Origin of the sequence: Kosakonia sp. MH5 (assembly GCF_009935945.1) — a bacterium.
GTDB lineage: Bacteria > Pseudomonadota > Gammaproteobacteria > Enterobacterales > Enterobacteriaceae > Kosakonia > Kosakonia radicincitans.
The window spans coordinates 1-115343 of record NZ_QODH01000005.1; the positions used below are offsets into that span (position 1 = coordinate 1).

Here is a 115343-nt window from a genome sequence, read left to right on the forward strand (position 1 = left end):
GGCGCCCTGCTCCGTACCGGGCATGGTCAGCCGGAAGAAACAGCTTCTGCCCTGGCTGGAACACTTCCTCAGTCAAAGCCGGAGACAGCCATGAAAATCTACACACATGCACTTGTTCTTGTTCAGGGGAAAGAGGATGGCGTCCCCCTGCTCGCACTGGCGGCAACTCTGTCCCGCCTGCTGCAAATGAACATCACACTTGCTCATATCTGTAATGACTACCGGGAGATGAACTACGTATCGGACGGCCTGATGGACGATGTCGTATCAAAAGACGTTGTTCAGGCGAAGGCGTTGTTCAGTGAGCTGACGTCCTCTGTGGCGGAGCATGTTGACGCGCGAGAGCTGGTCACCATGCGGCGTTTTGAAGATGTACAGAAATGCATTACCGACACCGGTGTGGACCTGGTGATTGCAGGCCACCGGAACCGTTTTATGGGGGCACTGACGTCCCGTTCGGCTGAATACGTTAACCACCTGAACGTGGACGTTCTGATTAAACACATTCACGACTGAGCTACAGGAGAACTGTATGAATTTTCTACTTGAAAAAGTCACGGCCCGCGAAATTCTCGACTCTCGCGGTAATCCCACGGTTGAGGTGGACGCTTTTACTTCAGATGGTCAGATGGCACGTGCATCGGTACCGTCCGGGGCCAGTACCGGCTCAAGAGAGGCAACTGAACGCCGCGATGGTGATCCCGGGCGTTTCGGCGGGAAAGGAGTCCGTGATGCCGTTAAGGCCGTGGAGACAGAAATTTGCGACGCCGTCAGGGGAACCGATGTGCGGGAGCAGCGGCGACTGGATAATCTGATGCGGGAACTGGACGGTACGGAGAACAAAAGCCGACTTGGTGCCAATGCCATTCTGGGTGTTTCGCTGGCGGTGGCCAGACTGGCCGCTCAGGTCACCCGTCAGCCACTTTACCGCTATCTCGGCGGACTCAATGCCAGCCTTTTGCCCGTTCCGTGCATGAATATTATTAACGGTGGCGTTCATGCCCGTGGTCAGGGAGCCGATTTTCAGGAATTCATGATAGCACCGCACGGTGCGTCAACGCTGGCAGAGGCCGTTCGTCAGGGCAGCGAGGTCTATCAGACTCTGCGGCAGATCCTGCTGTCCCGGAACCTCTCCGCTGCGGTGGGTGATGAAGGGGGATTTGCTCCGGCCGTCTCCTCGAACCGTGAGCCGCTGGAATTCATTGTTCAGGCCATTGAGAAAGCCGGTTACCGACCGGGGGAAGATATCAGTATCTGTATGGACCCGGCATCCAGCGAATTTTACCGTGGCGGGAAATATCACCTTCGCACCGAAAACAGCGCCCTGAGCGCTGAAGAGATGACGGATTATTATGGCGAACTGATGAGCCACTTCCCCATTGTCCTGCTTGAAGACGGGCTCGCCGAGGATGACTGGGCTGGCTGGAAACATCTGCATGAGAAACTTGGCGGACGCGCCGAACTGGTCGGTGACGACCTTTTCGTAACGAATGTGAAGTATATCCGCCGGGGTATTGAAGAAAATCTGGCCAGCGCGGCGCTCATCAAACTCAACCAGATTGGTACGCTGAGCGAGACGTTCGACGCGGTTTCACTGTGTCATGAACACGGATGGGGCGCTTTTATTTCGCACCGCAGCGGTGAAACCATGGACACGTTTATCGCCGACATGACGGTGGCATTGCGGGCAGGGCATCTGAAAACCGGCGCGCCCTGTCGCGGCGAACGTATTGAAAAATACAATCAGCTTATGCGCATTGAGCAGGAACTGGGCAATGAAGCCCGATATGCAGGCATCAAAGCTTTTGTTCGCTGTGCTTGATCGAAATCATCATGGCATCTGCCGTGTGTATGCCGGTGAAAACCGGCATACACCCTTCAGGTTATATTCACCTGAACAAGCATGATAATGAAACTGACTCTGACTTTATTACTGTCCGAATGAATCCTTCTGATTTTGATGTACCTTCCTCACGGTATGTTTCATCTTCGATAAGGAGTGAAATGGAATCAAAATTTGGCTGCAGGTACACATTTTTTAATTGTAAAGAGACTATTCTCAACTAAACAAAATAATACAGGAGGTCTAAAGTGTACAATTCTATTCTGGTTCCCATCGATATCTCTGAAACAGAGCTGACCCACCAGGTCATTCCCTTTGTTCAGGCGCACGCTGTGATGAATACCGCCAGAGTGCATTTTCTCACGGTTATACCTTCGTTACCGTATTATTCAACGTTGGGTCTGGCCTATTCGATTGAAATGCCGAAAATGAAAGAAATACAGCATGCTGCATTATCAAAACTGGATGAGCTTGCTAAGCAATTCAAATTGCCATCCGAAAAGATCCAGACCCATGTGGCAACCGGATCACCAAAGGATCAAATCCTCAAGCTTGCCGATTCGATTAATGCGGATTTAATCATCATTGCCTCCCATCGACCGGATATCTCTACCTATCTGTTGGGTTCAAACGCTGCAGCAGTGGTGAGACACGCCAGATGCCCTGTTCTGGTCGTTCGGTAACATGTTCTGGCGGGCCAGGAGAAGGCCCCCGGAGAAGACAGGAGTTTCATGCTTTCTCCTGAGGCGCGACAAGACCAGAGGAACCGGGCACAGTTAACGGAAAGAACCCGGTGGCGTATGTGATATTTTCGGTTTTCCACACAGCCAGGCTTTGATTACACAGCTGTAATTTCTAACTGTCGTATGGTTGCAATGCTGCGCAAGATCGTTGCCTGGCTGCATACACTCTGACCAGAGACTCCCCTTTTCACCGGGTTGGATGACCCTGTCAAAATTTCCCGAAAAGTCAGGCAATTGCCAGAATATTTAGCCAGACTGAAGCCGGTTATTCCTGATTATGACTCGGGGTAAGGGTCACAGGTATCGCCGAATGAGGGAATGGGTATACATTACTGATAAAGTCCAGAACCGTACGGCCGATAATCACGAAAACTGTTGTTTACCTCTCATGTCACAAGGCGATGGCAGGAGTATGGTCAATATTATGCAAAGCGTTCACGCCGGATAACCATAACGACAGGGGGATGCTGTCAATAATGTCAATGCAAATACTGAAAATTATCCACCACCGGATCAGTATCTACACATTTTCAATAGTCTTAACATTCGGCGTTCTGTACGGCACAGGACAAGGGGTTTATTATTATTATATCCATGAAAAAATGGAAGATTATGCTGATTCTATTCTGGCACGCAGTGACAGCCTGATCGAGCAGGTAAAACTGATTGATGGACTTCGACAGGAGTTCGCAGTCTATGAGCCATGCAGTAGCCAGTACCTGAATGCGCTGCGAAAACAGCTCTGGCCCTACCCTCTGATTAAGGATATTGCCTATGTTGATGATGAGAAAATTATCTGTTCAGCCATCTGGGGAAAACTCAATTCACCTATTTCTTTAAATATATTCAGAAATAAGGTTAATCGGGGTAGTTATACCTGGGTATTTGACGCATTGATAGAAGAGAACATTACCGCAGATGTTCTTTACACCAATAACTTCGCCATAACGGTTTCTCCCTTTGCCTTCAAGCGTTTCTGGGAGGAAGCCAATAAAATGGATTTTGATGCTGTCATAGGTGATTTTAACCACGAAAATCATTTTTTCATGATTGGCAAAAACACGCAATTACTGGAATCGGTAGAGCATAATAAAGCTCATTCTTTGTTGTACTTTACTGAACACTCCTGCAACAGGGTGAATGATATTTGTGTTATTACCGGAACCTCACACTCTCTCCTCTTCAAAAACAATATTTATGTCCTGGCGTTTTTATTTAGCCTGTCCTTTATTATCGGGTCTTTGATTGGCACGCTGTATGTTAATGGCTTATCACATAAGCAATCATTACTTTCCCGGCTGGAAAATGCAATTCTGAATCGGGAATTACATTTCGTCTATCAACCCATATACAAAGTTAAAGACCGGAATATAACCGGAGTAGAGGCACTTTTACGCTGGACAGATCCTCAGATAGGATATATTGGCCCTGATATATTTATTCCGCTTGCGGAAAGAAATGGCTTAATAGCCAAGATTAGCCAGTATGTGGTTGAGCATGCCATCAGGGAGTGTGCGCCAATATTGCTGAACAACGATATCACTTTAAGCATCAACGTGAGTTGTGCTGATATCTGCTCTGCGGAATTTCGTGAAAAACTGCTGAGCACGTTAAAAAAAGAAAACGTTGCAGGCAAGTCTATTATTCTTGAAATTACGGAAAGACAAAGCTCCGGAACCGATGATATCAAGCAAGCGATGGATTTTTTTAAGGGTACCGGTATCATGTTTGCACTTGACGATTTCGGAACCGGTTATTCGAATCTGAACTGGCTTTCATTACTTGACGTTGATGAAATTAAAATTGATAAATCATTAACTGATTCGATAGGGACTGAATCCATCAATAAACATATTCTTCCTGGTTTGATAGAAATGTTTAAAAACATTCCTAAAATAGTGGTCTTCGAAGGAGTGGAAACTGAAATGCAGTATCAGTTCCTCAGGGAAAATGTACCTGAGAGCTGTGCTCAGGGATGGTATTTCGCAAAAGCTGTTCCTTTAAGCGAACTACGTGCCGTCCTCGCGGGTTAATGGTGAACATCCGTTAACCACACCGGCACAGATTTTACTTATGACCAGGATCTGGCTGGCGCAATCACTGACAGATATAAATTACGGAGCTGGCCGATGCGACAATCAGAACGGTGCATTCGGCTCAGCCCTGTCGGTTAATTACGTAAGCCGCTCGCCAAGAGCGTAAATACCTCAATATAGTTAGGAAGCGCTTTTTGCGGATCGTCGCAGGCCGCAATCGACAGCGCGGCATTCATTGCCGCACCATTTAACATGCGCGCAGCGGCATCGGCATCCACCGACTTAAGAATACCACGATCAATCATATTCAACACCGCCTGGCGGGTGGATTCCAGGCAGCTATTCTGGCTTGGCCACTGCGCCGGGTCGCCGAGAAAAGCCGGACCATCCAGTAAAACAATACGCTGCACTTCCGGGTCGAGAGCCATTTTGATGTAGGCAATCCCTTCGGCCAGTAACCTCTCCCACTCATCGTTGGCAGTGGCCGCAACCGCTTTTGCGCGTTGTGCCATTTCACCATCCACCTGCGCAACAACCGCGGCAAGCAACCCCTTTTTATCACCAAAATTGTGATAGAGCGCGCCGCGCGTCAGGCCTACGCTGGCCGTTAACTCATCCATTGATGCGGCGGCATAGCCTTTTTCTGCAAACGCCTTTCGCGCTGCACTAATCAACCTGCCCCGGTTCTCTTCCATCGTTTCGCTACGACGCTTGATCATGCGATCTCCTTTTGACATACGCGGCGTATGTGATATTAATTTAACATACGCCGCGTATATTAAACGATTTGTCAGCACCCTGCTTCTCGTTTTTAACATTCACTGAAAAAAGGAAACCCTATGATCCAGCGTGAACCCATTTTCCCGGCTAACCGTCATGCGCTTTATGAAGAACATGGTTATTCAGCCGCCATCCGTTCCGGAGATTTGTTGTTTGTTTCCGGCCAGGTCGGTAGCCGCGCCGACGGTACGCCGGAGCCAGATTTTGCCGCTCAGGTGCAACGGGCATTCGATAATCTGCAAGCGACGCTTGCTGCCGCAGGTTGTACGTTTGACGATCTGATTGATGTCACGACCTTTCATACCGATCCGCAAAACCAGTTTCCAACAATTATGCAGATAAAACAGGCGATCTTCCCGCAGCCACCCTATCCAAACTGGACTGCCGTAGGCGTTACCTGGCTTGCAGGATTCGATTTTGAAATTAAGGTCATTGCCCGAATTCCTGCCCGATAAAAACAGGAACGCGCATATTGCCGCCGCTTGATGCCGGTATTGGCGTCGTTCATGCTTCGCGCGCATGGCCGGGCAATGCCGACACCAAACCGACGCTGTCACTCTGATCTTAATCGGCTGATGATTTACGCCGATTAAGATCATTCACACCAGGCTATCAGGCCAGCAACAAGCACCGTGAACCTTAAATCGTTACGACATCAATGCGTTCATTTCCCGCTGTTTGATACTCAGCCAACTGATGGAAATTTAAGTAACGATAAGTATCTTCCCGGGTGTCATTGATCCTGTCCATGTGCCAGAGATACTGTTCAACGGTTGGCATTTTGCCAAGCATTGCGGCAATCGCACTGAGCTCAGCTGATGCCAGGAAGACTTTTGCATCGGTACCAAGACGGTGCGGAAAGTTACGGGTTGATGTGGAAACAACGCTGCTCCCTTCTTTAACCCGGGCCTGATTGCCCATGCAAAGTGAGCAGCCAGCCGGCTCAATTCGCGCTCCGGAACGGATGAGCTTATTAAAATACCCTTCGCTGGAAAGCTGCTGTGCATCCATTTTGGTTGGCGGAGCAATCCACAGCCGGGCAGGAATCTCTTTGGACTCTGCCAGCAGTTTCCCGGCGGCCCGGAAGTGACCAATATTTGTCATGCAGGAGCCAATAAAGACCTCCTCTACTGGCGTGCGGGCAACGTCGGACAGTAAACGGGCATCGTCAGGGTCATTTGGCGCACAAACAATCGGCTCCGTAATTTCAGCCAGATCGATTTCAATGATTGCCGCGTACTCAGCATTTTCATCTGCACTCAGTAATGACGGATTCGCCAGCCAGGCTTCGATCTCTGCAATGCGCTTTTCAAGCGTTGGCGCATGCTGATAACCCTGGTCAATCATCCAGCGCAGCAAAGTGGCATTGGAACGCAAATACTCCGTAACGTTCTCTTCTTCGAGACGTAACACACAGGCAGCAGCAGAGCGCTCAGCGGAGGCATCGGCCAGTTCAAAGGCCTGCTCGGCTTTTAGCATTTGCAAACCTTCGATTTCCAGGATACGGCCGGAGAAAATATTGCGCTTGTTTTTCTTCTCCGTCGTTAACAACCCTTGCTTAATGGCGTAGTAAGGAATCGCATGCACTAAATCGCGCAGAGTGATCCCTTTTTGCATTTCACCCTTAAAGCGGACCAGCACAGATTCAGGCATATCGAGAGGCATAATTCCAGTGGCCGCCGCAAAAGCAACCAGTCCGGAACCGCCAGGGAATGAGATCCCTAATGGAAAGCGCGTATGTGAATCAGCCCCCGTCCCCACTGTGTCAGGGATGAGCATGCGGTTAAGCCATGAATGGATAATTCCATCGCCCGGTTTCAGTGCAACGCCTTTTCTGCTGGTAATGAACTGAGGCAGCGTCTTATGCAAATTAACGTCGACAGGTTTTGGATACGCGGATGTGTGGCAAAACGACTGCATGACCAGATCGGCAGAAAACCCTAAGCATGCAAGATCCGTCAGTTCATCGCGCGTCATCCCGCCGGTCGTATCCTGCGAACCCACCGTGGTGATTTTAGGTTCACAATATTGACCAGGGCGAATACCTTCAACCCCGCACGCTCTGCCAACCATTTTTTGCGCCAGTGTAAACCCTGCAGAAGAAGGTTCAGGCGCCTTTGGTTTTCTGAAAATGGACGTTGTTTGCAGCCCCAGAGACTCCCTGGCTCTTGCTGTTAAGCTACGGCCAATGATCAACGGAATGCGGCCACCTGCCTGTACTTCATCCAGCAAAACTTCAGTTTTCAGGTGAAATGAGGCAATCAGCGTTTGATCGCGATGGTTGCGGATCTCGCCCTTGTACGGATAGAGATCGATCAGCATCCCCGTTGATAAACCAGAGACATCCAGCTCAACGGGAAATGCACCGGAATCCTCCAGGGTATTGAAAAAGATAGGCGCAATTTTCCCTCCGAAGACAAAACCCCCGCTGCGTTTGTTCGGCACGAAAGGGATATCCTTGCCGATATGCCACAGGATTGAGTTCGTCGCAGATTTTCGTGAAGAACCGGTCCCCACCACATCCCCGACGTAAGCGAGAGGATACTGCTGGTTTTTTAATGCTTGTATCTGAGATATCGGGCCGCATTGTCCCGGCTGGTCAGGATTCACCCCTTCCCTTACAGAACTCAGCATTGAGAGCGCATGCAGGGGAATATCCGGGCGTGACCACGCCTCAGGCGCCGGAGAAAGATCATCCGTATTCGTTTCACCGGGGACTTTAAATACGGTCAGGGTTATTTTTTCATCAAGCCCGGCGCGTTCGGTAAACCACTCGGCATTGGCCCATGATTCAATAATCGCTTTGGCATGAGCATTTCCATTACCGGCTTTCTGCTCGATATCTTTAAATTTTTCAAAAATAAGAATTGTGTGGCTCAGTTTAATGGCCGCTAAAGGAGCTAACTCGTCGTCATCTAACGCATCAATAAGAGGTTGAATATTGTATCCACCCTGCATAGTGCCAAGAATATTTATAGCGTTGTTGGGAGTAATGCCGTATTGATTTGTTTTTTCCTTAATGATTTTATCAAGAAATTCCGCTTTGACTTTCGCAGCGGCATCAACACCAGGAGAAACCTGATTAATTAACAGATTAATTAAACATTCTCGTTCCTCACACTGTTCATTTTCGAGGAGAGTAATTAATTCGCTGGTCTGCTGAGCGGTGAGCGGTTTTGCTGGTATGCCATTTTTTGCCCGTTCAGCGATATGTATTTTATATGCTTCAAACATAGGATTTCGACCTTATAACAGGAGATTGAAAATGTGTCAGGGTGTCATCTACATTAAAAAATTCATTTGTCTGTTTTTAATAGCATCTCTCCAAATTCTGATACTTTTTCAAGTCCATATTCCCACTCGCCAAATCCGGATTCAGAATTAATATGACCAGCATCGCCGACATCTATCAACTCGCATCCCCAACTGTCAGACCAAAATACAGCGCGATTGAATGACATAAGCGGGTCATTGTGACTGGCAAAGACCATTCCGGGTATTTTTAACTTCGACGCAGTGACAACTTCTTCAAGTTCAAAATGTGAAGGTTCAGCAGGCGCAACCATAACAATCCCGGCAACATTTACCGCTCTGCTCTGGACCTGGTACCAGGATGCAAGCGCGCCAAAACTATGCCCAATCAAAATAACGGGCAAAGTACAGGTGGCTAATTCTCTGCGAATCGCTGCGCCCCAATTTTCAATATCCGGCTGCAACCAGTTTCGTTGGCTTATTCTTTTCCAGCGAGGTAATCGACGCGCCCAGCAGGTTTGCCAGTGGTAATCGTCGCTATCTCTTAATCCCGGAACAAGAATCGTGGTGAAAGAATCATCCAGCTTTAACAGACGCGGTATTGTCATGGTAAATTCCATCAGTCCTTAGTTTTCCAGCCTTTCAGGCCGGAAAATTCGCCAGCAGCCAGGTGACGGCCAGCAGATCCGCACTTCCTCCCGGACTTAAATTTCGGGCAATGAACGCTTTGTCCATATTTAAAAGCGCCTGCCTGAACCTGTTGCCGGTGAAGTGTTTAATGCGCAGGATTCTGGCCGCATATCGCTGTGCATAGCGCAACCCTTTGAGGCCCCCACGCGCGAGGATATTGGTATCCGGATTGTGAGCAATTAATGAAAGCAAAACCCGCAGTAAAGACTCCTCGGGCGAATAACCCGCGTTAATGGCGTTTTCCCATACGGGTAATCCATGAATCCTTACTGTCGCAAAGCCACTTTCAGCCTCCCCACGCGCTCCGGTAAAGCCATAATCGCGAAACAGTTGTTCACCTTTGGTTTTCGCATCGCCATTGTGTTTCAACTCCCGGCTCACCATACCGGCGCAGATCAGGCTAACTTCCCGGCAAAGCGCTCTGCGATTGATAGCTTCACCCTTACCTTTCAGCCGCCCGGCAGCAGAACAAAACAGGCCCAGCGAAAAAATCCCCCCTTTGTGGGTATTGATCCCCCCCGTCGCCCTGAACATTGCCTGCTCACAGGCAAGCCCTACAGGTCGGATGGCAAGGAGCGTCTGCCTGGGCTCTTGCTTAGCTGTATGTCGGCCTTTTGCAACAAACAATGCGAACCAGGGGGCAATTGCTGCAATACTGGACATGAACAGGTTGAAATCCATGTCGGTATGCGACCCATTATTATGACGGTCTACCAGCCCTGGTTTCGGTGTCAGAATGACTTCGCGGTACATCCCCTCCGCAGCCAGCTCCGCAATGTTAAGTTCATGAGTGAACGGTTCATTTCTGATGGCAGAAATAGTCATCAATCATATCCCCCATAACTGCTTGTAAAGCGTGGAGCGAATGTCGCCGCATTCGTGAACAGACATGTGCAGGCTCATCACAGATGAAACAGCGTCTTTTGTTTTCACCGACAGATTTGCGGCTCAATAAACCGATATCCGGGCAAAACACATCGATATCCCACAACCTTCCCAGTGGATGACTCTCTTCCAGACGTATTGTGGCCTTCTTTACCTGTGATGCGGGTGCGCTGACGGACCAGAATGACTCTGGCCCGGTAACAAACTGGCGAGCGTCGTGCCTGATGATTTCCCAGCCATTGGTGGCGATCAGCGCAGTGAGCGCTTCATTTGCTGCCGCCATGACAGCCCTTGATTCAGGCGTATCTTTTACCTCACCTGGCCAGACCAGGGTCGTAGAAATCAGGGTTTGTCCCCAACGGGTCAACCAGAGTTGTTGCTGGTACGAACGAGCTTCTCTGGCTGCCAGTAACTGATCCAAAGAAATGGGTGTGCACGATACGCCTGCCATAGTGTCCATTACTCTTTAACCTGCCGCACAACGTCAATGACGCTTCCATCGCGGTAACGAACAACGCCCACAATTTTGGACGTAAATTCGATGGCTTTTGGATGACCGGAGATTTCCAGCGCACGCTGATATAAATCCTCAATGCTCACGACAGGTAACCCTTTATCCACCAGTCGCTGATAAATTTCAGGGCGTGAAGGGTTTACCGCAATACCGTGATCGGTGACCAATACATCAATGCTTTCACCCGGTGTAACGCATGTTGTAACGTGCTTCACTACGGTCGGAATTCGGCTGCGGATCAGCGGCGCAACAACCACTGTCAGGTTCGCTGCAGCAGCAACATCACAGTGACCGCCGGAAGCACCGCGCATCACACCATCCGATCCCGTCAGCACGTTAACGTTGAAATTTGTATCAATTTCAAGGGCGCTTAAAATCACAATATCGACCCGATCGCAGCATGCCGCTTTCGATGCCGGGTTAGCGTAAACGTTGGTTGAGATTTCAACATGGTTTGGGTTTCTGGCTAAAGAGGCGGCAGCGGCGCTATCAAAACTCTGGGTATCCAGCAGTTTTGCGATCAACCCTTTCTCATGAAGATCGACAATACTGCCGGTGATACCACCCAATGCGAAACTCGCAGTAATGTTTTTATTTTTCATGCGCGATTCTAAAAAACGCGTACACGCCGTTGAAGCCGCGCCTGAACCTGTCTGGATTGAGAATCCCTGTTCGAAGTAACCCGAATGTTCAACCACATCAGCCGCTGAACGCGCGATCATTAACTCACGGGGATTACTGGTTACGCGGGCGGCGCCGACGCTGATTTTTGCAGGGTCACCAACACTGTCAATTTTAACAATGTAATCGACCTGATCCTGAACAATGCTCGCAGGCATATAAGGGAAAGGTTCAATGGATTCGGTCAGCAGTACAACACGTTTCGCGTATGTAGCATCAACCATTGCATAGCCCAGAGAGCCACAGCGTGACTTACCACCACTACCACTGGCATTGCCATATTCATCGGAACAGGAGACAGCCAGGAAGGCGACATCAATATTAATTTCACCGTTCTGAATGAGATTAACACGACCACCATGCGAATGAATTTGTACCGGTTCCTCCATCAGGCCATGAGAAATAGCATCAGCTAACTCTCCACGCATACCGGAGGTATAAATTTTCGTAATCACCCCATTACGAATATGATTAATTAAAGGAGCATTACAGGTCATTAATGAACTGGATGCCAGAGTAATACCTTTCAGACCCAATGAGGCAAGTTTATCTACCACAAGATTGATAACTTTATCACCTTCACGGAAGGCATGATGAAATGAAATAGTCATACCATCATGGAGTTCGCAGCGGTCTAAAATTTCATCCAGACTTTCACAAAGCTTACGTTGATATTTTTGTTTAGCATCTGCAAGATAAGGCGTTGTTGCATTGGCATGAGTAAATGCGACATATTCTTTTGAACGTCCGACCTGCTCTTGCAAAGCTTCGATTAATTTGCTCATCTTTATTATCCTGTCAATTAGTGGCGAATGCCTGATGCTTTTCTTCTCTCAAGAACAACTCTGGCGTGATTGATTATTGGCGCGTCAATCATTTTGCCATTCAGAGAAATCACACCCAGTCCACTACGCTCACCTTCTTCGGCAGCAGTAATTACGCGTTCCGCGTAATCAACCTCTTCCTGGGTTGGTGCATAGGCATTGTGAAGCAGCTCAATTTGCCGGGGATTAATTAAAGATTTACCGTTGAAGCCCATGCGGCGAATTAAATCGACTTCTTTTAAGAAACCTTCTTCATCGTTAACATCGCCATAGACAACGTCAAAAGCATCGATACCAGCCGCACGCGCCGCATGTAAAACCGCACAACGCGCATAGAACAGTTCAGTACCATCCCCGCGCTCTGTTTGCATGTCCATTACGTAGTCAAATGCGGCTAATGCAATGCCCATCAGCCGATCTGAAGAGCGGGCAATTGCAACAGCATTGATGACGCCAACAGCAGACTCAATAGCCGCCATCAGCTGCGTGGAACCGACTTTACGGCCACAGCTTTCCTCAATGCGTACAATTTCACGTTCAAGCTGGTGAATATCTTCCGGCGTATCCGTTTTAGGGAGTCGAATGACATCGACCCCGGCACGCACAGCCGCCTCAAGATCTTTCAATCCAAAGGGGGTATTCAGAGGGTTAATCCGTACAACCGTTTCAATACCTTTATACATGGGGTGCTGGAGCGCATTGAAAACCAAAATACGAGCACTGTCCTTCTCCCTCAAAGAAACTGCATCTTCAAGATCGAACATGATCGAATCGGGTTTATAAATAAAAGCAGTAGATAACATGGCAGCACTTGAGCCTGGTAAGAAAAGCATGCTACGACGTAATTTTTTCATTGTAATTTCTCCCAGTTAATTTCATCGCTGCATGTTCCTCGCATAATGGCAACTTGCATGCGGGAGCGAATAACACAATCAAGCGCACCTTTGTCATCCACAATAATTTGCCCATGAGTGACGTTAAATGCCGTTAACGTCTCTTTGACCACTTGAGTAATTTGCTCGCCAAATTGCTTCATTACTTCGCTGTTAATAACAATATCCAGCCCGGCGTCCGAAGGGCTAACTTTAACCATTAGATCGCTCGATTCCAGCGTACCCGCCAGAGCTGCCTGTACAATTTTCATTTTAATGTCCTACGCTAATACTCATGAGATTCCCTGCCAGATGGGGTTCCGGCAAGTCATGGTGATTTGCTCTCAGCCAGTTATGTAAATAAGGCATGGTGCTTTCTGGTACCATATTTCTTGCAACTGACAGTTTGTTTTTATTCAAGAGGGAACGAACGGCCGATGCGGATATGGGATAATTATTTGCATCAGTTTTTCGATCTATTTCATGAACCGTAATAGCATTAGATGGAATGACAAATTCATCTTCAAGCCAGTGGTGCATTGCCTGGTTATATTGGGCAGTAACTTTACAATATGGCTCAGTGCCGACGAAACGATGTGTAATCCCCAGAGAAGGCGCAATGTAACGCCGAAAAATAATCAAATCGATTGCGGAATACACATCATTAACCACCTGTTTTTCTTTTAAGAAATAGCCGGGAAACGTGCCGCGAGAAATAATGTATCTGGAACCAGGGTGTACCGTTACATTGGCGAGATGTTTCACGCCATCGCGTACCATTGCAATACGGTCATTAAAGGAGAATTGAGACAAATTCTCCTCTACAACAAAAACATGCAGCCAGTGACAGGCCCGGGAAGCTTGCTCAATAAGAAATTGATGGCCTAACGTGAACGGATTCGCATTCATCACGATTCCACCAATGTTGTCTGCCGGGATGAAATAATCGGCACGCAGTTTCTTGCAGTAACGATGGATGCCAACCGGGGTGTTTTCCATCAACGTCGCTTTATTCTCAAGGGTGGCTAAAGGATAGAAGCCGCATCCACGGAAAGATTTGACATTATCAGGACAGGTTAAAAGGAACAGATGATGATCGCCATTTTGGTTTGCCAGATATTCAGCTTCACGGATCAACTGCAGCCCCAGGGATGTTCCGCGCCATTCAATGTGAACGGCAATACACTTTAAGGTATTGCCCGCAAGGCCCGCACAGGCAATTAATTCTTTGCCTGCACGAGCAATAACGAACTGCTCGACATCATCATCTATTCCTAATCCATTACTTTGCAGAAACCGGATAATCTCGTCTTTGAGAACACCGTTGCTCGTTTCAACAGTATCGAATTCTGGCATTTTTTCGGCGTACATCTGAATGGTTCCTGACCTGATATTAATCGACACTGAGTTGTGTATTTATTGTGCGTAAATTAAATGGCTAACAGATTTGATTGCGCCGTTGATTCAACAATTGTATTGGTCAGTCGCCCCAATTTTTCGATTGTCACTTCAACACAATCCCCTTCGTGCATGAACAGAGGTGGGTTACGTTTTTTTCCGACGCCACCCGGTGAGCCAGTAATAATGACATCGCCAGGGCTAAGCGTAGTGAAGGTGCTGATATATGAAATCAGATCGGCAACTTTATGAATCATACTGGCTGTTGAATCATTCTGAACCAGCATGCCGTTTAAATATGTCTGAATGGATAAAGCGTGCGGATCCGGGATTTCATCGACAGTCGTCATATAGGGCCCAAAAGCGCCGGTTTGACGCCAGTTCTTACCCGCTGTAAACCATGCGTGCTGCCAGTCACGAACAGAGCCATCCATGTAGCAGCTATATCCTGCGACATGGCTCAGCGCATCACTGCGAATAATATTTTCGCCCGCTTTTCCGATGATGACGGCAAGTTCACCTTCGTAATCAAATTCTTCAGTAATATTCGGTTTGATTACCGGTCTTGCATGCCCGGTTTGAGAATCCGCGAAACGAATAAATAATGTCGGCGCATTGTTAGTTTCAGCGAACTCCTTTCTTTTTTCTGCATAATTCATTCCCACGCAGAAAATTTTCCCTGGCTCCTCAATAACCGGTAAAAAGGTAATATCTTTATCAGTAATATCCGCTGGATAATCAACATACTGTTTTGCAACAGCGAGAGCATCCCATTGCAGAAGATCTTTCAATGTAGGATATTGCTGACCAATTTTTTGACCAAGATCGATAATACCGGCTTCAGTATAAATACCGTAACTTTTACGACCGTGATGGATATAACTTGCAAGTTTCATAATGACACCTAATAACTATTTAGCTTTACCCCCTCACGCCAATTTTAGCCGTGAGGGATGTAATTATTACGGTTACTTTGCAGTTTCTGCTGGAACAAGATTCGCCTTAGTACCTGAGGCAAGGTGTGTCGCCACAATCATGCCCAGCACCAGCAAAGCAATAATAAATGCTGTCATGCCAGCCCAGCCGGTAGCGTGGAAGACAAAGCCATTGAAGAAGCCAATCACTGAGCCGCCCATGTAGTAGAAGAATAAATAGAGAGCTACTGCCTGCCCGCGTGCATGTGTGGCGTTTTTACTCACCCAGCTCAGGCCAATGGAGTGGCAACCGAAGAAGCATGCGGTGAAGATGACTGCGCCTATGATGAACGTGATTACGTTCGGGGTTAATGTCAGTAACATGCCCAAAGACATGATGGCGAATAACGCGCGAAGAACATTCATGCTGCCATATTTAGCGGATAAACGACCAGCTTGCGGCGCAGTGAAAAAGCTCAATGCAAAGCTGAATGAGAGTAGCCCGGCGTTCGCAGGAGAGATATGGAACGGTTCACCCTTAAGGAAAAATGCCAGGTAGTTGTAAAGAGAAGTGAAGGTACCAAAAATGATGAAGCTAATGACAAAAGCGAGGGCGAGTTTTTTATTTTTAAAATGTGAGGCGGCTCCTTTCACCACCCGGAAAACATTCAGGTTTTCCGTAGGTGTGAATTTTTTAGAGGCTGGCAGAATGAAAAATACCAGTGCTGCAACAATAATCAGGCTTGCTGCAAAACCATAGAAGATGGTGTTGATGGAAATATGGTCGATCAACTGGCTGGCGACGATACGGCCAGACATCCCGCCCATCGAGTTTCCGAAGACAAAGTAGCCCGTTACCACCCCTGCAACGACCGGCGCCACTTCCTCGCTAATATAAGCTGTTGCCGCCGCGGCAATGCCGCTCAATGCCAGCCCAATCACTGCCCGCAACGCCACCAGCATGGCCCAGGACTGTACCAACGGACAAAGAGCCGTCAGAAGCCCGCCTAGCAGTAAGGAGACGATAATCAGACGCTTACGACCATAGTGATCGGAAAGCGTACCCGTGAACAATAAACCAATCGCAAGCAAGGCAGTTTCTGCCGAAAGAATAATACTTACCTGGTGGACAGGAACGTCATATTCAACGGCAAGTACAGGTAACAAAGGCTGAATAAAAAATAAAGAAGCTAATTCAGCCAATCCTGAAAGTGCTAAAGCAAAAATCACACGGATGTATTGACTTGCTTTAACATCTCCAGTTCCACCTGAATTATTTTTAACATTAGTTATAGCCATAATATCCTCAACTTTATATTTCTGGTACAGAGTTTCTTAACCCTTACGGGCTAAAGGTATTAATACGTTCAGATTTTCAAAGGCTGGCTAACGTTTAGATAACTTCCGCTAAGGCGATTTCCGGAACACAAACATTACCCTCGAATAATTTACGAGTCGTTCTGATTACAGCAGCACGGGTATTTTCTATTTTATTTCCGCACTTTAATAAAGAAACTGTGATCTTGCCGCTCGGATGCTCAATGTTAACAATATTGGTAAATGCATCTTTGGGTTGGTCGCTAATGATTTTCTGCGCAACGGAACCTTCGATTATCGTTGCAGTAGAAATACCAATAGAGCCAGTAATAGCAAGTGATTTATGGCAATTATGCGGCATGAAATAGCGAACCTTGATCGTACCGTCTGCCGTGGGTTTGCTAAGAAGGACAGGTTTAGGAATAACTTTGTTGGTTACATCGCCAAAACCCATCGCCTCGCCTGCTTTGAGACGGATTTTTTCGAGACGTTGCATAAACGCCAGATCAGAATCCAGATCAGCCGGTGATTCACTGCCGGTTTTATCCATCTGATGTGCATCGATTAAGATCATCGGCATTGCCATATCAATGCATGTGACTTCAACACCATCAAACACATCCGTTATATTACCGGTCGGAAGCAACTTACCGGTTTTGCAGCCTGCGGAATTCAGGAACGTCAAACCGACAGGAGCAGCAGTACCCGGCACGCCATCAATTTGCGTATCTCCCTCGTAACTCACCCGGTAATCAGGTGTCTGCACTTCGGCATCAACGAATGTTCCCGTGTTGAGATTGCGGATACGTACTGTTGTTACCGGATTTTTAGGCGCAACCAGTCCCTTTTCAATGGCAAAGGGGCCAACGGCACATAACATATTTCCACAGTTTGGCGTTGTATCCACTCGCCGCTCTTTCACCATGACCTGCGCGAAAAGATAGTCAATATCCGCATCGGGGCTATCCGAAGGGCTCACAATCGCCACTTTACTGGTTTGTGGGCTCCCCCCGCCGATACCATCAATTTCCAGTTCATGGCCAGCCCCCATCAGAGACAACAGAACCGCGTCTCGCTCCTGAACGTCGGCGGGTAAGTCACTCGCCAGAATAACCGGTCCCTTAGACGTGCCACCACGCATCAATACGCAAGGTATGTTGAACATAGGTTTTCTCTTCCCACATGTTGAATGATGTAGTAAGCGTCCCATAAGCGGATAAATAACTCTAATGTCAAAAAACGAAGGATTGATGCGTTTTACACATTAATCAGCCTTCGGCTAAGATGGCTAAATGACAGGGCAACCAGAAGGTTTGAAAAATGCAGCATGAATTACAGGGCGTTCAAGCTTTTGTTAAAATTGCAGAAATTGGATGCTTTACAAGAGCGTCACAGTTTTTACACATCTCTCAGCCAGCATTAACAAGACGAATAAAAAAGCTTGAAGAAAGTTTGGGCACAACGCTATTTGAGCGTTCAACCCGGCGAGTAAAACTTACCGCAGTAGGAAGAGACTTCCTGCCTAAGGCAAAGAATCTCTTAGATTTTTATGAAAGCTCGATACTCAGTATCAAAGAAATGGCGACGCATCAGACAGGCGTGATTACGCTATCCTGTTTACCCACTGCTGCCTTCTATTTCTTGCCCGCCGTTATTCGTGATTACAACGAACATTACCCAAATATTCGCATCCGCATACTTGAGCATAGTGCCAACGACTGCCTCGAAGCTGTGCTTAACGGCGATGCAGATTTTGGAATAAATATGATAAATATCACACACCCGTATATTGAGTTTACCCCGCTGGTCAATGAGCCTTTCGTTCTCGCCTGTAAACGAGACCACGAACTGGCAAAAAAATCACTTGTGATGTGGGAAGATCTTGCCGGACTCAGGCTGATTGGCGTCCGTAAATCGAGTGGCAACCGGCTGCTGATTGATCAGGCGCTGGAAGGATTTGACTGGCGACCAAACTGGTTTTACGAGGTAAGGCATCTTTCCACCTCTCTTGGGATGGTTGAGGCCGGTTTAGGTGTGGCCGTTGTTCCCAGCCTGGCAATGCCGACAGATGAGCATCATGTTCTGGTGAGTCGGCCGCTTATTGAGCCGGTTATCCGCAGAACCCTTGGATTAGTCGTCAGAAGGGGAAATTCTTTGAGCCCTGCGGCGGAAAAATTTCGCGAAATGTTGATGAAGCTATGGTCCCAGGATAACACCAGCCCCTGGATTGGAAAATTTAACAATTAGCCATAGCAATTAATCAACATGGACGAAACCGTTTTTTCACGCGACATCTTATTTTCATCAAACGCCGATACACTTAATGAGAATAATTTGGTGAGCTTTGTTGGGGCATATGCCATTGCTAACAGAGTGAGTTAACTATGCTAAAGGCCGGAAATATGTCTCTTCGTTCCCTGAGGGCGCTGTGCCTGACGAGTTTTTTTATTGCTGATGTCCGCGATGGTCTCGGCCCTTTTCTGGGGATATTTCTCACCCAGCGCCACTGGCAACCGGATGATATCGGCTTGCTGATGACGCTGGGCGGCGTGGCAGGATTATTAGCGACGCTCCCGGCAGGATTTATCACCGACACGTCCAAAAACAAACGGACTCTGCTGGCGCTGCTCTGCATAATGATTACCGCAAGTACGCTTTTGCTCTGGTTCAGCCAGCAAAACAGCGTCGTCGCGCTTTCGCAAATGGTCAGCGGAATATGCGCGGCTTTTGTCGGCCCCCTGATCACGGGGATTACGCTGGGTCTGACAGGACAACGCGGCTTTAATGCGCAAATGGGTAAAAATGAGGCATTCAATCACGCCGGAAATTTCTTTACCGCACTGATTGCCGGAGGCATTGCCTGGTACTGGGGCGTCGGTGGTATTTTCCTGTTGATGGCCTGTACGACCGTGTTAACGCTGTGTGCGCTGCTGGCTATTCGCAGTCAAGATATCGATAACGATGCGGCGCGAGGTATCCAGTCCTCTGTTCCCCAACCGCTGCCGGGGCTCTCGGTACTCACCCAAAACCGGGCACTTTTGATTACCGGATTGACCCTGATGCTGTTTCATCTGGCCAATGCCGCGCTGTTACCCATGCTCAGCATGCGCGTCGCCGCCGCACCAGGCGCCATGAATCCCGGTTTATATGCTGCCGCCACGGTGATTATTTCTCAGGCGGTGATGATTCCGGTGGCCATCTGGGTTGCCCGGCGAATCGATAAGTACGGTTACTGGCGATTAATTATGCTGGCGTTGCTGATAATGCCTCTGCGGGCTGCGCTGGCAGCAACCTCAGCTGCCCCGCTGATGATGGTGCCAGTGCAAATACTGGATGGCGCGGCTGCGGGTATCCTCGGCGTGGTGGTGCCAGGTTTTATTGTGGCGTTGCTGTGCAATAGCGGGCACGTCAACGCCGGGCAAAGTGTGGTGATGCTAATGCAAGGCGTAGGTGCGTCAATGAGCCCGGCATTAACAGGGATGATTGCCGGTAATTACTCCTTTGCCACGGCGTTCAGCGTGCTGAGCGCCATCGCGCTTGTGGCACTGCTTATCTGGTGGCGATATGCGAGCGTACTTATTGAGCATGCATCCGCACGGGCATTAAAAGTGGGGGCGGACTGAGCCGCACGCTGGCCCAAATGGCTTTCGGATGAGTTGCAGCGGCCTGCTTATCTTGCTTCCCGCAACCACGCTATCCAGACTGGCAGGCCGTTGGCGTTACCAGGCTTGCCAGATTCGATGTTGAAATTAAGGTTATTGCCCGGTAGACAAGAACGCACAGTGCCGATGGAGAAGTTATCCCGTCACTTTTGCGCTACTGCGTAGGTGATGCAATATGCGTGTATCTACTCTTTTATACTCTTGCTCATGTTGATTCCTGTCACGCCAAAACCGATGGCTTCATATACGTGCCGGGCACGATCGTTGTCGCCGGCAACGCGAAGCCTGATCTGTTCAACGCCTTTACACCGCATCTCATGCTCAAACGTCCGGAGAGCAAGTTTACCCAAACCTTGCCCCTGCAAGGCGTTGAAAATATGAAAATCGTAGATGAAGACGGTACGCATGGCAGTATCGGGTTTATACCAGAGGTAACCGACATGCTTATCCGTGTTGTCTGATTTGGCAATCAGACACAGCAAAACCTGGCCTGGTGTATTTACTCCCTCAGGAAGATCTTCCTCGATTTCCTGCTTTGCTCTTGCCAGTGAGTCTTCCGCAGAAAGCCGGTAGTTTGACGCAATTTCCCGCGCATAATCCGCAATGAAATATTCCAGATAACCAGGATATTCATCCTCGCGCATTGGGCGAAATTCAATCATTCGTGTTCCTTTATTTTGGTGTGTATTCTGCAATAACTAATGGTCTTATTGTTTTTATCTGACTGTATGGCAAAGATAAATTGTCTCTGTGGTTCTGTCAGCATAAAACACATACTCATGTTGATCTTTATGGCACGTGCGCGTGTTGAATATCTTGCTCAGTGAAAATGCGCTGCCCATTTTGGCGGGCGGAGATGGGTGTTACTGGGCTGCGTGGTTTACATCCCCTGACATTTGCACAGAGTTTGCTGCGATATGCAGCAAACTCTTTTTCATCCGTACCAAAGATTTACTTCAACGCGTCCAGCGCAATAATCCCCTGCCCGGTTTTTATCCAGCGCGGTGCTTTCAGGCGCTCAGCAAAAAACATCACCAGATCCAGCAACAAATCCCCCATCACGCGGGACTGATCGGTGGACAGCGAACCATTAATCAGCAACCGCGTTAGCTCCTCGCAATAGCGGCACAATGCATCGCTTTCCGGTGCAAACTCCGGGATATAAGGTAAAAACTCGACGGTCAGAGATTCAGTTAAATGCGCGGGGATCGGTTCGTGTAATGTCGTGCGTAATAAGTTAAGGCAGGAAGAAAGTTTGCCGCAGAGCGCTAGTTTTTCCGCCGGTTCATGCGTTTCAACCAGCACTTCGGCAAATCGTTCGCAGTTATCGGCCAGCTCGGTGAAATCCGTTGAACAGGAAAAAGGAAGTACTAACAGAGAATGAATGTGGTTGGGAGTTGTAGCCATAAGGCAGCCTCACTAAGTGTGTTTTTGACATCGACCATCACTAAGTTTGAACAGGAGGCTAACCCCGACACCTGATTTTGCAGGTGCCGGGAAAAGATACGACGAGGAGGGATACAGGGCAATGGGGATTATTGGGAAGTACCGCTCAGAAAATGAAGAAAATATATGAAACATCATATGGAGTTTCTGAAAAACAACTAATCAGAGGTGACAGATGTAAGTCCGTTGTGAGCGAAGAGTGAATTACAAAGATCTTGCTATGCAGGAGATCATCCCTTAAGAGAAAGACACGGAGGAAAATCGCGAAGGATGATTTTTAGGACAATCAATTGTGATTGAAAATCATATATTTTTATATAAAGTAAGATCGTGTAATTTTTAATTAAATATCATCACCGCCATAAAATATCATTCATGAATTATATACAAGGTAACTATGAGCAAGCTAACATTTAAGCTAATTGATAATAAAGGGTTTATAACACCTGGTAATAAACGATGCGTTTACTTAACCAATGATAATTGGGATGACTGGGATAAATATGAAACAAAATATTATATGAGAGTAGTAGATGATAAGGGAAAAATGAAAGACATAGGTTCACTAAAAATTGGTAAAAAAGGGCTTAAACCAGCGTCTTCGTCTTCCAAAGGCAAAGGCTTCAGAAGAGTAGATCTTGATAATATTTTTTCATCTCTTGATAATGACTTTTTCTCCTTAGGACAAAGTGAAAATTATTACGAAGCATTGAATGAACTTGATGAAGAATTAAAAAATGAGATACTTACAGCGATCAAGGATTGCGCATTCAACCTTACTATTCTCGATGAAAACATCCGAGAAGAAGTCATGGGGGAATCTCTGTTACGTGATTTCAGTATAGAAAATATAAAAAACAAATTTTATCGGTTATCGCATGGTTATGCAGAGTTAACTCGGTTTAATTTTAAGTTTAAATTTCCTCGCAGTAATGATAATGATCCTGTACTTGAGTTTGTTGTCGAACCCACTTCATTACCTTCAAGTAATGTTCATGTATTAATTGGCAGAAATGGAGTAGGAAAAACACGATGCATACAAAATCTTGTTCGTTCCATCATTGAAGATAATGATAACATAGTGGATTATGGGCGTATAATTAGAAGGAATGAGAGTAAATGGAATTTCTCAGGGATAATATCCGTTTCCTTTAGTGCATTTGATGATTTTGATCTTCCAAAAATAAAAGTTAAAGGGATGAAAGCCTATCAAATAGGCTTAAGATATTTTAAAGATAATTCCAGCACAGAAGTCTCAATTAAATCGCCATCGATGCTTAAGGACGACTTAGTCGAAAGTTTTAGTGTTTGCCGCCTCGGTCCAAGACGCACACGATGGTGTGATGCAATCAAAGCTTTGGAGACAGACCCACTTTTTGAAGAGGCTGATTTCTGTCAACTTCTAGGATATAATGATGATGATTGGGAGATGCACGCAAGAACGAAATTTAGTAATTTGAGTTCCGGACATGCTATTGTGCTGCTCACAATTACTAAGCTAGTGGAATTAGTTGATGAAATGACATTAGTTATTTTAGATGAACCAGAAAGTCATCTCCATCCACCACTTCTTTCAGCATTCACACGGGCATTATCAGATCTTTTAACAAAACGAAATGGTGTTGGTCTTGTTGCTACGCATTCCCCTGTGTTGCTTCAAGAGGTACCAAAAGATTGCGTTTGGAAAATTTCTCGCTCAGGGAGTGCATCATCAGCACAAAGGCCTCGCATTGAAACATTTGGAGAAAATGTTGGTATTCTCACAAGTGAAATATTTGGTCTTGAAGTGACAAGATCTGGTTTTCATAAAGTTTTAAAGGATGCTCTTGAAGTAGGCTCTTCCTATGACACTATGTTAAATAAATTTGATGGGGCTTTAGGTTCCGAAGCTAGAATGATTTTAAGAGGGCTTTTAAGTAATAGGGATAAGGAAGACTCAAATGAATAAGGTCATTAAACCATCTTTTAGGCTCGGAACTGTTTTTGATTCATGTGTTGAAGCAAAACAATCAGAAAACTTGAAAATGAGACTTAGAAACATTAGGACTCAAATTACTACAGAAAATAGAGTTTTTAATAGAAAAGGTAATGCGAGTCTGTTTTTTGAAATGGTACAAGGAAATGGTATACCACCAGATGTGACAAAGGAGGAAATGGAAGATCTTTATGAAAGTAGTTTTTCACAAAGTAAGATAGTAAGGAAAAAATATTACGACAAAATTAAATTAAATGCAAAGGATGATATTTGCCCCTATTGTGCTCAACGTAATGTTAGCACACTTGACCATTATTTACCTAAAAGCCTTTATCCCAAATTGGTTGTTAATCCACTTAATTTAATACCATGCTGCATGGAATGCAATCATATAAAGAGGGAGCATTACCCAACAAATAATAAAGAGCAAATTATAAACCCTTATTTCGATGGTTTAATTGAAGATGTTTGGTTGGTTGCAACCATTAAGAAAAATGGCCGAAAACCACCGGTATTATTATTTAAAGCAGAACCAAACAACAGAATCTCCGCCTCTCTTGCCGAAAGGATAATATGGCATTTTAATAAATTCAAACTAGCTGAGTTGTACACATCTCAATCAGGGAGACAACTAACTGGTATTGCTGAATTATTAAAAAGAGAATGGGAGCAAGGGGGAGAGAATAATTTGAAGATAGCTCTTAAGGAACATTACATTACATGGAGTACAATCAATGTAAATTCATGGCAAAGTGCAATGTTCGCTGCATTAGTCGAATCCCAGTGGTTTATAAGTTCTGGATTTAAATTATGTGGGGAACCACGTGCTTTGGTTCCTATGAACCAGTGATATTTCCAAAATTAGCGCCTCTCCTCTATAAAGGCGCTACACTTCAGCATCAGGTTTCATGCACAGCTCTATGTGCTTAAAGGTACGAACCTGTAAAATATCTGTTGCCTTCTTTTATCCTGCCCCTTTTTTCATAAGTTGTGAGCTACTCTCTATAAAATAGTTCAATATTTGTGGTTATGTCCGCTCCTGGCACATAGCCGCCTCTTATTTGACTAACCGCCGAGAAATAGCTCCAGCGTTTTACGGTGGTGATATATACGTTAGGTTCTCACTTGCGCACGGGAATTTTTATTCATTGCCCTACTGCGAAGGTAAAGCTGCTGGCGTGTTACTGGATGGTGATCAGCCCGGTTAGCGGCTGGATACGCCGCCACACGTAACAGACAGTGCAGCGGCAATTGCGCGTTGATAGCCGGATGGCGGCGTGGCCTTATCAGGCCTGCGGATTTAACCGCCATTGAGATGAATGGCGGCGCTGGTTTCAATATATTCGGCAGTGATCGGCCTGACGCAGAGCAGAATTCACCTGCCCCGGCCAACATCTTACCCGTGCATCACCACACTGTTTTCTACCGGTATGCGCGGCATCCGGGTATTGGCAGCAACGGCGCTTTTATCGGCATAACCAAACGAGATGCCAAACAGCAGACGATATTCGTCGGAAACGCCCAGCTCGGCGCGGATCATATCGGCGTGAAAACCTAGCATCGTTTGCGGAATACCGGCAAAACCGCGCGCAGTCAGTGACAGCAGAAAACTTTGCGCGTACATGCCGATGTCCGACGCAACGCGGATGTTATCGCCAAAAGACGGCATAAACAGAAACGCGGCGTGCGGCGCATTAAAGAACTGGTAGTTACGCAGGTAGGCTTCTTTGCGGCGAACCTTATCGTCGCGGTCAATGCCGATAGCCTCGTAGTAAAGCCGCGCCTGTTCGTATGCGCGTTCAATATAGTCGCCGTGGAAATCCTCATAAGAAAAAGTGAAATCCGGTGTCTGCAGCCCTTCCAGGTCGTTAGCCGTCATCATTTTCGCCAGCCGATCTTTGGTCCCGCCGGAAACCATATGCACGTGCCACGGCTGCGTGTTGCAGTTCGATGGTGAGTATTGCGCATCCTGCAATACCGCGCGGATCTGCTCATCTGTGAGCGGTGTGGGTAAAAATGCGCGAACGGACGAACGCAAGCGGACGGTTTCATCGAAAGCTAAAACATTATTCATCATACTCTCCGGTGATTATCGTTCTCACAGGTTAGCGATGAACTCTGTGCGTAAAAACACTACAATGCGCTATGGACCATTGCGGATTACGCAAAGATGAAATCACTTAGCCAGATTAGCGCCCGTTCGATGCACCTGTTTCTTGCCATTGTGCGCGAAGGGAATTTGTCCGAAGTGGCGCGTAACGAAGGGCTTGCCGCCTCGTCGCTTTCCCGCGTTGTTCAGCAACTGGAACAGGCGCTGGAAACACAACTGTTGTACCGCAACACCCGCGCGGTGACGGCTACCGATGCCGGTCATATTTATGCCGAGGCTTTTCGCGTCATGCTCCAGCAGCTTGCCGATGCGCAAACGCAGGTGGGCGAACGGCGCAACGAACCCGGCGGCCGCATTCGCATTAACGCCCCAACCTCCTTCGGCCTGCGGCATATCGGGCCGCGCATCAGCGAACTGAGTGCGCGTTATCCGGCGCTGTACATCGAGCTGAACCTGAATGATGACTATATCGATCCCTTTGCCGATGGCACGGATCTGTTGCTGCGCATCGCCTCGCTGAAAGATTCAGAACTGCATGGCCGCTTGATCGCCAGCCAGCGCTGTCATCTGGTGGCAACGCCCGCCTATATTCGCCGTCACGGGCGACCGGAATCGCCGGAAGCACTGCAACATCACCAGTTACTGGCGTATCGCGGAAAAACGGGGTTGCAGCGCTGGCGCTTTCAGCAGGGCGATCGGCAGTATCAGTTTTTCCCGCAGGCAAAAATTGTTTCTGACAATGCCGAATTGTTACTCCAGGCGGCAAGAAATGACGCCGGAATCCTGCTTTATCCGGACTGGCAGATAGGCGAGATGCTGAATCGCGGTGAACTGGTCGATTTAATGGCGGAATTTTCGCCAACCTATTCCGCCGAAGCGCAATCGCTGTGGTTGCTCTATCCAGGCGGGAAATACCCGTCGCTCAATACCCGCGTGGTGATCGATTTCTTACTGGCGAGTTTCGGTTCACCGCCCTACTGGCGCTATCTGCCGTCATCTTCCAGGAATATTCCAGAAGGTTAATGACTCCATAAAATCTTCACTTTTTTGGCGTGAAATCAGCGCCACGCAATAGCGCGTGTAAGGACGTAATATGAAAAAGATTGCACTGATGTCTGCCATTCTGGCCGTGAGCTTCTCTTCAATGGTATTTGCTGACGATCGTCCGCCGGTACCACAGGATCAATACCCAACCGGCGAACACCATAAAGGTGATAAGAAGCCGTCGCGCGAAGCGCCGCCGCCGAAGCACAAGGGCGATAAAGCGCCGCGTCATGATGAAAAACATAACGACAAGCACAAAGACGAGCACGGTAAAAAACCGCCGCTGCCGGAAGATAACCGCTAAAAAAACGGGTGGCTTAGCCACCCGTTTTGCTATCTGTTTTTCGGTAACGTCTTCAGCAAATCATCCGGGCTGATGGACGCCACCACGCTGCCGGAGAGCGGCATCTTCAGGATGTGGTTTTTAATTTTCCCAATCACATGCATTTCGCACGGACGGCAATCAAATTTCAGCGTCAGCACTTCATCACCGTGCACCAGTTGCATCGGCGTAGCGCGCCAGCTTTTGATATTGCCTTTCGCCTGTTTCGGGCACAGGTTGAAGGCAAAACGCAGACAGTGCTTGGTGATCATCACCGGCACGTCGCCCCTCTCTTCGTGCGCTTCAAACGCGGCATCAATCAGCTGTACGCCGTAGCGATGGTAAAATTCACGCGCTTTATGGTTATAAACGTTGGCAAGGAATGAAAGATGCGTTTCCGGGTAGACCGGCGGCGGCGTGGCTACCGCTTTACGGCTGCCGCGCTGGTAGTTAGCCAGACGCGCCTCTTCCAGCATCTCCACCGCTTCACGGCGTAACTGGTTAAGCTGGCTGTTGGGCACAAACAGCGCGCCAGGCAGATTGACCTGAACCTCTTTGGCGTAGTAGCGAGTTTGCCCCAGCTTCATCAGGCCATCTTTCAGATTATCCAGCGCTTTTTGCGCGTTGTTGGCTTCGTCGAATTGCCCTTCCAGCGTATGCGTTACCGACACGCCATCTTCGCTGGTCAGCGTTAACACCAGTTGCTCCTGCCAGCCGCCCAGCTCAATATCCACCGCGATACGGCGCTCGCTGGAGGTTTTCAGCAACGCCTGCTGCCAGTTGTGATCGAGGTTGCGGTTCAGCGGATGATGCGGACGCAGGGTTTTCAGCACGTCCGGCATTTCGTTCGGGAACACGCGATAACGATTTTCGGCGGTTTTCTCCGCCACGTTGACGCGAAAACCGACCACTTCACGTTTCACCAGCACGTTCAGGCCATCACCGTTCGCCAGCGGCTCGGTGGCTTCGACATCGAGATGATCTTTGCCCACTTTCAACACTTCACCGACCGGCAGGCCGATAAATTTCGGTGAATCGAAGGCGCCAATATCGCCTTTGCGCGCATTAACAAAGTAGTCGGTGCTGCCACGATGGAACGTTTTGTCCGTCGAGGGAATAAAGAAGTGCTCGGTACGCCCGGCGGAAGCGCGCGCGAGGTCGCCACGATCTTCAATAATCGCATCGAGCATCTGGCGGTAATGCGCGGTGATGTTTTTCACGTAGCTCATGTCTTTGTAGCGCCCTTCAATCTTGAAAGAGCGCACGCCTGCGTCGATCAACGCCGCCAGGTTGGCGGTCTGATCATTATCTTTCATCGACAGCAGGTGTTTTTCATAGGCCACTACGCGTCCCTGATCGTCTTTCAGGGTGTACGGCAGACGACAGGCCTGCGAGCAGTCGCCACGGTTGGCACTGCGCCCGGTTTGTGCATGGGAAATATTGCACTGTCCTGAATACGCTACGCACAGCGCGCCGTGAATAAAGAACTCGATGGTGGAGTCCGTCGCGTTGTGAATGGCGCGGATCTGCTCAAGGTTGAGTTCACGCGCCAGAACGATCTGGCTGAAACCCACATCAGAAAGGAATTTGGCTTTTTCCACGCTGCGGATATCGCACTGGGTGCTGGCGTGCAGCTCAATCGGCGGAATATCCAGCTCAAGAATGCCCATATCCTGCACAATCAGCGCATCAACGCCCGCCTGGTAGAGTTCGCCTATCAGGCGCTGCGCCGGTTCCAGTTCGTCATCGTGAAGGATGGTGTTCAGAGTGATAAACACTTTCGCGCCGTAACGATGGGCGAACGGCACCAGTTCGGCGATATCCTGCAGGCTGTTACCGGCATTGTGGCGAGCGCCAAAACCCGGCCCGCCAATGTAGACGGCGTCCGCACCGTGCAGGATAGCCTCACGGGCAATGGCGGCATCGCGGGCCGGGCTTAACAGTTCAAGATGATGGGGTTGCAGGCGCATACAATCGTCGTTATCCATTATGTACAAAATGGCGGCTATTGTAGTCACAACCGGGGCGTTTCACCACCAGCCGCAGGGGGAATTTGCGCCAGGTGGTAATGCAATGTCGAAATTGCTATTTCCGCTGCGTTTCGCTTAACAGTAAGGTGGTGACTCGGACATTCCTCGTCACGTTGTTAACCCGTCATACTTCGGGTTGCAGATGCTGCTCCCCGAATTATTCAGGGTTGTCTGATTCGTTAATCGTCGTCGTTTTTGCCGCAGGCTTGCTTGCGGCTTTTTCTTTTGGGTAATGGATAAGCGAGTGGAAATGCGTTGTTTGCGCCGTACTGTTGCGGTAGGCATGCGCTTCATCCCCGGCAAAACGCAGGCCGCTGCCCGCCGCGATGGTTCGCCACTGCCCGTTAATGCACATATCCAGCACTCCGCTAATCACAATCACATGCTCGATAACTCCGGCTTCATGCGGCGTGGATTCGCTGATAGCGCCAGGCGCGAGATTAATCGAGAAGAGATCAAAATGCAGCTTCTCGTCCCACGGGAAAATCGGCGTGACCACCATCGCCTGCTGCTGCGGATCGTACGCCCGCGGCGTTTCCTCTTCCGGCGGCGCAATAAAAGTGGAGAAAGGAACATTCAGGCCGGTGGCGATTTTCCATAACGTCGACACGGTCGGACTGGATTCGTTGCGTTCTATCTGCCCGAGCATCGCTTTGGAAACGCCCGTCTCCTCTGCCAGGCGGGAAAGGCTCCAGCCGCGACCCTGACGCAGGCTTTTCAGCATAGTTGCCAGATAAACGGTGAGATCCATTATTCCTCCTGCTTACTTGTACGCTATAGCGCACGATGCTAAATTATCCGAATGCTATAACGCACAAGGAGCGCCAATGCGTCTTGCCACGTTTTCCACAACCTCTTCGCTGCCGTTTACCAGCATTCTGGCGGGCTTCATCGCCGTGCTGGTCGGCTACGCAAGCTCTGCCGCTATTATCTGGCAGGCGGCCTCTGCTGCTGGCGCGAGCCCGGCGCAAATCGCCGGATGGATGACTGCGCTTGGCTTCGGCATGGGCATCAGCACGCTGGCGCTGACACTCTGGTATCGCATGCCGGTACTCACTGCCTGGTCTACCCCCGGCGCGGCGCTGCTGGCGACCAGCCTGCAAGGCGCAACGCCCGGTGAAGCGGTCGGTATCTTTATCTTTGCCAACGCGCTCATTGTGCTGTGCGGCGTCACCGGGTTATTCGCCCGGCTGATGAAAATCATTCCACACACGCTGGCGGCCGCGATGCTGGCCGGTATTCTGCTGCGTTTTGGCTTGCAAGCCTTCACCAATATTGAGGGCCATTTTGCGTTGTGCGGCAGTATGCTACTGGCCTGGCTGGTCTGTAAAGCCCTCGCCCCACGCTATGCTATTGTTGCAACATTAATTATTGGTGCGCTGGTCGCCGTAATACATGGTGACGTTGTCACGGATCGACTGACACTTTCCATCGTTGCTCCGGTGTACACCGCGCCGGAGTTTCGCTGGACATCGCTTATCAGCATCGGCATTCCCTTTTTTCTGGTGACGATGGCGTCGCAAAATGCCCCCGGCTTCGCCACGATGCAGGCTTCCGGTTACACCATTGCGGTTTCACCGCTGATTATTTTTACCGGCGCGCTGGCGCTATTGTTCTCACCGTTTGGTGTCTATTCGATCTGTATTGCGGCGATTACGGCGGCCATTTGCCAAAGCCCGGATGCGCACCCGGACGCCAGTAAACGCTGGGTGGCAGCGGCGGCGGCTGGCCTGTTTTATCTGCTGGCGGGAATATTTGGCGGCTCGATCAGCGGGCTGCTGGCCGCCCTGCCGTTGAGCTGGATCCAGACGCTCGCCGGGCTGGCGCTTCTGGGCACGATCAGCGGTAGTCTGCATCAGGCGCTGGTTAAGGAAACGGATCGCGATGCGGCTATTGTCACCTTCCTGGTGACCGCCAGCGGCGTCACGCTACTGGGCATTGGTTCGGCATTCTGGGGGTTAGTGGCAGGCGGTGTCTGCTACGGCGCATTAACGCTGGCGCGCCGTGCGTAGCTGTGATGGTGTCAGCCCTTTTGCTGCTTTAAAGCGGTTGCTGAAGTGGCTGGCGGAACTAAAACCGCAGGCCAGGGCAATATCGGTCAGCGGAAGAGTGCTGTTGAGCAATAGATCGTTGGCCCTAACCATCCGGCGCTGCATCACAAACTGGTGCGGCGCAACGCCCATCGACTGGCGGAACATGCGGGCAAAGTGATATTCACTGAGCGCAACCTGCGCCGCCAGATCCGACAGCAACAACGGATGCGCCAGATGCGCTTCGATATAATCCAGCACATTACGCAGCGCCACCGGCGCCAGACCGCCGTTCACCACGGGCAATTGCCACTGCACATTGCTGTAGTGCTGCACCAGATGCGTCAGCAGCAGTGTTGAAGCGGTGCTCAGCGTAAGCTGGTTGGCGTTTTGCTGCCAGTCGCAATCCAGCAGAAACTGGCGATAAAGCGCGGTGATGCGCGCATCCTGCGAGAAGGTTTTCTCATCAAGGGTGAATGCGGCTGGGCTGCGATCCCAGACCCGCTCCCCAACGTCCCGCAGATGCTCATCAGTGCAGTAAAGGTGGACGAAGGTCAAATCATCGCGAATATCCCACACCGATTCGCTCTCTTTCGGCATCAGGCAAAAACGATCCGGCCCACCGCCGTTTTTCCAGCCATACGCAGTTTTGTGGTAACTCTCGTAGCCATCGGCCACGTACAGGCTCAGCGTATGGTGGTTGCAGTACTGCGTAATATTGTCGCGCTTGTTCGACCAGACGGCCAGTTGAATGCCAGAGTGAAGTGCCACCGAATTGTGCAAAACGGTGTTGTGTTTGCTCAGATTTTCAAAGGCTTCGTAGTGGTCAGGCATTCGCGGAATTTATCATTGATCAACCAGAACCCCAGTCTATGAATAGCTGAAGCCGGATTCCAGCGTTGTGTGAAGAAAAGCGCAAGAATATGCAAGTCCGGCGCAACCCCGTGCAATCGCCCCTGCCCGCGTTTTGCCACACTCAGGGTTCGTTTTTCGCATCGGAAATGACTATGAACGCATTGCTGTACGGTCTGGTGGTGGTTATTTGGGGAACTACGTGGATTGCGATTTTTCTGCAACAAGGCCCGGTGCCCGCGCCGGTGTCGATTTTCTGGCGTTTTGCGCTGGCAACGGCGGCAATCATGCTGGTGCTGCTGGTTCGCCGCAAACTGCGTGGTTTACCGCTGCGCGATCACCTGTTTTGTCTGCTGCAAGGCAGTTGTGTCTTCGGCTTTAACTTCTGGTGTTTTTATACCGCCGCCGCGTGGATTAACACCGGGCTGGAATCGGTGATCTTTTCGATGGCGGTGCTGTTTAACGCCGTTAACAGCTACCTGTTTTTCGGGCAAAAACCGCCAGCACGCTTCTTTATTGCTGCTGCGCTGGGGCTAATCGGTATTGTGACGCTGTTCTGGGAAGATCTGGTCACCAGCGGCTGGAGCAACTCGCTGCTGCTGGGTATTGGTCTGTCGGCGCTGGGGACTCTGGGCTTTTCGTTTGGCAATATGATAAGCCTGCGCCATCAGCGTAAAGGGCTGGAAACCCTGACCACCAATAGCTGGGCGATGCTGTACGGCACGCTGATCATGGGAGTAATTGGCTTGCTGCGCGGCGACGATTTTACGCCGCAGTGGACGACAAGCTACCTCGGCGCACTGGTCTATCTGGCGCTGTTCGGTTCGGTGATCGGCTTTGGTGCCTATTTTACGCTGGTTGGCCGCATTGGTCCGAGCAAAGCCGCGTACAGCACCTTGCTGTTTCCGCTGGTTGCGTTGAGTATTTCGACCTTTTATGAGGGTTACGTCTGGCATCTGAATGCGATTGCCGGTTTACTGCTGATCCTCACCGGCAACCTGGTGATGTTTGCCCGCCCGGAAAACTGGCTGGGCGGACGCGGATGGCGGCGTAAAGCTAACGTTTGCTGATGCCCCAGTTGGGCACAGGAAAATATCGACCGTACATCCGTCTAAAAAATTAACGGCGATACCCCAGGGATCTTAATGCGATCCCTGGGGGTTATCTGTGGTAGCAGACTGCTCGCTACGTACAGCGCGCCCCATCACGATCGCTTTTTCGCGCAGGCTGTTCAATAAAAAACTGGCTGAAAGGAAGTATCCCCCTTTGCAGCCAGTTGAACTCAGTCAGTCGAAAAATCGGTTTAATTTACAATACGTTCTGCTTATCTGACTGAGCTTATATCAAACATCGTGGCGTCGGTCGCCATATCGTCAATCACCTGTTTCAGGGAATCGACGGTGACCTGCGCCTTTTCATTGCTTACATCTTTGCCCTCTCCTTTGCGCACCACTTTCAGTACCGGCGCATTGGTTTGGGCATCAATCAGCTCACCTTCAAAGTAGAGATGCGTATTCATGGTGCGGTGGCCGGTTGCCATCTGCGTGCCCGCAACCACCATCGCCACCGGGATCACTTCGTAGAACTGCAACCCCTGTTTGCTGGCGTCAACGCCGGTGATAGCACCGCGGAAGATCAGGCTATGCTGACCCGGCGAAGTGACCAGTGGTTTACGCGCCGCCGCCGCGGCTTTCAATTTACTGTTGGTGTAATTGAGTACGCCATCCAGCACCTGTTGATTCACCTGGCTGGTGGGTTTGGCTACCGGATAATAGGTTACCGGGTGATAAACAATACTGTCATATTTTGCCGGGTCAAATCCCGGCCCCACCCAGCGCAGCACCGGTTTGCCGGTTGCTGAAGTGGTTTCCTGCAGGCCGGAATAATCTTTCAAAAAGCCGGAGTATTTTTCCGGCGCGGTCACTTTTGAGGCGCAGCCTGATAACGCCAGCAGACCGGTCAATACGGCAACGCTAACCAACGCATGATTACGCATAAGGAATTCCCTGTGAGTGCACGATTGCCATTAAGTTATAGCAAATGCATTTACAGTGCGGCGTGGCAAAAAATCGCGCGAGATCAAAAAATTGCCACCTGTCTTAACCAGGCGGCAAACGCTTATTTTTTCAGATCCACCTGCCAGAAAATATGTTTGCCAAACGGATCGATTTCATAGCCCTGTACCTCTTTGCGTACCGGCTCGAAAATCGTTGAATGGGCAATCATCACCGCAGGCATCTGGTCATGCATCATCTGCTGCGCCTGTTTGTAAAGCGCCACGCGTTTCTCATGATCGGTGGTGGCTTTCGCTTCGGCAATCAGGTTATCAAACGGTTTGTAGCACCATTTCGCTGAGTTGGAACCGCCATTGGCCGAGGTACAAGTAAACAGCGGGCCGAAGAAGTTATCCGGGTCGCCGGTAGCCGTCGTCCAGCCCATCAGCGCCGCCTGATGTTCGCCGCCCTTCACGCGTTTCAAATATTCGCCCCACTCATAAGTGACGATTTTCGCCTGCACGCCCACTTTCGCCCAGTCCGCCTGAATCATCTCCGCCATACGTTTGGCGTTCGGGTTATAGGGACGCTGAACCGGCATCGCCCACAAATCGATGGTGGTGCCCGCCGGTAGTCCGGCCTCTTTCAGCAGCGCTTTCGCTTTCTCCGGGTCATAATCGTAATCTTTCAGTTCGCTGTCGGCGCTCCACACGCCCGGCGGCAGCAGGTTTTTCGCTGCGGTGCCGGTGCCCTGGAATACCGCCTGAATGATGGCCGGTTTATTGATGGCCATCGCCAGCGCCTGGCGCACTTTGACATTATCCAGCGGCGCTTTTTGCGTGTTAAAGGCGAGGAAACCGGTATTCAGCCCGGCTTTGCTCAACAGGGTGATATCTTTGTTCTCTTTCAGGCGCGGCAGATCCGCCGGATTGGGGAACGGCATCACCTGACACTCGTTTTTCTCCAGTTTCGCCACACGTACAGAGGCATCCGGGGTGATACTGAACACCAGGCGGTCGATTTTCGCTTTGCCCTGCCAGTAGTTATCAAACGCGGTGAACAGAATGCGCGAATCTTTCTGGTACTGCGCCAGACGGTACGGACCGGTGCCGATCGGGTCCATATCCACCCGCTCCGGAGTGCCAGCTTTCAACATCGCATCGGCATATTCGGCGGAAAGAATCGAGGCAAAATACCAGCCCAGATCGGCGACAAACGGAGCTTCCGGGCGCGCCAGCGTAAAGCGCACGGTATGGTCGTCGAGTTTATCGATAGCGGTGATCAGCGAACCAAATTCCAGGCTTTCAAAGTTGGAATAGGTGCCGTTAGAGACGTTGTGGTACGGATTATTGACATCTTTTTGCCGCATAAACGAGAAGATCACATCGTCGGCATTAAAATCGCGCGTCGGCGTGAAGTATTTATTGCTCTGGAACTTGACCCCTTTGCGCAGATGGAAGGTATAAACCTTACCGTCTTCGCTCACGTCCCAGCTTTCCGCAAGGCTCGGCTGCAACTCGGTGGTGCCGACTTTAAAATCCACCAGCCGGTTGTAAACCGGTACGGCGCTGGCATCCACGCTGGTGCCGGAGGTGTAAAGTTGCGGGTTGAAGTTCTCTGGCGATCCCTCTGAACAATAGACCAGGGTCTTAGCGGCGACAGAAGAACTGACTACAAGCGAAGCCAATGCCAGAGCAAGTGTTGTCGGTTTGCTAATCATAGTTTTTCCTGTTGTTTTCTTTTAAATGCTTGTTGTTTGCCCTTTCATAAATAACATTAAAGTGAATTTGCAAACACCTGATAATTCAAATAAAGAAGGAATCACTATGCCGTCGTCTCTCGCCAGTCAATTAACTCATCGCTTCTTTCGTTACCTCTCTATCACCAGCCAGAGCGATGCCACTGCGACAACACTGCCAACCACCGTCGGGCAGTTTGATATGGCGCGCGAGCTGGCGAATGAGCTGAAAACACTGGGGCTGGATGAGATCGCGATTGATGATCATGCGACAGTGACCGCCGTGAAAAAAGGCAATGTTCCGGGCGCGCCGCGTATCGGTTTTATTACTCATATTGATACCGTTGATGTCGGTTTGTCGCCACATATTCATCCGCAAATCCTGCGTTTTGAAGGTGAAGATCTCTGCCTGAATGCCCGCAAAGATATCTGGTTGCGCGTGGCGGAGCACCCGGAAATTCTGGCTTATCCCGATGAAGAGATTATTTTCAGCGACGGCACCAGCGTGCTCGGCGCGGATAACAAAGCGGCGGTCACCGTCGTTATGACGCTGCTGGAAAACCTTACCGCCGAACATCGCCACGGCGATATTGTGGTGGCCTTTGTGCCGGATGAAGAAGTCGGGCTGCGCGGGGCGAAAGCGCTGGATTTAAAACGCTTTGACGTTGATTTTGCCTGGACCATTGACTGCTGCGAGCTGGGCGAGATCGTCTATGAGAACTTTAACGCCGCCAGCGCGCAGATCCGCTTTACCGGGGTGACCGCGCACCCAATGTCGGCGAAAGGTGTACTGGTTAACCCGCTGCTGATGGCGATGGATTACATTAGCCATTTTGACCGCCAACAAACGCCGGAACACACCGCTGGCCGCGAAGGTTATATCTGGTTTAACGGCATCAATGCAGTGCAGGGACATGCCGATCTGAGCGCCAGCATTCGTGATTTCGACAGTGAAAGTTTTGCCCGCCGTAAACAGCAGATCGCCGACGTTGCCGCCAAAATCGCCGCGCAATACCCCACCGCCAAAGTGGAATACAGCATCAGCGATACTTACAGCAATATCAGTAATGCTATCGGCGAAGATCGCCGGGCGATCGATTTGATGTTTGAAGCGATGGAATCGCTGGGCATTACGCCGAAACCGACGCCAATGCGCGGCGGCACCGATGGCGCAGCGCTGTCGGCCAAAGGTTTGCTGACGCCGAACTTCTTTACCGGTGCGCACAACTTCCACTCGCGCTTCGAATTTCTGCCGCTAAAAGCGTTTGAAGCCTCGTATAACGTGGCATTGCAGCTTTGCCTGCTGGCAGCGCGTTAATGCTTTTCGCACATTAAAGGCCGGTTCCAGCGCCCTCATATGGCGAACAGCGAGCAGAAAACGCGGGCAGAGATTGCCCGCGAGCAGGACGGGATCAGGCAGGTTTGCGCGCCAGTATGGTGGCGAAACGCAGTTTGATGCGGTTACCGTTGGCATCGGTGCGGTGTAGTTCACCGACATCTTCGTTGTATTTCAGCAGTTCCCAACCGGCGTAGTATTCACGCAGTTCACCCTCTTTAAAGGCAAACGGGAAACCGACCGTGCATGGGAAATCCGCCGTATCCATCGCTGCCACAATCAGGTTATAACCGCCCGCTTTGGTGCAGCGCTGCATATTATTAATAAGCCCAGGAATGGTTTGCGCTTCGAGGAACATCAGCACCACGGTAGAGAGAATAAAATCGTATTCACCGTCGAATTGCAGGGTGTTTAAATCCGCCGCATCAATGTGCAGGTTTTCCAGCCCTTCAGCATCGCGAATCGCTTTCAGGTTATTGAGACTGTTCGGGTTTTTATCCCAGGCGGTAACCTCAAAACCCTGGCTTGCCAGCCACAGGCTGTTGCGGCCATTGCCGCAGCCGAGATCCAGCGCCTTCCCCGGCTGGATGTATTTCAGGGCGTTCAGCACTTCGGAGTGCGTCGCGGTCAGCGCATATTTTTCCGTAAAGTAGTTTTCAGGGCGGTTCGTCATGGTCAAGTCAGTACCTTTAATGTGCATTTGGCATGCATTTTATGAATTTCATCCGCCGATAGCCAGTGGCAGAAAGTTTGCTACGTTTAACTCAGGCTGACGGGAGATACGTAGCATGAATAAATATCGTCTCAGTGATGAGTCGCGCACGTTTAGTTATCGGATTGGCGGCGAGAAAAAAACGGTCGCGCTGCGCCAGATTATCGCGCTGCGTGATTTTAATGACGTCAAAACGGGCAGTCATGGCGGCTGGGTTGATGAGGACAATGTCGTCGATCAGCAAGGAAATTGCTGGATTTATGATGAAAACAGCATGGTTTTTCTCGGTAGCCGCATCAGTGACAACGCGCGGATCACGCAGCCCTGCGTTATCTGCCATAACGTGGTGATCAAAGATAACGCCTGGGTGGATAGCAGTGAAATCAGCCACGGCGCCGAATTAAGTGACAACGTCACCGTTCAGTTTTCGACAGTGCGCGGTGAGTGCCGTTTACGCGGTGATGCGCGTATTCTGCACGGTTGCAATATTTTTGCCGCCAAAGGGTTAACGCCGGAACGCGAGCAGATCCTGCAAATTTACGACCGGGCCACCGTTACCCACTCGCGCGTGGTGCATCAGGCGCAGATCTATGGCGACGCTATCGTGAATTACGCTTTTATTGAACATCGGGCGGAAATTTTCGATTTTGCCCTGCTTGAAGGGAATGAACTGAACGACGTCTGGGTGTGCGACTGCGCCAAAGTTTACGGTCATGCCAGAGTGATCGCGGGTGCCGGAGACGATGACATCCCGACGTTGCGTTACAGTTCGCAGGTGGCAGAAAACGCCGTGGTGGAAGGTAATTGCGTGCTCAAACACCATGTACTGGTGGGCGGCAATGCGCGGCTGAGCGGCGGCCCGCTGCAACTCGACGAAAAAATTGTCGTTCAGGGCAATGCGCGCATTCACGGAAATGTGCTGATCGAGCATCAGGTGACGCTGAGCGACGATGCAGTTGTCGAAGCGCTGGAGGGCGAAAATATTCTGCTGCGTGGCCCCAAAGTTATCAACAACGATCAACGTATTACCCGCACGCCGCTGGCTGGTGCAATATAAATATTCCCCCGCGATTATTCCCGCTGGAAAGATAATTTCCCGGCGGGAAAAGAATTATCCATGAAGTATGATGAAAGTTCCCCCGAGAAATAAACATTGATCTGCATCTAATGAACCCGCCGTTTATTTTGCTGAAATCCGTCGCGGAAAAACGATGACATTTCGCATTGCCTTTATTTATTTTTATTTTTTAAAAACCGTTGGCATTTCAAAATCATGGAGTGATTCGAATGAATCTTTTTAAGGGAAATTTTGCGTTATCGCTTATTGCTACTGGAATTATTATTTCCTGTAATGCATTTGCTTATCCGCAATATGACATCAGTAAAGCCTATCTGGGCGGTGAAAAAGTTACCGATAATAAAATAGATTATGAAGCACAATGGTATGCCAACCCGGGTGAGAAACCGAACCCGTCCGTGCAGAATACCTGGGAAAACGTCTGGAAAAAAATTGGCGAATCCACTGGCACCGATCCAGAGCCAGAACCACAGCCTGAACCTGAGCCGGATCCAGAACCGCAGCCGGATCCGACGCCGTCTGAATACCCTCCTTTCCAGGCCGGCCACGCTTATCACCAGGGCGATATCGTCAATAACGCAGGTAAAGATTATGTCTGTAATGTCGCCAACTGGTGCAGCAGCAGCTCGGAAGTTTACATGCCGGGTACGGGCTGGGCGTGGGAAAGCGCCTGGTCTCTGCTGAACGGTACGCCGGAAGCGGGCTTAGAAGTCACGCAGGCCGATCTGGACGCGAAGGAAGCACAACTGACTGATTTCCCGCAATTGGTAGCGGTAAAAGATGCGCTGCAGACGCTGGACAACGCGCTGGTTGAAAAAATTCAGCCGGGTGCCGCCACAAACCCGGCGAACGTAAAACGCGTGGAGCAGTTGATCACCGCTGAAAAATGGGAGCTTTTCTTCCCGCATCGCGACCCGGCTTATACCTACGACAACTTCCTGAAAGCGGTGGGTAAATTCCCGATTCTTTGCGCCGATCATACCGATGGCAAAGATGCGGATGCCATCTGTAAAAAAACGCTGGCGACCATGTTCGCTCACTTCGTACAGGAAACCGGTGAGCACGCGGCGCAAAGCGATGTGGCGCAGTGGCAGCAGGGTCTGCACTGGGTGCGTGAAATGGGTATGTCCGAAAGCGCTTACGATCAGTACACCGGCGCAACCTGCGATCCGACAACCTGGCAGGGCAAAGCCTGGCCTTGTGCGAAGGACGCCAACGGCAACAAGCTGAGCTACTTTGGCCGTGGCGCCAAACAGTTGAGCTACAACTTCAACTATGGTCAGTTCTCCCAGGCAATGTTCGGCGACGTCAATGTTCTGCTGAAACAGCCGCAGCTGGTGGCCGATACCTGGCTGAACCTGGCGAGCGCCATTTTCTTCTACGTTCAACCACAGCCGCCAAAACCGAGCATGCAGGCGGTTATCGATGGTAGCTGGCAGCCGAACGATGCCGATAAAGCCAACGGTCTGGTACCGGGTTTCGGCGTGACAACGCAGATCATCAACGGCGGCGTTGAATGCGGCGGCAGCACCGAGATTGCACAGTCGTTAAACCGCATCAGCTACTACCAGGAATTCGCCAAACAGCTGGGTGTACCGGTACCGGCAAATGAAGTGCTGGGCTGTAAAGGTATGAAACAGTTCACTGAAACTGGCTCTGCGGCGCTGAACCTGTTCTGGGTGAAAGATGACAGCTATGTCGCCAGCAACCCAGGCGGTAAATCCTACGTCTGTAAACTGGTTAACTGGCAGGAAAATGACTTCAGCGCGTTGGTCAAAGGCGACTACACCCGCTGTGTTAAAGCCAGCTTCCCGGATATCGTGATCAAATAATCCTCTCTGTGCCAGGCGCTGAATCTGCCTGGCACCGCTGCAAGATCCGTACAACGGCGGCGCAACTCCCCCTAATCAGGCAGCCGCAGCAGGCAACATTGATGGCAACCCTCTGGCCTTCGTACCGCGCACCATGCCGCTGGCAGACGATATCAATAAAGTGATGCGGCTTCTTGAGCAGCAGGCGCATCCGGACGGCAAGATCCTGCTTGAGCGCGATAAACCCCAGCGTCGGGCAGAAAGAGAGGGAACTTTTGCGCAGATTTTTCAGGCCATGAACCCGGACACTTAACCCCTTTCCGGCAATTTTTCGCTGACTGAACTTTTTTTTTCACCAGGCGGGAATAAACGACCCGCCTGTTCGTCTTATCTGCTCATTGTTAGCAGGATGAGCGAAAAATGACCCAAACTCCCTTTACTCCACGCCAGTTAATCACGCGCCTTGCCGTCATTGCACTGGTTCCGTTGCTATTGATCGTACTCTTTTTGTGGGGTGGCGGCTGGCTGTCGCCTCAGCGGCTAACCTCCGACAAGCTGGTCGGCGTATTGCAACAAGCCGGTGGCGAACATCCGGGGTTTCGCCGCAATCATGCCAAAGGCATTTGTGTGATCGGGCGTTTTATCTCTAATGGCAACGCCAGCGCACTTTCACGGGCGTCGGTATTTGCGCCGGGAGAAACACCGGTAACCGGGCGTTTTGCTATTGCTGGCGGAAATCCCTCCGCGCCGGATTACGCCGTGCCGGTTCGTAGCCTGGCGCTTGCTTTTCAACTGACAAACGGTGAACAGTGGCGCACCGGAATGAATGCCATGCCTTTTTTCCCGGTTTCGACGGTAGAACAGTTTTATGAGCTACAAGTCGCTTCGCTGCCGGATCCGGCAACCGGTAAACCGAACCCGGAAAAATTCAAAGCATTTGTACAGAAAAACCCCGAGATTATGCCGTTTCTGGCGTGGGCAAAACAGAACGTCCCCTCCTCAAGCTGGGCAAGCGATCGCTTTAACAGCCTGAATGCCTTCCGCTTTATCGACAAATCCGGCGCGTCGCATCTGGTGCGCTGGAGCGTGGTGCCGCACACCGCTTATCAGCCGATCGGCGCCGCGCAGAAAAACGATAACGATTTCCTGCAAAAGGATATCCAGCAGCGGCTGGCGCAAGGGCCATTACAGTGGGATCTGCTGATCACCGTGGCCGGGAAAGGCGATGATGGCAGCCGCGCATCGCAAGTCTGGCCCGCCGATCGCCAGACCATCAATGCCGGGACACTGGAGCTAAGCCAGGCCATTGCCCAGCAACAAGGCCCGTGCAATGACATCAATTATGATCCGCTGATCCTGCCCGATGGCATCGCCGCCTCTGACGATCCGTTACTGAATGCGCGTTCGGCGGCCTACGCCAAATCGTACAACGCGCGTACCCGTGAACAAGCCGCACAGACAGGAGCTCACTGATGAAACAGGTTGCTTATTTCCACCCGGCGCTGCGCGTCCTGCACTGGCTGATGGCGGCGGCGATCATCGCCATGCTGTTTATTGGCGTGCTGATGGTCTCGACCATTTCGTCACTGCACAGTTTGCTGGTGTCGATTCATAAACCGCTGGGTATGATGATTCTTGTCCTGGTGGTCGTGCGTTTGTGGCTGCGGTTTTATACTGCCACGCCAGCGTTACCGGCTTCACTGCCCGCCTGGCAGCGCGCGATGGCGCACCTCTCTCACTGGGCGCTCTATGCGATGATGCTGGCGCAACCGCTGATCGGCTGGGCAATGCTGTCAGCGGCAGGCTACCCTGTATCATTAGGTTCAGGCTTCGTTTTACCGCCCATTCTGCCGGTAAATAATGACTGGTATGCGATCCTGCGCCCGCTACATTCTTTGGTCGCGTTGGCGCTATTTGTTACGGTGATGCTGCATCTGGCCGCCGCCTTATTACACGCGTTAATACTGCGTGACGGGGTATTTGAAAGTATGTCCGGAACCCGCAAGCGATAAAGGCTATTTATGCAACTGACCGATGAAGAAATTCGTCAGGTGATGCCACATTTGCAACGTTTTGCCCTGTGGCTGACCCGCAACCCGCACAGCGCGGAGGATCTGGTGCAAAGCTGCCTGACGAAAGCATTGACGCGCAGGCTGGATAACACCGGGACGGAAAGCCTGCGCGCATGGCTGTTTGCTATTCTCTACCGGCAATTTATTGACGGCGAGCGGCGACGCAAACGCTATATGAAGCTGCTCAGTTTTTTTACCGGCGAGGAAGCACTTAGCGACTCGTCGGAGTCGCTGGCGATTGCCGACGATACGCTGGCGCTGTTTGCCACGTTGCCCACCGAGTATCGCGTCATTTTGCTGCTGGTGAGCGTTGAGGGGCTGAGCTATAAAGAGGTGGCCGCCACGCTGGATATCCCGACCGGCACCGTAATGTCCCGCCTTTCGCGGGCGCGCAAAATGTTGCATGAGAAATTAGAAGGTAAGGTAACACCGTTACCGCTGAGGAGACTGAAATGACGCTGCCACCTGATGAACACGATCTGCATGCCTGGATGGATGGCGAAACCGATGACGCGACCTCAAAGCGGATTGAACACTATCTGGCGCAAAACCCGGTGGCCGCTGCACAAGTCGCGGGATGGCGGCGCGACGCGCAGCAGTTGCGCCAGGCGATGCAACAGCAACACGTACAACTGGAAAGCCCCGAACCGCACTATTTTCGTCGCCAGGTGCGGCAGCAACGCCAGTGGAAACTGGCGACGGCATTCGCGCTGGTGCTGGCACTGAGCGTCGGCGGTTTCACCGGCTGGCAGATGAAAGAGTCGCAAATGTTGATGACGCATCAGCCGATGGAAGATGCGGTACAAGCTTATAAGCTGTTTGACAATACCTCCGTCACACCAATGGATGTGGTTGCCACGCAGCAAACGGAGCTAACCCGCTGGGTGTCGCGCTATTTCATTAACGGCCATCAGCCGCCGAACCTGGAGCAGTACGGCTTTACGCTGGTTGGTGGACGATTGATTGCCACCGCGCAAGGGCCAGCCGCGCTGATTATGTATCAGGGGCCGAGCGGCACGCGGGTTGGCTGGTACATTCGTCCGCTCAGCCCGGTGAAATTACCGCACGGTGAACGTCAGGCAGACGATGTCATGGCGCAATACTGGAGCGATGAACACTATAACTACGCGCTGGTGACACCGATGAATTCCGCCGCCGTCAACGGACTGCGTAAAGCGGTTTCGCAGGCGACCAGCTAGCGAGGTGAAGTAGCAAGAGAGCGGCGCAACACGCGCCGCTATTTACGCGCTACAATTTTTGCCCAGATGTTCTGGTCGTCATAGTGGCCGTTGAGAAACTCCGCCTGTTTCAGACAGCCTTCCAGTGTAAAACCATTCCGTTTCGCCACCTGATTACTGGCGTGATTCGCCACCCGGCATTTGATAACAAAGCGCCGCACATCGCCCCGGCGAGCATAAAACGCCATCAGTGCCTGCAGCGCCTGCGACAAAATCCCCTGCCCCTGAACTGCTTTATCCAGCCAGTAACCGATATAGGCCGTCTTGTTGAGCGGTTCGATGGCGTTAAATGCCAGCACGCCAGTGACAACTTCATCAACGACGATCATAAACATCTTCGCGTAGCCACGCTGATGCAGCAGCATATTGCTCTGTAGTGTTTTACGGGTATCTTCCACCGTGCGCACATACTGCGGCCAGTCGAGGAACTGCTGCAAATCGTCGCGATTTTTCACGATCAACTGGTGTAATTGATGCACAAATCGCTCATCAGCGGCCTGCAGCGTAATACGGTCGTTAACGGGAATGGTGGTATCTGAGTGGTGTTCCGTTGCCATTACGCCTCCGGAAAACTTTCGCCCCCAAACGGGGGCGAAGGAAGATTAACGCATCACGCGGTCGTCAACGTAGTTACGCTTGTCCGCCGCGGGCGGGAAATATTGATACAACCAGGTTTCACTGATGGCATCGCCCTGACAGCGCAGGAACATGCGCATCTCCACCGGATCGGTGGAATCATTGGTCGGATACCAGTCGAAGAGAATGCGGTAACCGTCGAACGGTTCCACATACAGGATTTCTACCTGTTTCGCTTCGCCGCTGGAGAGCGTGATCACCGGCTCAATGCCTTTCGGCGCGGCCGCTTTCAGATCGCCGCCGACGAAATCAATAGCAAAGCGACGCGCCCATTTCTCCGGATAATGTTCGCCCGGTGCCCAGCCTTCCGGGAAGCCGCCCATCCCGGTACGGGTCGCGTAGACACGTGCCAGCGGTGAACGGACCGGCGGCATTGCACTCCAGTACAGACGATACTGGAAAGCAAACTCATCACCCGCTTTCACCGGTTTTTCCGGCTGCCAGAAGCACACAATGTTATCCAGCGTTTCGCCGGTAGTCGGGATCTCCATCAGGCTCACCGCCCCTTTGCCCCAGCGATTGCGCGGCTCGACCCACAAACTTGGGCGTTTGTTATACCAGCCCATCACATCCTGATAGTGGGAGAAATCGCGATCCAACTGCAACAGGCCAAAGCCTTTCGGGTTTTCATCCTGGAAAGCGTTGAATTGCAGTTTTTGTGGGTTATTCAGCGGGCGGCAGATCCACTCACCGTTGCCGCGCCACATTGCCAGACGGTCAGAGTCATGAATTTGCGGATGAATAGTGTCGCATACGCGACGCTCATTGTTGCCGCAGCTGAACATACTGGTCATCGGCGCGATGCCGAGCTGTTTGATGTCTTTGCGCGCATACAGACGGTTATCCACATCCATGATCACCTGGCTCTCTTCGCAGTGGATCACAAATTTGTAAGCCCCGGTGATGCTCGCGCTGTCCAGCAGCGCATAGACGGTAAACGTGGTATCAGATGGTTTCGCGGTTTCGAACCAGAAGGCGGTAAAGTCCGGGAACTCTTCCGGCTGATCGGTAAAGGTGTCAATGGCCACGCCGCGCGCGGAAAGGCCGTACTGGAAGGTGCTGTCCACCGCGCGGAAATAGCTCGCACCGAGGAACGAGACGATATCGCGGCGCGCCAGTTCCGGCGCTTTAAAGGCACGGAAACCGGCAAATCCGAGGTCGCTCTGGCCTTCCAGTTGTTTGGTATCCACGCCCGCATCGTGATAGTTGAACAGCTCCGGGCGGAAGTGAATTTCACGCGCCTGATGCGTTTCCTTACCCAGCGAGAACATGCGCACGCGGCGGCGGAAACCCATGCCGACGTGGAAGAACTGCACATCCAGTTGACGCCCTTCGACGTTATTCCACAGCGAATGCTGCGCATCATACTGGATGCTGTTGTAAGCCTGCGGCGTCAGGTTTGCCAGCGTATTCGGCAATGCTTTCGGCGCACCGCCCCACGGCTGTTCCGACAGATCGTGCGCCATTGATTGCAGCACAGAGAAGTCAAAACGGCGGCTCTGCCCATCGGCAATATCCGTCTCCGCCGCAAACGCCGCGCGGGAGAAAAGAGATGCAACACCGGTGGTGCCGTAAGTGGCTGCAAGGGCCATGGATGCCTGAATAAATCGTCTGCGGTTCATGCCTGGTAACACGTCCTTCTGGTCGTAGAATGGCATTTCGCAATTGTGCGAAATAGCGACAAAAGCATTTCTTTATTGAACGCACACTCTAGACAAAATTCATTGAGAATCCAATTGTTGGCAGTTGAGAATTTACTCAAAACCGAAAATATTTCCTGTCGATGAGATCAGGCTGAAAATAATATGAAGTGAGGTATGACGCTGGAATTACGCAGAAAGAAAAAAGCCCCTGCCGGACATCAGGCGGCAGGAGCCAGAGTAGTGAATCGTTATTGTGCGCTTACGCTAACATCAATACCGGGGAAGTACTTTTCCGCCAGACTTTTGATGGTGCCGTCAGCGCGGACTTTATCAATGGCGGCATCAAGCTGTTTTTTTGTCGCATCGTCACCTTTGCGCAGCCCAAAACCGATGCCGCTGCCGAGGATCGTATCGTCCGATACCGGTTTGCCAATAAAGCCAAACCCTTTCCCTTGCGGCTTGCTGAGGAAACCTGCCTGCCCCGCCGCCGACATCACCAGTGAGGCGTCGATACGGCCGTTCAGCAAATCTCCCCACGCCATGTTCTGATCTTTATACGACACCACCGTGACACCGTGCTTTTCCCAGTGCTCTTTGGCGTAGGTTTCCTGGATAGAACCCTGCAACACGCCGATGGTTTTCCCTTTCAGCCCTTCCGCAGTGGCTTCCATCCCGTCGCCGCTTTTACCGACCAGTTGTGAAGGAATACGGTAGATTGGCTGTGTGAAATCGATGCTTTTACGCCGTTGTTCGGTGATGTTCATCGCCGAGTTAATGGCATCAAATTTTTTCGCCGTCAGCCCTGGGATCAGCGCATCAAACGAGGTTTCCACCCAGCTGCATTTCAGTTGTGCGGCTTTACAGATGGCGTTGCCCAACTCGATATCAAACCCTTCCAGCTCGCCTGCGGCATTGCGGCTTTCGAACGGCGGATATTCCGCCTCAACGCCATAGCGCAGTTCCGTTGCCGCGAATGAAGAGAGTGAGCAGAGCAAACCCATACCCAGACAGAGTGCTTTTAGTTTCATTATTAACGCTCCTTAGCGTGGCTTAACACGACACAGGGCCTGCGCGCCTGCTCTTAATGTGGCCTCATCTTTGGCAAAAGAGAGGCGAATGAGTTTGTTATCTGTCCCGTCTGTATAAAACGCCGACAGCGGTATGGTCGCAACACCGTACTCAGTAATCAGGCGTTTGACCATCTCGCTGTCGCTCTCATCGCTGAACGCACTGTAATCCGCTAACAGGAAGAAAGAACCCGCGCTGGGTAACAGGCGGAACGGCGAATCAACCAGCAGCGTTTGCAGCAGATCGCGCTTGCGCTGATAAAACGACGACAGCATCAGCCAGCCTTGCGGATCGCGCATCTGCTCGGCAAACGCGTACTGCATCGGGGTATCGGCAGAGAACATCAAAAATTGATGTACCTTGCAGATTTCATCCATCAATTCGGCGGGAGCAACGCAATAGCCGACGCGCCAGCCGGTAACATGATAGGTCTTCCCGAAGGAAGAGACGATCACGCTGCGCTCCGCCAGCTGTGGGTGCGTCGCCATGCCGTGATGCGGTTCACCGTCAAATACGACGTGCTCGTACACCTCATCCGAGAGGATCACAATATCCGTATTGCGGGTTAAGGCGGCCAGTTGATCGAGGTCAGCGCGGGAGAAGACCTGCCCGCTGGGGTTGTGCGGCGTGTTAACGATGATCATCCGCGTACGCGGCGTAATCGCTGCCCGCACTTCATCCCAGTTAACGGCGAAATCCGGCACCGTCAGCTTAATGGCAATCGGTGTGGCACCCTGCAAACGAACAATCGGCGCATAGCTGTCAAACGACGGTTCAAAGTAGATCACTTCATCGCCAGGATGCACCAGCCCGCTAATCGCGGAGTACAAACCCTGGCTGGCGCTGGCGGTGATCAGCACTTCGCTATCGACGTCGTAATGCGTGCGGTAGAGATCGGTAATTTTCTGCGCAATACGCTCTTTCAGCGAACGCAGCCCGGTCATCGGTGCGTACTGGTTGTGATTCTCCTGCATGGCGCGGGTAACACCGGCAACCAGTTGCGGATCGCAGGGGAAATTGGGCGCGCCCTGAGAGAGGTTAATCGCGTTGTGCTCGGCGGAAAGCTGGCCAATCACGGTAAAAATGGTGGTGCCGACATCAGGTAATTTGGAACGGGTTCTCACCGGCGTGCGCAAAGTCATTGTTCATCCTTTCGCTAAAAAGTGCATAAGCATTCAAACCAAAAGCACGCTGTCGCGACAATCGAATTGTTGTCATAATAGCCATGATAAAAACGCATAGCTGGAGTTGCCATGTCACACCGAACCCTGCCGCTGAATGCCATTGACGCCTTTCTGGTCACCGCCCGTCATCTCAATTTGACGCACGCTGCGCGCGAGTTATGCCTGACGCAGGGTGCGGTCAGCCGCAAGATCGCCGCGCTGGAAAGCTGGTTTGGTTTTCCGTTGTTTGAGCGCCACGCGCGCGGGCTGCGCTTATCCCCGCAGGGCAGCGCCCTGCTGCCGGAACTGCGCAGCGCGTTTGAACACTTGTTGATTGTTGCCGACCAGGCGCGCGCGCAGCAGACGGTGGTGCGACTGAAAGCGCCAACCTGCGCCATTCGCTGGCTGGTGCCGAAGCTGTTGCACATTGAGCAGCGCTACCCGGAGTTGCAGATTTCGCTCACCACCACCACCGATCACACCATCAATTTCAAAACAGAACCTTATGACGCAGCAATTGTGTTCGGCACGCATTTAAGCGCCGGGGATTTGCTGTTTGAAGAGGCGCTGACGCCGGTACTAAACAGCGCGCTGGCCGCAAAAACGCCGCTGGAGAAAGCAACGCTACTGCATCCGACGCGGGATAAAACCGACTGGTCGCTGTGGCTGGCCAGGCAGCAGGATTTCCAGCCGGCTATGAGGAAAAATCAACACTTCGACACCATGGATCTGGCGATTACCGCCGCTATTCAGGGGCTGGGGATGGCCATTGCCGACGAGACAGTCGTGGCTGAAGATATCCGCGCCGGGCGGCTTCAGCGTCCGTTTGCGCTGAGTATCAAGACCGGCGCCAGCTACCGGCTGGTCCTGCGCCAGTCGGCCAATAAAGCCGATGGGCTGGCGGCGTTTCGTGAGGGCTTGCTGGCGGCTAATCCAGCTTAACGTGGTGGCGCATCACCCGGCGAAAGAAGCTCAGACGCGTGCGCATAAAGCGATTAACCAGGCGAAATCCTGCATGTTTATTCAGTCCGATGCGCAGCAGTCTGTCGCGCCCGCGCACGCAGGCCAGCCAGTTCACCGGGCCGGCAAGCGATTCACAATGACGGCTGGCATGGCGGGCAAACTGCACCCAGTAATCGGCAAGATGCGCGGCAAACGCCAGATCGCGCAGGTTAACGTAGCTGCACGACGGCTCCGAAAGCATAAGATTGTCGAATACGTAGGGCACTTCGTTACCGTGCCACGCGCCGTTGATGTAAGTGTCATGCGCTGCTTCCGCAACATAGTCAAACCAGTAGCGCCAGCAGGGTTGCCGAACCCGCTGCTGCGCCTGCATCACCACCAGCCCGAGCGTGGTAAATGCCATATCGCGACACACCTGGCGGCCCAGCTCGGCATCGCCCTTCACTCCCGGATAAAGCAATTTAATCAGCCCTAACCCAAGGCGCTGCTCGCGACGCATTTTCTCGATCTGCCCGGCGAGATCGACGCCAAACTCCGCCATCACGCTGGCTTCATCGCTGTTCGAGCCAATAATCACCGGCATCGGGTGCTGCCTTGCGGCAAAAAACACATCGAGCATCGGTTCCGGAAGTACCTCGTCGCCGACAATCGGCGCAGGGGCAATTTTCAGCGGTGCAACCAGCGGCCAGAACGCATCGGCCGGGATCGCCCGCAATTGCTCTGCGCTGGCGTTTGTCAGGCCAAAGTGCGCAGCAATCGCTTCGCCTTTTGCCAGTGCCGCTTCCCGCGGCGTATCCGGCAAGGTATAGCTGCTCTGAATAATGCCTTTATGAAACAGCCCTTTTGCCAGTGGAGAAGCCATCAGCGCCATCACGCTGCGCGCCCCGGCAGATTCGCCAAACAGCGTAACGTTTTCCGCATCGCCACCAAACGCGGCAATGTTCTCCTGCACCCAGTGCAAGGCGGCGATTTGATCGAGCAAGCCGAAGTTATATACGCGTTCGCCCTCTTCGGCTTCCAGCGCCGGATGGGCGAAAAAGCCGAGATGGCCGAGCCGGTAATTGAGCGTCACCAGCACCACGCCGCGCGCGGCCAGCGCTTTGCCGTCGTAGGGCGGTAGCCCGCCGGAGCCAATGGTAAACCCGCCGCCGTGCAGCCAGACCATCACCGGCAGCGGTTTTTCGCGTTCGGCGGGCGACCAGACGTTAAGGTAGAGGCAATCTTCAGAAAACTGTCCCGGATCGCCACCGCCAATCTGCTGACAAGACTCGCTGTTTTGCCAACTGGCGGCAGAAAAACGGTCGGCGATGCGCACCCCTTGCCAGGGTTCCACCGGCTGCGGCGCGCGCCAGCGCAGCGGGCCAACGGGCGGCGCGGCAAACGGAATACCGCGCCAGACATCAAAGGCCGCTTCGCGACAGCCCAGCACGCTGCCGTGGCGGGTGTGCGCCAGCGGCGCGGAAGGATTCTCCATAACAACATCATCCGGAAATAACTGATTTCTGGCAGATTACCTGTTTTACAGCAGACCGCAACGTCGTTTGCTGCGCTCGGATGCCTCCTGATAAAGAGTAAATTCGTCGAGCACCGGGCAACCGAGCGCCGCTTCAAACTGCGCTTTGCTGGCGTTGCCGTGGCTGCGCGCCTGGGTTTCATTGCCAAGGTTGGACTGGAAGATCCCCGCCGCGCTGACCGGCAGAAAATCTTCGTAGGTGATGGGCTGCGCCACTACCCAGCCGCGTTCGATCAGCGGTTGCGGATCGTCGCCGGGGCGGATCGCCTGGCGATGCGCTTCGCCGGTCGGCGTCAGCCGGTAGCGGAACCACGCCAGCTCCTGCTTACGCAACAGCATTTCGCTGTCCGGGAAGGCTTTGAACACGTCCTGTAAATGCAACTGGTGCGTGAGATTGTCTTTGCCAGTGCCCGCCTCTGCCAATAACTGATCGTACAGCGCCCGCCCTTTTGGCGTCAGCGCCACGCCGCGCTGCTCGATTTCACCGAAGCGCGCGGTATGCGTTCCCTGATGTTCACCGTTGAACAGCACCGGTTCATCCAGCGCTTTGAAACTGGTCTGACGCAGTAAAATCGGCACATCGCGGCGCGGCGGCCCTTCGATAAGGATCTTCGGCTCGATTCCATATTTCGGCATCAGCGCCTGCACACGATCGATATCCAGCGTGCGCGGCGTTAAGTGATTGATATGGCAGCCTGGGAAACAGACCACATCGGCAATCAGCCGGTGTTCGTTGTGCAGCGCCTGGTACGTTTGCTCATCAACCGTGGCATGACGATGCCAGCGGAATGTCTCCAGCGCCTCCTGCACAAAAGCGTCGGCCTGCGGCGCGGTAAAACCGCCGTTCAGCTCATGCAGTTCAATCAACTGGCGACAAGCCGGCGTAAAGATATCGCGCTTCGCCAGGATCGCCGCCGCTTTGTTGCGCAACGACTCGTTCTCTATCAACTCCAGCCGCAGCAGCGAAGTAAAAATGCGAAACGGATTGCGCGCCAGCGCGGCGTCATCCACCGGACGAAACGCGGTAGAGTGTACCGGTACGCCCGCCTGCGACAGGTCGTAATAGCTCACCGGGTACATCCCCATAACGGCAAACATCCGCCGCAGCCAGGATAACTCTTCCGCAGTGCCCACCCGGATCGCGCCGTGGCGCTCAACATTAAGCCGTGCCAGCTCATCCGCATTGGCCAGTTGTTCATGCAACCGGGGATTGTGTTCCAGAACGGCGAGGTTCACATCAGCAACCAGCTCCAGCAGCGTGCCGTATTGCGGAACTTCCTGCTGGTACATTGCCGACATGGCCTGTGAAAATTGTTCGCGTATCTCATCGGCCGTGATGTTGTAACCCATTTCATTTTCCTTCCTGTGTGCTCTCTTCTGGAGTGTAGGAAGCACATTCACGCGCGTGATGGGAAATTTACAAAGTGTGATCATGGCAGGAAACGGATGCCGCTGAAGCGCAAAAAAACATAACGAAAGATTATGGAAACCGCCGGAGAAACCCATACAAAGTTGCAGGTTTCGTCACACTGCGCGGAAAATCTGTTTGTGACTCAAATAGATTAGATGTTAAGAATACTTTGCAATCAAGTTATCAAAAATAAACAACTTTACTTGTCACCGAAGCCGCTTAGTTTTTAACATCATCTTATGGAAAAAAATGGTCTCTTTTCACAGCGCATTCGCCTGCGCCATTTACATACCTTCGTGGCCGTTGCTCAACAAGGAACTCTGGGGAGAGCGGCTGAAACCCTCAATTTAAGTCAGCCTGCGCTGTCGAAAACCCTGAATGAACTGGAACAACTGACCGGCAAGCGTCTGTTCGAACGTGGTCGTCTCGGCGCGCAGTTGACGCATGTCGGCGAGCAGTTTCTGACGCACGCGGTACGGGTGCTGGATGCCGTCAATATTGCCGGGCAGTCGCTGGATCATAAGGCGGAACAGAAAAGCGATCTGATCCGCATTGGCGCCCTGCCGACTGCCGCGCTGGGTATTTTGCCGGCGGTGATTGGCCAGCTCCATAAACAACAACCGGATCTTAAGATCCAGGTCGCTACTGCCCATAATCCGATGCTGCTGGCCGGGCTGAAGTCCGGTGAACTCGATCTGGGCATTGGCCGGATGTCAGACCCGGAGCTGATGAGCGGCCTTAATTACGAACTGCTATTTCTGGAATCACTGAAACTGGTGGTGCGTCCAAAGCATCCCCTGCTGCAAAGTACCGTGACCTTAAGCCGCGTGCTGGAGTGGCCGGTGGTGGTGCTGCCGGAAGGTACTCCTCCGCGTGATAGCGCAGAAGAACTGCTGGCCAGCCAGAATTGCAAACTGCCCGCTGGCTGTATCGAGACGCTCTCTGCCTCGCTGTCGCGCCAGTTAACCGTCGGTTTTGACTATGTCTGGTTTGTGCCGTCGGGCGCGGTAAAAGATGATTTACGTCTCGGCTCGCTGGTCGCCCTGCCGATTCCGCCGCTGGGAATCGGCGATCCGGTCGGCATTATCACGCGTGTCGATACGCCGCTGCCGCCTGCTGCGCATACGCTTATCAGCGCAATCCGCAAAATCATGCCGGGTTAACCTCCCGGCACTTCATTCGGTTCTTCTTGTTGCGCAAATGGTAAACATCTCGTTAATTGTGTGATAAAAAGTGGTTGTTGATTAAGGGTTGTTGTTACACGAGCCAGGATAACGCTGTAACAACCCGCATCCGGAAGAACCAATGAAATTTAAAACAGCGATTAAACCCTACCACGCCGCTGCCGGTGGTCTGGGCTCTCTGGAAGCCACCACGCGCTTCGTCATTGACAGCAAAAATGCCCTCAAAAATATGCGCAACCTGTTGCGCATGAACAAAGCTCGGGGCTTCGACTGCCCTGGTTGCGCCTGGGGCGATGATAATAAAAGTACCTTCAGTTTCTGCGAAAACGGCGCGAAAGCGGTCACCTGGGAAGCTACCCGCCGCCAGATCGACGCCACGTTTTTTGCGCAACACAGCGTCAGCGCCCTGAACCGCCAGAGTGACTACTTTCTTGAATATCAGGGGCGCCTGACCGAACCGCTGCGCTATAACCCGCAAACCGACCACTACGAACCGATTAGCTGGGACGATGCGCTGGCGATGATCGGCGAACATATCCGGGCGCTGGATAATCCCAACCAGCTTGAGTTGTACACCTCCGGGCGCGCCAGTAATGAAGCCTCTTACCTGTATCAGTTGTTTGGTCGCATGGTCGGTACCAACAACTTCCCGGATTGCTCCAATATGTGCCATGAAGCCAGCGGCGCCGGGCTAAAACGTAGCATTGGCGTCGGTAAAGGCACCATTCATCTGGTTGATTTTGATAAAGCGGACGCCATTTTTGTCTTCGGACAAAACCCCGGCACCAACCATCCACGCATGCTGCACAGCCTGCGTCACGCCGCCGATCGCGGCGCGCGAATTGTCACCTTTAACACCCTGCGCGAACGTGGCCTTGAGCGTTTTGCCGATCCGCAAAAACCGCTGGAAGTGATCACGCCAATGGCGGGAACCATCAGCTCTTCCTACTATCAGCCGAATCTCGGCGGTGATATGGCAGCGGTACGCGGGATCGCCAAAGCGTTGCTGGAAACCCAGCGTCAGCGCCTTGCTAACGGCGAAAGCAGCATCTTCGCGGATGATTTTATTACTGAGCACACTCAGGGCATTGAGGCGTGGTTTGCGCAAATTGATGCCACCGACTGGCAAATCATTGAGCAGCAATCTGGCCTCAGCCAGCAGCAGTTGCGTGATGCGGCGGCAATATGGCAGACCGCAGAACGGGTGATCTGCACCTGGGCGATGGGCATTACCCAGCACAAACATTCGCTGGATACGGTGCGGGAAATTACTAACCTGCAACTGCTCGGCGGCCATCTGGGTAAACCGGGAGCCGGGCTGTGTCCGGTGCGTGGTCACAGCAATGTGCAGGGCAACCGCACGATGGGGATCGATGAAAAACCGCCGCAGGCACTGCTCGACAGCCTTGCCCGCCACTTCCATTTCGAACCGCCGCGTGAGCACGGTCACCATACAGTTGAAGCTATTCAGGCGATGCTGCGCGATGAAGTGAAAGTGTTGCTTGCGCTGGGTGGTAATCTTGCCGCCGCCGCGCCGGACACGCCGCTGACCTGCGAAGCGCTGCGCCGCTGCGGGCTAACGGTCTATATCAGCACCAAACTCAACCGCAGCCATTTAATGCCGGGTAAACAGTCGCTTATTCTGCCAACGCTGGGCCGCACCGAAGAGGATGTTCAGGCCTCAGGCCGCCAGTTTGTCACTGTCGAAGACTCCTTCAGCATGGTGCATGCTTCCGAAGGGATCGGCAAACCGCTGGCGGCAACGCAGCGCTCGGAAACAGCGATTGTCGCCGGGATTGCCCATGCGACCTTAGGCACAGCGCAACTCGACTGGCTGGCGCTGGCCGCCGATTACAACCTGATTCGCGACCATATTGCCGCCACGATCCCTGGCTTTCAGAATTTCAATGCCCGTTGCGACGAACCCGATGGTTTCTGGCTGGGCAATGCGGCGGCGGAGCTGCGTTTCAATACGCCATCCGCGAAAGCGGAATTCAGCGCTGCGGCGCTGCCTGACGCGGTCTGCCCGGAAATCACCGCGCCGTTTGTGTTGCAGACGTTACGCTCGCACGATCAGTACAACACCACGATTTATGGCCTCGACGATCGTTATCGCGGGGTTTATGGCCAGCGCGATGTGCTGTTTATGCACCCGGCCGATATTGCTGCGCTCGGCCTGAGCGATGGTGATCGCGTGGATATTGAAACCCAGGCCACTGATGGCGTGGTTCGCCGCGTGGAGGATTTCCGCCTCGTCGCCTACGATATCCCGCGCGGTAACCTTGCAGCTTACTACCCGGAGACGAACCCGCTGGTTCCTTTGACCCGCTTTGGCGACGGCACCGGGACACCCACCTCAAAATCGATCCCCGTGAGCGTCACTCCGGCGCAAACGCGCGCAACCCTGCGTATAGCCTGACCTTCCAGCCCGCATTTTGCGGGCTTTTTGCTCATTACCCGCGCCAGGTTTTAACAACTTCGAATAATAATTTAACAGAATCATCATACTTTTGATTCACCATATGGTTCATTTATGTTTACAATGGTGCTTCGTTTTGTGACAAAGAAAGTAATTTAACCTTCATTCATAACAATACCCCTATAAAAATTATCCATTTGGTTCGGACGGTTACCGTTTGCCGTTCCGCACACGAATGGGTTTCAGGAGAAAAACATGGCACCTGGTAATACGCCACGCGGGATGGTAAGCGTCCTGAAGTGGTTACTGGCCGTACTGATGATGGTTATCGGTCTGGCGATTGGCATTCTCGGTTATAAACTTGTCGCCGTCGGCGGCAGTCCCTACTTCCTCATCATGGGCATCGTGATGGTGGTGGCGGCAGGTTTGATTATCAAAAACCGCCCCAGCGGTATTCTGCTCTACGCACTGGCATTTATCGTTTCTCTTTTCTGGGCAGTCAGCGACGCTGGCTGGTCATTCTGGCCGCTGTTCTCGCGCCTGTTTACTTTCGGCGTGCTGGCCTTGCTGGCTGCACTGCTGTGGCCGCTGCTGCGTGCGCAACAACGTGCGACGCCGCTGCGTAAATCCTCATTCAGCCTGGCAGGCGTATTGGCGGTGCTGCTGCTGGTTAGCGCAGGCGGCATGTTCAAAACCTGGAATGTGATCGCGCCAACGGAAGCAGTTCCGGTGAAACCTGTTGCCGCCGGGACGGCGCAGCAGGACTGGAAACACTGGGGCAACACCACCCACGGCGATCGCTTCGCCGCGCTGGATCAGATTAACAAGCAAAACGTTAACCAGTTGAAAGTCGCCTGGGTCGCACACACGGGAGATATCCCGCAGAGCAACGGTTCTGGCGCGGAAGATCAGAATACGCCGCTACAAATTGGCGACACGCTATATGTCTGTACGCCGTACAGTAAAGTGCTGGCGCTGGATGTGGATTCAGGCAAAGAGAAATGGCGCTACGATTCGAAAGCTACTGCGCCAAACTGGCAACGCTGCCGCGGCCTGGGCTATTACGAAGACAGCCAGGCGCAGGCTGCGGCACAGAGCACCTCGCCTGCTGCCTGCCCGCGTCGTCTGTTCCTGCCCACCACCGATGCACGCCTGATTGCGATTAATGCCGATAACGGCAAAGTCTGTGATGACTTCGGCGACCACGGTGTGGTCGATCTGGGCGTTGGCATGGGCGAAATCAAACCGGGTTACTACCAGCAAACCTCGACGCCACTGGTCGCCGGGAATGTGGTGGTGGTCGGCGGTCGCGTGGCGGATAACTTCTCCACAGGCGAACCGCCGGGCGTTGTTCGTGCGTACGACGTTCACAGCGGTAAACTGGCGTGGGCGTGGGATCCGGGCAACCCGGCGATCACCGGCCTGCCGCCGGAAGGCCAGACTTATACACGCGGTACGCCGAACGTCTGGTCTGCGATGTCGTATGACGCCAAACTGAACCTGATCTATCTGCCAACCGGCAACGCCACCCCGGATTTCTGGGCCGGTGAACGTACCGCGCTGGACGATAAATACAGCTCTTCAGTGGTTGCTGTAGATGCCACCACAGGAAAAGTGCGCTGGCACTATCAGACCACACACCACGATTTGTGGGACTTCGACCTGCCTTCACAACCCGCGCTGTTCGACCTGCCGGATGGCAAAGGCCACACCACGCCGGTACTGGTGCAGACCAGTAAACAGGGCATGATCTTTATGCTCAACCGTGAAACCGGCGAGCCGGTGGCGAAAGTGGAAGAGCGTCCGGTTCCGGCGGGCAACGTGCAGGGCGAGCGTTATTCACCGACGCAGCCTTACTCGGTGGGCATGCCGATGATTGGCAACCAGACGCTGAAAGAGTCTGATATGTGGGGTGCGACGCCGATCGACCTGCTGTTGTGCCGTATCGCCTTTAAATCGATGCGCCACCAGGGTGTCTTTACTCCGCCGGGTCTCGATCGTTCCCTGCAATTCCCTGGCTCACTGGGCGGAATGAACTGGGGCAGCGTGTCGCTCGACCCGAACCATAACCTGATGTTTGTTAACGATATGCGTCTGGGGCTGGCGAACTATATGGTGCCGCGTGCAAACGTCGCGAAAAACGCCAGCGGTATTGAGATGGGGATTGTGCCGATGGACGGTACGCCGTTTGGCGCGATGCGCGAGCGCTTCCTCTCGCCGCTGGGTATTCCGTGCCAGCAGCCGCCTTTCGGCACGATGTCTGCAGTCGATCTCTCCACCGGGAAACTGGTGTGGCAGGTTCCGGTCGGTACCGTAGAGGATACCGGCCCACTGGGTATCCGCATGCATATGCCAATTCCAATCGGTATGCCGACGCTGGGCGCGTCACTTTCCACCCAGTCCGGCCTGCTGTTCTTTGCCGGTACTCAGGATTTCTACCTGCGCGCGTTTGATACCGCCACCGGGAAAGAGATCTGGAAAGACCGCCTGCCGGTGGGTAGCCAGTCCGGCCCGATGACCTATGTGTCGCCGAAAACCGGTAAGCAATACATCATTATCAATGCGGGCGGTGCACGTCAGTCACCGGATCGCGGTGACTACGTGATTGCTTATGCGCTTCCCGATAAGCAATAAGTTGTGATGGTGATAAAAAAGCCTGCTGATGCGGGCTTTTTTTTCGTCCGCGGCCCCCGAAAGCAGGGCGAGTTTCAGCCAACCTGCAACCAATCTTAAACAAACATTTCACTCGCCAGACACAGATTGCCGCCGCTGATAAACTACATAGTATCCCCCCTGGAGAGCGGAAGGTTATTGTCATGCAATATGAAGAACAGCAGCTTATCAACGGCCTTTTCGAACGTCTGAAACAGACCGGACAACAAAACAGTCAACGGGATGCAGATGCCGAGCGTCAGATCGCGGAATTCGTCAGACAGCAGCCTGCAGCCCCCTACTATATGGCGCAATCGATTTTGATTCAGGAAGCGGCGCTGAAACGCCTGCAAGCGCGGGTTCAGGAGCTTGAAAGCGAATTAGCCGCGCAAAAAAGCAAACCCTCGACGGGTGGCAGTTTCCTCGGCGGCCTGTTTGGCGGCGGGAAAAGCAACCCGCAGCCGGCCAATAGCTGGAATGCCCAGCCGCAACAACCACCGGCACAGGATTATTCACGGGCGGCAGCGCCGGCTTCGGCCCCGGCTCCCCGCAGCGGCGGTTTTATGGCTGGCGCGCTGCAAACTGCCGCTGGCGTGGCCGGTGGCGTCGTGCTGGCCGAGATGCTGACCAGTATGTTCCATCAATCGCGGCCGGAAGAGATCGTGAATATCATCGAAGAACCGGCAACGCCCGCCGGTGGTGATCCGTTTACCGCCAATCAATACGGCGACTTTAATAACGTCTCTGACACCCGCTTCCTCAACCAGGACGATCAGTTCGGCAATAATAACGACGCCTGGCAGAACGATGATTTTGATGACAACGACTACAGCAATGATGACGACAGCTTTATATAACGACGTTAGCGCTGGATAGAAAAAGAGGCCTTACGGCCTCTTTTCTTTTGCGGATTATCAGAAGGTTTCCCAGTTATCGCCGTTTGCCAGCGCAGGGCGCTGCGGTTTAAACGGTTTTGCCGTTGGCGAAGATGTGCTGTTCTGGCGCTGCGGCGCAGCACCGGTCAGGCGGAAAGCGCCTACCGCTTCGGTCAGACGCGCGGCCTGCTCTTCCAGCGAAGCGGCTGCGGCGGACGCTTCTTCTACCAGCGAGGCGTTTTGTTGCGTTACGTTGTCCATTTCCGTGATCGCCTGGCTCACCTGGGTGATACCTTTGCTCTGCTCATCGGATGCCGCTGCAATTTCCAGCATGATATCGGTTACGCGTTTCACCGCCGTCACGATCTCATCCATCGTTTCGCCAGCAGAAACCACTTCACCGGAACCTTGCTCAATCAGGCTGACGGATTCACTGATCAGCGCTTCGATCTCTTTTGCCGCCTGCGCACTGCGGCTCGCCAGCGTACGCACTTCGCTGGCCACCACGGCAAAGCCGCGGCCCTGCTCACCGGCACGTGCCGCTTCTACGGCGGCGTTGAGCGCCAGGATATTGGTCTGGAAGGCAATGCTGTTGATCACCGCAGTAATTTCAGAGATTTTGCGTGAACTGGTGGTGATGTTGCCCATCGTCTGCACCACGCCGGAGACAATTTGCCCGCCTTTGGTCGCTTTGCCGGAGGCGTCACGCGCCAGACCACTGGCATGGTGTGCGTTGTCGGCGTTCTGTTTCACCGTCGCGGTCAGTTGTTCCATGCTGGCAGCCGTTTCTTCAATTGCCGCCGCCTGTTGCTCGGTACGCGAAGAGAGATCGGTATTACCGGCGGAGATTTCACTGGTTCCACGATAGATCTCTTCCGCGCCCTGGCGAACCGTAGCGACGGTGGTAACCAGCGAATGCTGCATCGCCTGCAAATCACTGCTCAGACGGCCAATCTCACTGCGGCCAGTCGGTTCATCCTCAACGGTCAAATCACCGGAGGCAATGCGCGCGATACGCTGCGCCGCACGTTGCAGCGGGTTGATCACCACGCGGCGCAGTACGATGAAGGTAATGACTGTCAACACCAGTGCAAAGGCGAAGGCAGCGGCCATAAAAGTAAGCCCTAATTGCGTACGGCTGTGCGCCAGCTCTGTCAGATGTTCTGCGCGATCGGTGCGGATCTTAATCGCTTTCAGCAGCACGGTGTTATACGCGGCATCAAGCTGGCGCGCCTGTTCGCTTTCATGGTTGATGATGGCTTCAAACATGCCGTTTTTCGCGTATTTCAGCATCGGCTGCATGCCTGCGATGTAGGCATTAAACAGGCGAGTCAGATCGTCATCCAGCGCAACGTCCTCAGGCGTTTTAACTTCGCGCGCCATATAGACCTTGAAACCATCCTGCGATTGTTGAATACGTTTTTCCGCTTGCGCGACGTTATTTTTCATGTCGTCCATTTCGGCGATACGGCTTGCCGCGCCGGCATGGATCAGATTAAGACGAGCTGTACGTAAGTTGTTAGAACTGTTAGATAATCCCATGCGAACCTGGATTTCCTGCGTCACATCACGCTGATCGCGATCCGCTTGCATCATAAAATATCCTGCCAGGCCGGAGCTGAGCGCAAACAGCACCAGAATACCGCTGAGAATGGAGGAAAACAGGGGAACCAATCGAATATTGTGCATAAATCCAATGCTTTGCATTGCTGCTTTGTTATCCATGGCTATCGACTCTCATATTTGTCTAATGCATTCATCACGATGATATATATGCATCGGCAATAATTGGATTTTTCTTATGGAGAAAATCGTAACAGCGGTCACAGATTTGGACATTGGTAGCGCCAGCGGTTACACCGCTGGCGTGAAGCAGGATTAATTATCGCCGAAATGGATAACGGTACGGATAGATTTACCTTCGTGCATTAGATCGAACGCGTCGTTGATCTGCTCCAGCGGCATGCGATGGGTGATGAACGGATCGAGGCGAATTTTGCCCGCCATCGCATCTTCCACCATGCCCGGCAACTGGCTGCGGCCTTTCACGCCGCCAAACGCGGAACCGCGCCATACGCGACCGGTCACCAGCTGGAACGGACGGGTGCTGATCTCCTGGCCCGCGCCCGCGACACCGATGATCACGCTTTCGCCCCAGCCTTTATGGCAGCACTCAAGCGCAGAACGCATAACGTTGACGTTACCGATACATTCAAAGCTGAAATCAACGCCGCCGTCGGTCATCTCGACAATCACATCCTGAATCGGACGGTCGTGATCTTTCGGGTTGATAAAGTCGGTTGCACCCATCTCTTTCGCCAGCGCGAATTTATCCGGGTTGGTATCGATAGCCAGAATCCGCCCGGCCTTCGCCTGAACCGCGCCCTGAATCGCCGCCAGACCGATACCGCCGAGACCGAAGATCGCCACGGTATCGCCCTCTTTCACTTTCGCCGTGTTGTGCACCGCGCCGATACCGGTGGTAACACCGCAGCCGAGCAGACAAACTTTATCCAGCGGCGCCTGCTCGTTCACTTTTGCCAGCGAGATTTCCGCGCAGACGGTGTATTCGCTGAAGGTGCTGGTACCCATATAGTGGAAAATCGGCTCGCCGTTGTAAGAGAAACGGGTGGTACCATCCGGCATCAGACCTTTCCCCTGCGTGGCGCGTACGGCCTGGCAGAGGTTGGTTTTACCGGATTTACAGAACTTACATTCACCACATTCTGCGGTGTACAGCGGAATAACGTGGTCGCCCGGTTTCAGGCTGGTCACGCCTTCGCCGACTTCAACCACAATTCCGCCGCCTTCATGGCCGAGCACCGCCGGGAATACCCCTTCCGGATCGTCACCGGAGAGCGTAAACGCGTCGGTATGACACACCCCGGTATGCGTGATACGGACCAGCACTTCGCCCTTTTTCGGCGGCGCAACGTCGATTTCGACGATTTTAAGAGGTTGACCCGGCCCGAAGGCAACGGCTGCACGTGATTTCATATGTCTCTTCCTTTTTGTGAATACCTTGATGCTTATTTTAGATAAGAGCGCAAAAGATGACCGACTTCTGCCATGCGAACCGCACGCTGCTCCGCAGTGGTGTCGCCGTTGACCAGCTCATCTTTCAGGTGAATTTCAACCATTTCGCCCATCAGGCCGTTGGCCGCGCCGCGCACAGCGGCAATTTGCTGCAAAATGGCGATGCAGGGCTCGCCGCTTTCCAGCGCACGTTCCAGCGCATCGACCTGACCACGGATGCGGCGCACTCGCGTCAAAACGCGTTTCTTGTCTTCTGGTGAATGGGGCATGTGACCTCCTGCATACTATAGGGGGGTATGGTACATAAGAACATCATCCGCAGTAAACGGTAAGTTTTGTACGGGTACAGGAAGGCCGCCGGGAAAGTATAAAAATGGGTGTGGGGATCGATTAGCAACCCGGTATATAACTTAATAAATATACTAAAACGACCTTTCAAATATATTATATAAAGCCCAATACTGTTCGTAATTTGTTATCTTTTCGTGAGTTTTAATTAACCACGCAACAATATCAGAATGTAATTAATTCTCGCTGCTTGAATAACTCGCAAGACAACAATCAAAACCCTCTCAACTTTGTTTTGTATCAAGATCCATTGTAAAGCTTATTAAATATATCCCAGCTTTAGCTATTTAAATTAAATATATTAATTGGGTTAGGTTCTCACTTACTTATTTGTTAAGATTTTTCTTATTCAGGAGATTAAATTAGCCGCAAGGAGCAGCTATGCGCTGGAATATTACGGAAATGCTGGTATCACCAACGACCAAAACCGCTTTCGCTCTGGCCCGCAACACACCAGAGCTGGCGGTCATTGTCTGGTATAAAGGTAATTATTTTTTACGCCCTGATAACATATTACATACGTACAAGGAACACCTCACCGTTAATGGAAAAACATGTGACTTTAACATTATTCATACCCTGCCCTTTTTTCCCGCCGTCTGGCAAACACTAAAAAAAGGCTGTCACTGTCCGGGCAATGAGGATATTTCGTTAAGAACGTGTGAACATCAAAAAACCTGTGAATTCGATCTTTGCCCCTACGGTATAAAAATGATCAAGTGATTATTTATTAATTTAATTATTACCCTGCAATCGAATAATGTTGATGGGGCGCGAACTGCTACGCCCATCATATTCAACCACGCATGTATAAAAACCCCGGTGGAAGATCTCACCGGGGCGACATTCAACGTTTCAGCGGCAACCCGGCCGTTTCCCGGGCGCGCAGCACCGTAAGGAAGGTAATCAGCGCAGCGGCCATTACGTAAAAAGCTGGTGAGAATTTATCGCCGGTGCTGGTGATCAGCCACGCCGAAAACCACGGGGTGATCCCGCCGAAAAACGCGACCGCAAAGTTATAAGCAATAGACAAGCCGCCGTAGCGCACGCTGGTCGGGAACAGTTCCGCCATCGCCGCCGTACAGGCACCGTCGAAGGCGGCAATAAATGCGCCGAGCATCACCATCGCCAGCACCGCTGACAGCACATCTCCGTTCGCCATCACCATCATTGCCGGATAACTGAGCAGGATAAACCCGGCGCATCCCGTCAGCATCAACGGCTTGCGACCATATTTATCCGACAGATAGCCCATAAACGGCACCAGCACCGCGACGGAAAAGAGCCCGATAGTCGTGATGGCATAGGCATTGAGTTTGGAAAAATGCAGCTCGGTCGCTAGATAACTCGGCATGAACGTTTGCAGCGTCCAGTGCCCGACAGCCTTGATCACCACAAAACCCACGCAGAACAGCAACGCGCCCCAAGCGGTGGTCACCGCTTTGCGCAGCGGCGCACTGGATGTCTGACCGCTCTTCATGGCGGCAATAAATTCCGGCGAATCTTCCAGATGTTTTCGCAGATACAGCCCCACCCAGCCCAGCGGCCCGGCGATCAGGAATGGGATACGCCAGCCCCAGTCGTTCATTGTGCTTTCGCCAAGTGTTGCGGTCAGCAGAAAAACCAGCCCGGAACCGACCACGAACGCCATAAAGCCAAAGTTATCGATCCAGCAGGTAAAATAACCACGGCGTTCTGTCGGGGCGTATTCCGCCAGGTAAGTTGTGGCCCCGGAGCTTTCGCCCCCGGCGGCAAAGCCCTGCACCAGGCGCGTGATCACCAGCAGCACAGTGGCGGTGATCCCCACATGGTGATAAGTGGGCAACAAACCCATCACGAATGTCGCCCCGGAAGTCAGCAGGATCACAGTCGCCAGTACTTTCTGCCGCCCTTTGCGATCGCCCAGCGAGCCGAAGAATAATCCGCCCAGCGGGCGCATAATAAAGCCCGCGCCAAATACCGCGAATGATGAGAGCAACGCAACGCTCGGATTGCCGGACTGGAAAAATTGCAGCCCGATAATCGCGGCCAGCGTGCCGTACAAGCCGAAATCAAACCATTCCACAAAATGGCCGATCCCGGTGGCGAGTAGCACTTTGCGTAATTTACGCGATCCGGCCACCTGCTCCTGTTCGGTCGCGCGATCGAAAGAGTCCTGTACAGGCTGTGTCATATCCCCTCCACTTATCAAAGTGTTTCTATAATAGATATACTATCTACACGGCTTGTACGAATTCAGCACAGCACAGATGGCGTAAAATGTGATTTCCGCCCTGCTTTTCTCGGCGAAAAACCAGGCAGGATCACATTTTACGCCATAAAAAAGCCCCGCATCGCGGGGCGAAATACGTTGTTTTAACCCGATAAGTTTAGCACTATCGGGCAGATAACCATTAGTTGCGTTTTTTCGGCATCATCCGCAACAGCGTATTGTCTTTATAGTAGTAATGATGCGCCAGCGCCGCCGCGGCATGCAGGCCAATAACAAAATAGCCCAGATTAGCCAGAAATTCGTGGTACTCCTTCAGCGTATCCACCAGATCAAAGTTAGCCTCTGACGCATACGGCATCACCATGCCGAACGCGATCCACGGCCCGCCCCGGTTGTACATCATTAGCAGGCCAATAACAGGCAGAACGATAAACAGCAGATAAATGACCAGATGGCCCAGATGCGCCAGCCCGGTCATCATTGGCGAGGGTTTGGGCACAATCGGCGGCGTCGGGTTTTTTAGCCGTGCCAGCAAACGAGCGACCATGAGAACAAGAATAGAAATACCGCAGGAGACATGCACCATGTTAAACCACGGGCGGTAGCTGCGTGGCGCAAATCCGCGAAACTCCATGGCGCAATAAGCGGTTACGATTAGCAGAAACACCAACCAGTGAAGGGTGATTTGCACGGAAGAATATTTACTGCGCATAAGGCGATCCTGAAAAAATAACAGAACGCCAACATAGCCGTATTTCCTTAAAAATTCATTAACTTTTCCTCTTCAACATTCAGTCACTTACCCTTCATTGAACGCGATTCATTTGCCCAACAATCCCCACCAGGCTATCACTGAGGTGTGCAATAACGTGATCATGACCTAAAAAGCGGAGTGAATTATGAGCAAAATTGGCATCAATGGATTCGGGCGTATCGGACGTCTGGTACTGCGTCGTCTGCTGGAAACCAACAGCAGCGCGGAAGTTGTCGCAATTAACGATCTCACCTCACCCAAAGTGCTGGCCTATTTATTGAAGCATGATTCTAACTACGGTCCATTTGGCTGGAGCGTGGATTTCACCGAAGATTCGCTGATCGTCAACGGTAAAAGCATCACTGTCTATGCCGAGAAAGAGGCGAAACATATCCCGTGGCGCAGCGCCGGTGCCGAGATCATTGTGGAATGTACTGGCTTCTATACGTCGGCTGAAAAATCACAGGCGCATCTGGAAGCCGGTGCGAAAAAAGTGCTCATCTCCGCGCCCGCCGGTGAGATGAAAACCGTGGTTTTTAACGTCAATGATGAAACCATCAATGCTGAGGACACCATTATTTCGGTCGCCTCCTGCACCACCAACTGCCTCGCGCCGATGGCCAAAGCGCTACAGGACAACTTCGGCATCAAAGCTGGCACCATGACCACCATTCACGCCTATACCGGCACGCAGGCGCTGGTCGATGGGCCACGCGGCAAAGATCTGCGGGCCTCGCGTGCGGCAGCGGAAAACATCATCCCGCACACCACTGGTGCAGCAAAAGCGATCGGTCTGGTGATCCCGGCGCTGAGCGGCAAACTGAAAGGCCACGCGCAGCGCGTTCCGGTGAAAACCGGCTCGGTAACCGAGCTGGTATCGGTTCTGGAGAAGAAAGTCACCGTCGATGAGATCCACCAGGCGCTGAAAAAAGCCACTGAAAATAATGAATCCTTCGGCTATACCGATGAAGAGATTGTTTCGTCCGATGTTATTGGCAGCCACTTTGGTTCGGTGTTCGATGCCACGCAGACAGAAATCACCGAAGTGGGCGATCTGCAACTGGTGAAAACCGTCTCCTGGTACGATAACGAGTACGGTTTTGTCACTCAGCTCGTGCGCGTACTGGAAAAATACCGCGCGCTTTAACGTTCACATAGGCCGGATGAGGCAACGTTTACCCGGCCTGCGCTAATTGCAGGCCGGATAAGCGCAAGCGCCATCAGGCGAGGCGAGACATGAGAAATATCAGCCCGGAAGATTTATTGACGTTGATGAATGTCGCAGTGCAGCACGCCAGTACGTTTCCCGTCTGGCCGCAGGGAGAAGCGCCAGGCGCCGCCGCCAGCCCGGTGCGTTTTCAACTCGAAACGTTTCACACCGGCCCAACCCCCTTTGACCGCTCAGTCACCGGCGTTCGCGCCCCGGAAATCACCGTTTACGCCCCGCAAAACCCCAACGGCGTTGGGATCCTTATCACGCCTGGCGGTTCTTACCGTCGGGTGGTTCTGGATAAAGAAGGCAGCGCGCTGGCTCCCTGTTTCAATGCCAAAGGCTACACCCTGTTTGTGATGACCTACCGGCTTCCGGCAGATCAGCATGCAGAAGGCGCGGATGCGCCGCTGGCGGATATACAGCGCGCCATGCGCACGATCCGCGCCCGCGCCGGGGAGTGGCGGCTGGATCCCGCAAAGCTCGGCGTGATGGGCTTTTCCGCTGGCGGCCATGTCGCGGCCAGCCTCGGCACACGCTATGACGAAGTGGTTTACCCGTCGTCTGACGACATCGACCGCCAGAGCGCGCGTCCGGCGTTTATGGCGCTGGTTTATCCGGTTATCACCATGCAAGCTGAAATCGATCACCCGATTTCCCGCCAGCAACTGCTTGGCGAGTCACCGACTGACGAACAGGTACGTCATTATTCCCCCGAACAGAATGTTAACAGCGAAACACCGCCGGTTTTCCTGCTGCATGCGGTGGACGATCCAGCGGTGAAAGTGGAGAACAGCCTGGTGATGTTTACTGCGCTGCGCCGTCTTGGCGTACCGGTAGAGATGCATCTGTTTGAGCAGGGGAAACACGGTTTTGGTATTCGTGATGCGCTGGGGTTGCCGGCCGCCGTCTGGCCGGAGCTGATGATGGCATGGATAGCGACCAAAGTGTAAACGCGCCCCCGCGCCTGGCGGGGGCGATACATTATAAGGATTGCAGATACACCATCTGGGTTTGCAGATATTCGTTCAGGCCGTGACGCCCATCCGCCCCGCCGATCCCGGACTTGCGCCATCCGGCGTGGAAACCCTGCATTGCTTCAAAGTTTTCACGGTTAATATACGTTTCGCCAAATTTCAGCCCGCGCACAGCCTTCATCGCCGCATTCAGATCGTTGGTATAGACGGAAGATGTCAGGCCGTAATCGCTGTCATTGGCCATCGCCAGCGCGTCATCGAGCGTGTCGAATGCCACCACCGGCAGCACCGGGCCAAAGGTCTCTTCGTGCATGATCGCCATTTCCTGACGGACATCCAGCAGCAGCGTTGGCGGATAGAAATAGCCTTTCCCTTCCGGCGCTTTACCACCCAGCACCACGCGCGCGCCTTCCGCCACTGCGCGCGCCACTTTCTGTTCCACACGTTCCAGTGCGGCGGCGTTGATGAGCGGCCCCATGGCAATGTCGTTACGCTGCGCCGGATCGCCGAACTGCACCGCTTTCATCGCTTCACCAAGACGGTTAACGAAACGGTCGTAAATGCCCTTCTGCACATAAACCCGCTCGGCGCAGTTGCACACCTGCCCGCTGTTGATGATGCGGGAATCAACAATCGCTTTCACCGCCAGCTCAAGATCCGCATCATCCAGCACAATGGCTGGCGCTTTCCCGCCGAGTTCGAGGCACACTTTGGTGATATTTTTCGCTGCCGCAGCCATGATTTTCTCGCCTGCGCCAACGCTGCCGGTCATGCTGACCATCGCCACTTTCGGGTTGGCTGCCAGCTCCTGGCCGACGGTTTCGCCGCGCCCTAATATCAGGTTAAAAACCCCTTTTGGCAATCCGACATCATGCACGATTTTGGCAAACGCGACGGCATTGTTCGGCGTGAATTCGCTGGGTTTAATCACAATGGTGTTGCCGGTAATCAGCGCTGGCGCCATTTTGCGGGCAATCAGGAAGAACGGGAAATTCCACGGCAAAATGCCGGTGGTCACGCCAAGGGCGCGCTTAAAGACAAAGATATTTTCATTCGGCCGGTCGCTTTGCAAGATCTCTCCTTCATAGCGGCGCGCCCATTCGGCCATATAGTCGATGTAGTCGGCGGTAAAAGAGACTTCCACTTCAGCCAGTTGCTGAATTTTGCCGCCCTCAGCCACAATTAATGCGCTGATTTCATGCGCTTTCTCGCGAATGCCCGCGGCGATTTTGCGTAACCAGCCTGCGCGTTCTATTGCTGGCAAGGCTTCCCAGGCGGGCTGGGCGCGTTCCGCCGCCGCAATCGCTTTACGCGCATCTTCCGCTGTGCCATCAGGAATACGCGCCAGAATCTCTTCCGTCGCCGGATTGACGACATCGAGCCAGTTGTCGCCCTGCCAGCTGATGAATTGACCATCGATAAACATCGGGTGTTGCACGGGTGCTGTCATGACCTGCTCCTGTAATGACATTGTTTTTAACAAGTAAACTCATTGTTAAAAATCTATCCCCATGCGAGGTATTGCTCAGGCACAGCATCGGCTTTTGTGAGTGGATTCATAAAAAACCCAGCAAGTTCGCAACAAATAAATTACAACAGAGGGAGGATAATGCCCGTTTGCTGCAGCTTTAGCGCAAACGGGCATTTTTCACAGTGAACGACTGGCGAGCGCGGCGGCAAGGGTCTCATCGGCAATCAGCACCTGCCAGGCCGCTTCCACGGCGGGTGGAAAATCAACGTGAACAAGGAAATCACGCCCTTTCGGCCCGTAGCCCGTGGCGTCATCACGCAGGCGGGGAACTTCGCCCATCATTAGTGACAGATAGCGATCCACGGGCCACAGCCCCTCCTGCTGCGGCTGGAAGGCCAGCCCTGCCGCCGTATTGCATAAACGCGGCGTAAAACCCGGCCAGCTTAGCCAGTGCGGCGCGTCGGCACACTGCTGGCTGACGCGGGCAAAGGTGGCGACGGTGCGGCGCTGCATGGTTGGGTCCTGCACCACCATTGCCGTTTTCGCTTTTATCCCCTGCGAAAGCAGCAAATCAACGCTGAAACGCGCATTTTCGCCGCAGTTTCTTGATTTATCTTCAACCAACAACTGTGAATCAGCAAGGTTCCAGAAGTGGCGCCCGATATCCGCCATGATCGCCGCCTCACTGCGCCCGGTCGTTCGCAGCACGTTATAACGGGGATGGCGCGCAACGGCGGCATACAGAAACGTTGTGGAGTGCCCCACCCCCCCCGTCACCAGTAGCGGCGTGTTCTGCGCCGCTGCCAGCGCGCACGCCGCATCGATGGTCGGCATCACCGCATTACCTGCGAGGATCACCACATCCGCGCGTACCGGCGTGGGTTTACCGGCAAAATCATTTTGTGCCAGCCATGCACCCAGCGTATTCGCCGCTGCCAGCGTGGTTTCCGATAAGGCGGGAAATGTTGTTATCTGCATCAAAACCTCCTTTGCTACACCCGTCAGAGACTAACGCCTCTGTGTGTCCTGAACAGGGGATCACTCCGAATCCCGTTCGGGTAAGTTTCTGTCGCTATTTTGGATAACCGGAAGCCGCCCCAAATAGCCAGATTGAACGCGAAACGGTAGCCGCAGGAGAAAAGCCCGCGCTTCCTGATTTCTCAGCGCTCAGACAATCTTTTCTCAAAGCAAACGGCTTCCGCCCGCCCTGCATAGCGACCGTAGTTTTCGCGGATCTGATAACCATTGCGTAAATAGAACGCCACAGCCCGCTGGTTGATTTTACGCGTCTCCAGCCACAGCGTTTTAAAGCCATGCGCCAGCGCATACCTTTCCAGCGCCTGCAGGAGTTGTGCGCCCACACCGCGCGTTTCAGGCCGCGCGTACATACGTTTGATTTCACCGATTTCTGCCGACACTTCACGCAGCGCACCGCAGCCAACGGCAATATCGTTGTTGCATGCCAGCAGAAAAATATCCCGTTCACCCCATGTGCTGGCATCAAAGGATGCCCTGCCGCTGCTGCCGGTGATTTGTTGCAACGTAGCGGAAAGCTCATCCTGCAATTGCAGGCAGACTTTATCGTACGGTGAGGTGGGTAAAATAGTGATTGCACTCATTTGTGACAGTGTCACCTTTATATCGGTTGTTTTTATCACTTAAGCGGATCGCCGTGCGAAGGTAATCTATATTTTTCTTATACACTTGCATCAGCTTTATTGACACAAGTAATATCATTAGCCCCCTAACTATTCAGTGAGTGAAAAGCTTTTCCGGGATAACTGCGAACTTCGCTGCCTGCAGCTACGCTCTCCCATAAACGACAAAACGCAGGGAAACCTGCTTCGCGAGGTTAAGAAGTAATGCGTTTGCCGAAAAGCGATCCGTACACTCCGCGCGAATGGGCCGCTCACGAAAAGCCCATGTTGCTGGGTTCTCCCTCAACGCCTTATCACAGTACGCCGCGCCGTATTGCCTACGGTATTGTTGGCCTGCTGGTCTGTCTGACCGGCGCGCTCGGCAATGCCATGGTGACGGCCAACCTGCAAAACCTTCAGGGCACGTTCGCGGCCTGGTCAACGGAAATCGCCTGGCTGCCTGCGGTGTACGTGATGACCAATATCTCTATCAACCTGCTGCTGGTAAAGTTCCGCCAGCAGTATGGGCTGCGCGCCTTCACGGAAGGGTTTCTGGTGCTGTATGTGCTGGTGACCTTTTTTCACCTGTTTATTAACGATCTCAGTTCGGCAATGTTCGTCCGTGCCGCGCACGGCATGGTCGCCGCCGCACTCAGTTCGCTCGGCATTTACTACCAGATCCAGGCGTGGCCGGCGAAGCATCGTCTGAAGGCATTAACCATTGGTATTACGGGTTCGTCGCTGGCGATCCCGATGGCCCGCCTCTTCTCCAGCGAATTGCTGCAACTCAATGAGTGGCGCGGCCTTTACCTGTTTGAACTGGGGCTGGCGCTTATCTCCCTGGGCTGCGTGATCGCCCTGAAATTGCCGCCAGGGGATCGTAAAAAGGTGTTCGAAAAGAAGGATTTCATCACCTTCTTTCTGTTGGCACCTGGCATGGCGCTGCTGTGCGCGGTGTTATCGCTGGGCCGTCTTGACTGGTGGTTCGAAGCACCGTGGATCGGCTGGGCACTGGCGGCAGCGGTAGTGCTGATCGTGTCTGCGATTGCCTTTGAGCATAACCGCAGCAACCCGCTGCTCAATACTCGCTGGCTCTCCAGCGGCAGTATTGTGCGTTTGGGGCTGATTATGCTGTTGATCCGCATCGTGCTGGCAGAGCAGAACACCGGCGTTTTCGGCTGGCTGCAATACGTGGGATTGCAGAATGAGCAGATGACAAAACTGGCGTGGTCGATTCTGGCGGGGATTGTCTGCGGCATTGTCGCCAGTTGCCTGACCATTAAGCCTCAGCGGCTGGCGTGGCCAGTTGTCTTCTCGCTGGTGTTAATGATTATCGCCTCGCTAATGGACAGCCACTCCACCAGTCTTACGCGGCCTAATCAGCTCATCATCAGCCAGTTTTTACTCGGTTTTGCCAGCGCTTTTTTTATTGCGCCAGCGATGCTCGCTGGCATTGGCGGCGTGATAGCTGAGCCGCGAAATCTGGTCAGCTTTTCGGTGCTGTTCGGCATGAGCCAGAACATTGGTGGCCTGCTGGGCTCGGCAATTCTCGGTACGTTCCAGACATGGCGTGAGAAATACCACTCCAGCCTGCTGGCCGACCAGCTCACCACCCTTAATCCGCTGGTGAATGACCGGTTGCAGCTTTACAGCCAGATGTACCAGAGCATGCTCGGCGACAGTTCGCTGCTGAGCACCCAGGCCGTGACGCAACTGCAAACGGTCTCCACGCTGGAAGCCAACATTCTGGCCTACAACGATACCTATCTGCTGACGGCCAGTATCGCCGCCGCCACGCTGATCTGGATTTTATGGCGCTTGTTGCGCCTGAATATTACCGCACGCCTCGCCTTAAAGCGGGCGACTGGGACCAAATAATAATGTTACTGGAGTGTTTATGAGCCAGCAGGATGCCGCCAAAGAGCGCGCCAGCACCCGCAATAATGTTCGCATCGTTTCCCTCTTCACCGCCGCTGCCATTGGCCTCGTCGGTGTACTGGTGATCCTCTATGCGTGGCAATTGCCGCCGTTCACTCGCCATACTGAATTTACCGATAACGCCTACGTGCGCGGGCAAACCACCTTTATCAGCCCGCAGGTCAATGGGTATATCACCGAGGTGCCGGTACAGGATTTTGTCTGGGTGAAGAAAGGCGATCTGATTATGCAGATCGACGATCGTATTTATCACCAGCGGGTGGATCAGGCCAAAGCGACGCTAGCGATGAAAAAAGCCGCGCTGGCCAATAATCTTCAGCAACGTAAAAGCGCTGAAGCCGTGATTGAACGCAACAAAGCGGCGCTGGCCAGCGCCAAAGCGCAGGATCTGAAATCGCAGGCGGATTTAAAACGCGTCAAAGCGTTGACCGCCGACGGTTCGCTGTCGATTCGCGAGCGCGATGCCGCCCTTGCGACGGCAGCGCAAAACACCGCCAGCATTGCGCAGGCTGAAGCGACGCTGGAGATGTCGCGCCAGGATCTGCAAACCACGATCGTCAACCGCGCGTCGCTGCAAGCGGATGTGGAAAACGCCGAGGCAGCGCTGGAACTGGCGCAAATCGACCTGCAAAACACCCGCATTGTCGCTCCGCGCGACGGGCAACTGGGGCAGATCAGCGTGCGGCTTGGCGCGTATGTGACTGCCGGTACGCACCTTACCTCGCTGGTTCCATCGCAGCGCTGGGTGATCGCCAATCTGAAAGAGACGCAACTGGCGGATGTCGTTGTCGGCCAACCGGTACGTTTTACCGTGGATGCGCTCGATGGCCGCAGTTATCACGGCCGTGTCGAGAGCCTCTCGCCGGCAACGGGCGTTGAGTTCAGCGCCATCAGCCCGGATAACGCTACCGGTAATTTTGTTAAAATCGCCCAGCGTATTCCGGTGCGCATTCAGGTTGAGGGTAACGATGATGACATTGCCCGCCTGCGTCCGGGAATGTCGGTACAGGTGTACATTGATACCGGGGAGCCGCAGAAATGAGGTGTCACCCGCTCTTTCTTGCCCTCGCCTTTACGCTGGCGGGCTGCCAGTCTGCTGATGTGCAACAGGCCCAACCGACGCTGCAAATCCCGGCCGCCTGGCGCAGCGCCAGCGGCCCGATCGGTAAAACGGATAGCGTCTGGTGGCGCAGTTTTCATGACAGCCAGCTTAACCGCTATGTTGATCAGGCGCTGCGCTATAACAGCGACGTGCTGATTGCCCGCGAACGGGTCAATGAGTACCAGGCACAGGTTTATGCCGCTAACAGCGCGCTGTTCCCGGAACTTGATGCCGGGCTTTCCGGCACGCGCGCACGTTCGCAATCGGCAGCGACCGGTTTGCCGATTCACAGCACCCTCTATAAAGGCAGCCTGACGGCCAGCTACGATGTCGATATCTGGGGCGCAAACCGCAGCGCGGCGCGCGCGGCGGATGCCTCTCTGGCGGCGCAAAAAGCGGCTGCCGCTGCCGCTGATTTGACCGTCGCCACCAATGTGGCTTCCGGTTATCTCACCCTGTTGTCGCTGGATGAACAGTTACGCGTCACGCAAGAAACACTCAAAGCCCGGCAAGAAGCGTGGGATCTTGCCCGTCGCCAGTATGAGACTGGCTATACTTCTCAACTGGAGTTGATGCAGGCGGATTCCGAACTGCGCGCCACCCGTGCACAGGTGCCGGTGCTACAGCACCAGATAAACCAGCAGGAAAATGCTCTGAGTCTGTTGCTCGGCAGCAACCCTGGCACGGTCAGCCGCAACACTTTTGCGCAACTGACGCCGCTGAAGTTGCCGTCGCAATTACCCTCTTCGCTGTTAAACCGGCGTCCGGATATTGTGCAGGCACAGCGCCAGCTCGTCGCGGCGGATGCCTCACTGGCATCAAAGCAGGCGCAACTGCTGCCGTCGCTCAATCTGACGGCGACCGGCAGTATGCAGGACAGAACCCTGCCGGGCCTGCTCGATAACCCATTACGTTTGTGGAGCCTTGGCGGCAGTATTCTCGCCCCGCTGCTTAACCGCCAGGCGCTGAACGCGCAGGTGGATGTCTCCATGTCGCAGCGGAATCAGGCGCTGTACAGCTACGAGAAAACCGTGCGTAACGCCTTTAAAGAGGTGAATGACAGTCTGGACGCCATCACCCGCCTTGGCGAGCAACTGCGCGAACTTGAGGGGCAACAGCAGGTCGCGCAGGAGACGCTGCGCATTGCGCAAAACCGTTACAACAATGGGTATTCCGCCTATCTGGATGTGCTGGATGCCCAGCGCACCCTATATTCTGCACAACTAAGTGCGGTACAGGTGAAAAACAACCTGCTGCTGGCGCAGGTGGATCTCTACCGGGCACTGGGAGGTGGCTGGTCCGGAATTGAGTGAATTTTGATAATCAGGAGTGATGTTATGCAGCAAAAGTGGTCCGCAGTTGATGAATACTTAGCGCAAAAACTGATCCCGGAAGATGAGGTATTAGAGCAAGTGCTGGCGAATAACCAGCGCGCCGGGCTTCCGGCGATTGATGTCTCGCCCATGCAGGGGCAATTACTGGCGCTGTTAGTCCGCATGGTGCGGGCAAGGCGAATCCTGGAAATCGGTACGCTTGGCGGCTACAGCACGCTATGGATGGCGCGCGAACTGCCAGTAAACGGCGAACTGTTAACCCTGGAAGCTGAACCGCTGCATGCGGCGATTGCCCGCGAAAATCTGCATTTTGCCGGAGTGGCGAACCTGGTTACCGTCGCGGAAGGCCCGGCATTGCAGACGCTGGAAAATCTTGGCGAGCGCCCGCCGTTCGATTTGATCTTTATTGATGCCGATAAGCCCAATAACCCCAGCTACCTGAAATGGGCGCTGCACTATTCTCGTCCCGGTACATTGATTATTGGCGATAACGTGGTGCGCAACGGGGAAGTGACCAATCCAACCACCACCGACGCCAGCGTGCAGGGCGTGCGTAAATTTATTGATATGTTGGGCAATGATGCGCGCCTGACGGTGACGGCCATGCAGACCGTCGGCGTGAAGGGTTGGGACGGTTTTACGCTGGCGTGGGTTAACACTATCTAAAAATGCCGGATGGCGGCTAACGCCTCAGACCTACAAAAACAAACCGTAGGCCTGATAAGCGCAGCGCCATCAGGCTATTTCCGAATGCGCTCAGGCGCTGATTTGTTCCATCGCCTGCAAAATGCGCTTATCGGAGATGGGATAAGGTGTTCCGAGCTGCTGGGCAAAATAGCTGACGCGCAGCTCTTCTATCATCCAGCGGATCTCTTTCACATCATCATCATCGCGGCGAGCGGGCGGCAGCTTATTCAGCCACTGCTGCCACGCCTGCTGCGTCTGCTCCACTTTCAGCATCTGCGCGCGATCACGATGCGGATCGACCGCCAGTTTCTCCAGCCGTTTTTCGATCGCCTGTAAATAGCGCAGCGTATCACCCAGACGGCGGAAACCGTTGCCGGTCACAAAACCACGGTAAACCAGCCCGCCCATCTGCGCTTTGATATCCGACAGCCCCAGCGCCATGGTCATATCGACGCGCCCTTTCAGACGCTTGTTGATATTGAACACCGCAGTGAGGATCTGTTCGACCTGTTTGGCGATCTCAACCACCGTTTCGTTCAGTTCTGCGCGCACTTTTTCACGCAGCGCGGCAAAACCCTCTTCCGTCCATACCGGGCCACCCGCTTCATCGATCAGCTTGTCGACGCCGCAGGAGATACAGTCATCAATCAGGTCCAGCACTTTGCCGTACGGGTTAAAGTAGAGGCCCAGCTTGGCCTTATTCGGCAATTTTTCGTGCAGATATTTTATGGGCGACGGAATATTCAACAGCAGCAGACGGCGGATACCGCGCCACATTGCCTGTTGTTGCTCCTGCGGATTATCGAACAGCTTGATCGCGACACTGTCACGTTCATCCACCAGCGCTGGCCAGGCTTTCACCTTATAGTTACCGCGCTTCTGTTCGTAGCTTTCCGCCAGTGTGCCGAAACTCCAGATATGCAGCCCGCTCTGCTCGATGCCGTCATCGGCAACCGCAGACAGCGTTTCCTGCACTTTACCTTTCAGGCTCTCTTTCAGTTCCGCCAGCGAGCGCCCTTCCAGCAGCTTCTTGTTTTTGTCATCCAACACGCGGAAGCTGATTTTCAGGTGATCGGGCACCTGATCCCAGTGCCAGTCATCGCGGTCAACGATCACACCGGTCATACGGCGTAATTCGCGCTCCAGCGCATCCAGCAGCGGCAGCTCCAGCGGCGTAACGCGACCAAGAAAGGCTTCGGCATAATTCGGCGCCGGAACAAAATTGCGGCGCGTCGGTTTTGGCAGTGATTTGATGAGCGCAATCACCAGCTCGCGGCGCAGGCCGGGGATCTGCCATTCAAAGCCACTCTCGTTCACCTGATTCAGCAACGGCAGCGGGATATGTACCGTCACGCCGTCAGCATCCGCGCCCGGCTCAAACTGGTAGCTCAGCCGCAGCTTAAGGTTGCCCTGATGCCAGAAGTTCGGATAGTCGAGTTTGCTGACGTTTTCCGCACCCTCTTTAATCAACATGCTCTTTTCAAAGTTGAGCAAATCCGGCGTTTCGCGGCTGGCCTTTTTCCACCAGCTATCAAAATGACGGGCCGAAATCACCTCAAGGCTGATGCGCTGGTCGTAGAACTCAAACAGCGTCTCATCATCCACCAGAATGTCGCGACGGCGGGATTTATGTTCCAACTCTTCCACTTCAGCGCGCAGTTTCAGGTTCTCGCGGAAAAAGGCGTGACGGGTTTGCCAGTCGCCTTCCACCAGCGCATGACGAATAAACAACTCGCGGCACAGCGCCGGATCGATCTGGCTGTAGTTCACCTTGCGCGCGGCGACAATCGGCAGCCCGTAAACGGTGACTTTTTCTGTCGCCATCACCGCGCCCTGCGCCCGCTCCCAGTGCGGCTCGCTGTACGAACGTTTGATCAGATGCTGCGCAACCGGCTCCACCCACTCCGGATCGATGCGTGCAGCAATACGCCCCCACAGACGGCTGGTTTCCACCAGCTCCGCGACCATGGTCCATTTTGGCGGCTTTTTAAATAAACCCGAACCGGGGAAGATGGCGAAACGGGCATTGCGCGCGCCGGTATATTCCTGCTTTTCCGCATCTTTCATGCCGATATGCGACAACAGCCCGGTCAGCAGCGCGATATGAATTTCGCGGTACTCTGCCGGCTCGCTGTTCACCGGAATGCCCAGCTCTTTTACCACCTGGCGCAGTTGGGTGTAGATATCCTGCCATTCGCGCACGCGCAGATAGTTGAGGTAATCCACCCGGCACTGACGGCGGAACTGATTCGAAGAGAGCGCTTTTTGCTGCTCGCCGAGGTAGTTCCACAGGTTCACAAAGGCAAGGAAATCAGACTCTTTGTCGTGGAAGCGCTGATGTTTTTCATCCGACGCTTGCTTTTTATCCAGCGGACGTTCGCGCGGATCCTGAATCGACAACGCCGACGTGATGATCATCGCTTCACGCACGCAGCCATGTTTCTGCGCTTCCAGCACCATACGCGCCAGGCGCGGATCCACCGGCAGTTGTGAAAGCTGACGGCCAAGCGGCGTCAGTTTATAGGCGGTTTGCTGCTCATCGGTCGTAATGGCCCCAAGCTCTTCCAGCAGGCGCACGCCATCCTGAATATTGCGTTTATCCGGCGCTTCGACAAACGGGAATGCGGCGATATCGCCCAGCCCCAGCGCCGTCATTTGCAAAATGACCGACGCCAGGTTGGTACGCAGAATTTCCGGATCGGTAAATTCCGGGCGCGACAGAAAATCATCTTCCGAATAGAGACGAATACAGATCCCTTCCGAAACGCGACCGCAGCGGCCTTTACGCTGGTTAGCGGAAGCCTGCGAAACCGGCTCGATCGGCAAACGCTGCACTTTAGTGCGATAGCTGTAACGACTGATGCGCGCCGTGCCTGGATCTATCACATATTTGATGCCCGGCACGGTCAGCGAGGTTTCTGCCACGTTAGTCGCCAGCACGATACGCCGCCCGCTGTGCGGCTGGAAAACACGGTTCTGCTCGCTGTTCGACAAACGCGCATACAGCGGCAGAATCTCGGTATGGCGCAGATCGCGTTTGCTCAGCGCATCAGCGGTATCACGAATTTCACGCTCGCCGCTCATAAAGATCAGAATATCGCCCGCGCTTTCACGGCCGAGCTCATCGACCGCATCAAAAATCGCCTGTAACTGATCGCGTTCCGTGTCATCCGCTTCTTCAACAATCGGGCGATAGCGCACTTCCACCGGATACGTACGGCCGGAAACTTCAATGATTGGCGCATTATTGAAATGGCGCGAAAAACGTTCCGGATCGATCGTCGCAGAAGTGATGATGATTTTCAGATCCGGGCGCTTCGGCAGCAGCTCACGCAGGTAACCGAGCAGGAAATCGATGTTCAGGCTGCGTTCGTGCGCTTCATCGATGATGATGGTGTCGTACTGCATCAGCAGACGATCCTGCTGAATTTCCGCCAGCAGGATACCGTCGGTCATCAGTTTAACCATCGTGTTATCGCTGACATGATCGCTAAAACGGACTTTGTAACCGATGCAGCCGCCCGGCTCCGTTTTCAACTCTTCAGCAATACGGTTCGCCACGGTGCGCGCCGCCAGACGACGCGGCTGCGTGTGGCCAATCAGGCCTTTCACGCCGCGCCCCAGCTCCATGCAAATTTTCGGTAACTGGGTCGTTTTACCGGAACCGGTCTCACCGGCGACGATGACCACCTGGTTATCGCGCACCGCTTCAAGAATGACCTGTTTCTTCTGGCTGACCGGCAGGTTATCCGGGTAATCAATCTGCGGACGCGCCGCTTCGCGCAGCGCTACTTTTCCCGCCGCGTCCGCAATCTCCTGCGCCAGTTGCCGCAGCAGTGCCTGCTGAGATTCAGGATTTTTAACTTTCTTGCTGCCATGCAGACGGCGAGCGAAGCGTTGTCTGTCGCGTAACATCAGGGTGTCGAGACGCGGCAATAGATCGGAAATCGTTAAGGTATGTTGTTCTGTCATAACGTTATTGGGCAGAGCACTGCCGGGAAACTGCGTAAGTTCTTAATGGACGTAGAATATCACATCGTGGCACGGCTTGCCTTGTTCAAGAAATTCGAACATAGGATTCGATATATTGCGCTATTCATCGCAGAATTTTGTGCATACAGTGTCACGAATTACGGGGCGACCCCATATCAATACAAAAAGGAACCACCCATGAGTAAAGTGTTAGTTCTTAAATCCAGTATTTTGGCAGGGTACTCACAGTCTGGTCAGTTGGCTGACTATTTCGTTGAACAGTGGAGCGCGAAACACGCCGGCGATCAAATCACCGTTCGCGATCTGGCTGCAAACCCGATTCCGGTGCTGGATGGCGAGCTGGTTGGCGCTCTGCGTCCGAGCGATGCTCCGCTGACGCCGCGCCAGCAGGAAGCGCTGAAACTCTCCGATGAGTTGATTGCTGAATTGCAGGCTCATGATGTGATCGTAATTAATGCCCCGATGTACAACTTCAACATCCCGACGCAGTTGAAAAACTACTTCGACCTGGTCGCTCGCGCTGGCGTGACCTTCCGTTACACCGAAGCAGGCCCGGAAGGCCTGGTGAAAGGTAAACGCGCGGTGATCCTCTCCAGCCGTGGCGGCATCCACAAAGACACCCCGTCTGACCTGGTTGCACCGTACCTGAAGCTGTTCCTCGGCTTTATCGGCATTACCGATGTGAACTTCGTGTTCGCTGAAGGCATCGCTTACGGCCCGGAAGTGGCTACTAAAGCGCAGACCGACGCCAAAGCGGCTATCGACAGCCTGGTCGCTGCATAAGATATTCCCCCTCTCACCATCCGGTGGGAGGGTTTCTCCCCGCTCTACTCTGCCGTATAGCGCTTTGTCGCTGTCAGGATCGTTTGCAGTAACCCATCCAACTGTTCCATTTGCCCGGGAAAAATAGTGTGAAACAGCGGCTGTAGCGCCTGCTGGATCTCGTTATACATCGCCACACCTTGATCGGTGATTTTGATGGCGTATTTACGCCGGTCGCTGATATTGACCGCGCGCACCAGCAATTTCTGTTTCATAAGCTGTTTGATCAGCTCGCCGACGCTGGGCTCCTTAAGCCCCATGCGCAGCGCGATTTCCCGTTGCGTCACAATCTGCGATTCGTTACGAATACAGACGAGAAGCATCCAGCCATTAAAACCGATGTGGTTGTCTTTAATTTTTTGATCAATCAGCAGACGCAAATTATGCGACGCCAGGTACAACATGTGTACACGCGATAAAAGCCCGGCATTGTCCATAGGGGATCCTGAAAAAGCAGAACTGAGGAGTGGTGCCGGGTGCCTCCCGGTAAGCTACGTTTGATCCCGTAGCCTGCGCAGCAATGTTCTTCATGATCAAAAGCGCCCCGCCGCATAGGGGGATTCACCACGTTAATCAGGGCTGTACGCTCAGCAGATGGACAAGCCTATACCGGGCTAATTATAATGAAAATAGGCATTTCCTTATGAACTCTATAAATATTCATTATGTTTAACCCGCAGCTTTTACGATCATTTAGCGCCCTGATTGAAGCCGGATCGTTTACCCGCGCAGCGGATAAGCTTGGCATTACCCAGGCGGCGGTCAGCCAGCATATTCGCCAACTGGAGCAACAAACCGGCCCGCTGATTTTGCGCGGGAAACGGACGCTGGAGCTAACGCCGCAAGGCAACGCATTACGCGATTATTGCCAGGAGCTGGAACAGGCGGATAAGCGTTTACAAAATCGTCTGGAAGATAAGGATAAAGCAGGCGGTGAAATCAGCGTCATATGCCCGGGCAGCATCGGGTTGCGCATCTACCCGCTGCTGCTCAATTTGCAGCAGCAGCAACCTGAACTGACCATCCGCCTGCGCGTATCGCCCAATCACTCGGTGATTGCTGAAGTGCTGGCCAGCCGCTACGAGTTAGGGTTGGTCACGCAACAACCAGATGACACGCGTCTGACGGCGCATAAATTCACCGAGGAGCCGCTAGAATTAGTGCTTCCCGCTGGCTGTACTGCCAGTAGCTGGCAGGATCTGCAAAAGCTGGGGTTTATCAGCCACCCGGATGGACATGCGATGGCGACGCGGCTGCTCAGCCGCCGTTTTCCCGGCAATCCGGGAATGCAAAGCATACGGGTGAGCGGTTTTATTAACCATATTGGTCTGATACCGGAACCCGTTTCACGCGGGCTGGGTTTTACGGTGTTACCGCGCTATGCGCGGCTGGCCTTTCCGCGCCAGGCGTTGTTGCAGGTTGACAACCATCCAGTCAACGTTGTCGATACGCTGTGGCTGATTCACCGCGCGGAGTGGCCGATAACGCGGCGGGCGGAACAGGCGCTGGCGTGGTTACGCCAGCATCTTAGTGATGAAATCAATGCGCCGCTGACGATTTCTTCAGCCATTTACCGTTAATGCCCTGCACATATTCACCGGGCCGGGCGCGGTCCACCAGTTTCTGCCCCGCCATCCTCGCCACATCATCAACGGGAATGTTGTTGCTATCGGCCAGTTGCTGGTAGCTTTCGGCACGCGCTTTGTTAATGCGATCCACCAGCGCCAGCGTCTCTTTATCGTGGCTTACCGGCGCAATGTAGCCGGTTAAGGTTTCCCCCACCCGCCCTTGTGAACGGGCTTCGTCCAGCGTCAATGCCTGCGCGGTTGCACTGGCGAGGCTCAGCGCTAACAATGCCATCAGCAGTCGTTTTTTCATCATGATGGCCTCAGAACAGATCGCTGCGCGATTTCAGCAGAGTTTCGACATCTTTATCCACTTTGATGTGGATTTCATGCTCGATCTTCACATTCATATTGATGGTGATCGGCTCTTTTGGCGCCGCCACCTCGATGCGCGGCGTACAGCCAGCCAGCAAGGTAGTTATTGCCAGCACCGGCACGGCTATCGGGGTTTTCATTGTTTTTCCTCACACTTTTCGCCCTTCGCACAGCGCGCCTGGGGAAGCGCGGCATGTTGCTCAAGCCATGACTGCAAATTGTCGCCAAAACGTAAACTGCGCCATAAGGTAAAGACGTTTTCCTCATGGGTATAGTTCAAATTCACGGTGCTGCTCTTGCCTTCAACATAGCTGGTGCCGCGAATGGTAGCCTGCATTTTTAACACGCCAAGATTATCCAGATCTATCTTTGTCCAGGAACGGGAAATTTCCATATAGCGCAACCAGTTGATAGCCGCGCCTGCCGCCATGTTGTCGTTCACCACCGCATCCGCGGTATCTTTGTCGATACGCAACGTCATCGGACCCGGGTTGTGCAGCCAGCCGTCCTTAATTATCCATTGCGGATTATCCAGCCACAGCGGCAGCGCGCCGTCAAAAGGCCCGGAAAGCGCAAACTGCTTCGGATTGACCGCGCTGACCAGCTCGCTGGATGAAATATGATTAATGCGCACCAGTGCCGGATCGTGCTGCGGCATGCGCAGTTGCTGCATGGTCACTTTACCGCCGAGCATATCGACGCTGACATCGCTCAGAATGAGCGGGTTTTCTTCGCTCCACGGCCAGGCCCCCTGCAAATCAGCGGTGATATTTTTGGCTGTCACCTGGTTAACAATTTCGCCAATGCGCAGCGATACCGGCCTGCGGGTACCCAGTTGCCAGGCAGCATTGCGGTAGCGGAAAGGCAATACAAAATCGACACCGCTGATTTCATTATCCGGCGTCCAGACGCTGCCGCTTTTCAGCACGCCGTGCCCACCGGCTTCAAAACCTTGCCCGGCCGCCGCAGAAAACGCCACCTGAGCGTAGAGCGAGCCATTGAGCAGCTTCATCTTCCAGTCTGGCGGGATCAACGGCTGGAAAACACTGAGCGACTGACGCGGCCACCAGGCCTGCCCGCGCAATCTTTCGCCATCCCAGCGGCCATTCACCTGCACAGGGCCGATAGCATTGGCACTCAGGGCGCCTTTAAACTGAAAATCGGTGGGATTGGCGCCGTCAACGCTGAACTTGAGTTGCGAGGCGGGCAAATGGCTACCGCCGCTAAAGGTCGTTTGCCCGGCATCCAGCGTCAGTGCGCCGCTGAACTGTGGCTTCTCCTCATCCCGCACCCATTTCACCGGTTCATCCAGCACCAGCCGGGGCGTACTGATTTGCATGGTGCCGTACTGAAGTTGATCAAAACCGGTTGAAAGATCGGTCAGCGTGATGGTGTTGTCCTGCCACTCGCCGCGACCGGCAACGTCCCAGCGCGCGTTCATCGGCGTAAAATTGCCATCCCCCCAGTAACGCCAGCGCCACTCGCCATTATCTGGCAAAAAATTCTGCGCCTGCCCGTCGAGATGCAGGCGAAAATCGCCCATCACATTCTCGTGCGCACGAAGAATCGCCTGCAAACGGCCATCGATGCCCTGCCGGGTCAGTTTTACGCCCGCCAGCGGCCAGCGCACCTCATCAATATTCAGTGAATCGATCACCCGTCCGCGCGAACGCAGCAGCGCGCCGGGCGTAAAGGCCAGTTGCGGTTCATCAAAGCTGCCGCTCAGTTGCGCCGGTAATACGGCGTAAAACACCAGATCGCCCTGCTTCGCTTCGCCGGTCAGTTGCAGCGGCATGGCGTTGTCGGTCATGCTTAGCCGACCCGGACCAATCGTCAGCACGGCATTGCCTTTACCGGCTTCCCCCTGCGTCAGCACGTTCAGCCGACCGCTTATCTGCGCCTTATCCAGCCCCTGCTGCCAGTTGTCGATCTTCAGCCCTACGCGACCGCTCAGCGGAAAACCGGCATATGGCCAGTTCCAGCGGCCATCGCTGATGGCGAGCTGCTCGCCGGTCACCTGCCAGGGTAAGTCGAGCAGCGGATCGCTGCTGTCGCGCGACATAACAATCGTCTGCCCTTCGTTATCGCGCCACTCCATATCAACATCCACCAGACCGGGTTGCTGTGGCAGAGTAAGCGTGCTTTGCATATGACCATTGACGGGCCATCCATCCGGGACGGCGGGCAGCGTAAATTCACCGCCAAGCGTGAATGGCGGCTGGTTATCAAACAGCTGCAGCGCGAGTCGGTTAACGCTCAGCGCCTGCCCGTGCAGACGGGCCTCAAGCTGCACGCGCTCACCGTTGTAACTCAGTTGCTGAATTTGAGGTGTCAACGCCAGCGACAGTTTGCCGCCCCATGATTGCCACGGCGAAATGGTTAACCGATCCACCGTAAGCCAGGTGTAAGGCAGCATCGCTTGCCATTCGCTCAGCGTTCGCGGCGCGGTTGATGGCGTGTCGTTTGCTGGCAGCTTATTGAGACAGGCGCTATTGATCGTCAATGCGCCCGCGTGTAATTGCCAGCGGCTGGGATGGGTAAGCTCAGCGTTCTGGAGCCACGCCAGTTGGCAATCGTCAACCCAGTAGCGCAGATCGGGAATTTTCAGTGAATGCCGGGTAAAGCGCGGACGCTCTTCCATTGCGATGCGCGTACCGGCAGGCAGCCAGATCCCGGCAAGGGTCGGCACCCATTGCGCCAGCGTCATCAGTAACGTTAGCGGCAGCAGTATAAATAATAAAACCAGTGCGATGGCGGCTTTGTATTTACCCTTCATGGGTAGCTAATATCCTGATTTATCGTGTGATTAAGCCAATTCTGCCGGATATTGTGACATGTTTAACCGCCCTGTTAAAAGCGCGAGCCGCTTTAATCATAGTCTGGCTGTTGCATTTTCAGTAGCAGAGGACGATATTGCTGCGAAATCATTACGCTATAGGTTTAAGGAATGTTCACTAAAGGTTCTCTGATCCGCGGTTGGTTCGCGGGCGCCACTATTTTCACCTGTTTCACGTTTGGTGATTATCTCAGTGCAAATGTGTTTCACGACTCGAAAATCCCATGGGTTATCAGCGTGCTGCTGGCCTTCATCATTAACTGGAGCGCTAACAGCACTCTCAAGCAACTGCGCTAATACTGTCGGCAGTGCAGGCAGTTATACTGAGAGTAGACACATTCATCAGGCCTATGATTATCAATAAAATTTGAAGGTTTACATAATAATTTTAAACAGTGATAATGTAGGCAGGAAACCGTTGGAGAAAGCCTTATGAAACTCGCGATATATAGCACAAAGCAATACGATAAAAAGTATATGCAGCAGGTAAACGAGCATTATGGCTACGATCTTGAATTTTTCGACTTTTTGTTAACGGAGAAGACCGCCAAAACCGCCAACGGCTGTGAAGGGGTCTGTATTTTCGTCAATGATGACGGTAGCCGCCCGGTGCTGGAAGAGTTGAAAAAGCTGGGCGTGAAATTTATCGCGCTGCGCTGTGCCGGGTTCAATAACGTCGATCTTGATGCGGCCAAAGAGCTTGGGCTGCAGGTGGTGCGTGTGCCTGCCTACTCACCGGAAGCGGTGGCGGAACATGCGATTGGCATGATGATGACACTCAACCGTCGTATTCACCGTGCTTATCAGCGCACTCGTGACGCCAACTTCTCGCTCGAAGGTCTGACCGGCTTTACGATGTACGGTAAAACGGCTGGCGTGATTGGTACCGGCAAAATCGGCGTTGCGGCGCTGCGTATCCTGAAGGGGTTCGGTATGCGCCTGCTGGCGTTTGATCCCTACCCGAGCGCGGCTGCGCTGGAACTGGGCGTAGAGTATGTGGATCTTGATACGCTGTTTTCCCAGGCCGACGTTATCTCCCTGCACTGTCCGCTGACGCCGGAAAACTTCCATTTGCTGAACCGTACCGCGTTTGAACGCATGAAAGACGGCGTGATGATCATCAATACCAGCCGTGGCGGTTTGATCGATTCACAGGCGGCGATTGATGCGCTGAAGACACAGAAAATTGGCGCGCTCGGCATGGACGTGTATGAAAACGAACGCGATCTGTTCTTTGAAGACAAATCCAATGATGTGATTCAGGACGATGTGTTCCGTCGCCTGTCGGCATGCCATAACGTGCTGTTCACCGGCCACCAGGCATTTCTGACCGCCGAGGCGTTGACCAGCATTTCTGAGACCACGCTGGAAAACCTGCGCCAGTTACGTGACGGTGAAAGTTGCCCGAACGCGCTGTTCTAAGCGGTTTGTGCGGTTCCCCGGCCAGGGGAGCCGTTTTAAGATTAACGGCCAGTGACACCCAGGCTAACCCTGTTAAAATCCCCGCCCTGAATGGAAAATTCTTAGAGGAAGAGATGAAAAAAATTATCCCTTTAATTGCGCTGAGCATTGCGCTTTCCGCCTGTGTCAGTTCCCGCACTGATACCCTTAAACCGGAACAGTTGGCTAACCAGCGTTTTGTACTGACTACCTTTAACGGCAAAGCACTGACGACATCAGACCAGAGCCCGGCTCCGGAAATCCGTTTCGACAAGGATCTGCGCGTCTCAGGCAAAATGTGCAACGGCTTTATGGGCCAGGGCAAACTTTCTGACGGCGCATTAACCGTGAAGCACATGGGCATGACCATGATGATGTGCGCAGATCCGCAGCGTAACGAGCTGGATCATACTATTCAGGGTATGCTGAGTGACGGCGCGCAGATCGATTTGACCGGCGACCAGTTAACGCTGGCAACCGCTTCGCAGACGTTGATTTATACCCGCGCGAATAACGCTCAATAATTACCGCAGCTTCCGGTGGCAAGCGACTGTTCGCTACAGCGTTTGCCATTCGGCAATGCACACATTCCCACCATCGAACCGTCAAGCTGACGCGCGACAGATAACGATCCGCCAATCATTGCACAATTTGCCTGACCGCTGTTAGACATCGCGGCCTTTATGCCTGGCACAACGTGAGCAGCCGTAGCCTGTTGCACAGGTTCACTACTGCATGCCGACAATAATAAAACGGCGCACCCCACCCAAAACGCAGAACGCATCTCTTCTCTCCCTTTATTAAAGCGAAACCCAAGCATAATAGGCAGCACAGCGCAATACGTCGAGAGCTGAAAGTCATCTTTATGCACCGCAGAAACATTTTTTTGCGTTTTTATCACCTGAAGCAGGTAATAACTGGCTTGCCCACACTTCACCAGAGATTTTCTGTCCTCACGGTACGCCCTTTTCGAAGCACTACGGGCTGGCTCCTTGATGGCGGTGGTATCGGCTCCGGTTGTAAGAATTCATGAAGTGGATCCCCGCAGCCTGAAATAAAAAAACCTGCCCGGTGAGCAGGTTGCTGATAACGTGTTTTTTATAAACAGGAAGAATTCAACTTTGGATCCTGCGGAAGAATTGCTCAGTCGATTCCCGGACGTGCTCATCAGGGTTCTCAGCAATATCCCCCTCTCCTGACGAATGTCGAACGTAGCTACTTTTTTGCCCGTGAAGCAAGGCAGGAGAAGAACCTGCATAGCCTGCAACTGAACAAAATGACAGAAACAGTAGAAACCATGCAGTTCTCAACGTCTTACCCATCATTCATAACCCGTATGTTGTTGGCATTCGAAAACATAGTGGCGTAATGAAAGTAAAATGCTGTATGCGATACTTAAACGTATCCAGGAAGCTATGAAAAATTACGTGGGTTGAAATGCAATAATAAATTCGCAGGATGTACTACCAGATGCTTCACATTATTAACGTTCATGACTATGTGTACTTCGAAGCGAAATTGTTGCTTACACGATTGGCCGACAGAACGTAACTCCGCTATTTCTTCTTTTATTTTGCTCTTATTTTTGATTTACATCAGCGGTGCGGTGCAACAGCGCATACAAGGGAACACATGTTGAAAAGTTGTTTTGTCAGTTTCCGAGGGGGAATTCTTAAATAAAGAAAACCGGAAGCAGGAGCAATGCAAACAGAGGTTACCAATACTGAAAATAAATAACCCCGCCAGAGAGGCAGGGTTATCTTGTTAAAATCGGGCCGCTATCGAGGACTCAAACCCCGACTCTGCTTTCTGTAAATAAAGCAACGCTCTAACCGTGCTGAGCTAATAGCGGACCGGGAATGCTATTTATATTGCGGAAACATTCCCGGCTGACGGGCCTTTTTGCCCATCTTCAATCGTGAATTCTACTTTCTGACCTTCATTCAGCGTTTTAAAACCGCCGCTCTGGATAGCCGAAAAATGCACGAATACGTCTTTGCTGCCATTGTCAGGCGTGATGAAACCAAACCCTTTGGACTCATTAAACCATTTTACTAAACCAGTCATTTTGTTAGACATAAATATTTCCTCAATATACATAGAGCCTTTCGGCGAAAAAGGGTTTTCGCACAGAATTAAATTATTAACGATAAGGAGGCTCAAAAAGAAGAATTATCTACAGATAACACTTGTGATGAGGACTGCTTTACTAAACCGCTTTATTACATCTGTGGAACAAACCTACCACTCATTAGTCACACATATACCAACTTATAGCAAGCTTTATTTTAGATTGATGACCCACGACGCGAGATGTCAGGCAATTGGTATTATTAGTAAAATGACGTCCAATGTTAGAGCAAACCCAGGCGATTTTATCAAATATGCCAGGCATCATGGCACTAAAATCCAACACTATGCTGCTATCTTGTCACGTCCTGTAAACGCGCTGTATGAATGTTTCCTCCTGCAAGTGCCTGTTGACCCGCGCCCCGCTCGCGTCGGCACAACCGTGCGTTCGCGGGCAGGGTTGGCTGGCGATTCCCCCACCTTTGCGCCAGAGTTACAGGACGTTTTACGCAGGATTAGCACCAGCAAAGTCAATGAGTGCTACTTACGGGAAAATAACTGGCTGCATTTCAGTGTATTTTTCCACGATAGCGCGACGTAGCTGTGAATCGGTTACCAGAAACATGCCTGATACGCTTTCTGTTCGAAGGAAGCGGTTGATGGAGTGCAATGCATTAAAAAATAAAATAAAAAATCGTTCAGAACGCACAGGCTGATGAAAAAAGCAACACCTGAGCCCGATCTGACAGAACGCAACGAATTCATTCACATGCTAAATACCGGCCAGGCACATCAGATCAAATATCTATCTTCGCTGGCTGTTTATACTGAATATAATTAAGTAATGAGAGCATTCATATGATCACGATTGACGGTAATGGCGCCGTGGCCTCGGTGGCCTTTCGTACCAGTGAAGTTATCGCCATATATCCCATAACGCCCAGTTCAACGATGGCTGAGCAGGCTGATGCCTGGGCCGGTAACGGTCTGAAGAATGTCTGGGGCGACACGCCCCGCGTTGTTGAAATGCAGTCGGAAGCCGGGGCTATTGCAGCTGTCCACGGCGCACTGCAAACCGGGGCACTCTCAACCTCATTTACCTCATCGCAGGGGCTGCTGCTGATGATCCCGACGCTGTACAAACTGGCCGGGCAACTGACGCCCTTTGTACTGCACGTCGCAGCACGTACAGTGGCTACCCATGCCCTCTCCATTTTTGGCGATCACTCCGATGTGATGGCGGTGCGCCAGACTGGCTGCGCCATGCTCGCTGCGGGTAGCGTGCAGGAAGCGCAGGATTTTGCGCTGATTTCGCATATTGCCACGCTGAAAAGCCGCGTGCCGTTCATTCACTTTTTTGATGGTTTCCGTACCTCGCACGAAATCAACAAGATTACGCCGCTGGCGGACGACACTATCCGCAATCTGCTACCACAACAGGAGATTGACGACCATCGCGCCCGTGCGTTGAACCCGGAGCATCCGGTCATTCGCGGCACATCGGCTAACCCGGATACTTACTTCCAGTCCCGCGAGGCGACCAACCCGTGGTACAACGCGGTTTACGCTCACGTCGAACAGGCAATGAACGATTTTGCCGAAGCCACCGGCCGCAGCTACAAGCCGTTCGAATACTACGGACATCCGCAGGCCGATCGCGTAATTGTACTGATGGGTTCAGCAATAGGTACCTGCGAAGAGGTGGTTGATGAGTTGCTGACGCGGGGTGAGAAAGTCGGCGTGCTGAAAGTTCGCCTCTATCGCCCGTTTAGCGCCGCGCATCTGCTGGCGGTCTTGCCGGAAAGCGCGCGTACTGTCGCTGTGCTCGATCGCACCAAAGAACCAGGCGCGCTGGCGGAACCACTTTATCTTGATGTGATGACCGCGCTGGCGGAAGCCTTTAATCACGGTGAACGCGAAACCCTGCCGCGAGTGATTGGCGGGCGCTATGGTTTATCCTCCAAAGAGTTTGGCCCGGAATGCGTGCTGGCGGTGTTTAACGAGCTGCGCGCGGCAAAGCCCAGACCGCGTTTTACCGTCGGGATCTACGACGACGTTACCAATCTCTCGCTGCCGCTGCCGGAAAACACCCTGCCATCGCACGCGAAACTGGAAGCGCTATTTTACGGGCTGGGCAGCGATGGCAGCGTCTCGGCGACCAAAAACAATATCAAGATTATTGGTAACTCCACGCCGTGGTATGCGCAGGGTTATTTTGTCTATGACTCGAAAAAAGCGGGCGGCCTGACGGTTTCGCATTTGCGCGTCAGCGAAAGACCAATAAACTCCGCCTATTTGGTTTCGCAGGCGGATTTTGTCGGTTGCCATCAGTTGCAGTTTATCGATAAATACCAAATGGCCGAACGGCTGAAGCCGGGCGGTATTTTCCTGCTCAATACGCCCTACAGCGCAGAGGAAGTGTGGTCGCGGCTGCCGCAGGAAGTTCAGGCGGTGCTGAATCAGAAAAAAGCCCGTTTCTTCGTGGTCAACGCGGCGAAAATCGCCCGCGAATGCAGCCTCGGCGCACGTATTAACACCGTTATGCAGATGGCGTTCTTCCATCTGACAAATATATTGCCGGGCGACAGCGCGCTGGCTGAATTGCAGGGCGCGATCGCCAAAAGCTACAGTAGCAAAGGTCAGGAGCTGGTTGAGCGCAACTGGCAGGCACTGGCGCTGGCACGCGAATCACTGTTCGAAGTACCGCTGGAGCCTGTCAACCCGCTGAGTGCACACCGCCCGCCGGTGGTTTCCGATGCGGCGCCGGATTTTGTCAAAACCGTCACCGCCGCTATGCTGGCGGGCCTTGGCGATGCGCTGCCGGTCTCAGCCCTGCCGCCGGACGGCACCTGGCCGGTCGGCACCACCCGCTGGGAGAAACGCAATATCGCGGAAGAAATCCCCATCTGGAAAGAATATCTCTGTACCCAGTGTAACCACTGTGTCGCCGCCTGCCCGCATTCGGCAATCCGCGCGAAAGTGGTTTCTCCGGCAGCGATGGAAGAGGCTCCCGATACGCTCCATTCACTGGACGTGAAATCGCGCGATATGCGGGGTCAGAAATATGTCTTGCAGGTCGCGCCGGAGGATTGCACCGGCTGTAATCTGTGTGTTGAGGTCTGCCCGGCGAAAGATCGTCAGAACCCGGACATCAAGGCCATCAATATGATGTCGCGCCTTGAACATGTGGAAGAAGAGAAAGTGAATTATGACTTCTTCCTTGGCCTGCCGGAGATCGACCGCAGCACGCTGGAACGCATTGATATCCGTACTTCCCAACTGATCACCCCGCTGTTTGAATATTCCGGGGCCTGTTCCGGCTGCGGTGAAACGCCGTACATCAAACTCCTGACCCAGTTGTATGGCGACCGGATGATGATTGCCAACGCTACCGGGTGCTCATCCATTTACGGCGGTAATCTGCCTTCAACGCCGTATACCACAGACGCCAACGGGCGCGGTCCGGCGTGGGCGAACTCGCTGTTTGAGGATAACGCCGAGTTTGGCCTCGGCTTCCGTCTCAGCGTCGATCAGCACCGTCAGCGTGTGATGCGTCTGGTGAATCAATTTGCCGACCATATTCCGGCGGAACTGCTTGCCGCACTTCAGCAGGAGGCCTCGCCGGACGTTCGCCGTGCACAGGTTGCTGAACTGCGTAACGCGCTGGCCAATGTTGAAGGTGCACAGCAACTTCTGACCGATGCCGATGCGCTGGTTGAGAAATCGATCTGGCTGATTGGCGGCGATGGCTGGGCCTATGACATTGGTTTCGGCGGGCTGGATCATGTGATGAGTCTGACCGAAAACGTCAATATTCTGGTGCTTGATACCCAGTGCTACTCCAACACCGGCGGCCAGGCATCAAAAGCCACACCGCTGGGTGCGGTGACCAAATTTGGCGAACACGGTAAACGTAAAGCGCGCAAGGATCTGGGTGTCAGCATGATGATGTACGGACATGTTTATGTGGCGCAGATTTCCCTTGGCGCACAGTTGAACCAGACCGTGAAAGCTATTCAGGAAGCGGAATCCTATCCGGGGCCATCGCTGATCATCGCTTACAGCCCATGCGAAGAGCACGGTTACGACCTGGCGCTGAGCCACGATCAGATGCGTCAGTTGACCGCCACCGGCTTCTGGCCGCTCTATCGTTACGATCCACGCCGCGAAGAGGAAGGCAAAATCCCGCTGGCGCTGGATTCACGTCCGCCATCTGACGCGCTGGCGGAAACGCTGCTCAATGAGCAGCGTTTCCGTCGTCTGAATGCGCAGCAGCCGGAAGTGGCAGAGCAACTGTGGAAAGATGCCGCCGCCGACCTGCAAAAACGCTATGATTTCCTCGCGCAACTGGCCGGAAAAGCAGAGAAAAGCCCGACCGAGTAAACGAGCTGCCTAAAAAGCCACCGGTTAACGCCGGTGGCTTTTTTAACGCACGGATTTCGCATGACACCATCCGCAAGCTGCGTTAATAATCAGTTTTCCCGGGCAGCAAGGAGCGAACAGCATGCGACATCATCCCGTAACCTCATCACGCATTTATTCCATTGGTTATGACAGCCGCAGCCTCACGCTCGAAATCTGTTTTCACGATAAAAGCATTTATCAGTATCAGAACGTTCCGGAGCGGATCTTCACGGTTTTTCTGACCGTTGTCTCGAAAGGCCGCTTTTACGATGGCGTGGTCAAAGGAAAATTCCCCGAAAAAAAAGTCGCCTGAACAGGTAGCTGCCCGCCGTTCTTATAATCTGTCAGGATAAGTTTTTTCACTCTTATAACGGAAACCGCAATGTCAAAAAACAGTCCTTCCACGCCCTATTACGCCGTGATTTTTACCTCCGTGCGCACAGCGGTTGATGACGGTTATGGCGCAATGTCCGATCGTATGATGGAACTGGCGATTAATCAGCCGGGTTTTCTCGGTGTCGATTCCGCGCGTGAGGAAGTGGGAATTACCGTCTCATACTGGGAATCACTTGACGCGATTAAAAACTGGAAAGCAAACGCTGAGCACGCGATAGCGCAGAAAACCGGACGGGAAAAGTGGTATCACTCCTTCACCACGCGCATCTGCCGGGTTGAAAAAGAGTATTCGTTTGCTGCGCCACAGGAATAATCCATCGATTTTACTGCCTGGAAACATGCCCGGAGTGAAAAACTGCCGGAGTTCCGGGCATGTACGGTGAGAATATTTTTCGCTAACAGACGCTTGTTTATAAACCGCAAGCAGGTACACGCACTGATTCAATCAGCGCTGAAAAACTTGCCAGCGAACACATTCCCTGCGCATTTTTTTCGTTGCATGCCGTGAGCTTCAGATCCACTTGTCCGGGTGGATTTTCCAGCGATAAAGGCTGCATTTCCCGCATTTCCCGCATCTCCTGCAATGTCTGATAAACGAACGAAACCTGAATCCAGTCGCTATTATCACTGAGCCGCTTCCATCTTTCGAAAACCAGCTCACCGCCCGGCGGAGTATTATCGGGCTGAGCGGGGAGCAACCAGTTAATACCTAATGCCCCGCTGATATTGGCCAGATTGGTATCGTGCCCGGCAATAAATAACAAAGAAACCGGCAAGTTAATGCCATAGCTATTTTCGGCTGACCCTTTCGTTACCAGCGCAGTGCGAATCAAATCGAGTAAGGGCGTTGCCTTGCTACGTGCCACTTCTGGCGTTTTTTGCAAAAGGTCAAACTGCGCGTTGTGCAGACTTAATAACTCGCCCCATTCTTTCTCCCCCGCTATCCGTCCCCAGGCCACTTGTGGCATACCCTGAGCCTGCTGGAGCAGGAATATCTCTGTCAGCATTGAAGAAAGCCCCCATGCGCCGGTTAACGAAACATTATCCGGAGTGGCGTTGAGTTTCGTGGGTAAGACCTGGGTTAATGAGCAGCCATTATTCTGCCCGGTTGCTTTGCATTTTTCTGACTGAGAGAAATTTAAAACCTTTTCCAGAGTCTGAAAGGCTGGTTGGTATCGTTGCGCGTAGTGCCCGATATCGCCTCCGGCCTGGTTCAGAATCGCCTCTTTCACTTTTACAGGGTTGAATGAACATTTACCCGCTTTTATGGGGTTAAAAACAGGATCTGTTCGGGTTTGCTGTTGTTGATAGTGCACCGGGATATGGCATTCTGGCGCAAACCCGGCAAGAAATGCTTCACCTGTTTTACGCGTTCGTTGATCCGTATCGGCAACGACAGCGACCTGCGCAAACGGACACGTTTTATCGCCTTGCAGACCTTTCTCCGCCAGCCGCAAACGCTGATACTTCCCCAACTCAGAAATAAGCTGCCCTCCACGCGGCGTCAGCCAGCCTAAAGGCACGTCCCATTGTGGCCACTGATAAGGTGTGACGGCTTGCATGAGCGCGGTGGATTTTGTCGGTGCCCTTACGCCATGGCGGCTGAGAATGACCACGCGTTCCAGCTTCATTTCGCTCTTTCCCGAAGCAAGCGCTGGAACCGAACCGAATATCAGCGTTAAAAAAATGAAACGAACAATCAAGGTGTTCATTGCTTACATCTCCCTTGCTGTTATAGAGATAACAGGATATTTCTCCCTACCAGGCGATACAGGTTTGAGGAAGATCCTACGGACAGAAGACGGTAAAATGCATGATGTTTATATTCAGCGAATGCGCAAAAGCGAACGAAAACCACACTATTCTTTATCCTTTGCAGGGGCAAGATGAAATGCGCTCGTAAAACGCGCTGGCATTCGTCGCCGGAATCCGTACCATACGCGCATACTTTTGCCTGCTGACTTTTGAGTGCCGGCGCTAATCTGTATTTTATTGCCAGCCTGAAGGGGCATAAAAACGCGCAAATGGCTTATGGCGCATGGACAGAGGTAATGAACCAGAATCGCACTGTCACAGGGAATAATCGGCTGTCCCTTGCGGATTTGGTTTGCCCACGTCGTGCTCCCGACGCATCCAGAGAAAAGAAATAATGACCGAGAAACAAGAGATTACAAAGAAAGAGCAGTACAACCTGAACAAACTGCAAAAACGTCTGCGCCGTAACGTCGGCGAAGCCATTGCCGACTTCAACATGATTGAAGAAGGCGACCGCATCATGGTCTGCCTTTCCGGCGGCAAAGACAGCTACACGATGCTGGAAATTCTGCGCAACCTGCAACAAAGCGCGCCGGTCAATTTTTCGCTGGTGGCGGTCAATCTCGATCAGAAGCAACCGGGCTTCCCGGAACATATTCTGCCGCAGTATCTGGATGCGCTCGGCGTTGAGTACAAAATCGTGGAAGAGAATACTTACGGCATCGTGAAAGAGAAGATCCCGGAAGGCAAAACCACCTGTTCTCTCTGTTCCCGCCTGCGTCGCGGGATCCTCTACCGTACGGCGAGCGAACTGGGTGCGACCAAGATTGCCCTTGGCCACCACCGCGATGACATTCTGCAAACGCTGTTTTTGAATATGTTCTATGGCGGGAAAATGAAGGGCATGCCGCCGAAGCTGATGAGCGATGACGGCAAACACATTGTGATCCGCCCGCTGGCTTACTGCCGCGAAAAAGATATTGAGCGTTTCTCAGAAGCGAAAGGTTTCCCGATCATTCCGTGCAACCTGTGTGGTTCGCAGCCGAACCTGCAACGCCAGGTGATTGCCGATATGCTGCGTGACTGGGACAAACGTTATCCAGGGCGCATCGAAACCATGTTCAGCGCCATGCAGAACGTGGTGCCGTCGCATCTCAGTGACGTCAATCTGTTTGATTTCAAAGGTATTACGCATGGTTCGGAAGTGGTCAACGGCGGCGACCTGGCGTTTGACCGCGAAGAGATCCCGTTGCAACCGGCTGGCTGGCAGCCGGAAGAGGATGACGCGCAGCTCGATGAACTGCGTCTTAACGTCATTGAAGTGAAATAAATCCCAGCCTCTCTGCTGCGTGCAGAGAGGCTGGTTTTACAACAGCCGTACGCGGCAGCTCTTGCCTTTAATCTTCCCGTTCTGCAACTGCTTCCACGCCTGACGCGCCACACTCTGGCGAACAGCCACATAAACATGCGCCGGATGCACGGTGATTTTACCAATGTCCGCGCCATCCAGCCCCATATCGCCGGTCAGCGCGCCCAGCACATCGCCGGGACGCATTTTGGCTTTTTTACCGCCATCAATGCACAGCGTGGCCATTTCCGCTTCCAGCGGCACCACTTTGACGTTAGCTGGTGCGTTGCACCAGTTCAGCTTCAGTTGCAGCATTTCCGCGAGAATATTGGCGCGCTGTGCCTCTTCCGGCGCACAGAAACTGATTGCCAGGCCGCTATTACCCGCGCGCGCAGTACGTCCGATACGGTGTACGTGCACTTCCGGATCCCATGCCAGTTCGTAGTTCACCACCAGCTCGAGCGACTTAATGTCGAGACCACGCGCAGCGACATCGGTCGCCACCAGCACGCGCGCGCTACCGTTGGCAAAACGCACCAGTGTTTGATCGCGGTCGCGCTGCTCCAGATCGCCATGCAGCGCCAGTGCGTTCTGCCCCGCGCCGTTCAGCGCATCGCACACTTCCTGACAATCTTTTTTGGTATTACAGAACACCACACAGGAAGCCGGACGGTGCTCGCTTAAGAGCTTTTGCAACAGTGCGGCTTTGCCCTGACGGGAAACCTCGAAGAACTGCTGTTCAACGGCGGGCAGCGCATCGACGCTATCGATTTCAATGGTTTCCGGGTCGCGCTGGACGCGGCCACTGATGGCGGCAATCGCTTCCGGCCAGGTGGCTGAAAACAGCAGGGTCTGCCGTGAGGCAGGCGCAAAACGGATAACGTCATCAATCGCCTCGCTGAATCCCATGTCGAGCATGCGATCGGCTTCGTCCATGACCAGCGTTTGCAGGTTATCCAGGGTAACGGTGTTTTTTTGCAGGTGATCGAGCAAACGCCCCGGCGTGGCAACAATAATGTGCGGCGCATGTTGTAATGAATCGCGCTGCGCACCAAATGGCTGGCCGCCGCAGAGAGTCAGCACTTTGATATTGGGCATATAGCGCGCCAGGCGGCGTAACTCGCTGGCGACCTGATCGGCCAGCTCACGCGTCGGGCATAAAATCAATGACTGCGTCTGAAATCGGCTGGCATCAATATGTTGCAATAAGCCCAGCCCAAACGCCGCCGTTTTGCCACTGCCTGTTTTTGCCTGCACGCGGACATCTTTTCCGGCGAGAATGGCAGGCAGCGCAGCGGCCTGGACTGGAGTCATAGAGAGATAGCCCAGATCGTTAAGATTCTCGATCTGGGCGGCGGGCAAAGCATTTAAGGTTGAAAAAGCGGTCACAATAAAGTCTCGCGATAAAAGGGCTGAGATCAGCAGGCGCGTATCCTCTCAGATCTGCCCTGTTTACGCGACATCTTAATGGGTTCTTCATCCGGCGGCGGGTCCGGCATCGGTTGCGGATGTGGAATGGGATCGGGAATCGGGATCGGATCGGTTGGAACCGGATCGCTGGGATATGAGGAATTGCGTGTATTCATCATCGCCTCCTTTACGTGAGATATCTTGTTAAGGGTAGTCGCAGGTAAAAAAGAGGCAAAAAAAAGCCGACTCATTAAGTCGGCGTCGTACGAATCAATTGTGCTATGCAGTAATTCAAAAAAGGAAGTAAGACAATATGGAGCGCAACGCCCATCGCTTGACGTTGCATTCACCTGCGAGAGAAATATTGCCCTGAATAGGTATTGTATTTATTGACCTCGCTCAAACTATCTGGCGTTTTTATGTTCAAAAAATGTTAAAAAAGTGAAATTTTACAGCCAGTTACTACGATGCAACCACCAGGTAACACCGCCGATCAGTACCACCAACATCACGCAGAAGATCGAAAAGCCGAATTGCCAACCGCCTCCCGGAATGCCGCCCAGATTGACGCCAAACAAGCCGGTAAGAAAGGTACTCGGCAAAAACACCATTGCCATCAACGACATGGTATACGTGCGTCGCGCCAGCGACTCCTGCATCACCTGCGTAATCTCATCCGTCATCACTGCCGTACGTGCAATGCAGGCATCGATCTCATCCAGGCCACGCCCGAGGCGATCGGCGATATCCTGCATCCGACGGCGCTGATCGTCACTCATCCACGCCAGACGTTCACTGGCCAGCCGTGAAAAGACATCACGCTGCGGCGCCATATAGCGGCGCATAACAATTAACTGTTTGCGCAGCAACGCCAGAATTCCCCGCGGCGGAATTTGCTGATCGAGCAGGTTATCTTCCAGATCGATAATCCTGTCGTGCAAGGATTCAATAAATTCGCTGGCATGATCGGTCAACGCATCGCAAACATCCACCAGCCAGGCGCCACTATCCGTTGGGCCGGACCCCTCTTCCAGATCCCTGACCACATCATCCAGCGCCATAACTTTACGCTGACGCGTGGAGACAATCATCCGCGAATCCATGTATAACCGCACGGCCACGAGCTGGTCGGGTCGTTCATCAGTGCTGCCGTTAATGCAGCGCAGCGTAATGAGCGTCCCCTCACCCAGCCGGTTAACGCGTGGACGCGTACTTTCTCCGGAAAGCGCATCACGCGCACTGTTCGGCAGCAACGGCGTTGAGGCCAGCCACTGTGCACTCTCCTGATTGGTATAATTCAGATGCACCCAGCACGGTGTTTGTTCAGTAATAATGTCATCATCTTCGAGCGGCTTAACGCCCCCTTTTCCATCCAGCCGCCACGCAAAAACCGCATCCGGGACATTCACCCCGGAGCCTTTTAATGCTTCCACAGCGCCTCCAAAATCAGCAAGGTATTGCTGTCAGTCTAGCCGGATGAGAATCTTAAGCAATCATCACGCTGAATTTGTTAACAAATTCACGCAAACTGCAAATAAAAAACCCGGTTTCCCGGGCCTTGTTGTTCAGTACAGAGATCTTCAGAAGGAGTGCCAGTAATTTTCCTGATTCTGCAAAACCGGCGTTTTGACGCGCTGGCGCTGTTTTTCCGGCGGCAACGCGGTCTCCGCTGCCACGCGTGCTGCCGGAGCGCCCTCGATCAAACGGAATTTACCGGTCCGTTTTTGTAACTCCTCGACCTGATGTTTCAGTACGTCAGAGGAACTGGCAAGTTCATCAACCGTGGTGACGTTGCTCTGTGTCACTTTTTCTAACTCTGCTAACGCCAGGGTGATCTGCGAAATGCCTTTTTCCTGTTGCAACGTCGTGACGGCAATTTCATCCATCAACTTACTGACCACGCTCGCGCCAGAAACAATATCATGCATGTTTTGTTCTGCTTCGTTCACCACTGTCGCACCCTGCGTCACGTTATCTGTCGTTTCGGCAATCAGGGATTTGATATTTTTCGCCGCCTCAGCGCTGCGATGCGCAAGGCTACGCACCTCACCGGCCACTACGGAGAACCCCTTTCCGTGATCGCCTGCTCGCGCTGCCTCTACCGCCGCATTGAGCGCCAGAATATTGGTCTGGAAAGCGATACCGTCAATAATCGAAATAATCTCCGTCATCTGATTGGCGCATTCGGTAATTGACTGCATATTTTTCGCTACCTGCCCCATTAAATCCCCACCTTTTAACGCACATCTGGTCGCATCTTTAGCGCGGGTGCTGGCGATGCGCGTATTGTCGGCATTATTTTTGGTGCTGGAAGCCATTTGTTCCATGCTGGAGGCGGTCTGTACCAGTGCAGCAGATTGCTCCTCGGTTTTAACGGAGAGGTCAGCGCTACGCGTGGCCAGTTCAGCCGAAAGATTGAGGGCAGAATCCGAAGAGGAGCGAATTTCTCTGACTAAGGTAGCAATGCTGGCAGAAAGTGAGTTGATTCCGGGTATTAAGCGACCGGCGCAGTTATTTCCAAATTCAGGAATAACAATAGAAAGATTTCCTGAGGTTACCTCTTCTATACTTTTTTTAACAGTATTAATCGGCGTCACTAAATATTGCGTCATATACAGCCAAAGTAATGCCAGCGAAGTAATGGAAACAACTGCGGTAGTCATAATCAGGGTGGCATTTTTTGAGAGAATGATCACCAAAACTTCCATGAGAATAAAAGAGAAAAGCAAAAATAAAATAATAAAAGTCCTTACACTAATATGTCTTAACATAGTGATACCCACCAAACTGCGGAAGAAGGTAAGATCGTTATAGCATTCGAAATATACTTTTACACGGCTAAATTGATACTGCGCAATGTTCACGGTTAAGTAACTACAATTCAGATTAAGTCAGGCCATTCATCTGAACATAAACCACCATCCCAACACAAACCGCCAGATAATGCGATAAACCCGGAATTCAACATCAAAATATATCATATAAAAAACAGCCTGACTCAGTGAGCCTCACAGCATATTTCCTTCTTAATTTAGTTTTAGCCTCGCTTAAATCATCCACTTTTTTTTAAGTTCCTGTTGTTAATGTCGATAAATAAAAGATGCTCCATGTTTATTAATTTGTCCTCGCAATAATAAACTCAGCGCAACCATTAAATTCATCAGGTTAGTTGCTAAAATTAGTGCCAAGATTACATATCAACTCTTTTGCCTGCGTGGATGACATATGCTTTATGTTTCGTGGGACCCTATTCTGGTCGGCATCTCTTTTTTGGTGGCATTCATTGCCTCATTTGTCGCACTCGATAGTGCAGGTAAAGTGCTGAACTCAGAACCTCGTAGCGCCCTGTTCTGGCGGATTTCTGGTGGAGCCACATTGGGCATGGGCATCTGGTCAATGCACTTTGTCGGTATGCTGGCGATGAAAATGCCGATAATGATGCATTATGATTTTGAATTAACCATCCTCTCATTTGTTATTGCTTTACTGGCCTCCACGCTGTCGCTCAATATCGCCGTCAGCAGCCATACCTTGCCGATAAAGCGCCTGATTTTCGCCACCCTTGTCCTCGGCAGCGGCGTGGTGTCGATGCATTATATCGGCATGGCAGCGATGATGAGCTTCGTCAGCATTTACTGGAATATCCCGCTGGTGGCGCTGTCGATCGTGATTGCCATCGCCAGCGCCTGGGTCGCGCTGTGGCTGGCGTTCAGCCTGCGGCAAAATACGCACGGCGTCTTTATTAATCGCGTTTTTGCCTCGCTGGTGATGGGCATTGCCATTTGCGCCATGCACTATACCGGCATGAACGCCGCGACCTTCAGTAATGATGGGCTCGGCATTATCGTGCGTAGCGATGCCATACATATCATGAGCCGCGGCGTCGGCGAGCAAGGACTGTCACTGTGGGTCGCCACTACAACGCTGGTGATTTTTGGCATCATGCTTTTTATCTCGATGATCGATTCACAATTGCGGACAGCACGCCTGACCGACAGTCTGCGTCAGCTAAACCTGCAACTGGAGAAACAGGCGCATTATGATCCCCTCACCGGGCTGGCAAACCGTATTCAGCTCGATATTTTGCTGGATTCCTGCCTGAATCGCGCAGCGGAAGAGCAGACGACCTTCGCGCTGATTTATATGGATCTGGATCGCTTCAAGCTGGTGAATGATGCCTGGGGACACCATATTGGCGACCGGTTGCTGGTCGTGGTGGCAGAACGGCTTTCCGCCTGTATTAATGACAAAATGTCGCTGGCCAGGCTCGGTGGTGACGAATTTACGCTGCTGGTGCCGCAGACCAGCGAGGAAGAAGTTGACGCCCTGATTCGCCGCCTGATCGCGACCATTCAGCACCCTTTTTATGAATTAAGCCATGTCATCAATGTATCGCTTAGCGCCGGGGTGAGTTTTTATCCGGAGCACGGTGAAAACGCCCATGAGCTGAAGCTGAAAGCCGATACCGCCATGTACAGCGTGAAGCAGGAAGGTCGCAATGGCTGGGCGATTTATCACGCCGGAATGGCGCAGAAAACCGCCGATGCGCCACAGTTCTTGCAGGACTTGTCGCAGGCGCTGACGCGTAATCAGTTTGAACTCTGGTATCAGCCGCAATATACCGCGCCCGAACAAACCCTTGCCGGATTTGAAGCCCTGCTGCGCTGGCGTCACCCGCAGCAGGGGGTTTTGCTGCCGGCAACGTTTCTGCCGATGCTGGAAAAAACCGGACTGATTCTCTCTGTTGGTCAGTGGGTGATCGAATCTGCCTGTCGCCAGTTACATTACTGGAATACCCAGGGTTTTCCCCACCTGACATTGGCGATTAACCTCTCGCCCAGCCAGTTTGAACAGCATGATATTTATGAACAGGTCACTGATGCCTTGACCCGTTACCGTGTCGACCCGACGCGCCTGACACTGGAAATCACCGAGAACACCGCGCTGAAAAACCTTGAGCGTAGCGTTCATCTGCTGACCCAGTTTGCGCAGTTGGGGATCACGGTGGCGATTGATGATTTTGGTACCGGTTATTCCAATATGCTGATGCTGAAAAAATTGCCTGCCACTGAACTCAAAATTGATAAAAGTTTTGTGAAAGATATTCGCGAAAATAGCCGCAACGTGAAAATTGTCTCGACGATAATCGACATTGCCCACTCGATGAATATGCGTGTGGTCGCCGAAGGAATCGAAACGGCAGAACAACATGCATTGCTCACCAATATGGGCTGTGCTTTTTTACAAGGTTTCCTGTTTGCCCGTCCACAACCCGTCGAGAAGATTTCAGCGTTGCTTAAACATAAACCTTTCGCGTTGTCACTGGAATGTTCAGAGCCGTCACAAAAAAAACCTGCATAAGGCTCTACATTTCATGTGTGTTGCAATAAAGTTAGTAAATTGCCGCAACATCTGGCCAGCGGCGACATTGCAACCTGCGCAATAAGTGGAGTAGCCATGCTTAAATATCACCTGGATGCGCTGAATGTCCTCTCCACGCCGGTTTGGGTGGTCGCCCCTGACACGGAAACGTTGTTATTTTCTAACACACAGGCGCAGAAGCTGGCGGCGGGTCGTTCATTGCGTGAAATGCGCAGTGGCCTCTTTTCTGCCATTGCGCAGACCAGCCTCTCAATGTATTTACCCTGCCTGCAAAATCACGAAGATGTGGTCGAAATCTGGAGTATTTGCCCTTCCGGTGAAGAGTGTACGATCAGTTGCCGCGCCGTGCTGCGCGAACTTGAAACTGTCGGTGAAGTGCTCATTTTCGAAGGCATTTCCGGTGGCGCTGCAGCCGCCGCGCTCAAGGCCAACCACTCCTCCTCTTACCGGCCGAGTAAGCAAGGGTTCTACGCCCGTTTTTTCTATACCACGTCAGCCCCAATGCTGCTTATCGATCCCGTCCGCGATGGCCTGATCGTGGATGCCAATCTCGCTGCTCTGCGCTTTTATGGTTACGATCATGAAGAAATGTGCCAGAAGCACACATGGGAAATTAACACCATGGGGCGCAGCGTCTTGCCGGTGATGTCAGAAATCGCCAGGCTGCCTGGTGGACATAAGCCGCTCAATTTTATTCATCAGTTGGCCGATGGCTCAACGCGACATGTGCAAACCTACGCCGGGCCAATTGAGATATACGGCGAACGCCTGATGTTATGCATTATTCATGATATTACCGAACAGAAGCGGCTTGAGCAGGAGCTGGAATACGCTGCACACCGCGATGCCCTCACCGGGCTTTTGAACCGCCGTCAGTTTTATCACCTGACAGAGCATGTTCTGCCGACCGTGCTCGATTTTTGCGTCATGCTGGTCGATGCAGATCATTTCAAACATATTAACGATCAATTCGGTCATCAGTGCGGGGACGAAGTGCTGATCGAACTTGCACGCACGCTGGAAGCCAACAGCCGCAGTGGTGATTATGTCTTTCGCTGGGGTGGCGAAGAATTTTTACTGTTGTTGCCGCATACCCGCATAGATACCGCGCTGGACGTGGCGGAAGCCATCCGCCTGGCGGTAGTGAATATCGCCACGCCCGGTCTGCCTGACTTTACCGTCAGTATCGGCGTCGCGCGTCATTTGCAAAATGAAAGCCTCGATGCCCTGTTCCGTCGCGTCGATGAAGCGCTTTATCGCGCAAAAAATAACGGTCGTAACCAAGTACTTGCAGCCTGAATGAAGGCAAAAAAAAGCGCCCGCTTTCGGGCGCTACGGCGTTATTGCGGCATTAATGAATGCCCAACCGCCAGGCAAAATCGATCTCTTCTTTTAATTCTGTATGCGAAAGGGTCAGCAGATCCGCAAACTCCAGCCGGAGTCGTTTGAGTTTTTTGAGGTACTCGGCCGGTGTCATCGCACTGCGATCGCGACGCAGATATTCGATAGCCAGTTGGGTTGGGTCTAATTCAGTCTCCATAACGTCCTCTGAGGTAGTAAACACCCTTCTATTATACCACCGAATGCTGTCTGTTTTTTGACCATAATCGTAAAAGAGCTGGGTTTATCCGCGGAAAATGCCGCTCCGAACGACCTTACAAAAAAAGGGGTTGCGCCACTAAATGATAAAGATTATCTTTCTCAATACTGAATAGTTGAGTTAAACACTCAGGTATTCGGTACGACATTGCTCACATTGCTTCCAGTATTTTTCGCCCGCTCAATGTAGCGGGCTTTTTTTGGCCAGTACCCGAGAACGGTCATTCACATTCCCGCAACGCTCCTTATTTCCTCCATTGTCCCTTCACATTCCTTAAGTAAAATTCTTAACACTCCTGCTAAGACAGGAATCATTCCGTAATCAATGAGTTTCCCCTTACTTCCCGTGACGTAAGGGGATTTTTTTTATTAATGCTTAATAATGTATAGCGTGCGGCTGTATGCCACATCTTCCGGGTTGTTAATCGGGTATCCCTTCAGCCACGGCTTAATTAAGCGCCCATTGGTGTACTGATAAATCGGCGCAATCGGCGCTTTTTCGGCAATAAGATGCTCCGCCGCGTTGTAGTCCACGTTACGCGCTTTGGCGCTGGTTTCCTGCGCCGCCTGTGCAATCACTTTGTCATAGCTTTCATCATTGAAACGCGAAATATTGCTGCTGCTTCCCGACGTCAGTATCGACAGGAACGTGGACGGTTCGTTGTAATCCCCCACCCATGACGCGCGGATCACATCAAAATTGCCGCTGTTACGGCTGTCGATATAGGTTTTCCACTCCTGGTTTTGCAGCGTCACATCCGCGCCCAGACTCTGTCGCCACATTGAGGCCACTGCGATAGCAATCTTCTGGTGACTTTCAGAACTGTTATACAGCAACCGGAGTTTAAGCGGCCGCTGCGGGCCGTAACCTGCCGCCTGCAATAACGTTTTCGCCTGCGCGTTCAGCTCTGCCTGACTCATCGATTCAAATTGTGAACGTTCCGGGGTGAAACCTGCCGTCACGTCCGGCGTTAAACGCCATGCGGGTTTCTCGCCAGTGCCCAGCACTTTTTGCGCGATCACACGACGGTCGATCGTCATACTCAGCGCCAGACGCACGCGGGGATCGGACGTTGGACCTTTTTGCGTATTAAATGCGTAGTAATAAGTGCCCAGTTGCGGCGGCGTGTAAACCTGCCCCGGGATATCTTTCAACAATTTCTGATAGAGGTTTTTCGGGAAAGATTCGGTAATGTCGACGCCATTCGCCAGGTAACGCTTGGTGGCAGCGGACTCCTGATTGATGGGCATAAACGTCACCTTATCGATCACGGTTTTGCCGTCATCCCAGTAGTGCTTGTTGCGGTTGAGCACCAGCTTTTCGTTCACCACACGATCGCTCAGCACAAACGCGCCGTTACCGATCAGATGACCCGGACGCGTCCAGTCTGCGCCGCTTTCAACATTCGCTTTTTGTACCGGGTAGAGCGCGAAACTGGCCGCAAGACTCGGGAACCACGGTACGGGACGGGAAAGTTGCACGCGCAACGTGCGCGCATCCACCGCGCTGACGCCGAGCTTATCCGGCGTCGCTTTACCCTCGGTAATATCCTGCGCATTGGCCAGACCCGCCAGCGCCGCAAAGCTGGCAAAAGGCGAGGTCGTTTTCGGATCCACCAGACGCTGCCAGCTATAAACGAAATCCTCTGCGGTTACCGGCGAACCATCAGACCAGCGGGCATTGTCACGCAGGGTAAAAATCCAGATGCGATTATCATTGCTCTGCCATTTGCTGGCGACGCCGGGAATAATGTTGCCCTTCTCGTCCTGATTCACCAGCCCTTCGAACAGGTCGCGCAGCACCTGAATCTCCGGCAGACCCACGGCTTTCGCAGGATCCAGCGAGGCGGGTTCATCTTTCAGATGACGCACAACTTCCTGCGTTGCCGCCAGTTGCGTACCTGGAGGAACATCAGCAGCAAACGATACAGAAGAAAAACCGCACAGCCAGAGCGCGCAGCACAGCGTGGAAACTCGATGCGTCATGGGATCCCCTTTTGATGTGTCATTTCCCGGCAATAGAAGTGTAATTATTTGTTTTAACATACCGGAATGCAAACCTGGTCAGTCAAAAAATTGATGATGGACAGTAATTTAACCTCCATGGCAAGATTTGCGTCACACCGATTTTTGCTCAACACTTGCTGTAAGCAAACGCCAGAACAAAGGAAATTTATGCCTGTCACACGACCACGTCCGCAGCGGGGCCGTTTTGCCCCCGGAAGCGAAGAGTTTGGCCGCTCACAGCTTGGCGCGCCGCTGATCTGGTTCCCGGCACCAGTCGCCACGCGCGAAAGCGGTTTGATCATCGCCGGGACTCACGGTGACGAAAACTCCTCGGTCGTCACGCTTTCCTGCGCCCTGCGCACGCTGAAGTCCGATCTGCGCCATCATCATGTGGTCCTCGCGGTCAATCCGGACGGTTGCCAGCTTGGCCTGCGCGCGAACGCCAATGGCGTCGATCTCAACCGGAATTTCCCCGCCGCCAACTGGAAAGCAGGTGAAACGGTTTATCGCTGGAACAGCGCCGCGGATGAACGGGATGTGGTGTTGCTGACCGGTGACGCGCCCGGTTCTGAACCGGAAACGCAAGCGCTGTGCCAGTTGATTCATCGCATTCACCCGGCATGGGTGGTGACGTTCCATGATCCGCTGGCATGTGTGGAAGATCCGCAGGAAAGTGTGCTTGGCCAATGGTTGTCCAGCCAGCTCTCCCTGCCGCTGGTCACCAGTGTTGGTTACGAAACACCCGGCTCTTTTGGAAGCTGGTGCGCGGATATCGGTCTGCACTGCATCACCGTTGAGTTTCCGCCGATCTCCGCCGACGAAGCGAGCGAAAAATACCTCGCGGCAGTGACAGAATTACTGCACTGGGATCCTCAAAGATGAAGCGTGCCGGTAGTAAAGTGCAGCGCCGGTTCGACGTCCACCGCCAGCCACGTCGGGCCATCCAGATCGGCGAAGCGCACACGGTTTGCCAGCGGTAATGCCGCGCTGATGGCGCGCGACGTGCAGATCATGCAGCCCAGCATCAGCGCAAAACCCTGCTTTGCGGCCTCGTCGGCCAGCGCCAGCGCTTCCGTCAGACCGCCGGTTTTATCGAGCTTGATGTTGACCATCTCGTAACGCCCGTGCAAGGACGCCAGGCTTTCCCGCGTATGGCAACTCTCATCAGCGCAAATGGGCAACGGGTGGATAAAGTTGGCCAGCATCTCGTCGTTCCCGGCCGGAAGCGGTTGTTCCAGCATCGCCACACCTAAATCCGCCAGCAGCTGGCAACGCGCCGCAAGGCCTTCGGCATGCCACGACTCATTGGCATCGACAATCAGTGTCGCTTCGGGCGCTGCGGCGCGGATCGCCACCAGCCGCTCACTGATCAAGTGATCGTCAAGCTTCACTTTCAGTAACTGAGCGCCCTTCTCGCTGAGCGCCGCCGCGCTGGCCGCCATCTGCTCCGGCGTGCCGATCACCACGGTCTGCGCCGTGATGACATTTTGCGGCAATGTAACGCCTGCATAGTGTGTCAGGGTCTGGTTTGCTTTGCGCGCCGCCAGGTCCCAGAGTGCAGAATCCACGGCATTTCGCGCAGCGCCGGGCGGCAAGAGCGTTTGCAACTCCTCGCGGCTGAGCCGGGTTTCCAGTTGCGGCACAATGGTCAGTATCTGCGCCATGACTGACGCTTCGCTCTCACCGTAACGCGGATAAGGCGTACATTCACCGGAGGCTTTAATGCCATCTTCTTCCAGTTCAACCACCACCACGCGCGCTTCGCTGCGGGCGCCGCGCGAGATCACGAACGGAGTGTGCAGCGGCCAGGTTTCCTCATAAACTTTAACGTTGCGCATTCCTCTCTCCTCTGCCGCAATGTAAACCAGTATAGATATGAAAATTGGTTTGCCGTGGTCTCGGCGGATGGCATACACTAGCCCCGACGTTAACTATATGTAAACAGGAAGATATTATGTCACAACTCGTTCATTTTCAGGGCAACCCGGTTCCCGTTGCAGGCGCAATCCCGCAGGTTGGCGCACAAGCCAAACCGTTTACGCTTGTGGCTAAAGACCTGTCTGACGTCTCTCTCGCGCAGTTCGCGGGCAAACGCAAAGTACTGAACATTTTCCCGAGTATTGATACCGGTGTTTGCGCAGCTTCTGTCCGCAAATTCAACCAGTTAGCCACTGAAATTAGCAACACAGTGGTACTGTGCATTTCTGCCGATCTGCCGTTTGCGCAATCCCGCTTCTGCGGCGCGGAAGGCCTGAGCAATGTGATTACACTGTCAACGCTGCGCAGCGCTGATTTCCTGGAAAACTACGGCGTGAGCATTTCTGAAGGCGCACTGAAAGGCCTGGCGGCACGCGCTGTCGTGGTACTTGATGAAAACGATAAGGTTATTTTCAGCCAGTTGGTCAATGAAATTACTACTGAGCCGGATTACACTGCGGCACTTGACGTGCTGAAAGCCTGATATTTCAGCCCGGCAGCGAACGCTGCCGGGTTTTCTTTACTCTTCGCTTTTCTTCTGGCTTAAACCATATTCCCGCAACTTATTGGCAATCGCCGTGTGCGATACGCCAAGCCTGCGCGCCAGTTTACGCGTACTGGGATAGTTGCGATAAAGCTGGGTCAGCACCGAACGTTCAAACCGGCTGGTGATCTCATCCAGTGAACCTTCCATTGCATCTTCACCCACTGCAACAGTAGCTGCGTCGTAATCCGGCAACAAAATATCCTGCGCGCGCAGTTCATAACCTTCCAGTTGCGTTAACGCCCGGTAAATGGCGTTTTTCAGCTGACGGACGTTGCCCGGCCAGCTATAGCGGTTCAGCAACGGCGGCAGATCCTGCGATAATTTTGGCCGTGGTACGCCCTGCTCATCGGCGAAACGGGCAACAAACAGTTCCGTCAGCGGCATGATGTCCTGCGGACGTTCGCGCAGCGGCGGCAAATTCAGCGTCAGGACATTCAGACGATAATAGAGATCCTCGCGAAACAGCCCCTTCTGTACCAGCTCCACCAGGTTACGTTGCGTGGCGCAAATCACTCTGACATCAACATGCACTTCATGATCTTCGCCAACGCGGCGGAAAGTCCCGTCGTTGAGGAAACGCAGCAGTTTGACCTGCATACGCGGCGACATTTCGCCAATTTCATCCAGCAGCACCGAGCCGCCGTTAGCCTGTTCAAAAAACCCTTTTTTCCCTTCCGGCGCATGACCGAAAAGTTCGCTCTCGACCGATTCTTCCGGGATCGAGGCGCAGTTCAGCGCCAGATACGGCTTCGCCGCTCGCGGGCTGGCGAGGTGGCAGGCATGCGCTAGCAGATCTTTTCCTGTACCGGTATCGCCGGTAATCAACAGCGGTGCGGTCAGCGTCGCCAGTTTGCGCGCTTGCTCGACCACATGCTTCATCTTCTGGCTGGCAGCGACAATCTGGCTGAAGGCGCTGATATCCTGCGGGCTGATATTCTGTAACTGCCGTCCCATGCGCACGGTGGAACGCAGCATAACAACGGCGCCTGTCAGCATCGGTTCGCCGGTTTCCCCTTCCAGGTGCACCGGGGTAATTTCCATCAGGAAGTTTTGTCCGCCGATCACCACATGTTCGCTATGGGAGTTATGCGGGTTCCCCTCCAGCCAGCGCTGGAAGTTAAAACCGGGGATCAGTTGTGCGGCATTGTGGTTGCGTAATTTGTCGATATCCTGCGTGAAAAGCTGGCAACTGGCCGGGTTTGCCAGCTCAATTTTACTTTTCATGTCCAGCGACAGTACCGGCTCAGGCAGCGCTTCCAGCAGCGCACTCAGGGCGCGGTGCTCGCGCTCAGACGGCATCCACGATACGGTGCGAACGTCGGTAACGCCGGGAATGCGGCGAATTTCAGCCATCAGGCTACTGAATGTATCGAACTGAAGCGCGGCGAAATTGAGGTAAATACGCCCGACTGGATCAATTTCGATGCCGCGCAAATCAATGCCGCGCAGCACCAGTAAATCGAGCAATTCACGTGTCAGACCAAGACGATCCTCGCAAAAAACTTCAAGACGCATGGGAATAACCACCCTTTTTTCATTCACGTAATAAAAGGATGATAAGCCACTTCCCGGCTGGCAGGAAGATGTCTGTCAACAAATATTGACAGCCTGCCGGAAAAAGCGGCATAGCGCTGTAAAGATAAGCGCGCAGTGCCGTTGTTACTCCGCCGGCCGCTTTTGCAGGCTCTCTTTAAGCTGACCAATCAGCTGGCGACGGAAATCGCCGAGTCGGGGTTTATCATCATCCAGCCACGGCAAAGGGCGGCACAATTCCATGGCCTTAATTCCCAGACGCGCCGTCAGCAACCCGGCGCCAATTCCCTGTGCGGCGCGAGCAGAAAGCCGCGCAGCGAGATCCTGCGATACCCAGTCCATTCCCACTTCGCGCACCAGTTCACTGGCACCAGCAAAGGCAATATTCAGCAAGACCAGGCGGAATAATCGCAAGCGGCTGTAATAGCCCAGTTCAATACCATAAAGCGTGGCGATACGATTGATCAGCCGCAGGTTGCGCCAGGCGATAAACGCCATATCCACCAGCGCCAGCGGACTGACTGCGATCATTAATGTGGATTCGGCCGCCGAACGGCTGATTTCACGCCGCGCCTGCGCATCCAGCACCGGCTGCACCAGGTGAGCGTAGAGGCTGACAATTTCACGATCGCTTTGCGTTTCGTGAATGGCTGCATACCAGCGCTGCATTGCCGGGTGTGCATGATCGATGCCTGCCTGCTGCGCCAGCTTTTCGCAAAACGCGCGGCCTTTGCCAGTACCATGGCTGTGCAGCAAATCACGGGCTTCATCACGCTCCTGCGCTCGCTGCCGCAAACGCCAGAGCCGCCGCCATTCGCTGGCGACCGAACCGACGCCAGCGCCGATGATCAACGCGCCGGCCGCACAGCCACCGAGCGCGACCCAGTCCTGGGTCTGCCAGGCGTTCATCGTCCACTGCACACCCTGACCGATAACGCTCACGCCAAACAGCGCCAGCCCGGCGCTAACCATTTTGCGCCACAGACTGCGCTTCGGACGCAGCGCGGATTCCACTACGGCTTCCGCCTGCCCGTCGGTTGGCAAATTGTCAGTGACGAGCGGCGAGAATTTCTCCGCCTGCTGTGCGTCAAAAGTTTGCGCGCCTTTAAACTGCGCGTCGGTTTCCGCATCCAGCGGCCCGGCGAAATCGATTCTTGGTTTTAGCGGCTCGCTCATCGCAATTTATCTCCAATTAAAAACTCCAGCGCGGCATCGAGGCGGATATGCGGTAGCGGCGTATCCACATCCATCGCCTGTGGGCGAAAAGCTTCAAAGCTGAAACCCTGTTTATCCCAGAACGCCTGCCCCGGCAGACGCGCGGGCACTTCACCCGGATAAAAGGTCAATGGCGTACCGTCACTCAGACGATGCCCGCGCAAGGCCGGGATTTTCTCGCCATTCACCTCAATGATGCCGCTCTGCGTCGCCTGTACCGAGGCCAGCCCCATGCAATCCATGCTAATACCTTCAAAGGCCGCATTCTGCCAGGCATCCTGGATGAGTTGTTGCAGCAACGACACCATATTGGCGTGCTGATCGAGCGTCACATGATCGGCTTTGGTGGCGGCAAACAGCAATTTATCGATCACTGGCGAAAACAGACGCCGAAACAACGTGCGCTGACCATAATGGAAACTTTGCATCAGTTGGGTCAGTGCCAGCCGCATATCATTGAACGCCTGCGGACCGTTGTTCAGCGGTTGCAGACAATCCACCAGCACAATCTGGCGATCGAACTTCAAAAAGTGATGTTTGTAGAAGCCCTTCACCACATGTTCGCAGTAATAGTTGTAGCGCTCGCGCAGCATCCCGGCATTGGTGTGTTTATCGGCCTGCGCCAGTTTCGTCTCGCCGCCGCTATCGACATCCGGCCACGGGAAAAATTGCAGCGCGGGCGCACCCGCCATATCACCCGGCAGCACAAAGCGCCCAGGCTGAATAAAGTGCAGGCCTTCACGTTTGCACTGATGCAGGTAGTCTGTCCACGCGGCAGCAATTTCCGCCAGACGGTTCTCATCGGCTGGCGCAAGCGGATCGAGATCGGCGCACAACACGCGCCATTTTTGCGACCACGCCTGGCGTTGCCCTTGCAAAAGCCCGGTCATCTGCCGCGACCAGCTCAGGTAGTCCTGCGCCAGCATTGGTAAATCCAGCAGCCACTCGCCGGGATAATCGACAATCTCCAGATAGAGCGTGGAGGTCTCTTTGAAATGGCGCAGCAGCGAATCATTCGAGCGGAAACGCAGCGCCAGACGAATTTCACTGACGCCGCGCGTTGGCGTCGGCCAGGCGGGCGGCGTTCCATAAAGCTGGGCCAGCCCTTCATCGTAGGTGAAACGGGGAATGCCAAAATCGCGCTGGGGAACGCGTTTCACACCCAGTAACCGCTCTTCGCGCACGGCGCTCAGCAACGGCAATCGCGCGCCAGCATGCAGGGTAAGAAGTTGATTGACCAGCGCCGTGATAAACGCGGTTTTTCCACTGCGGCTCAGGCCGGTGACCGCGAGGCGTAAATGCCTGTCCATGCCGCGGTTCACCAGCGCATTCAGTTCGTTCTTAAATCGGTCCATCGCCATGCTGCATTGCCCTTAGGGTGAAGCCGTAAATCACTTATTTTACATGCCTCTCGGCCATAAAGCGGCGAGAAAATTTATCTGCTGCACGCTTCAGTAACGGTTCCAGTGCAAATGCCAGCAGTACTCTGGCCGGACGGCGGGCCACGGATTTAACCGCCCAACCGGCGACGCCCGCCGGGCCATAACGCAGCGCGGTGAGCAAAACCAGCTTACCGGCGAATTTTAACCCCGGTTTGACATGCTGCCGTGCCTGTTGCCAGTGACGATTCATGATTTACCTCTTAAAGCTGACGGAAACGGCTGCGCAGCGAGAAGCTGTCGGAAGTGACATAGCGTTCCATCTGGCGCAGGCGATGTTCCCCTTCAGCCAACTGCGCATCGACGATATCGAGCAATTCGCTGCTGGAGGGAACGCTTTCCCCTTCCGCGTAATTATCCGGCAGCGGATCGAGGACAAAAAACAGCACGATATAGGCGGCGACGACAAAGAAAAACAGGCCGAAAAACATTGCCAGGATCGCCAGAATACGCACCACTTTGACTTTGATATCCAGATACTGCGCAATACCGGCGCAGACGCCGCCCAGTTTGCCGCGCTGCGGGATACGCCATAATTTCTTATTCAGATCTAACGTTGCCATCAGCGATCCCTCCAGTTCGGATGCTCAGCATCAAGAATATCTTCCAGCGCCTGAATACGTTCGCGCATCCGAGCAGCATCGGCGGAAAGTTGCTGGAGCCGCTGCTGCTCGTTCTGATTCAGATCGCCGCGCTGGCGATTGTTGTAATGCAGCCATAACCAGACGGGCAGAACAAACAGGATGAATAGCGTCAGGGGTATAGCCAGAAAAAGCGTGCTCATGTGTACTCCTTACA

The 115343-nt window shown here is 53.0% G+C and carries 102 protein-coding genes, 1 tRNA gene and 1 pseudogene; 48 read left to right on the forward strand and 56 right to left on the reverse strand.

Going from position 1 to position 115343, the window contains the following annotated elements:
* The first annotated feature begins 90 nt into the window (after window positions 1–90).
* From DK872_RS14500 to DK872_RS14515, 4 genes are all read left to right on the forward strand, one after another.
* On the forward strand, window positions 91–516 hold the full coding sequence (locus DK872_RS14500; protein ID WP_071920838.1) for a universal stress protein: 426 nt from the start codon (window positions 91–93) through the stop codon (window positions 514–516).
* Window positions 517–532: 16 nt separating this feature from the next.
* Window positions 533–1822: a phosphopyruvate hydratase gene (gene eno, locus DK872_RS14505; protein WP_035885640.1), complete on the forward strand. Its 1290-nt coding sequence runs from the start codon at window positions 533–535 to the stop codon at window positions 1820–1822.
* Window positions 1823–2091: 269 nt separating this feature from the next.
* The gene (uspF, locus tag DK872_RS14510; protein ID WP_007372068.1) at window positions 2092–2526 is read left to right on the forward strand and encodes a universal stress protein UspF; all 435 of its coding nucleotides are present in this window, start codon (window positions 2092–2094) and stop codon (window positions 2524–2526) included.
* A 536-nt stretch (window positions 2527–3062) separates the two neighbouring features.
* Complete coding sequence (locus DK872_RS14515; protein WP_161518475.1) at window positions 3063–4619, forward strand: EAL domain-containing protein; 1557 nt, start codon at window positions 3063–3065, stop codon at window positions 4617–4619.
* Window positions 4620–4756: 137 nt separating this feature from the next.
* Here DK872_RS14515 and DK872_RS14520 read toward each other — a convergent pair whose 3' ends face one another.
* On the reverse strand, window positions 4757–5341 hold the full coding sequence (locus tag DK872_RS14520; protein WP_007372064.1) for a TetR/AcrR family transcriptional regulator: 585 nt from the start codon (window positions 5339–5341) through the stop codon (window positions 4757–4759).
* A 120-nt stretch (window positions 5342–5461) separates the two neighbouring features.
* On the opposite strand from DK872_RS14520, the gene DK872_RS14525 reads away from it, so the two are divergent.
* Window positions 5462–5857 carry a RidA family protein gene (locus DK872_RS14525; protein ID WP_007372063.1) on the forward strand — a complete coding sequence of 132 codons (396 nt, stop codon included), beginning with the start codon at window positions 5462–5464 and terminating at the stop codon, window positions 5855–5857.
* 184 nt (window positions 5858–6041) lie between these two features.
* Here DK872_RS14525 and acnB read toward each other — a convergent pair whose 3' ends face one another.
* The 11 genes from acnB to DK872_RS14580 form a co-directional block, all read right to left on the reverse strand.
* On the reverse strand, window positions 6042–8636 hold the full coding sequence (gene acnB / locus DK872_RS14530) for a bifunctional aconitate hydratase 2/2-methylisocitrate dehydratase (protein ID WP_144136336.1): 2595 nt from the start codon (window positions 8634–8636) through the stop codon (window positions 6042–6044).
* 62 nt (window positions 8637–8698) lie between these two features.
* The gene (locus tag DK872_RS14535; RefSeq protein WP_035885638.1) at window positions 8699–9262 is read right to left on the reverse strand and encodes an alpha/beta hydrolase; all 564 of its coding nucleotides are present in this window, start codon (window positions 9260–9262) and stop codon (window positions 8699–8701) included.
* Window positions 9263–9296: 34 nt separating this feature from the next.
* Window positions 9297–10169: a triphosphoribosyl-dephospho-CoA synthase CitG gene (gene citG, locus DK872_RS14540; RefSeq protein WP_161518476.1), complete on the reverse strand. Its 873-nt coding sequence runs from the start codon at window positions 10167–10169 to the stop codon at window positions 9297–9299.
* Window positions 10144–10689, reverse strand: coding sequence for a citrate lyase holo-[acyl-carrier protein] synthase (gene citX / locus DK872_RS14545; protein ID WP_161518477.1), 546 nt, complete (start codon window positions 10687–10689; stop codon window positions 10144–10146). Before citX ends, citG begins: the two co-directional genes overlap by 26 nt.
* The gene (gene citF, locus DK872_RS14550; RefSeq protein ID WP_035885635.1) at window positions 10689–12209 is read right to left on the reverse strand and encodes a citrate lyase subunit alpha; all 1521 of its coding nucleotides are present in this window, start codon (window positions 12207–12209) and stop codon (window positions 10689–10691) included. The genes citX and citF overlap by 1 nt, the downstream gene beginning before the upstream one ends.
* A 17-nt stretch (window positions 12210–12226) precedes the next feature.
* On the reverse strand, window positions 12227–13102 hold the full coding sequence (gene citE / locus DK872_RS14555) for a citrate (pro-3S)-lyase subunit beta (protein ID WP_035885634.1): 876 nt from the start codon (window positions 13100–13102) through the stop codon (window positions 12227–12229).
* Window positions 13099–13392, reverse strand: coding sequence for a citrate lyase acyl carrier protein (gene citD / locus DK872_RS14560; RefSeq protein ID WP_007372056.1), 294 nt, complete (start codon window positions 13390–13392; stop codon window positions 13099–13101). The genes citE and citD overlap by 4 nt, the downstream gene beginning before the upstream one ends.
* Before the next feature lies 1 nt (window position 13393).
* Window positions 13394–14491 carry a [citrate (pro-3S)-lyase] ligase gene (gene citC / locus DK872_RS14565; RefSeq protein ID WP_072438898.1) on the reverse strand — a complete coding sequence of 366 codons (1098 nt, stop codon included), beginning with the start codon at window positions 14489–14491 and terminating at the stop codon, window positions 13394–13396.
* Between the two features lie 59 nt (window positions 14492–14550).
* Window positions 14551–15414 (reverse strand): fumarylacetoacetate hydrolase family protein, encoded by an 864-nt coding sequence (locus tag DK872_RS14570; protein WP_007372054.1) that lies wholly within the window; start codon window positions 15412–15414, stop codon window positions 14551–14553.
* Window positions 15415–15486: 72 nt separating this feature from the next.
* Window positions 15487–16731 carry an MFS transporter gene (locus DK872_RS14575; RefSeq protein WP_007372053.1) on the reverse strand — a complete coding sequence of 415 codons (1245 nt, stop codon included), beginning with the start codon at window positions 16729–16731 and terminating at the stop codon, window positions 15487–15489.
* 94 nt (window positions 16732–16825) lie between these two features.
* The gene (locus tag DK872_RS14580) at window positions 16826–17914 is read right to left on the reverse strand and encodes a 4-oxalomesaconate tautomerase (RefSeq protein ID WP_161518478.1); all 1089 of its coding nucleotides are present in this window, start codon (window positions 17912–17914) and stop codon (window positions 16826–16828) included.
* A 155-nt stretch (window positions 17915–18069) separates the two neighbouring features.
* Here DK872_RS14580 and DK872_RS14585 point away from each other — a divergent pair, with 155 nt between their 5' ends.
* The 3 genes and pseudogenes from DK872_RS14585 to DK872_RS27560 form a co-directional block, all read left to right on the forward strand.
* Entirely contained in the window at window positions 18070–18996 is a 927-nt protein-coding gene (locus DK872_RS14585) for a LysR family transcriptional regulator (RefSeq protein WP_007372051.1), read from the forward strand.
* Between the two features lie 155 nt (window positions 18997–19151).
* Window positions 19152–20372, forward strand: a complete 1221-nt coding sequence (locus DK872_RS14590; RefSeq protein ID WP_071920844.1) for an MFS transporter — start codon at window positions 19152–19154, stop codon at window positions 20370–20372.
* 56 nt (window positions 20373–20428) lie between these two features.
* Window positions 20429–20518 (forward strand): annotated as a pseudogene (locus DK872_RS27560) (RidA family protein); the annotation flags it as partial.
* A 78-nt stretch (window positions 20519–20596) separates the two neighbouring features.
* On the opposite strand, the gene DK872_RS14600 reads toward DK872_RS27560, so the two are convergent.
* Both DK872_RS14600 and DK872_RS14605 read right to left on the reverse strand, forming a co-directional pair.
* Entirely contained in the window at window positions 20597–21073 is a 477-nt protein-coding gene (locus tag DK872_RS14600) for a GNAT family N-acetyltransferase (RefSeq protein ID WP_161518479.1), read from the reverse strand.
* 289 nt (window positions 21074–21362) lie between these two features.
* Entirely contained in the window at window positions 21363–21818 is a 456-nt protein-coding gene (locus DK872_RS14605; RefSeq protein ID WP_161518480.1) for a hypothetical protein, read from the reverse strand.
* A gap of 436 nt (window positions 21819–22254) precedes the next feature.
* On the opposite strand from DK872_RS14605, the gene DK872_RS14610 reads away from it, so the two are divergent.
* Window positions 22255–23805, forward strand: a complete 1551-nt coding sequence (locus DK872_RS14610; protein WP_079517877.1) for an AAA family ATPase — start codon at window positions 22255–22257, stop codon at window positions 23803–23805.
* On the forward strand, window positions 23798–24682 hold the full coding sequence (locus tag DK872_RS14615) for an HNH endonuclease (protein WP_079517876.1): 885 nt from the start codon (window positions 23798–23800) through the stop codon (window positions 24680–24682). The genes DK872_RS14610 and DK872_RS14615 overlap by 8 nt, the downstream gene beginning before the upstream one ends.
* A 546-nt stretch (window positions 24683–25228) precedes the next feature.
* On the opposite strand, the gene DK872_RS14620 is transcribed toward DK872_RS14615, so the two are convergent.
* Window positions 25229–25909 carry a nitroreductase gene (locus DK872_RS14620; RefSeq protein WP_161518481.1) on the reverse strand — a complete coding sequence of 227 codons (681 nt, stop codon included), beginning with the start codon at window positions 25907–25909 and terminating at the stop codon, window positions 25229–25231.
* A 93-nt stretch (window positions 25910–26002) separates the two neighbouring features.
* On the opposite strand from DK872_RS14620, the gene DK872_RS14625 reads away from it, so the two are divergent.
* Together DK872_RS14625 and DK872_RS14630 are read left to right on the forward strand one after the other, a co-directional pair.
* Window positions 26003–26965 carry a LysR family transcriptional regulator gene (locus DK872_RS14625; RefSeq protein ID WP_090396793.1) on the forward strand — a complete coding sequence of 321 codons (963 nt, stop codon included), beginning with the start codon at window positions 26003–26005 and terminating at the stop codon, window positions 26963–26965.
* A gap of 70 nt (window positions 26966–27035) precedes the next feature.
* Window positions 27036–27290, forward strand: coding sequence for a hypothetical protein (locus DK872_RS14630; protein ID WP_007372039.1), 255 nt, complete (start codon window positions 27036–27038; stop codon window positions 27288–27290).
* A gap of 29 nt (window positions 27291–27319) precedes the next feature.
* On the opposite strand, the gene DK872_RS14635 is transcribed toward DK872_RS14630, so the two are convergent.
* Both DK872_RS14635 and DK872_RS14640 read right to left on the reverse strand, forming a co-directional pair.
* Window positions 27320–29278 (reverse strand): U32 family peptidase, encoded by a 1959-nt coding sequence (locus tag DK872_RS14635; protein WP_161518482.1) that lies wholly within the window; start codon window positions 29276–29278, stop codon window positions 27320–27322.
* A gap of 217 nt (window positions 29279–29495) precedes the next feature.
* Window positions 29496–30089: a helix-turn-helix domain-containing protein gene (locus DK872_RS14640; protein WP_035885606.1), complete on the reverse strand. Its 594-nt coding sequence runs from the start codon at window positions 30087–30089 to the stop codon at window positions 29496–29498.
* 76 nt (window positions 30090–30165) lie between these two features.
* Between DK872_RS14640 and DK872_RS14645 the strand changes: the two genes are divergently transcribed.
* Window positions 30166–31350, forward strand: coding sequence for a benzoate/H(+) symporter BenE family transporter (locus DK872_RS14645; protein ID WP_035885605.1), 1185 nt, complete (start codon window positions 30166–30168; stop codon window positions 31348–31350).
* Here the strand turns inward: DK872_RS14645 and DK872_RS14650 are convergent.
* A complete protein-coding gene (locus DK872_RS14650; RefSeq protein WP_072438905.1) occupies window positions 31327–32202 on the reverse strand; it encodes a helix-turn-helix domain-containing protein in 876 nt (291 codons plus the stop codon). The genes DK872_RS14645 and DK872_RS14650 overlap by 24 nt on opposite strands.
* Before the next feature lie 173 nt (window positions 32203–32375).
* On the opposite strand from DK872_RS14650, the gene DK872_RS14655 reads away from it, so the two are divergent.
* Window positions 32376–33290 (forward strand): DMT family transporter, encoded by a 915-nt coding sequence (locus DK872_RS14655; protein WP_035885601.1) that lies wholly within the window; start codon window positions 32376–32378, stop codon window positions 33288–33290.
* Between the two features lie 254 nt (window positions 33291–33544).
* Here the strand turns inward: DK872_RS14655 and DK872_RS14660 are convergent, their stop codons facing one another.
* Together DK872_RS14660 and DK872_RS14665 are read right to left on the reverse strand one after the other, a co-directional pair.
* The gene (locus DK872_RS14660) at window positions 33545–34216 is read right to left on the reverse strand and encodes a DUF3313 domain-containing protein (protein ID WP_149288757.1); all 672 of its coding nucleotides are present in this window, start codon (window positions 34214–34216) and stop codon (window positions 33545–33547) included.
* Window positions 34217–34338: 122 nt separating this feature from the next.
* Window positions 34339–35934: an ABC transporter substrate-binding protein gene (locus tag DK872_RS14665; RefSeq protein ID WP_007372030.1), complete on the reverse strand. Its 1596-nt coding sequence runs from the start codon at window positions 35932–35934 to the stop codon at window positions 34339–34341.
* Between the two features lie 106 nt (window positions 35935–36040).
* Between DK872_RS14665 and pepT the strand changes: the two genes are divergently transcribed.
* Window positions 36041–37270, forward strand: a complete 1230-nt coding sequence (pepT, locus tag DK872_RS14670) for a peptidase T (RefSeq protein WP_161518483.1) — start codon at window positions 36041–36043, stop codon at window positions 37268–37270.
* A gap of 94 nt (window positions 37271–37364) precedes the next feature.
* Here the strand turns inward: pepT and tehB are convergent, their stop codons facing one another.
* The gene (gene tehB / locus DK872_RS14675; RefSeq protein ID WP_007372028.1) at window positions 37365–37961 is read right to left on the reverse strand and encodes a tellurite resistance methyltransferase TehB; all 597 of its coding nucleotides are present in this window, start codon (window positions 37959–37961) and stop codon (window positions 37365–37367) included.
* A gap of 115 nt (window positions 37962–38076) precedes the next feature.
* Here tehB and ydcK point away from each other — a divergent pair, with 115 nt between their 5' ends.
* The 7 genes from ydcK to DK872_RS14710 all read left to right on the forward strand — a co-directional run bounded on the left by ydcK (window position 38077) and on the right by DK872_RS14710 (window position 44160).
* On the forward strand, window positions 38077–39057 hold the full coding sequence (gene ydcK / locus DK872_RS14680; protein WP_071920853.1) for a YdcK family protein: 981 nt from the start codon (window positions 38077–38079) through the stop codon (window positions 39055–39057).
* A 230-nt stretch (window positions 39058–39287) separates the two neighbouring features.
* Window positions 39288–40910 carry a glycoside hydrolase family 19 protein gene (locus DK872_RS14685; RefSeq protein WP_161518484.1) on the forward strand — a complete coding sequence of 541 codons (1623 nt, stop codon included), beginning with the start codon at window positions 39288–39290 and terminating at the stop codon, window positions 40908–40910.
* 133 nt (window positions 40911–41043) lie between these two features.
* Window positions 41044–41202, forward strand: coding sequence for a hypothetical protein (locus tag DK872_RS14690; protein WP_156897418.1), 159 nt, complete (start codon window positions 41044–41046; stop codon window positions 41200–41202).
* Window positions 41203–41309: 107 nt separating this feature from the next.
* Window positions 41310–42362 carry a catalase family peroxidase gene (locus DK872_RS14695; protein ID WP_090396781.1) on the forward strand — a complete coding sequence of 351 codons (1053 nt, stop codon included), beginning with the start codon at window positions 41310–41312 and terminating at the stop codon, window positions 42360–42362.
* Entirely contained in the window at window positions 42362–42901 is a 540-nt protein-coding gene (locus DK872_RS14700; RefSeq protein ID WP_007372023.1) for a cytochrome b, read from the forward strand. Before DK872_RS14695 ends, DK872_RS14700 begins: the two co-directional genes overlap by 1 nt.
* 9 nt (window positions 42902–42910) lie before the next feature.
* Window positions 42911–43417: an RNA polymerase sigma factor gene (locus DK872_RS14705; protein WP_071920856.1), complete on the forward strand. Its 507-nt coding sequence runs from the start codon at window positions 42911–42913 to the stop codon at window positions 43415–43417.
* The gene (locus tag DK872_RS14710) at window positions 43414–44160 is read left to right on the forward strand and encodes an anti-sigma factor (RefSeq protein ID WP_007372021.1); all 747 of its coding nucleotides are present in this window, start codon (window positions 43414–43416) and stop codon (window positions 44158–44160) included. The genes DK872_RS14705 and DK872_RS14710 overlap by 4 nt, the downstream gene beginning before the upstream one ends.
* A 38-nt stretch (window positions 44161–44198) precedes the next feature.
* Here DK872_RS14710 and rimL read toward each other — a convergent pair whose 3' ends face one another.
* The 4 genes from rimL to DK872_RS14730 all read right to left on the reverse strand — a co-directional run bounded on the left by rimL (window position 44199) and on the right by DK872_RS14730 (window position 48688).
* Window positions 44199–44756 (reverse strand): 50S ribosomal protein L7/L12-serine acetyltransferase, encoded by a 558-nt coding sequence (gene rimL, locus DK872_RS14715; protein WP_007372020.1) that lies wholly within the window; start codon window positions 44754–44756, stop codon window positions 44199–44201.
* A 45-nt stretch (window positions 44757–44801) separates the two neighbouring features.
* The gene (locus DK872_RS14720) at window positions 44802–46457 is read right to left on the reverse strand and encodes a glucan biosynthesis protein D (RefSeq protein WP_161518485.1); all 1656 of its coding nucleotides are present in this window, start codon (window positions 46455–46457) and stop codon (window positions 44802–44804) included.
* 269 nt (window positions 46458–46726) lie between these two features.
* Window positions 46727–47506 (reverse strand): transporter substrate-binding domain-containing protein, encoded by a 780-nt coding sequence (locus DK872_RS14725; RefSeq protein WP_007372018.1) that lies wholly within the window; start codon window positions 47504–47506, stop codon window positions 46727–46729.
* A gap of 12 nt (window positions 47507–47518) precedes the next feature.
* Window positions 47519–48688, reverse strand: coding sequence for a pyridoxal phosphate-dependent aminotransferase (locus tag DK872_RS14730; protein WP_107146727.1), 1170 nt, complete (start codon window positions 48686–48688; stop codon window positions 47519–47521).
* A gap of 111 nt (window positions 48689–48799) precedes the next feature.
* Between DK872_RS14730 and DK872_RS14735 the strand changes: the two genes are divergently transcribed.
* A complete protein-coding gene (locus DK872_RS14735; RefSeq protein ID WP_007372016.1) occupies window positions 48800–49651 on the forward strand; it encodes a LysR family transcriptional regulator in 852 nt (283 codons plus the stop codon).
* Here DK872_RS14735 and DK872_RS14740 read toward each other — a convergent pair.
* Both DK872_RS14740 and DK872_RS14745 read right to left on the reverse strand, forming a co-directional pair.
* Window positions 49638–51146, reverse strand: a complete 1509-nt coding sequence (locus tag DK872_RS14740) for a carboxylesterase/lipase family protein (protein ID WP_161518486.1) — start codon at window positions 51144–51146, stop codon at window positions 49638–49640. The two genes, DK872_RS14735 and DK872_RS14740, sit on opposite strands and share 14 nt — an antisense overlap.
* Before the next feature lie 45 nt (window positions 51147–51191).
* Window positions 51192–52535 (reverse strand): VOC family protein, encoded by a 1344-nt coding sequence (locus DK872_RS14745; protein ID WP_007372014.1) that lies wholly within the window; start codon window positions 52533–52535, stop codon window positions 51192–51194.
* 300 nt (window positions 52536–52835) lie between these two features.
* Between DK872_RS14745 and DK872_RS14750 the strand changes: the two genes are divergently transcribed.
* From DK872_RS14750 to DK872_RS14765, 4 genes are all read left to right on the forward strand, one after another.
* Window positions 52836–53759, forward strand: a complete 924-nt coding sequence (locus DK872_RS14750; protein ID WP_071920861.1) for a LysR substrate-binding domain-containing protein — start codon at window positions 52836–52838, stop codon at window positions 53757–53759.
* Between the two features lie 142 nt (window positions 53760–53901).
* Window positions 53902–56199 (forward strand): FdhF/YdeP family oxidoreductase, encoded by a 2298-nt coding sequence (locus tag DK872_RS14755; protein ID WP_161518487.1) that lies wholly within the window; start codon window positions 53902–53904, stop codon window positions 56197–56199.
* A gap of 255 nt (window positions 56200–56454) precedes the next feature.
* Window positions 56455–58833, forward strand: coding sequence for a membrane-bound PQQ-dependent dehydrogenase, glucose/quinate/shikimate family (locus DK872_RS14760; RefSeq protein ID WP_107146724.1), 2379 nt, complete (start codon window positions 56455–56457; stop codon window positions 58831–58833).
* Between the two features lie 182 nt (window positions 58834–59015).
* A complete protein-coding gene (locus DK872_RS14765) occupies window positions 59016–59708 on the forward strand; it encodes a DUF2076 domain-containing protein (protein ID WP_035885588.1) in 693 nt (230 codons plus the stop codon).
* Window positions 59709–59765: 57 nt separating this feature from the next.
* Here the strand turns inward: DK872_RS14765 and DK872_RS14770 are convergent, their stop codons facing one another.
* From DK872_RS14770 to DK872_RS14780, 3 genes are all read right to left on the reverse strand, one after another.
* A complete protein-coding gene (locus DK872_RS14770) occupies window positions 59766–61451 on the reverse strand; it encodes a methyl-accepting chemotaxis protein (RefSeq protein ID WP_007372009.1) in 1686 nt (561 codons plus the stop codon).
* A 153-nt stretch (window positions 61452–61604) separates the two neighbouring features.
* On the reverse strand, window positions 61605–62723 hold the full coding sequence (locus DK872_RS14775; RefSeq protein ID WP_007372008.1) for an S-(hydroxymethyl)glutathione dehydrogenase/class III alcohol dehydrogenase: 1119 nt from the start codon (window positions 62721–62723) through the stop codon (window positions 61605–61607).
* Between the two features lie 32 nt (window positions 62724–62755).
* Entirely contained in the window at window positions 62756–63031 is a 276-nt protein-coding gene (locus DK872_RS14780; RefSeq protein WP_007372007.1) for a metal/formaldehyde-sensitive transcriptional repressor, read from the reverse strand.
* A gap of 460 nt (window positions 63032–63491) precedes the next feature.
* On the opposite strand from DK872_RS14780, the gene DK872_RS14785 reads away from it, so the two are divergent.
* Window positions 63492–63833 (forward strand): hypothetical protein, encoded by a 342-nt coding sequence (locus DK872_RS14785; protein WP_007372006.1) that lies wholly within the window; start codon window positions 63492–63494, stop codon window positions 63831–63833.
* A 124-nt stretch (window positions 63834–63957) separates the two neighbouring features.
* Here DK872_RS14785 and DK872_RS14790 read toward each other — a convergent pair whose 3' ends face one another.
* Together DK872_RS14790 and cybB are read right to left on the reverse strand one after the other, a co-directional pair.
* Window positions 63958–65283 carry an MFS transporter gene (locus DK872_RS14790; RefSeq protein WP_149288749.1) on the reverse strand — a complete coding sequence of 442 codons (1326 nt, stop codon included), beginning with the start codon at window positions 65281–65283 and terminating at the stop codon, window positions 63958–63960.
* A gap of 220 nt (window positions 65284–65503) precedes the next feature.
* Window positions 65504–66034, reverse strand: a complete 531-nt coding sequence (gene cybB / locus DK872_RS14795; RefSeq protein WP_035885584.1) for a cytochrome b561 — start codon at window positions 66032–66034, stop codon at window positions 65504–65506.
* Window positions 66035–66221: 187 nt separating this feature from the next.
* Here cybB and gap point away from each other — a divergent pair, with 187 nt between their 5' ends.
* Both gap and DK872_RS14805 read left to right on the forward strand, forming a co-directional pair.
* Window positions 66222–67223, forward strand: coding sequence for a type I glyceraldehyde-3-phosphate dehydrogenase (gene gap, locus DK872_RS14800; RefSeq protein WP_007372003.1), 1002 nt, complete (start codon window positions 66222–66224; stop codon window positions 67221–67223).
* Window positions 67224–67312: 89 nt separating this feature from the next.
* The gene (locus DK872_RS14805) at window positions 67313–68239 is read left to right on the forward strand and encodes an alpha/beta hydrolase (protein ID WP_161518488.1); all 927 of its coding nucleotides are present in this window, start codon (window positions 67313–67315) and stop codon (window positions 68237–68239) included.
* Between the two features lie 31 nt (window positions 68240–68270).
* Here DK872_RS14805 and aldA read toward each other — a convergent pair whose 3' ends face one another.
* The 3 genes from aldA to DK872_RS14820 all read right to left on the reverse strand — a co-directional run bounded on the left by aldA (window position 68271) and on the right by DK872_RS14820 (window position 71353).
* On the reverse strand, window positions 68271–69713 hold the full coding sequence (gene aldA / locus DK872_RS14810; RefSeq protein WP_161518489.1) for an aldehyde dehydrogenase: 1443 nt from the start codon (window positions 69711–69713) through the stop codon (window positions 68271–68273).
* A gap of 198 nt (window positions 69714–69911) precedes the next feature.
* Window positions 69912–70712, reverse strand: coding sequence for a YdcF family protein (locus DK872_RS14815; protein ID WP_007372000.1), 801 nt, complete (start codon window positions 70710–70712; stop codon window positions 69912–69914).
* A gap of 182 nt (window positions 70713–70894) precedes the next feature.
* Window positions 70895–71353, reverse strand: coding sequence for a GNAT family N-acetyltransferase (locus DK872_RS14820; protein ID WP_161518490.1), 459 nt, complete (start codon window positions 71351–71353; stop codon window positions 70895–70897).
* Window positions 71354–71596: 243 nt separating this feature from the next.
* Between DK872_RS14820 and DK872_RS14825 the strand changes: the two genes are divergently transcribed.
* Genes DK872_RS14825 through DK872_RS14840 form a run of 4 tightly spaced genes read left to right on the forward strand, consistent with a single transcriptional unit; the run spans window position 71597 to window position 76411 of the window.
* Entirely contained in the window at window positions 71597–73249 is a 1653-nt protein-coding gene (locus DK872_RS14825) for an MFS transporter (RefSeq protein ID WP_007371998.1), read from the forward strand.
* Window positions 73250–73268: 19 nt separating this feature from the next.
* A complete protein-coding gene (locus DK872_RS14830) occupies window positions 73269–74351 on the forward strand; it encodes an HlyD family secretion protein (protein WP_007371997.1) in 1083 nt (360 codons plus the stop codon).
* Complete coding sequence (locus DK872_RS14835; protein ID WP_161518491.1) at window positions 74348–75724, forward strand: efflux transporter outer membrane subunit; 1377 nt, start codon at window positions 74348–74350, stop codon at window positions 75722–75724. The genes DK872_RS14830 and DK872_RS14835 overlap by 4 nt, the downstream gene beginning before the upstream one ends.
* Before the next feature lie 24 nt (window positions 75725–75748).
* The gene (locus tag DK872_RS14840) at window positions 75749–76411 is read left to right on the forward strand and encodes an O-methyltransferase (RefSeq protein WP_161518492.1); all 663 of its coding nucleotides are present in this window, start codon (window positions 75749–75751) and stop codon (window positions 76409–76411) included.
* Window positions 76412–76501: 90 nt separating this feature from the next.
* On the opposite strand, the gene hrpA is transcribed toward DK872_RS14840, so the two are convergent.
* The gene (gene hrpA, locus DK872_RS14845; RefSeq protein ID WP_072438933.1) at window positions 76502–80404 is read right to left on the reverse strand and encodes an ATP-dependent RNA helicase HrpA; all 3903 of its coding nucleotides are present in this window, start codon (window positions 80402–80404) and stop codon (window positions 76502–76504) included.
* A gap of 198 nt (window positions 80405–80602) precedes the next feature.
* Here hrpA and azoR point away from each other — a divergent pair, with 198 nt between their 5' ends.
* Entirely contained in the window at window positions 80603–81208 is a 606-nt protein-coding gene (azoR, locus tag DK872_RS14850) for an FMN-dependent NADH-azoreductase (protein WP_007371993.1), read from the forward strand.
* 44 nt (window positions 81209–81252) lie between these two features.
* Here the strand turns inward: azoR and DK872_RS14855 are convergent, their stop codons facing one another.
* Entirely contained in the window at window positions 81253–81684 is a 432-nt protein-coding gene (locus DK872_RS14855; protein WP_007371992.1) for a MarR family winged helix-turn-helix transcriptional regulator, read from the reverse strand.
* A 228-nt stretch (window positions 81685–81912) separates the two neighbouring features.
* On the opposite strand from DK872_RS14855, the gene DK872_RS14860 reads away from it, so the two are divergent.
* Window positions 81913–82827: a LysR family transcriptional regulator gene (locus tag DK872_RS14860; protein WP_007371991.1), complete on the forward strand. Its 915-nt coding sequence runs from the start codon at window positions 81913–81915 to the stop codon at window positions 82825–82827.
* Here the strand turns inward: DK872_RS14860 and DK872_RS14865 are convergent.
* From DK872_RS14865 to DK872_RS14875, 3 genes are read right to left on the reverse strand one after another with little or no spacing between them, the layout of a single operon-like run.
* Complete coding sequence (locus DK872_RS14865; RefSeq protein WP_035885811.1) at window positions 82787–83125, reverse strand: YdbL family protein; 339 nt, start codon at window positions 83123–83125, stop codon at window positions 82787–82789. The genes DK872_RS14860 and DK872_RS14865 overlap by 41 nt on opposite strands.
* 10 nt (window positions 83126–83135) lie before the next feature.
* A complete protein-coding gene (locus DK872_RS14870; protein ID WP_007371989.1) occupies window positions 83136–83327 on the reverse strand; it encodes a YnbE family lipoprotein in 192 nt (63 codons plus the stop codon).
* On the reverse strand, window positions 83324–85963 hold the full coding sequence (locus tag DK872_RS14875; protein WP_161518493.1) for a YdbH family protein: 2640 nt from the start codon (window positions 85961–85963) through the stop codon (window positions 83324–83326). Before DK872_RS14875 ends, DK872_RS14870 begins: the two co-directional genes overlap by 4 nt.
* Window positions 85964–86134: 171 nt before the next feature.
* Here DK872_RS14875 and DK872_RS14880 point away from each other — a divergent pair, with 171 nt between their 5' ends.
* The 3 genes from DK872_RS14880 to hslJ all read left to right on the forward strand — a co-directional run bounded on the left by DK872_RS14880 (window position 86135) and on the right by hslJ (window position 87987).
* Window positions 86135–86320 (forward strand): hypothetical protein, encoded by a 186-nt coding sequence (locus DK872_RS14880; protein ID WP_007371987.1) that lies wholly within the window; start codon window positions 86135–86137, stop codon window positions 86318–86320.
* 135 nt (window positions 86321–86455) lie between these two features.
* Window positions 86456–87445, forward strand: a complete 990-nt coding sequence (locus DK872_RS14885) for a 2-hydroxyacid dehydrogenase (protein ID WP_161518494.1) — start codon at window positions 86456–86458, stop codon at window positions 87443–87445.
* A 113-nt stretch (window positions 87446–87558) separates the two neighbouring features.
* Window positions 87559–87987: a heat shock protein HslJ gene (gene hslJ, locus DK872_RS14890; RefSeq protein ID WP_007371985.1), complete on the forward strand. Its 429-nt coding sequence runs from the start codon at window positions 87559–87561 to the stop codon at window positions 87985–87987.
* Here the strand turns inward: hslJ and DK872_RS14895 are convergent.
* The 3 genes from DK872_RS14895 to cspA form a co-directional block, all read right to left on the reverse strand.
* Complete coding sequence (locus DK872_RS14895; RefSeq protein WP_007371984.1) at window positions 87981–88247, reverse strand: DUF333 domain-containing protein; 267 nt, start codon at window positions 88245–88247, stop codon at window positions 87981–87983. The two genes, hslJ and DK872_RS14895, sit on opposite strands and share 7 nt — an antisense overlap.
* 990 nt (window positions 88248–89237) lie before the next feature.
* Window positions 89238–89315, reverse strand: a tRNA-OTHER gene (locus DK872_RS14900).
* Window positions 89316–89329: 14 nt separating this feature from the next.
* Window positions 89330–89542, reverse strand: a complete 213-nt coding sequence (gene cspA / locus DK872_RS14905) for an RNA chaperone/antiterminator CspA (protein ID WP_007371983.1) — start codon at window positions 89540–89542, stop codon at window positions 89330–89332.
* Window positions 89543–90391: 849 nt separating this feature from the next.
* Here cspA and nifJ point away from each other — a divergent pair.
* From nifJ to DK872_RS14920, 3 genes are all read left to right on the forward strand, one after another.
* Entirely contained in the window at window positions 90392–93916 is a 3525-nt protein-coding gene (gene nifJ, locus DK872_RS14910) for a pyruvate:ferredoxin (flavodoxin) oxidoreductase (protein ID WP_161518495.1), read from the forward strand.
* A gap of 121 nt (window positions 93917–94037) precedes the next feature.
* Entirely contained in the window at window positions 94038–94250 is a 213-nt protein-coding gene (locus tag DK872_RS14915; protein ID WP_090396754.1) for a KTSC domain-containing protein, read from the forward strand.
* Between the two features lie 69 nt (window positions 94251–94319).
* Window positions 94320–94646 (forward strand): antibiotic biosynthesis monooxygenase, encoded by a 327-nt coding sequence (locus tag DK872_RS14920; RefSeq protein WP_007371978.1) that lies wholly within the window; start codon window positions 94320–94322, stop codon window positions 94644–94646.
* Between the two features lie 97 nt (window positions 94647–94743).
* Here the strand turns inward: DK872_RS14920 and DK872_RS14925 are convergent, their stop codons facing one another.
* Window positions 94744–96009 (reverse strand): AppA family phytase/histidine-type acid phosphatase, encoded by a 1266-nt coding sequence (locus DK872_RS14925; protein ID WP_370520912.1) that lies wholly within the window; start codon window positions 96007–96009, stop codon window positions 94744–94746.
* On the opposite strand from DK872_RS14925, the gene DK872_RS28005 reads away from it, so the two are divergent.
* Together DK872_RS28005 and ttcA are read left to right on the forward strand one after the other, a co-directional pair.
* Complete coding sequence (locus DK872_RS28005) at window positions 95894–96223, forward strand: hypothetical protein (protein ID WP_370520913.1); 330 nt, start codon at window positions 95894–95896, stop codon at window positions 96221–96223. The genes DK872_RS14925 and DK872_RS28005 overlap by 116 nt on opposite strands.
* A gap of 259 nt (window positions 96224–96482) precedes the next feature.
* Window positions 96483–97418 (forward strand): tRNA 2-thiocytidine(32) synthetase TtcA, encoded by a 936-nt coding sequence (gene ttcA, locus DK872_RS14930; protein WP_071920873.1) that lies wholly within the window; start codon window positions 96483–96485, stop codon window positions 97416–97418.
* A gap of 36 nt (window positions 97419–97454) precedes the next feature.
* Here ttcA and dbpA read toward each other — a convergent pair whose 3' ends face one another.
* The 3 genes from dbpA to DK872_RS14945 all read right to left on the reverse strand — a co-directional run bounded on the left by dbpA (window position 97455) and on the right by DK872_RS14945 (window position 101617).
* Window positions 97455–98825 carry an ATP-dependent RNA helicase DbpA gene (dbpA, locus tag DK872_RS14935; protein ID WP_072438944.1) on the reverse strand — a complete coding sequence of 457 codons (1371 nt, stop codon included), beginning with the start codon at window positions 98823–98825 and terminating at the stop codon, window positions 97455–97457.
* Window positions 98826–99295: 470 nt separating this feature from the next.
* Window positions 99296–100279 carry a zinc transporter ZntB gene (gene zntB, locus DK872_RS14940; RefSeq protein WP_007371974.1) on the reverse strand — a complete coding sequence of 328 codons (984 nt, stop codon included), beginning with the start codon at window positions 100277–100279 and terminating at the stop codon, window positions 99296–99298.
* A 147-nt stretch (window positions 100280–100426) separates the two neighbouring features.
* Window positions 100427–101617 carry a methyl-accepting chemotaxis protein gene (locus DK872_RS14945; RefSeq protein WP_161518540.1) on the reverse strand — a complete coding sequence of 397 codons (1191 nt, stop codon included), beginning with the start codon at window positions 101615–101617 and terminating at the stop codon, window positions 100427–100429.
* A 454-nt stretch (window positions 101618–102071) separates the two neighbouring features.
* On the opposite strand from DK872_RS14945, the gene DK872_RS14950 reads away from it, so the two are divergent.
* Window positions 102072–104207, forward strand: a complete 2136-nt coding sequence (locus DK872_RS14950; RefSeq protein WP_035885564.1) for a bifunctional diguanylate cyclase/phosphodiesterase — start codon at window positions 102072–102074, stop codon at window positions 104205–104207.
* 96 nt (window positions 104208–104303) lie between these two features.
* Complete coding sequence (locus DK872_RS14955) at window positions 104304–105527, forward strand: sensor domain-containing diguanylate cyclase (protein WP_007371970.1); 1224 nt, start codon at window positions 104304–104306, stop codon at window positions 105525–105527.
* 52 nt (window positions 105528–105579) lie between these two features.
* Here DK872_RS14955 and DK872_RS14960 read toward each other — a convergent pair whose 3' ends face one another.
* Entirely contained in the window at window positions 105580–105768 is a 189-nt protein-coding gene (locus DK872_RS14960) for a YdiH family protein (RefSeq protein WP_007371969.1), read from the reverse strand.
* A 428-nt stretch (window positions 105769–106196) separates the two neighbouring features.
* Window positions 106197–107813, reverse strand: a complete 1617-nt coding sequence (locus tag DK872_RS14965; RefSeq protein WP_161518497.1) for an ABC transporter substrate-binding protein — start codon at window positions 107811–107813, stop codon at window positions 106197–106199.
* A 189-nt stretch (window positions 107814–108002) separates the two neighbouring features.
* On the opposite strand from DK872_RS14965, the gene mpaA reads away from it, so the two are divergent.
* Window positions 108003–108716 (forward strand): murein tripeptide amidase MpaA, encoded by a 714-nt coding sequence (mpaA, locus tag DK872_RS14970; RefSeq protein WP_007371967.1) that lies wholly within the window; start codon window positions 108003–108005, stop codon window positions 108714–108716.
* Here mpaA and ycjG read toward each other — a convergent pair.
* On the reverse strand, window positions 108707–109672 hold the full coding sequence (gene ycjG / locus DK872_RS14975) for an L-Ala-D/L-Glu epimerase (protein ID WP_007371966.1): 966 nt from the start codon (window positions 109670–109672) through the stop codon (window positions 108707–108709). The two genes, mpaA and ycjG, sit on opposite strands and share 10 nt — an antisense overlap.
* 116 nt (window positions 109673–109788) lie before the next feature.
* Between ycjG and tpx the strand changes: the two genes are divergently transcribed.
* Window positions 109789–110295, forward strand: coding sequence for a thiol peroxidase (tpx, locus tag DK872_RS14980; RefSeq protein ID WP_007371965.1), 507 nt, complete (start codon window positions 109789–109791; stop codon window positions 110293–110295).
* 36 nt (window positions 110296–110331) lie between these two features.
* Here tpx and tyrR read toward each other — a convergent pair whose 3' ends face one another.
* The 6 genes from tyrR to pspB form a co-directional block, all read right to left on the reverse strand.
* Complete coding sequence (gene tyrR / locus DK872_RS14985; RefSeq protein ID WP_035885556.1) at window positions 110332–111873, reverse strand: transcriptional regulator TyrR; 1542 nt, start codon at window positions 111871–111873, stop codon at window positions 110332–110334.
* Window positions 111874–112017: 144 nt separating this feature from the next.
* Window positions 112018–113067: a YcjF family protein gene (locus DK872_RS14990; protein WP_161518498.1), complete on the reverse strand. Its 1050-nt coding sequence runs from the start codon at window positions 113065–113067 to the stop codon at window positions 112018–112020.
* Window positions 113064–114461, reverse strand: coding sequence for a YcjX family protein (locus DK872_RS14995; RefSeq protein WP_035885809.1), 1398 nt, complete (start codon window positions 114459–114461; stop codon window positions 113064–113066). The genes DK872_RS14990 and DK872_RS14995 overlap by 4 nt, the downstream gene beginning before the upstream one ends.
* A gap of 40 nt (window positions 114462–114501) precedes the next feature.
* Window positions 114502–114738, reverse strand: a complete 237-nt coding sequence (gene pspD, locus DK872_RS15000) for a phage shock protein PspD (RefSeq protein WP_007371961.1) — start codon at window positions 114736–114738, stop codon at window positions 114502–114504.
* A 10-nt stretch (window positions 114739–114748) separates the two neighbouring features.
* Window positions 114749–115108, reverse strand: a complete 360-nt coding sequence (gene pspC, locus DK872_RS15005) for an envelope stress response membrane protein PspC (protein ID WP_007371960.1) — start codon at window positions 115106–115108, stop codon at window positions 114749–114751.
* On the reverse strand, window positions 115108–115329 hold the full coding sequence (pspB, locus tag DK872_RS15010) for an envelope stress response membrane protein PspB (RefSeq protein WP_007371959.1): 222 nt from the start codon (window positions 115327–115329) through the stop codon (window positions 115108–115110). The genes pspC and pspB overlap by 1 nt, the downstream gene beginning before the upstream one ends.
* Between the last annotated feature and the right edge of the window lie 14 nt (window positions 115330–115343).

What these genes read in the sequence shown, in the direction of transcription:
- DK872_RS14500 (WP_071920838.1), top strand. Translation starts at nt 91, where the DNA reads ATGAAAATCTACACACATGCACTTGTTCTTGTTCAGGGGAAAGAGGAT.
- eno (WP_035885640.1), top strand. Translation starts at nt 533, where the DNA reads ATGAATTTTCTACTTGAAAAAGTCACGGCCCGCGAAATTCTCGACTCT.
- DK872_RS14515 (WP_161518475.1), top strand. Translation starts at nt 3,063, where the DNA reads ATGTCAATGCAAATACTGAAAATTATCCACCACCGGATCAGTATCTAC.
- DK872_RS14520 (WP_007372064.1), bottom strand. Translation starts at nt 5,341, where the DNA reads ATGATCAAGCGTCGTAGCGAAACGATGGAAGAGAACCGGGGCAGGTTG.
- DK872_RS14525 (WP_007372063.1), top strand. Translation starts at nt 5,462, where the DNA reads ATGATCCAGCGTGAACCCATTTTCCCGGCTAACCGTCATGCGCTTTAT.
- acnB (WP_144136336.1), bottom strand. Translation starts at nt 8,636, where the DNA reads ATGTTTGAAGCATATAAAATACATATCGCTGAACGGGCAAAAAATGGC.
- DK872_RS14535 (WP_035885638.1), bottom strand. Translation starts at nt 9,262, where the DNA reads ATGACAATACCGCGTCTGTTAAAGCTGGATGATTCTTTCACCACGATT.
- citG (WP_161518476.1), bottom strand. Translation starts at nt 10,169, where the DNA reads ATGACTATTTCTGCCATCAGAAATGAACCGTTCACTCATGAACTTAAC.
- citX (WP_161518477.1), bottom strand. Translation starts at nt 10,689, where the DNA reads ATGGACACTATGGCAGGCGTATCGTGCACACCCATTTCTTTGGATCAG.
- citF (WP_035885635.1), bottom strand. Translation starts at nt 12,209, where the DNA reads ATGAGCAAATTAATCGAAGCTTTGCAAGAGCAGGTCGGACGTTCAAAA.
- citE (WP_035885634.1), bottom strand. Translation starts at nt 13,102, where the DNA reads ATGAAAAAATTACGTCGTAGCATGCTTTTCTTACCAGGCTCAAGTGCT.
- citD (WP_007372056.1), bottom strand. Translation starts at nt 13,392, where the DNA reads ATGAAAATTGTACAGGCAGCTCTGGCGGGTACGCTGGAATCGAGCGAT.
- citC (WP_072438898.1), bottom strand. Translation starts at nt 14,491, where the DNA reads ATGTACGCCGAAAAAATGCCAGAATTCGATACTGTTGAAACGAGCAAC.
- DK872_RS14570 (WP_007372054.1), bottom strand. Translation starts at nt 15,414, where the DNA reads ATGAAACTTGCAAGTTATATCCATCACGGTCGTAAAAGTTACGGTATT.
- DK872_RS14575 (WP_007372053.1), bottom strand. Translation starts at nt 16,731, where the DNA reads ATGGCTATAACTAATGTTAAAAATAATTCAGGTGGAACTGGAGATGTT.
- DK872_RS14580 (WP_161518478.1), bottom strand. Translation starts at nt 17,914, where the DNA reads ATGTTCAACATACCTTGCGTATTGATGCGTGGTGGCACGTCTAAGGGA.
- DK872_RS14585 (WP_007372051.1), top strand. Translation starts at nt 18,070, where the DNA reads ATGCAGCATGAATTACAGGGCGTTCAAGCTTTTGTTAAAATTGCAGAA.
- DK872_RS14590 (WP_071920844.1), top strand. Translation starts at nt 19,152, where the DNA reads ATGTCTCTTCGTTCCCTGAGGGCGCTGTGCCTGACGAGTTTTTTTATT.
- DK872_RS14600 (WP_161518479.1), bottom strand. Translation starts at nt 21,073, where the DNA reads ATGATTGAATTTCGCCCAATGCGCGAGGATGAATATCCTGGTTATCTG.
- DK872_RS14605 (WP_161518480.1), bottom strand. Translation starts at nt 21,818, where the DNA reads ATGGCTACAACTCCCAACCACATTCATTCTCTGTTAGTACTTCCTTTT.
- DK872_RS14610 (WP_079517877.1), top strand. Translation starts at nt 22,255, where the DNA reads ATGAGCAAGCTAACATTTAAGCTAATTGATAATAAAGGGTTTATAACA.
- DK872_RS14615 (WP_079517876.1), top strand. Translation starts at nt 23,798, where the DNA reads ATGAATAAGGTCATTAAACCATCTTTTAGGCTCGGAACTGTTTTTGAT.
- DK872_RS14620 (WP_161518481.1), bottom strand. Translation starts at nt 25,909, where the DNA reads ATGATGAATAATGTTTTAGCTTTCGATGAAACCGTCCGCTTGCGTTCG.
- DK872_RS14625 (WP_090396793.1), top strand. Translation starts at nt 26,003, where the DNA reads ATGAAATCACTTAGCCAGATTAGCGCCCGTTCGATGCACCTGTTTCTT.
- DK872_RS14630 (WP_007372039.1), top strand. Translation starts at nt 27,036, where the DNA reads ATGAAAAAGATTGCACTGATGTCTGCCATTCTGGCCGTGAGCTTCTCT.
- DK872_RS14635 (WP_161518482.1), bottom strand. Translation starts at nt 29,278, where the DNA reads ATGCGCCTGCAACCCCATCATCTTGAACTGTTAAGCCCGGCCCGCGAT.
- DK872_RS14640 (WP_035885606.1), bottom strand. Translation starts at nt 30,089, where the DNA reads ATGGATCTCACCGTTTATCTGGCAACTATGCTGAAAAGCCTGCGTCAG.
- DK872_RS14645 (WP_035885605.1), top strand. Translation starts at nt 30,166, where the DNA reads ATGCGTCTTGCCACGTTTTCCACAACCTCTTCGCTGCCGTTTACCAGC.
- DK872_RS14650 (WP_072438905.1), bottom strand. Translation starts at nt 32,202, where the DNA reads ATGCCTGACCACTACGAAGCCTTTGAAAATCTGAGCAAACACAACACC.
- DK872_RS14655 (WP_035885601.1), top strand. Translation starts at nt 32,376, where the DNA reads ATGAACGCATTGCTGTACGGTCTGGTGGTGGTTATTTGGGGAACTACG.
- DK872_RS14660 (WP_149288757.1), bottom strand. Translation starts at nt 34,216, where the DNA reads ATGCGTAATCATGCGTTGGTTAGCGTTGCCGTATTGACCGGTCTGCTG.
- DK872_RS14665 (WP_007372030.1), bottom strand. Translation starts at nt 35,934, where the DNA reads ATGATTAGCAAACCGACAACACTTGCTCTGGCATTGGCTTCGCTTGTA.
- pepT (WP_161518483.1), top strand. Translation starts at nt 36,041, where the DNA reads ATGCCGTCGTCTCTCGCCAGTCAATTAACTCATCGCTTCTTTCGTTAC.
- tehB (WP_007372028.1), bottom strand. Translation starts at nt 37,961, where the DNA reads ATGACGAACCGCCCTGAAAACTACTTTACGGAAAAATATGCGCTGACC.
- ydcK (WP_071920853.1), top strand. Translation starts at nt 38,077, where the DNA reads ATGAATAAATATCGTCTCAGTGATGAGTCGCGCACGTTTAGTTATCGG.
- DK872_RS14685 (WP_161518484.1), top strand. Translation starts at nt 39,288, where the DNA reads ATGAATCTTTTTAAGGGAAATTTTGCGTTATCGCTTATTGCTACTGGA.
- DK872_RS14690 (WP_156897418.1), top strand. Translation starts at nt 41,044, where the DNA reads ATGCCGCTGGCAGACGATATCAATAAAGTGATGCGGCTTCTTGAGCAG.
- DK872_RS14695 (WP_090396781.1), top strand. Translation starts at nt 41,310, where the DNA reads ATGACCCAAACTCCCTTTACTCCACGCCAGTTAATCACGCGCCTTGCC.
- DK872_RS14700 (WP_007372023.1), top strand. Translation starts at nt 42,362, where the DNA reads ATGAAACAGGTTGCTTATTTCCACCCGGCGCTGCGCGTCCTGCACTGG.
- DK872_RS14705 (WP_071920856.1), top strand. Translation starts at nt 42,911, where the DNA reads ATGCAACTGACCGATGAAGAAATTCGTCAGGTGATGCCACATTTGCAA.
- DK872_RS14710 (WP_007372021.1), top strand. Translation starts at nt 43,414, where the DNA reads ATGACGCTGCCACCTGATGAACACGATCTGCATGCCTGGATGGATGGC.
- rimL (WP_007372020.1), bottom strand. Translation starts at nt 44,756, where the DNA reads ATGGCAACGGAACACCACTCAGATACCACCATTCCCGTTAACGACCGT.
- DK872_RS14720 (WP_161518485.1), bottom strand. Translation starts at nt 46,457, where the DNA reads ATGAACCGCAGACGATTTATTCAGGCATCCATGGCCCTTGCAGCCACT.
- DK872_RS14725 (WP_007372018.1), bottom strand. Translation starts at nt 47,506, where the DNA reads ATGAAACTAAAAGCACTCTGTCTGGGTATGGGTTTGCTCTGCTCACTC.
- DK872_RS14730 (WP_107146727.1), bottom strand. Translation starts at nt 48,688, where the DNA reads ATGACTTTGCGCACGCCGGTGAGAACCCGTTCCAAATTACCTGATGTC.
- DK872_RS14735 (WP_007372016.1), top strand. Translation starts at nt 48,800, where the DNA reads ATGTCACACCGAACCCTGCCGCTGAATGCCATTGACGCCTTTCTGGTC.
- DK872_RS14740 (WP_161518486.1), bottom strand. Translation starts at nt 51,146, where the DNA reads ATGGAGAATCCTTCCGCGCCGCTGGCGCACACCCGCCACGGCAGCGTG.
- DK872_RS14745 (WP_007372014.1), bottom strand. Translation starts at nt 52,535, where the DNA reads ATGGGTTACAACATCACGGCCGATGAGATACGCGAACAATTTTCACAG.
- DK872_RS14750 (WP_071920861.1), top strand. Translation starts at nt 52,836, where the DNA reads ATGGAAAAAAATGGTCTCTTTTCACAGCGCATTCGCCTGCGCCATTTA.
- DK872_RS14755 (WP_161518487.1), top strand. Translation starts at nt 53,902, where the DNA reads ATGAAATTTAAAACAGCGATTAAACCCTACCACGCCGCTGCCGGTGGT.
- DK872_RS14760 (WP_107146724.1), top strand. Translation starts at nt 56,455, where the DNA reads ATGGCACCTGGTAATACGCCACGCGGGATGGTAAGCGTCCTGAAGTGG.
- DK872_RS14765 (WP_035885588.1), top strand. Translation starts at nt 59,016, where the DNA reads ATGCAATATGAAGAACAGCAGCTTATCAACGGCCTTTTCGAACGTCTG.
- DK872_RS14770 (WP_007372009.1), bottom strand. Translation starts at nt 61,451, where the DNA reads ATGGATAACAAAGCAGCAATGCAAAGCATTGGATTTATGCACAATATT.
- DK872_RS14775 (WP_007372008.1), bottom strand. Translation starts at nt 62,723, where the DNA reads ATGAAATCACGTGCAGCCGTTGCCTTCGGGCCGGGTCAACCTCTTAAA.
- DK872_RS14780 (WP_007372007.1), bottom strand. Translation starts at nt 63,031, where the DNA reads ATGCCCCATTCACCAGAAGACAAGAAACGCGTTTTGACGCGAGTGCGC.
- DK872_RS14785 (WP_007372006.1), top strand. Translation starts at nt 63,492, where the DNA reads ATGCGCTGGAATATTACGGAAATGCTGGTATCACCAACGACCAAAACC.
- DK872_RS14790 (WP_149288749.1), bottom strand. Translation starts at nt 65,283, where the DNA reads ATGACACAGCCTGTACAGGACTCTTTCGATCGCGCGACCGAACAGGAG.
- cybB (WP_035885584.1), bottom strand. Translation starts at nt 66,034, where the DNA reads ATGCGCAGTAAATATTCTTCCGTGCAAATCACCCTTCACTGGTTGGTG.
- gap (WP_007372003.1), top strand. Translation starts at nt 66,222, where the DNA reads ATGAGCAAAATTGGCATCAATGGATTCGGGCGTATCGGACGTCTGGTA.
- DK872_RS14805 (WP_161518488.1), top strand. Translation starts at nt 67,313, where the DNA reads ATGAGAAATATCAGCCCGGAAGATTTATTGACGTTGATGAATGTCGCA.
- aldA (WP_161518489.1), bottom strand. Translation starts at nt 69,713, where the DNA reads ATGACAGCACCCGTGCAACACCCGATGTTTATCGATGGTCAATTCATC.
- DK872_RS14815 (WP_007372000.1), bottom strand. Translation starts at nt 70,712, where the DNA reads ATGCAGATAACAACATTTCCCGCCTTATCGGAAACCACGCTGGCAGCG.
- DK872_RS14820 (WP_161518490.1), bottom strand. Translation starts at nt 71,353, where the DNA reads ATGAGTGCAATCACTATTTTACCCACCTCACCGTACGATAAAGTCTGC.
- DK872_RS14825 (WP_007371998.1), top strand. Translation starts at nt 71,597, where the DNA reads ATGCGTTTGCCGAAAAGCGATCCGTACACTCCGCGCGAATGGGCCGCT.
- DK872_RS14830 (WP_007371997.1), top strand. Translation starts at nt 73,269, where the DNA reads ATGAGCCAGCAGGATGCCGCCAAAGAGCGCGCCAGCACCCGCAATAAT.
- DK872_RS14835 (WP_161518491.1), top strand. Translation starts at nt 74,348, where the DNA reads ATGAGGTGTCACCCGCTCTTTCTTGCCCTCGCCTTTACGCTGGCGGGC.
- DK872_RS14840 (WP_161518492.1), top strand. Translation starts at nt 75,749, where the DNA reads ATGCAGCAAAAGTGGTCCGCAGTTGATGAATACTTAGCGCAAAAACTG.
- hrpA (WP_072438933.1), bottom strand. Translation starts at nt 80,404, where the DNA reads ATGACAGAACAACATACCTTAACGATTTCCGATCTATTGCCGCGTCTC.
- azoR (WP_007371993.1), top strand. Translation starts at nt 80,603, where the DNA reads ATGAGTAAAGTGTTAGTTCTTAAATCCAGTATTTTGGCAGGGTACTCA.
- DK872_RS14855 (WP_007371992.1), bottom strand. Translation starts at nt 81,684, where the DNA reads ATGGACAATGCCGGGCTTTTATCGCGTGTACACATGTTGTACCTGGCG.
- DK872_RS14860 (WP_007371991.1), top strand. Translation starts at nt 81,913, where the DNA reads ATGTTTAACCCGCAGCTTTTACGATCATTTAGCGCCCTGATTGAAGCC.
- DK872_RS14865 (WP_035885811.1), bottom strand. Translation starts at nt 83,125, where the DNA reads ATGAAAAAACGACTGCTGATGGCATTGTTAGCGCTGAGCCTCGCCAGT.
- DK872_RS14870 (WP_007371989.1), bottom strand. Translation starts at nt 83,327, where the DNA reads ATGAAAACCCCGATAGCCGTGCCGGTGCTGGCAATAACTACCTTGCTG.
- DK872_RS14875 (WP_161518493.1), bottom strand. Translation starts at nt 85,963, where the DNA reads ATGAAGGGTAAATACAAAGCCGCCATCGCACTGGTTTTATTATTTATA.
- DK872_RS14880 (WP_007371987.1), top strand. Translation starts at nt 86,135, where the DNA reads ATGTTCACTAAAGGTTCTCTGATCCGCGGTTGGTTCGCGGGCGCCACT.
- DK872_RS14885 (WP_161518494.1), top strand. Translation starts at nt 86,456, where the DNA reads ATGAAACTCGCGATATATAGCACAAAGCAATACGATAAAAAGTATATG.
- hslJ (WP_007371985.1), top strand. Translation starts at nt 87,559, where the DNA reads ATGAAAAAAATTATCCCTTTAATTGCGCTGAGCATTGCGCTTTCCGCC.
- DK872_RS14895 (WP_007371984.1), bottom strand. Translation starts at nt 88,247, where the DNA reads ATGCGTTCTGCGTTTTGGGTGGGGTGCGCCGTTTTATTATTGTCGGCA.
- cspA (WP_007371983.1), bottom strand. Translation starts at nt 89,542, where the DNA reads ATGTCTAACAAAATGACTGGTTTAGTAAAATGGTTTAATGAGTCCAAA.
- nifJ (WP_161518495.1), top strand. Translation starts at nt 90,392, where the DNA reads ATGATCACGATTGACGGTAATGGCGCCGTGGCCTCGGTGGCCTTTCGT.
- DK872_RS14915 (WP_090396754.1), top strand. Translation starts at nt 94,038, where the DNA reads ATGCGACATCATCCCGTAACCTCATCACGCATTTATTCCATTGGTTAT.
- DK872_RS14920 (WP_007371978.1), top strand. Translation starts at nt 94,320, where the DNA reads ATGTCAAAAAACAGTCCTTCCACGCCCTATTACGCCGTGATTTTTACC.
- DK872_RS28005 (WP_370520913.1), top strand. Translation starts at nt 95,894, where the DNA reads ATGAGCGCGGTGGATTTTGTCGGTGCCCTTACGCCATGGCGGCTGAGA.
- ttcA (WP_071920873.1), top strand. Translation starts at nt 96,483, where the DNA reads ATGACCGAGAAACAAGAGATTACAAAGAAAGAGCAGTACAACCTGAAC.
- DK872_RS14945 (WP_161518540.1), bottom strand. Translation starts at nt 101,617, where the DNA reads ATGTTAAGACATATTAGTGTAAGGACTTTTATTATTTTATTTTTGCTT.
- DK872_RS14950 (WP_035885564.1), top strand. Translation starts at nt 102,072, where the DNA reads ATGCTTTATGTTTCGTGGGACCCTATTCTGGTCGGCATCTCTTTTTTG.
- DK872_RS14955 (WP_007371970.1), top strand. Translation starts at nt 104,304, where the DNA reads ATGCTTAAATATCACCTGGATGCGCTGAATGTCCTCTCCACGCCGGTT.
- DK872_RS14960 (WP_007371969.1), bottom strand. Translation starts at nt 105,768, where the DNA reads ATGGAGACTGAATTAGACCCAACCCAACTGGCTATCGAATATCTGCGT.
- DK872_RS14965 (WP_161518497.1), bottom strand. Translation starts at nt 107,813, where the DNA reads ATGACGCATCGAGTTTCCACGCTGTGCTGCGCGCTCTGGCTGTGCGGT.
- mpaA (WP_007371967.1), top strand. Translation starts at nt 108,003, where the DNA reads ATGCCTGTCACACGACCACGTCCGCAGCGGGGCCGTTTTGCCCCCGGA.
- ycjG (WP_007371966.1), bottom strand. Translation starts at nt 109,672, where the DNA reads ATGCGCAACGTTAAAGTTTATGAGGAAACCTGGCCGCTGCACACTCCG.
- tpx (WP_007371965.1), top strand. Translation starts at nt 109,789, where the DNA reads ATGTCACAACTCGTTCATTTTCAGGGCAACCCGGTTCCCGTTGCAGGC.
- tyrR (WP_035885556.1), bottom strand. Translation starts at nt 111,873, where the DNA reads ATGCGTCTTGAAGTTTTTTGCGAGGATCGTCTTGGTCTGACACGTGAA.
- DK872_RS14990 (WP_161518498.1), bottom strand. Translation starts at nt 113,067, where the DNA reads ATGAGCGAGCCGCTAAAACCAAGAATCGATTTCGCCGGGCCGCTGGAT.
- DK872_RS14995 (WP_035885809.1), bottom strand. Translation starts at nt 114,461, where the DNA reads ATGGACCGATTTAAGAACGAACTGAATGCGCTGGTGAACCGCGGCATG.
- pspD (WP_007371961.1), bottom strand. Translation starts at nt 114,738, where the DNA reads ATGAATCGTCACTGGCAACAGGCACGGCAGCATGTCAAACCGGGGTTA.
- pspC (WP_007371960.1), bottom strand. Translation starts at nt 115,108, where the DNA reads ATGGCAACGTTAGATCTGAATAAGAAATTATGGCGTATCCCGCAGCGC.
- pspB (WP_007371959.1), bottom strand. Translation starts at nt 115,329, where the DNA reads ATGAGCACGCTTTTTCTGGCTATACCCCTGACGCTATTCATCCTGTTT.